Source organism: Nocardia sp. N2S4-5, assembly GCF_044628355.1.
Lineage (GTDB): Bacteria > Actinomycetota > Actinomycetes > Mycobacteriales > Mycobacteriaceae > Nocardia > Nocardia wallacei_B.
This window is the reverse complement of the sequence record NZ_JBIUPM010000001.1, coordinates 2,791,741-2,903,934: the sequence shown is the minus strand read 5'-3', so window position 1 is coordinate 2,903,934 and position 112,194 is coordinate 2,791,741. Positions and strand designations below refer to the sequence as shown.

At 68.8% G+C, this 112,194-nt stretch carries 110 protein-coding genes and 2 tRNA genes (2 of these 112 cut by a window edge); 63 read left to right on the top strand and 49 right to left on the bottom strand.

Annotation, left to right across the window (positions count from 1 at the left end; genetic code table 11):
• The 3 genes from ACFMRZ_RS13025 to ACFMRZ_RS13015 all read left to right on the top strand — a co-directional run.
• On the top strand, positions 1-95 hold the final stretch of the coding sequence (locus ACFMRZ_RS13025) for a DUF1697 domain-containing protein (protein ID WP_400179353.1). Its footprint begins 445 nt before the window's first position; the window shows 95 of its 540 coding nt (coding positions 446-540); the start codon falls outside the window, past its left edge; its stop codon occupies positions 93-95.
• A gap of 610 nt (positions 96-705) precedes the next feature.
• Entirely contained in the window at positions 706-1,155 is a 450-nt protein-coding gene (locus tag ACFMRZ_RS13020; protein ID WP_400179352.1) for a hypothetical protein, read from the top strand.
• 86 nt (positions 1,156-1,241) lie between these two features.
• A complete protein-coding gene (locus tag ACFMRZ_RS13015) occupies positions 1,242-1,724 on the top strand; it encodes a hypothetical protein (RefSeq protein WP_400179351.1) in 483 nt (160 codons plus the stop codon).
• 130 nt (positions 1,725-1,854) lie between these two features.
• Here ACFMRZ_RS13015 and ACFMRZ_RS13010 read toward each other — a convergent pair whose 3' ends face one another.
• Complete coding sequence (locus ACFMRZ_RS13010; protein WP_400179350.1) at positions 1,855-3,153, bottom strand: NAD(P)/FAD-dependent oxidoreductase; 1,299 nt, start codon at positions 3,151-3,153, stop codon at positions 1,855-1,857.
• Between the two features lie 111 nt (positions 3,154-3,264).
• Between ACFMRZ_RS13010 and ACFMRZ_RS13005 the strand changes: the two genes are divergently transcribed.
• Positions 3,265-4,122, top strand: coding sequence for a LysR family transcriptional regulator (locus tag ACFMRZ_RS13005; RefSeq protein WP_187687464.1), 858 nt, complete (start codon positions 3,265-3,267; stop codon positions 4,120-4,122).
• A 3-nt stretch (positions 4,123-4,125) separates the two neighbouring features.
• Here ACFMRZ_RS13005 and ACFMRZ_RS13000 read toward each other — a convergent pair whose 3' ends face one another.
• The 6 genes from ACFMRZ_RS13000 to ACFMRZ_RS12975 form a co-directional block, all read right to left on the bottom strand.
• On the bottom strand, positions 4,126-5,337 hold the full coding sequence (locus ACFMRZ_RS13000; protein WP_400179349.1) for a cytochrome P450: 1,212 nt from the start codon (positions 5,335-5,337) through the stop codon (positions 4,126-4,128).
• 32 nt (positions 5,338-5,369) lie between these two features.
• Positions 5,370-5,996 (bottom strand): ATP/GTP-binding protein, encoded by a 627-nt coding sequence (locus tag ACFMRZ_RS12995; RefSeq protein WP_187687466.1) that lies wholly within the window; start codon positions 5,994-5,996, stop codon positions 5,370-5,372.
• A complete protein-coding gene (locus ACFMRZ_RS12990; RefSeq protein WP_280275564.1) occupies positions 5,971-6,321 on the bottom strand; it encodes a DUF742 domain-containing protein in 351 nt (116 codons plus the stop codon). Before ACFMRZ_RS12990 ends, ACFMRZ_RS12995 begins: the two co-directional genes overlap by 26 nt.
• 86 nt (positions 6,322-6,407) lie before the next feature.
• On the bottom strand, positions 6,408-6,815 hold the full coding sequence (locus ACFMRZ_RS12985) for a roadblock/LC7 domain-containing protein (RefSeq protein ID WP_280275565.1): 408 nt from the start codon (positions 6,813-6,815) through the stop codon (positions 6,408-6,410).
• Positions 6,815-8,380 (bottom strand): sensor histidine kinase, encoded by a 1,566-nt coding sequence (locus ACFMRZ_RS12980; RefSeq protein ID WP_400179348.1) that lies wholly within the window; start codon positions 8,378-8,380, stop codon positions 6,815-6,817. The genes ACFMRZ_RS12985 and ACFMRZ_RS12980 overlap by 1 nt, the downstream gene beginning before the upstream one ends.
• Before the next feature lie 387 nt (positions 8,381-8,767).
• Positions 8,768-9,715 carry an aminoglycoside phosphotransferase family protein gene (locus ACFMRZ_RS12975; protein ID WP_400179347.1) on the bottom strand — a complete coding sequence of 316 codons (948 nt, stop codon included), beginning with the start codon at positions 9,713-9,715 and terminating at the stop codon, positions 8,768-8,770.
• 130 nt (positions 9,716-9,845) lie between these two features.
• Between ACFMRZ_RS12975 and ACFMRZ_RS12970 the strand changes: the two genes are divergently transcribed.
• A complete protein-coding gene (locus ACFMRZ_RS12970; RefSeq protein ID WP_400179346.1) occupies positions 9,846-10,238 on the top strand; it encodes a DUF1707 domain-containing protein in 393 nt (130 codons plus the stop codon).
• A gap of 61 nt (positions 10,239-10,299) precedes the next feature.
• On the opposite strand, the gene ACFMRZ_RS12965 is transcribed toward ACFMRZ_RS12970, so the two are convergent.
• Positions 10,300-11,259, bottom strand: a complete 960-nt coding sequence (locus ACFMRZ_RS12965; RefSeq protein WP_400179345.1) for an electron transfer flavoprotein subunit alpha/FixB family protein — start codon at positions 11,257-11,259, stop codon at positions 10,300-10,302.
• 66 nt (positions 11,260-11,325) lie between these two features.
• The gene (locus tag ACFMRZ_RS12960) at positions 11,326-12,111 is read right to left on the bottom strand and encodes an electron transfer flavoprotein subunit beta/FixA family protein (RefSeq protein ID WP_280275570.1); all 786 of its coding nucleotides are present in this window, start codon (positions 12,109-12,111) and stop codon (positions 11,326-11,328) included.
• 193 nt (positions 12,112-12,304) lie between these two features.
• Here ACFMRZ_RS12960 and ACFMRZ_RS12955 point away from each other — a divergent pair, with 193 nt between their 5' ends.
• The 8 genes from ACFMRZ_RS12955 to ACFMRZ_RS12920 all read left to right on the top strand — a co-directional run bounded on the left by ACFMRZ_RS12955 (position 12,305) and on the right by ACFMRZ_RS12920 (position 20,343).
• Complete coding sequence (locus ACFMRZ_RS12955; protein ID WP_400179344.1) at positions 12,305-13,090, top strand: class I SAM-dependent methyltransferase; 786 nt, start codon at positions 12,305-12,307, stop codon at positions 13,088-13,090.
• Entirely contained in the window at positions 13,087-14,610 is a 1,524-nt protein-coding gene (locus tag ACFMRZ_RS12950; protein WP_400179343.1) for a 1,4-alpha-glucan branching protein domain-containing protein, read from the top strand. Before ACFMRZ_RS12955 ends, ACFMRZ_RS12950 begins: the two co-directional genes overlap by 4 nt.
• Positions 14,607-15,869, top strand: coding sequence for a glycosyltransferase family 4 protein (locus tag ACFMRZ_RS12945; protein ID WP_280275573.1), 1,263 nt, complete (start codon positions 14,607-14,609; stop codon positions 15,867-15,869). Before ACFMRZ_RS12950 ends, ACFMRZ_RS12945 begins: the two co-directional genes overlap by 4 nt.
• Before the next feature lie 73 nt (positions 15,870-15,942).
• Positions 15,943-16,536 carry a PadR family transcriptional regulator gene (locus ACFMRZ_RS12940; RefSeq protein WP_400179342.1) on the top strand — a complete coding sequence of 198 codons (594 nt, stop codon included), beginning with the start codon at positions 15,943-15,945 and terminating at the stop codon, positions 16,534-16,536.
• Between the two features lie 56 nt (positions 16,537-16,592).
• Positions 16,593-17,600, top strand: a complete 1,008-nt coding sequence (locus tag ACFMRZ_RS12935) for an ATP-binding cassette domain-containing protein (RefSeq protein WP_400179341.1) — start codon at positions 16,593-16,595, stop codon at positions 17,598-17,600.
• Entirely contained in the window at positions 17,597-18,358 is a 762-nt protein-coding gene (locus tag ACFMRZ_RS12930) for an ABC transporter permease (RefSeq protein ID WP_400179340.1), read from the top strand. The genes ACFMRZ_RS12935 and ACFMRZ_RS12930 overlap by 4 nt, the downstream gene beginning before the upstream one ends.
• A gap of 183 nt (positions 18,359-18,541) precedes the next feature.
• Positions 18,542-19,366 (top strand): GNAT family N-acetyltransferase, encoded by an 825-nt coding sequence (locus ACFMRZ_RS12925; protein WP_400179339.1) that lies wholly within the window; start codon positions 18,542-18,544, stop codon positions 19,364-19,366.
• A 5-nt stretch (positions 19,367-19,371) separates the two neighbouring features.
• Positions 19,372-20,343 carry a lysophospholipid acyltransferase family protein gene (locus tag ACFMRZ_RS12920; RefSeq protein WP_400179338.1) on the top strand — a complete coding sequence of 324 codons (972 nt, stop codon included), beginning with the start codon at positions 19,372-19,374 and terminating at the stop codon, positions 20,341-20,343.
• 44 nt (positions 20,344-20,387) lie between these two features.
• Here ACFMRZ_RS12920 and iolB read toward each other — a convergent pair whose 3' ends face one another.
• The 5 genes from iolB to ACFMRZ_RS12895 form a co-directional block, all read right to left on the bottom strand.
• Positions 20,388-21,254, bottom strand: coding sequence for a 5-deoxy-glucuronate isomerase (iolB, locus tag ACFMRZ_RS12915; protein WP_400179337.1), 867 nt, complete (start codon positions 21,252-21,254; stop codon positions 20,388-20,390).
• A gap of 5 nt (positions 21,255-21,259) precedes the next feature.
• Complete coding sequence (locus ACFMRZ_RS12910; RefSeq protein ID WP_400179336.1) at positions 21,260-22,180, bottom strand: aldolase; 921 nt, start codon at positions 22,178-22,180, stop codon at positions 21,260-21,262.
• A gap of 247 nt (positions 22,181-22,427) precedes the next feature.
• Entirely contained in the window at positions 22,428-23,714 is a 1,287-nt protein-coding gene (locus ACFMRZ_RS12905; protein WP_400179335.1) for an ArsB/NhaD family transporter, read from the bottom strand.
• A 25-nt stretch (positions 23,715-23,739) separates the two neighbouring features.
• Positions 23,740-24,186 carry a CBS domain-containing protein gene (locus ACFMRZ_RS12900; RefSeq protein ID WP_400179334.1) on the bottom strand — a complete coding sequence of 149 codons (447 nt, stop codon included), beginning with the start codon at positions 24,184-24,186 and terminating at the stop codon, positions 23,740-23,742.
• Positions 24,187-24,608: 422 nt separating this feature from the next.
• Positions 24,609-25,085 carry a carboxymuconolactone decarboxylase family protein gene (locus tag ACFMRZ_RS12895; protein WP_400179333.1) on the bottom strand — a complete coding sequence of 159 codons (477 nt, stop codon included), beginning with the start codon at positions 25,083-25,085 and terminating at the stop codon, positions 24,609-24,611.
• 204 nt (positions 25,086-25,289) lie between these two features.
• Here ACFMRZ_RS12895 and ACFMRZ_RS12890 point away from each other — a divergent pair, with 204 nt between their 5' ends.
• The 3 genes from ACFMRZ_RS12890 (at position 25,290) to ACFMRZ_RS12880 (ending at position 28,797) form a co-directional block, all read left to right on the top strand.
• The gene (locus tag ACFMRZ_RS12890; RefSeq protein ID WP_400179332.1) at positions 25,290-26,519 is read left to right on the top strand and encodes a cysteine desulfurase family protein; all 1,230 of its coding nucleotides are present in this window, start codon (positions 25,290-25,292) and stop codon (positions 26,517-26,519) included.
• Positions 26,516-27,634, top strand: coding sequence for a tRNA 2-thiouridine(34) synthase MnmA (gene mnmA, locus ACFMRZ_RS12885; RefSeq protein WP_400179331.1), 1,119 nt, complete (start codon positions 26,516-26,518; stop codon positions 27,632-27,634). The genes ACFMRZ_RS12890 and mnmA overlap by 4 nt, the downstream gene beginning before the upstream one ends.
• Before the next feature lie 125 nt (positions 27,635-27,759).
• Positions 27,760-28,797 (top strand): methionine synthase, encoded by a 1,038-nt coding sequence (locus ACFMRZ_RS12880; protein WP_400179330.1) that lies wholly within the window; start codon positions 27,760-27,762, stop codon positions 28,795-28,797.
• 6 nt (positions 28,798-28,803) lie between these two features.
• Here ACFMRZ_RS12880 and ACFMRZ_RS12875 read toward each other — a convergent pair whose 3' ends face one another.
• Both ACFMRZ_RS12875 and ACFMRZ_RS12870 read right to left on the bottom strand, forming a co-directional pair.
• A complete protein-coding gene (locus tag ACFMRZ_RS12875; RefSeq protein ID WP_280275590.1) occupies positions 28,804-29,169 on the bottom strand; it encodes a hypothetical protein in 366 nt (121 codons plus the stop codon).
• A gap of 93 nt (positions 29,170-29,262) precedes the next feature.
• Entirely contained in the window at positions 29,263-30,492 is a 1,230-nt protein-coding gene (locus ACFMRZ_RS12870; RefSeq protein ID WP_400179329.1) for an ATP/GTP-binding protein, read from the bottom strand.
• A 129-nt stretch (positions 30,493-30,621) separates the two neighbouring features.
• On the opposite strand from ACFMRZ_RS12870, the gene ACFMRZ_RS12865 reads away from it, so the two are divergent.
• A complete protein-coding gene (locus ACFMRZ_RS12865) occupies positions 30,622-31,407 on the top strand; it encodes an ArsR/SmtB family transcription factor (protein ID WP_400182844.1) in 786 nt (261 codons plus the stop codon).
• 279 nt (positions 31,408-31,686) lie between these two features.
• Here the strand turns inward: ACFMRZ_RS12865 and ACFMRZ_RS12860 are convergent, their stop codons facing one another.
• Positions 31,687-31,893, bottom strand: a complete 207-nt coding sequence (locus tag ACFMRZ_RS12860) for a hypothetical protein (RefSeq protein WP_400179328.1) — start codon at positions 31,891-31,893, stop codon at positions 31,687-31,689.
• Between the two features lie 662 nt (positions 31,894-32,555).
• Here ACFMRZ_RS12860 and ACFMRZ_RS12855 point away from each other — a divergent pair.
• The 3 genes from ACFMRZ_RS12855 (at position 32,556) to ACFMRZ_RS12845 (ending at position 34,600) form a co-directional block, all read left to right on the top strand.
• Positions 32,556-33,572 (top strand): hypothetical protein, encoded by a 1,017-nt coding sequence (locus tag ACFMRZ_RS12855; RefSeq protein WP_400179327.1) that lies wholly within the window; start codon positions 32,556-32,558, stop codon positions 33,570-33,572.
• Positions 33,573-33,624: 52 nt separating this feature from the next.
• Complete coding sequence (locus tag ACFMRZ_RS12850) at positions 33,625-34,191, top strand: flavoprotein (RefSeq protein ID WP_400179326.1); 567 nt, start codon at positions 33,625-33,627, stop codon at positions 34,189-34,191.
• Between the two features lie 253 nt (positions 34,192-34,444).
• On the top strand, positions 34,445-34,600 hold the full coding sequence (locus tag ACFMRZ_RS12845) for a hypothetical protein (RefSeq protein WP_280275595.1): 156 nt from the start codon (positions 34,445-34,447) through the stop codon (positions 34,598-34,600).
• Between the two features lie 43 nt (positions 34,601-34,643).
• Here the strand turns inward: ACFMRZ_RS12845 and ACFMRZ_RS12840 are convergent, their stop codons facing one another.
• Positions 34,644-35,063 (bottom strand): PPOX class F420-dependent oxidoreductase, encoded by a 420-nt coding sequence (locus ACFMRZ_RS12840; RefSeq protein ID WP_400179325.1) that lies wholly within the window; start codon positions 35,061-35,063, stop codon positions 34,644-34,646.
• 176 nt (positions 35,064-35,239) lie between these two features.
• On the opposite strand from ACFMRZ_RS12840, the gene ligA reads away from it, so the two are divergent.
• Together ligA and ACFMRZ_RS12830 are read left to right on the top strand one after the other, a co-directional pair.
• Entirely contained in the window at positions 35,240-37,318 is a 2,079-nt protein-coding gene (gene ligA / locus ACFMRZ_RS12835; RefSeq protein WP_400179324.1) for an NAD-dependent DNA ligase LigA, read from the top strand.
• 77 nt (positions 37,319-37,395) lie between these two features.
• Positions 37,396-37,893: a GNAT family N-acetyltransferase gene (locus ACFMRZ_RS12830; RefSeq protein ID WP_400179323.1), complete on the top strand. Its 498-nt coding sequence runs from the start codon at positions 37,396-37,398 to the stop codon at positions 37,891-37,893.
• Between the two features lie 26 nt (positions 37,894-37,919).
• Here ACFMRZ_RS12830 and ACFMRZ_RS12825 read toward each other — a convergent pair whose 3' ends face one another.
• Positions 37,920-38,570 carry an amino acid-binding protein gene (locus ACFMRZ_RS12825; protein WP_280275598.1) on the bottom strand — a complete coding sequence of 217 codons (651 nt, stop codon included), beginning with the start codon at positions 38,568-38,570 and terminating at the stop codon, positions 37,920-37,922.
• A 282-nt stretch (positions 38,571-38,852) separates the two neighbouring features.
• Here ACFMRZ_RS12825 and gatC point away from each other — a divergent pair, with 282 nt between their 5' ends.
• On the top strand, positions 38,853-39,149 hold the full coding sequence (gatC, locus tag ACFMRZ_RS12820; protein WP_400179322.1) for an Asp-tRNA(Asn)/Glu-tRNA(Gln) amidotransferase subunit GatC: 297 nt from the start codon (positions 38,853-38,855) through the stop codon (positions 39,147-39,149).
• The gene (gene gatA / locus ACFMRZ_RS12815; RefSeq protein ID WP_400179321.1) at positions 39,146-40,621 is read left to right on the top strand and encodes an Asp-tRNA(Asn)/Glu-tRNA(Gln) amidotransferase subunit GatA; all 1,476 of its coding nucleotides are present in this window, start codon (positions 39,146-39,148) and stop codon (positions 40,619-40,621) included. The genes gatC and gatA overlap by 4 nt, the downstream gene beginning before the upstream one ends.
• 15 nt (positions 40,622-40,636) lie before the next feature.
• Here the strand turns inward: gatA and ACFMRZ_RS12810 are convergent, their stop codons facing one another.
• The 3 genes from ACFMRZ_RS12810 to ACFMRZ_RS12800 form a co-directional block, all read right to left on the bottom strand.
• Positions 40,637-41,086, bottom strand: a complete 450-nt coding sequence (locus ACFMRZ_RS12810) for a MarR family winged helix-turn-helix transcriptional regulator (RefSeq protein ID WP_280275601.1) — start codon at positions 41,084-41,086, stop codon at positions 40,637-40,639.
• Positions 41,087-41,217: 131 nt separating this feature from the next.
• Entirely contained in the window at positions 41,218-42,633 is a 1,416-nt protein-coding gene (locus ACFMRZ_RS12805) for an alpha/beta-hydrolase family protein (protein WP_400179320.1), read from the bottom strand.
• A gap of 236 nt (positions 42,634-42,869) precedes the next feature.
• The gene (locus tag ACFMRZ_RS12800) at positions 42,870-43,661 is read right to left on the bottom strand and encodes a hypothetical protein (RefSeq protein ID WP_400179319.1); all 792 of its coding nucleotides are present in this window, start codon (positions 43,659-43,661) and stop codon (positions 42,870-42,872) included.
• Positions 43,662-43,827: 166 nt separating this feature from the next.
• Between ACFMRZ_RS12800 and ACFMRZ_RS12795 the strand changes: the two genes are divergently transcribed.
• The 5 genes from ACFMRZ_RS12795 to ACFMRZ_RS12775 all read left to right on the top strand — a co-directional run bounded on the left by ACFMRZ_RS12795 (position 43,828) and on the right by ACFMRZ_RS12775 (position 49,200).
• The gene (locus ACFMRZ_RS12795) at positions 43,828-45,096 is read left to right on the top strand and encodes a sensor histidine kinase (RefSeq protein WP_400179318.1); all 1,269 of its coding nucleotides are present in this window, start codon (positions 43,828-43,830) and stop codon (positions 45,094-45,096) included.
• Positions 45,097-45,251: 155 nt separating this feature from the next.
• Positions 45,252-45,911, top strand: coding sequence for a response regulator (locus tag ACFMRZ_RS12790; protein ID WP_195102117.1), 660 nt, complete (start codon positions 45,252-45,254; stop codon positions 45,909-45,911).
• A 49-nt stretch (positions 45,912-45,960) separates the two neighbouring features.
• Complete coding sequence (locus ACFMRZ_RS12785; protein WP_400179317.1) at positions 45,961-47,703, top strand: serine/threonine-protein kinase; 1,743 nt, start codon at positions 45,961-45,963, stop codon at positions 47,701-47,703.
• 85 nt (positions 47,704-47,788) lie between these two features.
• Positions 47,789-48,409 carry a TetR/AcrR family transcriptional regulator gene (locus tag ACFMRZ_RS12780; protein ID WP_400179316.1) on the top strand — a complete coding sequence of 207 codons (621 nt, stop codon included), beginning with the start codon at positions 47,789-47,791 and terminating at the stop codon, positions 48,407-48,409.
• Entirely contained in the window at positions 48,406-49,200 is a 795-nt protein-coding gene (locus tag ACFMRZ_RS12775; protein WP_400179315.1) for an NAD(P)H-binding protein, read from the top strand. The genes ACFMRZ_RS12780 and ACFMRZ_RS12775 overlap by 4 nt, the downstream gene beginning before the upstream one ends.
• A gap of 8 nt (positions 49,201-49,208) precedes the next feature.
• Here ACFMRZ_RS12775 and ACFMRZ_RS12770 read toward each other — a convergent pair whose 3' ends face one another.
• The 7 genes from ACFMRZ_RS12770 to ACFMRZ_RS12740 all read right to left on the bottom strand — a co-directional run bounded on the left by ACFMRZ_RS12770 (position 49,209) and on the right by ACFMRZ_RS12740 (position 58,156).
• Positions 49,209-49,430, bottom strand: a complete 222-nt coding sequence (locus ACFMRZ_RS12770; RefSeq protein WP_400179314.1) for a hypothetical protein — start codon at positions 49,428-49,430, stop codon at positions 49,209-49,211.
• 65 nt (positions 49,431-49,495) lie between these two features.
• Positions 49,496-50,527: an ATP-dependent 6-phosphofructokinase gene (locus tag ACFMRZ_RS12765; RefSeq protein ID WP_280275609.1), complete on the bottom strand. Its 1,032-nt coding sequence runs from the start codon at positions 50,525-50,527 to the stop codon at positions 49,496-49,498.
• Between the two features lie 67 nt (positions 50,528-50,594).
• On the bottom strand, positions 50,595-51,434 hold the full coding sequence (locus ACFMRZ_RS12760; protein ID WP_400179313.1) for a hypothetical protein: 840 nt from the start codon (positions 51,432-51,434) through the stop codon (positions 50,595-50,597).
• A gap of 269 nt (positions 51,435-51,703) precedes the next feature.
• Positions 51,704-52,645 carry a hypothetical protein gene (locus ACFMRZ_RS12755; RefSeq protein ID WP_400179312.1) on the bottom strand — a complete coding sequence of 314 codons (942 nt, stop codon included), beginning with the start codon at positions 52,643-52,645 and terminating at the stop codon, positions 51,704-51,706.
• Positions 52,635-56,018, bottom strand: a complete 3,384-nt coding sequence (locus ACFMRZ_RS12750) for a protein kinase (protein ID WP_400179311.1) — start codon at positions 56,016-56,018, stop codon at positions 52,635-52,637. Before ACFMRZ_RS12750 ends, ACFMRZ_RS12755 begins: the two co-directional genes overlap by 11 nt.
• Before the next feature lie 72 nt (positions 56,019-56,090).
• Positions 56,091-56,804, bottom strand: coding sequence for a response regulator transcription factor (locus ACFMRZ_RS12745; protein WP_280271537.1), 714 nt, complete (start codon positions 56,802-56,804; stop codon positions 56,091-56,093).
• On the bottom strand, positions 56,801-58,156 hold the full coding sequence (locus ACFMRZ_RS12740) for a sensor histidine kinase (protein ID WP_400179310.1): 1,356 nt from the start codon (positions 58,154-58,156) through the stop codon (positions 56,801-56,803). The genes ACFMRZ_RS12745 and ACFMRZ_RS12740 overlap by 4 nt, the downstream gene beginning before the upstream one ends.
• Positions 58,157-58,339: 183 nt before the next feature.
• On the opposite strand from ACFMRZ_RS12740, the gene ACFMRZ_RS12735 reads away from it, so the two are divergent.
• The 4 genes from ACFMRZ_RS12735 (at position 58,340) to gatB (ending at position 63,533) form a co-directional block, all read left to right on the top strand.
• Positions 58,340-58,660, top strand: coding sequence for a hypothetical protein (locus tag ACFMRZ_RS12735; protein WP_400179309.1), 321 nt, complete (start codon positions 58,340-58,342; stop codon positions 58,658-58,660).
• 72 nt (positions 58,661-58,732) lie between these two features.
• Entirely contained in the window at positions 58,733-59,455 is a 723-nt protein-coding gene (locus ACFMRZ_RS12730) for an ABC transporter ATP-binding protein (RefSeq protein WP_400179308.1), read from the top strand.
• A complete protein-coding gene (locus ACFMRZ_RS12725) occupies positions 59,452-61,944 on the top strand; it encodes an FtsX-like permease family protein (RefSeq protein WP_400179307.1) in 2,493 nt (830 codons plus the stop codon). The genes ACFMRZ_RS12730 and ACFMRZ_RS12725 overlap by 4 nt, the downstream gene beginning before the upstream one ends.
• Positions 61,945-62,021: 77 nt before the next feature.
• Entirely contained in the window at positions 62,022-63,533 is a 1,512-nt protein-coding gene (gene gatB / locus ACFMRZ_RS12720) for an Asp-tRNA(Asn)/Glu-tRNA(Gln) amidotransferase subunit GatB (protein WP_280271542.1), read from the top strand.
• A 31-nt stretch (positions 63,534-63,564) separates the two neighbouring features.
• On the opposite strand, the gene ACFMRZ_RS12715 is transcribed toward gatB, so the two are convergent.
• Together ACFMRZ_RS12715 and ACFMRZ_RS12710 are read right to left on the bottom strand one after the other, a co-directional pair.
• A complete protein-coding gene (locus ACFMRZ_RS12715) occupies positions 63,565-64,803 on the bottom strand; it encodes a glycosyltransferase (protein ID WP_400179306.1) in 1,239 nt (412 codons plus the stop codon).
• Positions 64,804-64,902: 99 nt separating this feature from the next.
• A complete protein-coding gene (locus ACFMRZ_RS12710) occupies positions 64,903-66,027 on the bottom strand; it encodes a PQQ-dependent sugar dehydrogenase (RefSeq protein ID WP_400179305.1) in 1,125 nt (374 codons plus the stop codon).
• Positions 66,028-66,149: 122 nt separating this feature from the next.
• Here ACFMRZ_RS12710 and ACFMRZ_RS12705 point away from each other — a divergent pair, with 122 nt between their 5' ends.
• Positions 66,150-66,989 carry a DoxX family protein gene (locus ACFMRZ_RS12705; RefSeq protein WP_400179304.1) on the top strand — a complete coding sequence of 280 codons (840 nt, stop codon included), beginning with the start codon at positions 66,150-66,152 and terminating at the stop codon, positions 66,987-66,989.
• Between the two features lie 94 nt (positions 66,990-67,083).
• On the opposite strand, the gene ilvD is transcribed toward ACFMRZ_RS12705, so the two are convergent.
• Positions 67,084-68,925 carry a dihydroxy-acid dehydratase gene (gene ilvD, locus ACFMRZ_RS12700; RefSeq protein WP_400179303.1) on the bottom strand — a complete coding sequence of 614 codons (1,842 nt, stop codon included), beginning with the start codon at positions 68,923-68,925 and terminating at the stop codon, positions 67,084-67,086.
• Positions 68,926-69,132: 207 nt separating this feature from the next.
• Positions 69,133-69,555: a PH domain-containing protein gene (locus ACFMRZ_RS12695; protein ID WP_400179302.1), complete on the bottom strand. Its 423-nt coding sequence runs from the start codon at positions 69,553-69,555 to the stop codon at positions 69,133-69,135.
• A 360-nt stretch (positions 69,556-69,915) separates the two neighbouring features.
• Between ACFMRZ_RS12695 and ACFMRZ_RS12690 the strand changes: the two genes are divergently transcribed.
• The 3 genes from ACFMRZ_RS12690 (at position 69,916) to ilvC (ending at position 73,492) form a co-directional block, all read left to right on the top strand.
• Entirely contained in the window at positions 69,916-71,865 is a 1,950-nt protein-coding gene (locus ACFMRZ_RS12690; RefSeq protein ID WP_280271548.1) for an acetolactate synthase large subunit, read from the top strand.
• On the top strand, positions 71,862-72,365 hold the full coding sequence (gene ilvN / locus ACFMRZ_RS12685; RefSeq protein WP_280271549.1) for an acetolactate synthase small subunit: 504 nt from the start codon (positions 71,862-71,864) through the stop codon (positions 72,363-72,365). Before ACFMRZ_RS12690 ends, ilvN begins: the two co-directional genes overlap by 4 nt.
• A gap of 125 nt (positions 72,366-72,490) precedes the next feature.
• Positions 72,491-73,492, top strand: coding sequence for a ketol-acid reductoisomerase (gene ilvC / locus ACFMRZ_RS12680; RefSeq protein WP_280271579.1), 1,002 nt, complete (start codon positions 72,491-72,493; stop codon positions 73,490-73,492).
• Positions 73,493-73,564: 72 nt separating this feature from the next.
• Here the strand turns inward: ilvC and ACFMRZ_RS12675 are convergent, their stop codons facing one another.
• A complete protein-coding gene (locus ACFMRZ_RS12675) occupies positions 73,565-74,089 on the bottom strand; it encodes an SMI1/KNR4 family protein (protein WP_280271580.1) in 525 nt (174 codons plus the stop codon).
• A gap of 294 nt (positions 74,090-74,383) precedes the next feature.
• Between ACFMRZ_RS12675 and ACFMRZ_RS12670 the strand changes: the two genes are divergently transcribed.
• Positions 74,384-75,358 carry an acyl-CoA thioesterase gene (locus ACFMRZ_RS12670; protein ID WP_400182843.1) on the top strand — a complete coding sequence of 325 codons (975 nt, stop codon included), beginning with the start codon at positions 74,384-74,386 and terminating at the stop codon, positions 75,356-75,358.
• Here ACFMRZ_RS12670 and ACFMRZ_RS12665 read toward each other — a convergent pair.
• Positions 75,345-76,001 (bottom strand): TetR family transcriptional regulator, encoded by a 657-nt coding sequence (locus ACFMRZ_RS12665; RefSeq protein ID WP_400179301.1) that lies wholly within the window; start codon positions 75,999-76,001, stop codon positions 75,345-75,347. The two genes, ACFMRZ_RS12670 and ACFMRZ_RS12665, sit on opposite strands and share 14 nt — an antisense overlap.
• A 133-nt stretch (positions 76,002-76,134) precedes the next feature.
• Between ACFMRZ_RS12665 and ACFMRZ_RS12660 the strand changes: the two genes are divergently transcribed.
• On the top strand, positions 76,135-77,070 hold the full coding sequence (locus tag ACFMRZ_RS12660; protein ID WP_400179300.1) for an oxygenase MpaB family protein: 936 nt from the start codon (positions 76,135-76,137) through the stop codon (positions 77,068-77,070).
• Positions 77,071-77,118: 48 nt separating this feature from the next.
• Here ACFMRZ_RS12660 and ACFMRZ_RS12655 read toward each other — a convergent pair whose 3' ends face one another.
• Together ACFMRZ_RS12655 and ACFMRZ_RS12650 are read right to left on the bottom strand one after the other, a co-directional pair.
• Positions 77,119-77,355 carry a hypothetical protein gene (locus ACFMRZ_RS12655; protein ID WP_400179299.1) on the bottom strand — a complete coding sequence of 79 codons (237 nt, stop codon included), beginning with the start codon at positions 77,353-77,355 and terminating at the stop codon, positions 77,119-77,121.
• A gap of 199 nt (positions 77,356-77,554) precedes the next feature.
• On the bottom strand, positions 77,555-77,971 hold the full coding sequence (locus ACFMRZ_RS12650) for a PPOX class F420-dependent oxidoreductase (protein ID WP_400179298.1): 417 nt from the start codon (positions 77,969-77,971) through the stop codon (positions 77,555-77,557).
• A 254-nt stretch (positions 77,972-78,225) separates the two neighbouring features.
• On the opposite strand from ACFMRZ_RS12650, the gene ACFMRZ_RS12645 reads away from it, so the two are divergent.
• A complete protein-coding gene (locus ACFMRZ_RS12645; RefSeq protein ID WP_400179297.1) occupies positions 78,226-79,242 on the top strand; it encodes a Shedu immune nuclease family protein in 1,017 nt (338 codons plus the stop codon).
• Positions 79,243-79,459: 217 nt separating this feature from the next.
• On the opposite strand, the gene ACFMRZ_RS12640 is transcribed toward ACFMRZ_RS12645, so the two are convergent.
• Together ACFMRZ_RS12640 and ACFMRZ_RS12635 are read right to left on the bottom strand one after the other, a co-directional pair.
• Positions 79,460-79,804, bottom strand: coding sequence for a VOC family protein (locus ACFMRZ_RS12640; protein WP_400179296.1), 345 nt, complete (start codon positions 79,802-79,804; stop codon positions 79,460-79,462).
• A 541-nt stretch (positions 79,805-80,345) separates the two neighbouring features.
• Positions 80,346-80,486 carry a hypothetical protein gene (locus ACFMRZ_RS12635; RefSeq protein ID WP_400179295.1) on the bottom strand — a complete coding sequence of 47 codons (141 nt, stop codon included), beginning with the start codon at positions 80,484-80,486 and terminating at the stop codon, positions 80,346-80,348.
• A 196-nt stretch (positions 80,487-80,682) separates the two neighbouring features.
• Here ACFMRZ_RS12635 and ACFMRZ_RS12630 point away from each other — a divergent pair, with 196 nt between their 5' ends.
• The 6 genes from ACFMRZ_RS12630 (at position 80,683) to ACFMRZ_RS12605 (ending at position 87,018) form a co-directional block, all read left to right on the top strand.
• The gene (locus ACFMRZ_RS12630; RefSeq protein WP_400179294.1) at positions 80,683-81,555 is read left to right on the top strand and encodes an NAD(P)/FAD-dependent oxidoreductase; all 873 of its coding nucleotides are present in this window, start codon (positions 80,683-80,685) and stop codon (positions 81,553-81,555) included.
• A 115-nt stretch (positions 81,556-81,670) separates the two neighbouring features.
• Positions 81,671-82,051, top strand: coding sequence for a MerR family transcriptional regulator (locus ACFMRZ_RS12625; RefSeq protein WP_400179293.1), 381 nt, complete (start codon positions 81,671-81,673; stop codon positions 82,049-82,051).
• Between the two features lie 11 nt (positions 82,052-82,062).
• Complete coding sequence (locus ACFMRZ_RS12620; RefSeq protein ID WP_400179292.1) at positions 82,063-82,926, top strand: TIGR03619 family F420-dependent LLM class oxidoreductase; 864 nt, start codon at positions 82,063-82,065, stop codon at positions 82,924-82,926.
• A 214-nt stretch (positions 82,927-83,140) separates the two neighbouring features.
• Positions 83,141-83,902 carry a hypothetical protein gene (locus tag ACFMRZ_RS12615; protein ID WP_400179291.1) on the top strand — a complete coding sequence of 254 codons (762 nt, stop codon included), beginning with the start codon at positions 83,141-83,143 and terminating at the stop codon, positions 83,900-83,902.
• Positions 83,903-85,679: 1,777 nt separating this feature from the next.
• Positions 85,680-86,138: a pyridoxamine 5'-phosphate oxidase family protein gene (locus ACFMRZ_RS12610; protein WP_400179290.1), complete on the top strand. Its 459-nt coding sequence runs from the start codon at positions 85,680-85,682 to the stop codon at positions 86,136-86,138.
• A gap of 76 nt (positions 86,139-86,214) precedes the next feature.
• The gene (locus ACFMRZ_RS12605; RefSeq protein ID WP_400179289.1) at positions 86,215-87,018 is read left to right on the top strand and encodes an SAM-dependent methyltransferase; all 804 of its coding nucleotides are present in this window, start codon (positions 86,215-86,217) and stop codon (positions 87,016-87,018) included.
• 4 nt (positions 87,019-87,022) lie between these two features.
• Here ACFMRZ_RS12605 and ACFMRZ_RS12600 read toward each other — a convergent pair whose 3' ends face one another.
• Both ACFMRZ_RS12600 and ACFMRZ_RS12595 read right to left on the bottom strand, forming a co-directional pair.
• Positions 87,023-87,307 (bottom strand): antibiotic biosynthesis monooxygenase family protein, encoded by a 285-nt coding sequence (locus tag ACFMRZ_RS12600; protein ID WP_400179288.1) that lies wholly within the window; start codon positions 87,305-87,307, stop codon positions 87,023-87,025.
• Positions 87,308-87,336: 29 nt separating this feature from the next.
• Positions 87,337-87,858, bottom strand: a complete 522-nt coding sequence (locus ACFMRZ_RS12595; protein ID WP_400179287.1) for an SRPBCC family protein — start codon at positions 87,856-87,858, stop codon at positions 87,337-87,339.
• A gap of 130 nt (positions 87,859-87,988) precedes the next feature.
• Between ACFMRZ_RS12595 and ACFMRZ_RS12590 the strand changes: the two genes are divergently transcribed.
• Both ACFMRZ_RS12590 and ACFMRZ_RS12585 read left to right on the top strand, forming a co-directional pair.
• Positions 87,989-88,975 (top strand): nitronate monooxygenase, encoded by a 987-nt coding sequence (locus ACFMRZ_RS12590; protein ID WP_400179286.1) that lies wholly within the window; start codon positions 87,989-87,991, stop codon positions 88,973-88,975.
• 183 nt (positions 88,976-89,158) lie between these two features.
• Positions 89,159-90,151 (top strand): hypothetical protein, encoded by a 993-nt coding sequence (locus ACFMRZ_RS12585; RefSeq protein ID WP_400179285.1) that lies wholly within the window; start codon positions 89,159-89,161, stop codon positions 90,149-90,151.
• A 94-nt stretch (positions 90,152-90,245) separates the two neighbouring features.
• Here the strand turns inward: ACFMRZ_RS12585 and ACFMRZ_RS12580 are convergent, their stop codons facing one another.
• The 3 genes from ACFMRZ_RS12580 to ACFMRZ_RS12570 all read right to left on the bottom strand — a co-directional run bounded on the left by ACFMRZ_RS12580 (position 90,246) and on the right by ACFMRZ_RS12570 (position 93,921).
• Complete coding sequence (locus ACFMRZ_RS12580; protein ID WP_400179284.1) at positions 90,246-91,670, bottom strand: alpha/beta hydrolase; 1,425 nt, start codon at positions 91,668-91,670, stop codon at positions 90,246-90,248.
• A gap of 165 nt (positions 91,671-91,835) precedes the next feature.
• Positions 91,836-92,840 (bottom strand): Gfo/Idh/MocA family oxidoreductase, encoded by a 1,005-nt coding sequence (locus ACFMRZ_RS12575; RefSeq protein WP_400179283.1) that lies wholly within the window; start codon positions 92,838-92,840, stop codon positions 91,836-91,838.
• Between the two features lie 76 nt (positions 92,841-92,916).
• Positions 92,917-93,921: a LacI family DNA-binding transcriptional regulator gene (locus ACFMRZ_RS12570; protein WP_400179282.1), complete on the bottom strand. Its 1,005-nt coding sequence runs from the start codon at positions 93,919-93,921 to the stop codon at positions 92,917-92,919.
• Between the two features lie 260 nt (positions 93,922-94,181).
• Here ACFMRZ_RS12570 and ACFMRZ_RS12565 point away from each other — a divergent pair, with 260 nt between their 5' ends.
• The 6 genes from ACFMRZ_RS12565 to iolD are packed head-to-tail and all read left to right on the top strand — an operon-like array spanning position 94,182 to position 100,761.
• Positions 94,182-95,084, top strand: a complete 903-nt coding sequence (locus ACFMRZ_RS12565; RefSeq protein WP_400179281.1) for a TIM barrel protein — start codon at positions 94,182-94,184, stop codon at positions 95,082-95,084.
• A 9-nt stretch (positions 95,085-95,093) separates the two neighbouring features.
• On the top strand, positions 95,094-96,098 hold the full coding sequence (locus ACFMRZ_RS12560) for a sugar ABC transporter substrate-binding protein (RefSeq protein ID WP_400179280.1): 1,005 nt from the start codon (positions 95,094-95,096) through the stop codon (positions 96,096-96,098).
• Positions 96,099-96,115: 17 nt separating this feature from the next.
• Positions 96,116-97,165 (top strand): ABC transporter permease, encoded by a 1,050-nt coding sequence (locus tag ACFMRZ_RS12555; protein WP_400179279.1) that lies wholly within the window; start codon positions 96,116-96,118, stop codon positions 97,163-97,165.
• Positions 97,162-97,944, top strand: coding sequence for an ATP-binding cassette domain-containing protein (locus ACFMRZ_RS12550; protein WP_400179278.1), 783 nt, complete (start codon positions 97,162-97,164; stop codon positions 97,942-97,944). The genes ACFMRZ_RS12555 and ACFMRZ_RS12550 overlap by 4 nt, the downstream gene beginning before the upstream one ends.
• Entirely contained in the window at positions 97,941-98,897 is a 957-nt protein-coding gene (gene iolC, locus ACFMRZ_RS12545) for a 5-dehydro-2-deoxygluconokinase (protein WP_400179277.1), read from the top strand. Before ACFMRZ_RS12550 ends, iolC begins: the two co-directional genes overlap by 4 nt.
• A 28-nt stretch (positions 98,898-98,925) precedes the next feature.
• Positions 98,926-100,761 carry a 3D-(3,5/4)-trihydroxycyclohexane-1,2-dione acylhydrolase (decyclizing) gene (gene iolD / locus ACFMRZ_RS12540; protein ID WP_400179276.1) on the top strand — a complete coding sequence of 612 codons (1,836 nt, stop codon included), beginning with the start codon at positions 98,926-98,928 and terminating at the stop codon, positions 100,759-100,761.
• 16 nt (positions 100,762-100,777) lie between these two features.
• Here the strand turns inward: iolD and ACFMRZ_RS12535 are convergent, their stop codons facing one another.
• Complete coding sequence (locus ACFMRZ_RS12535) at positions 100,778-101,425, bottom strand: dihydrofolate reductase family protein (RefSeq protein ID WP_400179275.1); 648 nt, start codon at positions 101,423-101,425, stop codon at positions 100,778-100,780.
• Positions 101,426-101,525: 100 nt separating this feature from the next.
• On the opposite strand from ACFMRZ_RS12535, the gene ACFMRZ_RS12530 reads away from it, so the two are divergent.
• The 3 genes from ACFMRZ_RS12530 (at position 101,526) to ACFMRZ_RS12520 (ending at position 103,074) form a co-directional block, all read left to right on the top strand.
• Entirely contained in the window at positions 101,526-102,014 is a 489-nt protein-coding gene (locus ACFMRZ_RS12530; RefSeq protein ID WP_400179274.1) for a winged helix-turn-helix transcriptional regulator, read from the top strand.
• 92 nt (positions 102,015-102,106) lie between these two features.
• On the top strand, positions 102,107-102,319 hold the full coding sequence (locus ACFMRZ_RS12525) for a cold-shock protein (RefSeq protein WP_400179273.1): 213 nt from the start codon (positions 102,107-102,109) through the stop codon (positions 102,317-102,319).
• A gap of 551 nt (positions 102,320-102,870) precedes the next feature.
• Complete coding sequence (locus ACFMRZ_RS12520) at positions 102,871-103,074, top strand: cold-shock protein (protein ID WP_400182842.1); 204 nt, start codon at positions 102,871-102,873, stop codon at positions 103,072-103,074.
• A gap of 62 nt (positions 103,075-103,136) precedes the next feature.
• Here ACFMRZ_RS12520 and ACFMRZ_RS12515 read toward each other — a convergent pair whose 3' ends face one another.
• The gene (locus ACFMRZ_RS12515; RefSeq protein ID WP_400179272.1) at positions 103,137-104,213 is read right to left on the bottom strand and encodes an alkaline phosphatase family protein; all 1,077 of its coding nucleotides are present in this window, start codon (positions 104,211-104,213) and stop codon (positions 103,137-103,139) included.
• 258 nt (positions 104,214-104,471) lie between these two features.
• On the opposite strand from ACFMRZ_RS12515, the gene serA reads away from it, so the two are divergent.
• Complete coding sequence (gene serA, locus ACFMRZ_RS12510) at positions 104,472-106,070, top strand: phosphoglycerate dehydrogenase (RefSeq protein ID WP_280360679.1); 1,599 nt, start codon at positions 104,472-104,474, stop codon at positions 106,068-106,070.
• A gap of 179 nt (positions 106,071-106,249) precedes the next feature.
• Entirely contained in the window at positions 106,250-107,257 is a 1,008-nt protein-coding gene (locus ACFMRZ_RS12505) for a 3-isopropylmalate dehydrogenase (RefSeq protein ID WP_400179271.1), read from the top strand.
• 282 nt (positions 107,258-107,539) lie between these two features.
• On the opposite strand, the gene ACFMRZ_RS12500 is transcribed toward ACFMRZ_RS12505, so the two are convergent.
• Positions 107,540-108,727 (bottom strand): MFS transporter, encoded by a 1,188-nt coding sequence (locus tag ACFMRZ_RS12500; RefSeq protein ID WP_400179270.1) that lies wholly within the window; start codon positions 108,725-108,727, stop codon positions 107,540-107,542.
• 176 nt (positions 108,728-108,903) lie between these two features.
• On the opposite strand from ACFMRZ_RS12500, the gene ACFMRZ_RS12495 reads away from it, so the two are divergent.
• From ACFMRZ_RS12495 to ACFMRZ_RS12480, 4 genes are all read left to right on the top strand, one after another.
• Entirely contained in the window at positions 108,904-109,677 is a 774-nt protein-coding gene (locus ACFMRZ_RS12495; RefSeq protein WP_280274737.1) for a fumarylacetoacetate hydrolase family protein, read from the top strand.
• A gap of 14 nt (positions 109,678-109,691) precedes the next feature.
• Positions 109,692-111,152 carry a glutamate--tRNA ligase gene (gltX, locus tag ACFMRZ_RS12490; protein WP_400179269.1) on the top strand — a complete coding sequence of 487 codons (1,461 nt, stop codon included), beginning with the start codon at positions 109,692-109,694 and terminating at the stop codon, positions 111,150-111,152.
• A 183-nt stretch (positions 111,153-111,335) separates the two neighbouring features.
• Positions 111,336-111,407 (top strand) — tRNA-Gln (locus ACFMRZ_RS12485).
• Between the two features lie 32 nt (positions 111,408-111,439).
• Positions 111,440-111,512 (top strand) — tRNA-Glu (locus tag ACFMRZ_RS12480).
• Between the two features lie 45 nt (positions 111,513-111,557).
• On the opposite strand, the gene ACFMRZ_RS12475 is transcribed toward ACFMRZ_RS12480, so the two are convergent.
• Both ACFMRZ_RS12475 and ACFMRZ_RS12470 read right to left on the bottom strand, forming a co-directional pair.
• The gene (locus tag ACFMRZ_RS12475) at positions 111,558-112,055 is read right to left on the bottom strand and encodes a PPOX class F420-dependent oxidoreductase (protein WP_400179268.1); all 498 of its coding nucleotides are present in this window, start codon (positions 112,053-112,055) and stop codon (positions 111,558-111,560) included.
• Between the two features lie 58 nt (positions 112,056-112,113).
• Positions 112,114-112,194: the end of an IclR family transcriptional regulator gene (locus tag ACFMRZ_RS12470; RefSeq protein WP_280274734.1), read on the bottom strand. The gene runs 621 nt beyond the window's last position; 81 of the gene's 702 nt are visible here — the last part of the coding sequence; the start codon falls outside the window, past its right edge — the gene reads right to left on this strand; the stop codon is at positions 112,114-112,116.

Genomic DNA, 112,194 nt, shown 5'->3' with positions numbered 1-112,194 from the left:
CGCCCGATCACATGGCGTGGCTGGAAACCGTGTACGGCAAGGACATCACCACCCGCACCTGGCTGACGGTGCAGAAGGTACTGGCGAAGCTCTGACGCCTCGCCCGCGATATCCCCTCCGGCAACAGCTTTCGGGGAAGTAGACATCGGCCGGTCCGGACGGACCGATGGGAACACGGCCGGTACGGCGTGTAATCGATGATTACCGAGGAGTGCACCTCGGGGGGCCGCGATCAATTCTCGATCGCGGATAGCGGTTGACCACTCATATCCATCGGGAATCGCAGGGGGAATCACGATGAAGGCCGTTCCGCGTGCTCTGCGCGCCATGCTCATCCTCACCATGTCCGCTCTCGTGGCCGGTTCCGCAGCCACCACCCCGGCAACCGCCGAACCGGTCCCACCCTCACTACTGACCGCCCCGAAACAGCTGAGCGTGAACACGCACGGCTCGATCCGTCAAGTCATTCCCGCCCAGGCGATTCCGGCCCCACCGACCCGAGGCGACGACCCGGCCCGCCTGGACAGCCCCGGGTATTCGGCCGTCCCTGGGGTTTCAATGGGTCCTGGTGGTCCGGTTAGCTATGGATATTCGGAGGGGGGTTCGATCGCCCCTGACGCTTCGGGTGGCCCCGGGGCCGCGGCGGCGCATGCCGGTGAAATCAAGCAATTGTTCGGTGCCGCAGGCGGTCTCGTGGTGGCGACGGTGTCGAGGCGAGCGGGTGGCAGTACGGTGCGGCTTGCTCAGCGGATCGCGGGCATTCCCGTCGATGGCGCCCGTGTCGCACTGGCGCTGCGGGCCGACGGCAGTCTGTTGTCCGCGACAGGTGCGCTGTCGGAACGCACGAGCGGCGAATACCCGCCGGACGGAACCGTGCCCAGCGCCGCCGCGCGCCGGAGCGCCGTGGCGCAGGCGGCCGACCTGTCGAGGCGGCCCGCCGAAGAGGTACGGATACACGCGGAATCGGCGTCGTGGTTCGACCCGACCCTCACAGACGACGGTGGTGGAAGCGACACTGACGCCGTCGACGGCCATGGCCACGGTCCCGACCACCGAGACCGCTGCGATGAGCGTGCGGGCCACGGAGAGGGGTGTGGCCGGGTGCGTAAGGCCGTCGAGGCCGTCCGCATCCCGCTGCTCGCGAACCGGGTCTGAAGCTCCGGCCCGCCATCGGGCCGGATTTCGCCCGCTTCGCCGCGGGCGTCGATTGGTAATATCTCCCGCAACCGAGAGGACCCCCAGTGACCACTGCCCCACTCGAAGACCGCGTGACCAACCTGGAGCGGCTGTCCGCCACCAATGCGTCCGCCTCCCAGGTGGCAGAACTCCGCGTCCGAGCCGACCAACGCCACGATGCCGTCCTGGAAGAATTCGGCCTGGTCCGCGGCGACATCGCCGCCCTCCAACAGGACGTCTCGGCGATAAAGCAAGACATCGCAGCCATGCAGCACGATGCCGCGAACATGCAGCATGACATTGCGACGATCCTGGTCCGATTGGATGGGCACGATGCCCGATTCGATGCCGTCGACGCGCAGTTCGATGGTGTTGACGCGCGGTTCAATGCTGTCGACGCTCGATTCGATGCCATCGATACCAGGTTCAGTGGTGTCGAAGCCAGGCTCGACGCCGTCGAAGTCCGGCTCGATGGTGTGGACGCCACCTTGAAAACCCACACGGAGATGCTGAACAAGATCATTGCCTTGCTGTCTCCGCCGAATTAGTGCCATCCGGACAACAGTTCTCGGTACGGCATGGGGGTGCACACCTGTGTGCGGGCGCGAGAACTGTTGTCCGGTAAGCACGAACGAACCCTCCGGCGCGTGGTGGCGGCGGAGGGCTCGGGAGTGACGGTCAAGCTGCGCGGCGTTCCGAACCCGACGGCGGCGGCACGGCGGCGGACTTCTCGGCCTCGGTGAAGCCCGGACGGCCGGTACCGATGAAGGCCACCAGCCAGGACACCACCGCGACGAAACGGTTGCGGAAGCCGACCAGGTAGAACAGGTGGACCGCGAGCCAGGTCATCCACGCGAGGAAACCGGTGAACTTCACCTTGTCGTTGAGCTTGGTGACCGCGCTGAACCGGCTGATCACCGCCATGGAACCCTTGTCCCAGTAGACGAACGGAGTGCCCGGTTGCTTCTTGCGGCGAATGATGTCGGCGACGTGGCGTCCCTCCTGCATCGCCGTCGGCGACTGCCCGGGGTAGCCGTTGAGCGAGGTCATGTCGCCGATGGCGTAGATATCGGCGTGCCCGCCGACGGTGCAGTCCGGGTTGATCAGCAGCCGCCCGGCCCGATCGGTCTCGCATCCGGTGGCCTCGGCCAGCATCCGCGCGAAACCGCCGGCCTGCACACCCGCCGACCACACCACGGTCTCCGCGCCGATACCGCGCTCGACACCGTCCTTCGTCTTGACCGTCACCTTCCCGGCCTCGATGTCGGTGACGAACGTGTCCAGCAGCACCTCGACGCCGTTGCGGGCCAACGACTCCCGCGCGTACTCCGACAGGCTGCCCCCGAACGGCGGCAGCACCGCCGGCGCGCCCTCCACCAGCGACACCGAGATCTCCTGGTGGTAGTGCCGTTTCGCGAGTTCCTTGAGCTGGCCGGCGACCTCGACACCGGTCGGCCCCGCGCCGACCACCACGAAGCTCAGCAGCCGTTCCCGCGAGTCGGGATCGGCCGTCGCCGCCTCGGTGAACACGCGCTCGATCTGCGCGCGCAACCGCTTGGCGTCGTCGATCGTCTTCAGCGAGAACGTCTTGCGAGCGAAATCGTCGCGCCCGAAGTAGGACTGGTTGGCGCCGGTCGCGGCGATGAGCGAGCCGTAGCGGATCCGGCGCGGGCCGTCCGTAGTCTCGTAGGTGAGCACCGCGTCCTCGGCGTCGATGTCGACGACCTTGCCCAGGCGCACATCGGCGCCCTTGTGACGGTGCAGAATTCCCGCGATCGGCGGCGCGATATCCGTGCTGGGCAGCACACCGGTCGCTACCTGATAGAGCAGCGGCTGGAACAGGTGCTCGGGCGTGCTCGAGATGAGTACGTAGTTGACCCCCGACTTGCTCAGCTGCTTCGCGGCGGCGAGTCCGCCGAAGCCCGAGCCGACGATGACGACCTCAGCGGTTTCGATCCCCGCATCCACGTGTTGCATGACAGCCTCCTTCTGTCATTACTAACCGTGATTCGTAATCCAGATGTTCCAGGGGTCAGGGCGCATAATTTAGATGAGTCTTATCTCGTTCGGTCATGAATGGAGATCTTGATGGAACTGCGGCAGCTGTCCTACTTCGTTGCTGTCTGCGAGGAACTCAGCTTCAGCCGAGCCGCGCAGCGGTGCTTCATATCGCAATCAGCTATAAGTCATCAGATCGCCAGGCTCGAACATGATCTTGGTGTGCAGCTCTTCGAGCGCTCCACACGATCGGTGGTACCGACAGACGCAACGACGCGGCTACTTCCCCTTGCGAAGCAAATGCTGAGCCTCGAATCGGCCATTCGCGCAGCTGTGCGGTCCTCCGGCCCGCGAATTCGCTTGGCCGCCAACATGTCCTTCGCAACAAGATCACTCTCGGCCATCGCGGGTGCGCGGGAGGCACATCCGGGCGCGGAGATCGAGTTCGTGATCAAGCCGTTCCGGCAGCGCATCGCCGCGGTGGCGGACGGCGATTGTGATCTTGCCCTCATTCGCGGCCGGGTCGATCAGCCGGGTCTGACGGTCGAGAAACTCTGGGTGGAGGACCTCGTGATCGCCGTCTCGACGGCTCACCCACTGGCCGGTCGCGATGACGTGACGCTCACGGAATTGGGAAACTATCCGCTGCTCCTGCCCCCGGAACAGGAACAGGTTCTGTTGCACAACGTGGTCCGGCGCGCGTTCGCGGACCTGCCCGCCCCGCCGACCTACGGCCCGCCGATCCCGCCCGACCACACCGCCACCATGGAACTGATCAACCGCCCCGACGCGTGGACCATCCTCTACGCCGACACCCCCGCCGAGGGCATCGCCGGACTGCGGCTCTCGGGCCGCCCGCTGCGGGTGCCGGTCTCGGCGGTGCTGCGCAGCGACCTCCGCCCGTCACCCATCCTCACCACGCTGCTGGCGGCATTGCACAGCGCGTGACGACTACACGCGCAGCGGCGGTGACTTCGGGAAGGTGACCGGCAGCGCCGTCAGCGCGCGATGGAAAGGCCCGGGCCGCCAGGTCAATTCGTCGTCGCGCACCGCCAGCTGCAACTCCGGCAGCGCGTCGAGCAGCTGATCGATGGCGTCCTGCGCGACCAGGTAGGCCACCGAACGGGCCGGACAGGAGTGCGGCCCGACGCTCCACGCCAGATGCGAACGATTGTCGGTGAACTCGCGCACCCCGACTGCGGGGTCGTTGTTGGCCCCCGACATGCTGATGATCACCGGATGGTTCGCGGGCAGCCAGACATCATCGATCAGCACCGGCTGACGCGGGTAGGTGACGCAGTAGTTCGCCATCGGCGGGTCGGTGAACAGCACCTCGTCCAGCGCGTCGCGCGTCGACAGGCTGCCGCCCAGCAGGTTTCCCGCGAAGCGGTCGTCGGTCATCATCAGCAGCAGCGTGTTCACGATGAGGTTCTGCTGGGGTTCGATGCCCGCGCCGTAGAGGGTGATCAGCTGGTGGATCATCTCCGTGTCGTCGAGACCGACCGGGTGAGCCAGCAGCCGCGAGACGATGTCGTCGCCCGGGTGGGCTCGCTTGAGCGCGACCAGCTCGATCAGCGCCTGGGTGAGCATCGCGTTGCCGCGCTCGGCCTCGACGAGCTCGAACATCATCGCCATACCCTGCGCCACGCGCTGCCCGATCTCGGCGGGGCAGCCCAGCATCACGTTGAGCACCTCGAACGACAGCGGGAAGGCGTAGTCGTGGATCAGCTCGGCCGAGCCACTCTCACAGAACGTGTTGATCAGCCGGACCGCGATGCGCTCGACGGTGCTGTGCGTCGCGTGCAGATCCACCGCATCGATCGCCGCGACGTTGGCCTGGCGATACCGCTCGTGCTCGGCCCCCGCGTTGCGGAGCGCGTTCGCGCGCCACTCCAGCATCGGCATGATGGGGGAGTCGGCCGGCGCGGACTGCTGCCAGGCGCGGGGGTCGGCCGGAAAGTGCTCGGGGTCGTTGAGGATCCGCACCGCCGTCCGGTATCCGATGACGAGCGTGGCCGGCACGCCCGGCGCCAGATCGACCGGCACCAGCGACCCGTAGCGCCGCCGCATGTCCCGATAGGCCGCGTGGGGATCGGCGGCGAATTCGGGGACGTGCAGCGGAACCCGCGGGCCGTCGGTGTCGATCGGGGAGCCGTGACGCACCGGGCACCCCTGGGCCTGTGCCGGTGGCCGGGTCAACCCTGCGACTCCAACCGCTGAAACAGGAATTCGACGAGGGTGATGAGCGACCGCAGACACGGGCCGCGGTCGCGGGCGTCCAGGGCCGTCAGCGGAGTGTCGGGCTCGAGGTCCAGCGCTTCCCGAATCTCGTGCAGCGGAAAGCGTTGCGCGCCCTCGAACTCGTTGACCGCGACCGAGTACGGCACCCCGCGCTCCTCGAGCACCGCGAGCACCTCGTCGGCCTTATCAATGCGCCGGGTGTCGACGAGTACCAGCGCGCCGAGCGCACCGCGGGACAGCTCCTCCCACAGGGGTAGGAACCGCCGCTGCCCGGGTGTGCCGAAAAGGTACAGCGCCAGTTGGGGATTCAGCGTGATGCGGCCGAAGTCCATGGCGACGGTGGTGGTCACCTTGCCCGGCAGGTCGGCCATGTCGTCCACACCGATGCTGGCCTCGGTGATGGTCTCCTCGGTACGCAGCGGCCGGATCTCGGACACGCTGTTCACGAACGTGGTCTTACCGACGCCGAAATTACCCGCCACCAACAGTTTGACCGACCGGGTGACGGTTTCGGGCACATAGTCGACGGTGCGTTCGGTGAGGGCAGACGGGCGCTCAGACGGCGAGAGCGCGGAGCCCATTGAGTACCTCCTCCAGCAAGGCGAGTTCCGGAACCTGGTCGGCGGGTGCCGGATTGACCAGATGGCCGCTGTCCAACAGATCGGATGCGATGATCTTGACCACCGAGGGCGGAAGATCGAGATAAGCGGCGATCTCGGCGATCGACAGGGCGCCGCGCCGGCTGCACACGCTCATCACCCGCCGCCCGTCCGGGCTCAGCCCCGGCGGCGGGTCCTGCGCCACCACGACCAGGGTGACGAGATCGAGCAGCCGGGTCGCGCGCGAGCGTCCACCCGTGCGCACATACGCCCGTACCAGGTCGGGGTCGCGACGATGCCTGCTCATATCACCGCCTCGCTCGCGCTCGGCGTCATCACGAGCAGGCGCCGGGCTGTGCCGTCAGTTCGCTCGCTGCGCGCTCCCATGGCCCGCTACCGCGTGCGCGGCAGGCTGCCGAGTTCGCGGCCCACCCGCGCCGCGAGCTCGTTCATCCGATGCGCGACCAGACTGACGTCCACCTGTGAGGTGGTGGATACGCCGATCAGCGCGCCTTCCCCGGCGGCGGTAATGAAGATCATCCCGTCGTCGTATTCGGTCATGTTCTGCCGCACCGAGTTCGCGGCGCCGCAGAATTCACCGAGCGCCTTGCCCAGCGACCGCAGGCCGGAAGCCGCGGCGGCGAATCGTTCGGCGTCGTCGATGGAGATCTCGCCGATCTGCGCGATCCGCAGGCCGTCTTCGGAGAGCAGGACGGCGAAGCGGACGCCGGGAACGTTGAGGTCCTCGAGCATCCAGGCCAGTTTGTTGCCGTCACTGACGGCTGTACCGGGTGTGCCCATCAGGATGTCATCCCTTCGGTGTTTTCGTGCGTGGCGGAGGTGCGGCCGCTCTGGGTGCCGCTCTGCCACGCGGCGGCGATATCGGGGCGGGGGAGTTCGGTATCGGTGTCCGGCCCACGCGACAGCGTGGACACCGACACGGTCCGGCGCCGGCGACGCGGCAACCCGCCCGGGGTGATTTCGTGGACGGTCGATATGGATTCGGATTCGTCCTCGGCTTCGTTCGCTGTCACAAACTGATCATCCGTCGCTGCGGCGTGCGCGCCGCTGGTGGTCAGAGGCCGCGGGCCCGATGCGGTGGCCCGGATGTCGTCCGTCCCGCCCGTACGCAATCCCTCCGTCGTCACCGTGTGTGCTCCGCCCGTCATCCGGACGGGGGCCTGGCCGGAATCCGCGGTCTCCCGGTCGAATCCGTGTCGTGCCGACGGTGAGGTCGCCGGCTCGGGTGCCGCGGAGATCATCGGCGGCGTGCTGGTCTCGACCTCCGGAGTGGAGGATTCGCGCGGGGCCAGCAGCGCCTCGGGGACGTAGACCATGGCCCGCATGCCACCGTAGGTGTTGGGTCCGTCGATGTACACGGTGAACCCGTAGCGGCGGGCCAGTGCGGCGATACCCGGGAAACCCACCCGTGGAGCGGGGCCGAGCTGGTGGATGTCGACCACGCGCTCGCCGGCGAGGACCTGCCGGGCCTCTTCCATCTGTTCGGCGTTCATGCGCACACCGGCGTCGTCGACGATCACGGTGACGCCGTGGTGACCTTCCTGGAAGGTGACGTCGACGAACGAGGTAGGCGGCGAGTAGCGCAGCGCGTTGTCCAGCAGCGTGGCCAGCGTGTGCACCAGCGGTTCCACCGCGCGGCTGATCACGACGCGGTCGAGCTGGTGCGGCCGCACCCGGGTGAAGTCGCGAACACGGCCGACCGCGCCACCGACGACATCGGTGAGCGCCTGCTGTGGCCAGCGGCGACCGGGCAGGCCACCACACACGATCACGTAGGACTGCGCCTGCCGGATCATCTGCTGGACGCTGTGGTCGATGCGGGTCAGCGTTTCGTACACATCGTCACCGCGGTGCTCGCGCAGCGCGGTGCTCACCACCTGGCTCACGTCGGCGCCGAGGCTGACCACCGAGGTGCCGAAGGCACGCACCGCGGCGCTGGTCGCCTCGCGGGCGGCGTTCTCGGTATCGGTGCGGGCCTTGGCCTCGGCCCGGGCGGCCGCCTGCTGCGCCTCGTAGTCGGCTTCGCGGCGGGCCCGGTCGCGGGTCTCGGCCTGCATCATGCGGAGATCACCGATATAGCGCTCGCCGAGCGCGTGCAGCAGCTGCCCTAGGCGGGTCTGCCCGCCGGCGACCGGTATCTCCACCGTCACCTCGGACCGGCGTACCGCATCTGCCACGTAGGGCATGGTGCTGGTGGTGAACTGTTCGAGTTCGTCCTCTTGCCCGCGCAGTGCCTGTTCGGCCGTCTCGGCGCGAGAGCGCTGATGTACGGCGTAGTACGCCGCATACAGCGCCGCCGCGACGGCCAATATGAGAACTGCAGCGAGGATCCACGAAATCGTCACGGCGGTAGATTGATTCATCAGGTTCCCTTGTTGCCGGCTGCCCGGCCGCCTCGTCCTTCCTCAACTCGCCGACCACCAGACACCAGGGCCGGATGACGCTCACGTGGGCACCGGCTCGAAGTTGCTTACCGGACAGTAGGTTTCGATTTCGAAATCCTGCCCGAGCGGGCCGTATTCGGCCCCAGTGCCCGACGACGGCAAACATTATCAGTAATTCCGAGCAACAGCGACCGATTCGTTATGGACTTCCCGGTCTGCATGGAGTCGGTGCGAAGGTTGCAAATGCCTTGTCTGGTAGCCGATCACGGCAAATCCACCGCACCGCCAGGCGAGTCGCGGTCGGGCGGGCGATGAGCGGCCATTCGCTCGGGCACACCCGGCGACGTGTCAACTATCGGCGAGGGCGTGCGCGACGGCCAGGTGCAGGCGCATGAGGTCCGGTTCGTCGTCTTCGATCGCCCACGCGATTTCCTCCAAGGCGCGCATGAATGCCCAGCCCCGGGCACGTTCCGGGTCGACCTCCAGGGCTCGCGCGGTGTGCCGGACGACCCGGCGGGCCTGCTCGGGCGTTGGTGCGCACTGCGTTTGGATCATGATCAGGAAGCCGGCGTCGAAGGCGGCCTCGCCCAGGTACGGCTTCGGGTCGATGAGCAACCACGGTGCACGTTCGGCGGCCAGGATATTGCCCAGATGGGTGTCGCGGTTGACGATCAGCAACGGCCCGTCCGGGACGGCGAGCGTCTCGCACCAGGTCGCCGCCCGGTCGAGCAGGGCGCGCGGAACCACCTGCGCGACTTCGGGTTCCGGGTGAATGAACCGTACCGTCCAGTCGGCGACGATGGCGGCCGCCTCCGGCAGCGCGGGAAACTCCGGGGGGATTCCGGTCGGCGGCCGCCGCAGGCGCCGATACAGCCGACCGGCCAGTTCGATCTTGTCGGCGTGCTCGGGACGACCCTCCAGGCTCGGGAAGCCGGGCTGGTGGAGCAGCGGCGTGCCCGGCCGCGCCCATTCCAGCAGCAGCGCTCCGGTGGCGGCATCGAAGTCGTACATCCGCACCGCGCCGTCGCCGCCGTAACAGAACAATCCGGCCGGTTCGCCGACATTCTCCTCGTCGACCACCGGAACCTTCAGCACCGCGACCGATCCGTCCGCGCGCCGCACCGGCGCCACGAAGGAATGCGTGCCCCCGCGAAACGAATCCCCGATCAGCTCCAGACCCCAGTCGGCGCGGAGTTTGTCCACCACCGCGGGCAACCGGCGTAACCACTGTTCACCCCGCTGTGCGAAGACGGTGCGAATTGTCGACTCGACCTCGGGCGGTAGCGCGATCGGCATCCGCCCAGCATTCCCGCCGAAGATCGGGCCGCGCAATCGAATTCTTTCGCCGCCGCATGATCTCCCCGTGATCTGCGTACGCGGGCGTGATCGGGCAGCGCCGACGGCCTTGTCGACTTAGGCTGACGGCGTGGGGAACGAGAACTTGCGGGCGTCCGACGCCGATCGCGAGAAGTATGTCGCGCGCCTGCGCCTCGCCATGGACGAGGGCCGGCTGAATCTGCCCGAATTCGACGAGCGGGTGCAGCAGGTCTATACCGCCCGGACGTACGGCGAACTGGAGCCGCTGCTGTCCGACCTGCCCGCCCAACGTCTTTCGCCACACGCCGAGCGGTCGCCCGGGAGCCGCGTGCCGACGTGGGTGCTGATCATGTGGACCCCATGGGTCTTCGTCAATCTGCTGTGCGTGGTGATCTGGCTGGCCACGGGGATGGGCTACTTCTGGCCGTTCTGGGTCGAGGTCCCCTGGGGCCTGGCGCTCTGCATCCCCACCGCCATCGGCCTCATCACCAATCGTCGCTGAAAAGAGCCGGACATGCGAACGGCCCCGGGGCATCTGCCCCGGGGCCGCTGACGACGGTGGATCAGCCCTTGTGGGTCTTGACCGCCTCGGTCAGCTGCGGCGCGACGTTGAACAGGTCGCCCACGATGCCGTAGTCGCTGATCTCGAAGATCGGCGCCTCTTCGTCCTTGTTGACGGCAACGATGGTCTTCGAGGTCTGCATACCGGCCCGGTGCTGGATCGCGCCGGAGATGCCCAGGGCGACATACAGCTGCGGCGAGACCGTCTTACCGGTCTGGCCGACCTGGAACTGGCCCGGGTAGTAGCCGGAGTCGACGGCGGCACGCGAGGCGCCGACCGCGGCGCCCAGCGCGTCGGCCAGCGGCTCGACGACCTTGTGGAAGTTGTCCTCGCTGCCGACGCCGCGACCACCGGAGACCACGATGGTGGCCTCGGTGAGTTCCGGCCGGTCGCCGCCGGCGACGGGCTCGCGGGAGGTCACCTTGGTGACGCCCTCTTCCTGCGCGGGGACCTCGAAGGTCACCTTCTCGCCGGCGCCGGCCTGCGGTGCGGCCTCGATCGCGCCCGGGCGCACCGAGATCACCGGCACGTCGCCGGTGGCCTTGTAGTCGACGGTGAAGGCGCCACCGAAGATGGAGCCGGTGACCGAGCCGTCGGACTTGACGTCGATGACATCCACCAGCAGACCCGAGCCGATGCGCGCGGCCAGGCGACCGGACACCTCCTTGCCCTCGGCGGAGGCCGCCACCAGCACGGCGGCGGGGGAGGCGGACTCGACCAGGCCGGCCAGCACGTCGACCTTCGGGGTCACCAGGAAGCCCTCGACGTCGTCGGACTCGGCGACGTAGATCTTCTCGGCGCCGGCCGCGGCCAGGGCGTCGGCCAGCTTGTCGGCGGTGCCGGCGGCGCCGAGCACGACGGCGGCCGGGCTGCCCAGCGAGCGGGCGGCGGTGAGGAGTTCGGTGGTGACCTTCTTCGGCGCACCTTCGGCGTGCTCGACGAGCACGAGTACTTCTGCCATTTGTTCTCTTCTCCTAATGAGATTCTCGTCCGGCGGTCGAAAGCCGGCGCAGCGTACGGGCGCGAATCAGATGACCTTCTGGCCGACCAGGTACTGAGCGATCTGGTTGCCGCCCTCGCCCTCGTCGACGATCTTCTCGCCCGCCGTGCGCGGCGGCTTCGGGGTGACACCGGTGACCACGGAACCCGCGTTGCCCACACCGACGGTCGACGGGTCGATGCCCAGGTCGGCCAGGGTGAAGGTCTGCACTTCCTTCTTCTTCGCGGCCATGATGCCCTTGAAGGACGGGAAGCGGGGCTCGTTGATCTTCTCGGTGACCGAGACGATGGCCGGGAGACTGGCCTCGAGCTTGAACACGCCCTCGTCGGTCTCGCGCTCGCCGGAGATCTTCTCCCCGTCGACGCTCAGCTTCCGCAGGTGGGTGAGCTGCGGGATGCCCAGGTACTCGGCGATGATGGCCGGCACCGCGCCGGAGCGGCCGTCGGTCGCCTCGTTGCCGGCGATCACCAGCTCGACGCCCTCGATCTGGCCCAGCGCACCCGCCAGGACCCACGCGGTCTGCACGGCGTCGGAGCCGTGGATGGCGTCGTCCTTGACGTGGATGGCCTTGTCGGCGCCCATGGACAGCGCCTTGCGGATGGCCTCGGTCGCGCGCTCCGGTCCCATGGCCAGCACGGTGACCTCGCCGCCCTGGGCTTCCTTGATCAGCAGCGCCTCTTCGACGGCGCGCTCGTTGATCTCGTCCAGGATCGCGTCGGCGGCCTCACGGTCGAGGGTGTAGTCACCGTCGGTCAGCTTGCGCTCGGACCAGGTGTCGGGAACCTGCTTGATCAGTACGACGATGTTCGGCATTGGTCTTCGTCGACCTCCTGTTCTGGTGGCACGTGAGGTGGGGTCGCACGATCGGGGTGGCCGTACGTCCACGAAAAGTCTTCGTGCGGGACATTACCCTACGTTAAGTTACTCGTGGGTAACTTAGGGTGTGATGTTCTGCATCACTACTCCGAACGCAGGTGTGATAGGGACAACCGCTAACGTCGGTCGAATGAGTGAGGCCGTTTTCTCCCCGGCGAACGGGGAGTCCGCCGCGGTGGATCCGCTACCCCTGACCGGTGAGCGGACGGTGCCGGGCATCGCGGAGGAGAACTACTGGTTCCGCCGCCACGAGATCGTGTACGCGCGGCTGCTGGAACGCTGCGCCGGCCGGACCGTGCTGGAGGCCGGATCGGGAGAAGGCTACGGCGCCAACATGATTGCCGGGGTGGCCGCCCGGGTGATCGGACTGGACTACGACGTGAGCGCGGTCGAGCACGTGCGCGCGGCCTATCCGCGGGTGGAGATGATCCAGGGCAACCTCGCCGAGCTGCCCTTCGACGACGGCTCGGTCGATGTGGTGGTCAATTTCCAGGTCATCGAACATCTCTGGGATCAGGCACAATTCCTGCGCGAATGCCTGCGGGTGCTGCGGCCGGGCGGTGAACTGCTGATCAGCACGCCGAACCGGATCACCTTCTCGCCGGGGCGCGACACCCCGCTCAATCCCTTCCATACCCGCGAACTGAACGCCGCCGAACTCGCGGAGTTGTTGGTGGACGCGGGTTTCCGGGTCGACCTGATGACCGGCGTGCACCACGGTCACGCGCTCGCCGCGCTGGATGCCAAGTGGGGTGGTTCGCTGATCGACGCGCAGATCCAGCGCGCGCTGGCGGGGGAGGCCTGGCCCGCGGAGCTGGCCGCCGACGTCGCCGCGGTGCGGATCGACGATTTCGCACTGACGCCCGAGGATATCGATGCGAGCCTCGATCTGGTCGCCGTCGCGGTGAAGCCTTGACCGCAGTACCCGGCCAGTTCACCCTGGTGCTGCACTCCCATCTGCCGTGGCTGGCCCATCACGGCCGCTGGCCGGTCGGCGAGGAGTGGCTGTACCAGTCCTGGGCGGCGTCCTATCTGCCCGTCGCGCGGGTGCTGAGAACCCTTGCCGCCGAAGGCCGTTCGCATCTGCTGAGTTTCGGTATCACGCCGGTGCTGGCGGCGCAGCTCGACGACCCGCACAGCCTGGCGGGCATGCATCACTGGCTGGGCAACTGGCAACTGCGCGCCGACGAGGCGGCGATGGCGGGCAATGTCGCGCTGGGCGCGCACGAGCACCGGCTGGCCGCGGCGGCGCTCGCCGATTTCGAGCGGCGCTGGCGGCACGGCGGCTCGCCGGTCTGGCGGGAGTTGATCGATGCCGAGACCATCGAGCTGCTCGGCGGTCCGCTGGCGCATCCGTTCCAGCCGCTGCTGCATCCGCGGCTGCGCGCTTTCGAGCTGACCGAGGGTCTGGCCGACGCCCGGCACCGCTGGGGGCACACCCCGTCGGGCATCTGGGCGCCGGAATGCGGTTTCACGCCGGGGATGGAGAGCGGGTACGCGGCGGCCGGTGTGACGCATTTCATGGTCGACGGTCCGGCGCTGCGCGGGGACACCACGCTGGGGCGGCCCGTGTGGGATTCGGAGGTGCTCGCCTTCGGGCGTGACCTGCAGGTCAGCTACCGGGTGTGGTCGCCGAAGTCCGGCTATCCGGGTCACGCCGCTTACCGGGACTTTCACCACTACGACCACGACACCGGTCTCAAGCCGAGCCGGGTCACGGGCAAGCAGGTCGCGGGTCCGGACAAGGCCCCGTACGACCCGGAACTGGCCGCCGCCGCGATCCGTACCGATGTCGAGGACTTCGTGGGCACCGTGCGGGAGCGGCTGCTCGCCGAGTCCGCGCGGATCGGCCGCCCCGCGCTGGTGGTGGCCGCTTTCGACACCGAACTGTTCGGGCACTGGTGGCACGAGGGTCCGCAGTGGCTCGAGCAGGTGTTGCGCGCGCTGCCCGAGGCCGGGGTCACCGTCGGCACGCTGGCCGACGCGCGGGCGCAGGGTTTCGTCGGTGAGTCCGTCCAGCTGGCGGACTCCTCGTGGGGTTCGGGCAAGGACTGGCGGGTGTGGGCCGGAGACCCGGTGCGGGACCTGGTAGAGCTGAACGCCGAGATCGTCCGGCTGACCCTGGACACGCTGGACAAGGTGCGCTCGCAGGGGCACAGCCTGCGCGATCCGGTGGCCGACCAGCTGCTGCGGGAGGCGGTGCTGACCGTGTCCAGCGACTGGGCGTTCATGGTCAGCAAGGACTCCGCGGCCGGTTACGCCCGCGACCGCGCGCACCAGCACGCGCACGCCGTGCGCGAGATCGCCGCCGCGGTCGCCGCCGGACAACTCGCCAAAGCCCGGCAGTTGGCGGCAGGATGGTACGCGGCCGACGGTTTGTTCCCGGCGCTCGACGCGCGCCGGCTCGCCGCGTCCGATACAGAAGGACCCGCATGAAGATTCTGATGGTGTCGTGGGAGTACCCGCCGGTGGTGGTCGGCGGGCTGGGCCGACACGTGCATCACCTCGCCACCGAACTGGCGAGCGCCGGGCACGAGGTCGTGGTCTTGGCACGCCGCCCGATGGGCACCGACTCCTCGACCCACCCCACCTACACCTTCATCGAGGACCGGGTGCTCGTGGTCGCCGCGGCCGAGGACCCGCCCTGTTTCGACTTCGGCGAGGACATGCTGGCGTGGACGCTGGCGATGGGCCACGCGATGGTGCGGGCCGGGATCGCGCTGAGCAAGCCGGGGATCGCCGAGGGCTGGACCCCGGACGTCGTGCACGCGCACGACTGGCTGGTCGCGCATCCGGCGATCGCCCTGGCCGAGCACTACGACGTGCCGCTGGTGTCGACCATTCACGCCACCGAGGCCGGTCGGCACAGCGGCTGGGTGTCCGGGCGGGTGAACCGGCAGGTGCATTCGGTGGAGTGGTGGCTGGCTCGCGACTCCGACGCGCTCATCACCTGCTCGGCGTCGATGCAGGACGAGGTGGAACGGCTCTACGGTCCGGAACTGTCGCCGGTGACGGTGATCCGCAACGGAATCGATGTGGGCGCGTGGAGCTTTCGCGAGCGCGCCCCGCGCTCTGGCCCGCCGAGGCTGCTCTATGTCGGGCGGCTCGAGTACGAGAAGGGCGTGCAGGACGCGATCGCCGCGCTGCCGCGCATCCGGCGGGCGCATCCCGGCGCCACGCTGACCATCGCCGGTGTCGGCACCCAGTTCGAATGGCTGCGCGAGCGCGCCCGCGCCCACCGGGTGGTGCGGGCGGTGAACTTCACCGGGCGCCTGGACCACACGGAGCTGCTGGGCTGGTTGCACGGCGCCGACGCCATCGTGCTGCCGAGCCGCTACGAGCCGTTCGGGATCGTGGCGCTCGAGGCCGCCGCCGCGGGGACGCCGCTGGTGACCTCCAACGCGGGCGGGCTCGGCGAACTCGTCATCGACGGCGTCACCGGTGCGTCGTTCGAGCCCGCCGATGTGAACGGGCTGGTCGAGGCGGTCTGTGCGGTCCTCGACGACCCGCCCACCGCCCAGGCCCGCGCGCACGCCGCCCACGCCCGTCTTACCGCCGACTTCGCCTGGGACGTCGTCGCCGCCGAGACGATCCAGGTCTACCAGGCCGCCAAACGCCGCGTCCGCAACCCGCTGGGGCGTCCGGTCGTCGTGGAACGTCCACTGCCGGAACGGGATCCGAACAACCCGTACTGAGTTTTCCGAACGCGCCGGAGTTTCCGGTGGACCGGCCGGGCGCCGTTGCCGGTGCTGGGGGCAGAATTTCGGCATGGCTGTTCCGACGACGCGCATGCTGGTGCTGGCTGTCGTGCGCATGATGCAACCCGTGCACGGTTACGACGTGCGGCGGGAGTTGCTGTCCTGGCATGCCGACAAGTGGGCGAATGTCCAACCCGGCTCGGTGTACGGCGCGCTGAAAACGATGCAGCGCGACGGGCTGATCGCCGTCGAGGGTGTGGGGCAGGACGGCGCGCGGCCCGAACGCACGACCTACCGGCTGACCGTCGAGGGCGAGAAGGTGTTCGGCGACATGCTGCGTGAGGCGCTGTGGTCCACCGAACCGCCGAAGCATTCCTACTACGCGGCCGTGTCGCTGATCCCGTACGCGCCGCGTGACGAGGTGATCGCCGCGTTGCGCAGCCGGATCCTGAAGTTCGAGGCCGACCTCGTCTATCTGGACCGCGAGGTGGAGCGCATTCTGGCCGGCAGCGGCGATCCCCGCGAGACCGAGCCCCATCATGTCGCGGACAATATGCGGCTCGCCGCCGACCATACCCGCGCAGATCTGGAGTGGTCACGAAAGACCTTGCAGCGCATAGAAAGTGGCGAACTCGACGTCTGGTCAGGGGAACCGTATAAATGATCAAGACTGAATAGTAAAGCTTGACTATTCAGGCCGTCGTTTCTACCGTTACCGGCATGGAAACGACGGCTACGGTTCGTGGCCACACCCGTACCTCGGTGATCCGAGTTCGGGGGCTGGCCAGAACATTTCAGACGAAGGCGGGTCCGGTCGAGGCGGTGGCGGGCGTCGATTTCGACGTCCACGACGGCGAGATCGTCGGACTGCTCGGCCCCAACGGGGCCGGTAAGACCACGACGCTGCGCATGCTCAGTACGCTGATCGCGCCCACCGCGGGCGAGGCGACGATCGCCGACGCGCCGCTGCGTGGCGAACCGCGGACGGTGCGCTCGCGCATCGGCTACGTCGCGCAGGGCGGCTCGACCAACGAGGCCGAACTCGTGATCGACGAATTGGTCTTGCAGGCAAGGCTTTTCGGGCTCGACAAGGCCGCCGCGCGGCGCAATGCGGAGGCGCTGCTGGGCGCGCTGGACCTCGACGGGCTCGGCGGCCGCAAGTGCGGTCAGCTCTCCGGCGGTCAGCGTCGCCGCGTCGATATCGCTCTCGGGCTGGTGCACGGGCCGCGGCTGATCTACCTGGACGAGCCGACCACGGGGCTCGATCCGCAGAGCCGCGCCAACCTCTGGGAGCACATCCGCGCGCTGCGGGCGCGGGGCACCACCATCGTGCTCACCACCCACTACCTCGAGGAGGCCGACGCGCTGTGCGATCGCATCCTCGTCATGGACCACGGCCGGATCGTCGCCGAGGGCGCGCCGGACGAACTCAAGCGCCGCATCTCCGGCGATGTCGTGAGCATCGAAATAGCCAGTGCGAGAGCGGATCTCGCGCTGGAGGTGGCCGAATCGGTGCTCGACGTGCGATCGCGGGTGCGGGCCGAGGGCGCCGGGGTGACGGTGCTGCACCTGACGGTCGAGCGTGGCGACGCCGCGGTGGTGCCGCTGCTGCGCGCGCTGGACGAGCACGGCATCGCCGCCGACGCGCTGACCGTCAAGCGCCCCAGCCTCGACGACGTGTTCCTGACCATCACCGGGCGTTCACTGCGAGAGACGAGCCGATCATGACATTCCTGCGCGACACCGGACTGATCTTCTGGTCCCAGCTGCGCTCCAACCTGCGCAATCCGGTCTGGGTGCTGATCGGGCTGTCGCAGCCCGTGTTGTATCTGGTGCTGTTCGGTCCGCTCGTGAAGGGCATCGCCCCGTCGCTCGGGCCGGGCGCGGATCCGTGGGAGGTGCTGACTCCGGCGCTGGTCATCCAGATCGGGTTGTTCGGGGCGATCTACGTCGGCTTCGGCCTCGTCATGGAATTGCGCGCGGGAGTCGTGGAGCGGCAACGGGTTACGCCCGCGAGCCGCGCGGCGCTGCTGCTGGGGCGGGTGGTCAAGGACATGGTGGTGCTGATCGTGCAGGCGCTGCTGCTCGTCGCGGTGGCGGCGCTGGCGTTCGGGCTGCGGCCCGATCCGCTGGGGCTGCTGCTGTCGGTGCTGCTGATCGCGGTGATGGGGGCGGGCCTGGCGGCGGCCTCCTACGCGGTGGGTCTGTGGGCGCGCTCGGAGGACACGCTCGCCTCGATCCTCAACACGCTGTCGGTGCCGCTGATGCTGCTGTCGGGCATTCTGCTGCCGCTCAGTGTCGGTCCGACGTGGTTGCAGACCATCGGGAAGGTGAACCCGTTCTCGCACACCGTCGAGGCGGCGCGGGCCTTATTCCGTGGTGATCTCGGCGCCTCGGAGGTCTACTGGGGGACCGGCCTCACGCTGGCGGTGGCGCTGGTGCTGCTGGTACTCGGCGCCCGCGGCTTCGCCCGCGAGAACGCCTGAATCTCATGACCGGCGGCGCTGTCGGGATGCGGCGCGGTCCAGTTGTGCAGCAGGCAAACTGAGCGAACCCGGCGCATCGGGACGGTGAACGGCGAGTGTGACCGCCGTCTCGTTCACCGGACTGGCATCGGCCGGACACGCGATGGTAGCCGCGACGCCGATTCGGACTGGCTTCATCGGGACATGACAACAATGTCCGTGCTGACAGCGCCGGCCCGCACGACGGACACGGGGGTGGAGCCGCCGCGGTACTCGCTGGTCGTCTCCTCCGACGCGGAGCACCGCCGGGCGGCACAGCGGCTGCGTTACCGCGTGTTCGCCGCCGAGCCCGGATTCCACATCCCCGAGAGCGCCGACGGACTGGACGCCGACCGCTTCGACGAATACTGCGACCACCTGCTGGTGCGCGACGACCCGACCGGCGAATTCGTCGGCTGCTACCGGATGTTGCCGCCGCATCAGGTCGCGGCCGCGGGCGGCTACTACAGCGCCACCGAATTCGACCTGGCCGCAATGGATCCCGAGGGGCGGCGGATCGTGGAGATGGGCCGCGCCTGCGTGGTCCCCGAGCACCGCAACGGTTCCACGCTGACCCTGATGTGGGCGGGCATCCTGCACTACATCCAGCTCACCGGTTACGACTGGGTGATGGGCTGCGTGTCGGTGCCGATGCAGGACAGTCCCGGCGATCCCGCCGGTGTCAACGTGCGCGGCGTCCGGGATCTGTTGCTGGACAAGCACGGCGGCGATCCGGCCCGCAGGGTGCGGCCCTATCGCCCGGTGGTCGTGGACGGGCGCCCGCTCGACGAGTTGCCGGCGCCCGCGCGCCCGAAACTTCCGCCGCTGTTGCGCGGCTACCTCCGGCTGGGTGCGGAGATCTGCGGCGAGCCCGCGCACGATCCGGACTTCGGCGTCGCGGATTTCGTGGCGCTGCTCGGCCTGGAAACCATCAACCGGCGCTACCTGGACCGCTTACAGAGCGCCGCGAACACCTTCGACGAACGGTGAGATAGATGCCCGCTCTGGTTGCGCCCGGAACCTCCGCGCTGTCGTGCCCACCGGCGGCCCCCGTGCATGCCTGGATGCCGTCGAGCCCGTGCGGGCCCCGCTGCGTCGACGTGCCTGACGCGGCCGGGACCGTGCGGATGGCGGTGCGCGTGGCGAGTGTGTTCGCGCTGCTGGCCAGTTTTCCCGTGATCAATCTGGCCACCCCGCGTAGTCGGCGCACCGGGCTGCACAAGCGCTATGCCCGAATGGCATTGCGGTGCTGCGGAATAGGTTTGCGGATCGTCGATCAGCGCGTCGGGGCACCGGCGGGACCGCGCGCGGCCGGCGGCGGGCCACGCGCAGCTGATGAGGGGCTGCTCGTGGTCGCCGGTCATGTCGGATGGACCGATGTGCTGGCACTGGCGGCGGTGCGGCCGATGGGGTTCGTGGCGCGGGCGGACCTCATCGACTGGCCCGTGCTGGGCAGGCTCGCTCGCCTGATGCGGGTGATCCCGATCGAGCGGGAACGCTTGCGGCAGTTGCCCGAGGTGATCGCGACGATGTCGCAGCGGTTGTCGGCAGGGGAGCGGGTCGCCGTGTTCCCCGAGGGCACCACCTGGTGCGGCCGGGCGCACGGCCGCCTGCGGCCCGCCCTGTTCCAGGCGGCGCTGGACTCCGGCGCGCCCGTGCAGCCGATCCGGGTGCGGTACCTCGACCGCGACGGCGAGCTGTCGACGGTGCCGGGTTTCGTCGGCCTGGACACCTTCGTCGATTCCGCCCGCCGCGTGTTGCGCTCCAAGGGCGTCGTCGCCGAGATCGTTCTCCTTCCCCTCGAGCATCCCGGCCCCGACCGCCACGAACTGGCCCGGCGATGCGAGCGCGCGATCCGCGGCCGGGAAACCGTCGACATCGACGCCCACGCGACCGCGGTCGGCACCGGCCCCACCCGCGACATCGTGCCGGACCGAACGGCCGAACCCGCCTTGCCCGCACGGTAACCGCGCCGTCCACCGGAGTGCGGTCGATGCCCGACGGCTTCGGCTCAGCGGCGAATGTCTGTCTTGCCCAACGGAAGCCGCGGGTCGACGGGCATATCACGCCAGGTGTCGCGGAGCCAGGCGTGGGCCGGGTCGTCGCAGCTGCGCCAGGCGCGTTCGGGGCCCGACATGATGTTGAGGTAGTACATATGGTGGCCGGGGGCGGCGATGGACGGGCCGTGGTAGCCGTGCGGTACCAGCACCACGTCGCCGGTGCGGACCTCCTCGAGGACATTGATCGGTCGAGTGGCCGTCCCGTACACGCGGTGGTAGCCGAAGCCGGGGGAACCTCCTGCACCCGAGGCGAATTCGAAGTAGTAGATCTCCTCCAGCGGCGTCTCGTGCTCGGAGTGCTCGTCGTGCTTGTGCGCGGGATACGACGACCAGTTGCCGCCCGGCGTGAGCACCTCGCAGGCGAGCAGGGCATCGGCGTCGAACGTGTCGGCCATCGCGAAATTGTGCACCTGGCGGCTGGCGTTGCCCGCGCCGCGCAGCTCCACCGCGACGCCCGCGGCCGGCACGTATCGGAACGGCAGCGACCGCCGGGCCACCGCGCCACCGAGGGCGATCCGGCCGGTACCGGAGACGGTGTAGTCGCTGTCGCGGCCGATATACGCGAAGTCGGTGGGACCGTCGAAAACGCTGCTGCGGCCGGATAATTCGTGCGCCTCGCCGTCACAGGACACCAGGAACGATCCGGACAGCGGCACCACCACGATCTCGTCTTCGCCGCTGTGCGCCCGAAGCGACTGTCCCGCGGCCAGTTCGGCGACGTGCAGGCTGCAATGGTCCCAACCGGCGGATTCCCGGGTGACCGATACGGTGTACGGGGCGGCGGCACTGCCCGCCGGAAGGTAATACCTGCTGCTCATCGCGGTCACCGCACCAGCGATACGGCGGTGTCGACGGCCCGGGCGACATCGCCGTCGCGCGGATACAACAGGGCGCGGCCCACGACCAGACCCCGCACCCCCGGCAGCGCAAGGGCCTCCGCCCACCGCGCGTAGGTCTGCTCGGGCGCGGACTGCGGGTCGCCGCCCAGCAGCAGCGTGGGCAGGGTGGTGGCGTCCACGACCCGCGCCATGTCCTCGACGACGGGCAGCTTCAACCAGGTGTAGGCGGACGTCGACCCGAGACCCTGTGCCAAGTGAATGCTCTTGATGACCGCGTCCGGGGACAGGTCGTTGACGACCGCGGTGCCCGGACCGCCCGGCCGCGTCGACAGGAACGGCTCCACCAGGGCGACCAGGCCGAGGGCGGCGAGGTCGTCGATCGCGGCGGCGCACGCCGTCATAGTCGACAGTGTGCCCGGGTCGGTCAGGTCGAATCGGTTGAGCATCTTCGCGCCGTTGAGTCCGGCGGCCGCGGTGGCGCGGGCGGTGTAGCCGGTCATCCGGTCGTCGAGTTCGAAGGTGGCTCCGGCGAGGCCGCCGCGGTTCATGGAGGTGAACACGACCTTGTCCTCCAGCGCGCCGAGTAATAGCAGGTCCTCGATGATGTCGGCGGTGCCCAGCACGCCGTCCACCCCGGGCCGCCGCAGCGCCGTCACCAATCGGCCGAGTAGATCGGTGCGGCTGTTCATCGCGAACGGGTCGCCCGCCGCCGACAGCGCCCCGCGCGCGGGATGGTCGGCGGCGATGATCATCAGGCGCCCGTCGCCCCGCACCAGTGGTCGGCGGCGGCGCTCGGCGAAGGCGCGAGCGACGGCGCCCGGATCGGCCGCCCGCAGGTCGGTCAGCTCGGCGGGGGTACGCACCGGGGTCGCCGGTGGTCTCGTCCGATCGATGGTTTCGGTCACTGCGGGCCCTTCCGGTCGGCCACGGCGCGAGCGGCATGTGTCAGGACATAATTACCCACTGACATATTGACCTGAATCGAATCCTTGCGCGCCGCCGGAGTTCACATCGCCTTCGACGCCGGTACCGTGGCTGTATGTCCGAGGTGGTCGTGGTGGCACTGATCGGAGTGTTTGTGGCGGGGGCCTTGATGTTGCGCTGGTGTAATCGGGATCGGTCCGAGGACAACGGGTTCGAGGATGGCGCGGATCAGCCGAGTACGAAGTAGCGGAGCCATAGGTAGGGGGCGGCGATGGTGATGGTGATCGCTGTGACCACGGCGCCCTTGCGGGTGAATTCCCAGAACGAGATCGGGGTGTCGGCGCGTTTGGCGATGCCGAGCATCACGACATTGGCGCTGGCGCCGACGGCGGTGAGGTTGCCGCCGAAGTCCGCGCCCGCGGCCAGCGCCCACCACAGGGCGTGGCCGTGTTCTTCCATGCCGCCGGCGAGTTCGGCCACCAGCGGGCTCATCGTGGCGACGTAGGGAATATTGTCGATGACCCCGGACAGCACCGCGGACACCACGAGAATGAGCATGGTAGCCACCAGTGCGTTGCCGCCGGTGGCCGCGACGGCGTGCCGGGAAAGATTCTCGATCACACCGGTTTTCACCAGCGCGCCGATCATGACGAACAGTCCGGCGAAGAACAACAGCATGTCCCACTCGACGGCCGACAGGAACTCCTCTTGTGGCACTCCGGAAACCAGCACGAGGATCCCCGCGCCGAGCAGCGCGACCACCGAGGGGTCGATGTGGAACAGCGAGTGCCCGATGAACCCGGCGAACACCGCGGCCAGCACGAGGCCGCATTTGATCAGTAGTCCGCGGTCGCGGATGGCTTCGCGTTCGTTCAGCGCCATGATGTCCGCGGCGCGGTCGGGATCGACGGTGAAGCTGCCGCGGAACAGCCACGGCAGCACCAGCGTGAACACCGCCAGCTCCACCAGCACGAGCGGGGCCATGTGGACGAGGAAGTCGTTGAATGTCAACCCGGCCCGGCTGCCGATGATGATGTTGGGCGGGTCCCCGATCAGGGTGGCGGCGCCGCCGATATTGGCGGCGAGAACCTCGGCGATCAGGAACGGCGACGGGTTGATGTCGAGACGATCGCACACCAGCAGCGTCACCGGCGCGATCAGCAGCACGGTGGTCACATTGTCGAGAAAGGCCGACGCCACCGCCGTGATGAGGGTCAGCAGGATCATCACCCGCAGCGGAGAACCCTTGGCGCGCTTGGCGGCCCAGATCGCGGTGTACTCGAAGACGCCGGTCTGCCGCAGTATCCCGACGATGATCATCATCCCGAGCAGCAGGAAGATGACGTCCCAGTCGATCCCGGTCTCGTGGGAGAAGAAGCTGTCGGCCGACCCCACCACGCCGAGCGCCAGCACGATCGCGGCACCGCCGAGCGCGGCGGTCGTCTTGTGGATGCGTTCGGTGGCGATCAGCGCGTAGGCGACGACGAAAACGGCGACCGCGAGGACGACATTCACAGCGCGCCCCGACGGTGCGGCGTGGTCAGTGGTGGTGCAGTGTCGCCGCCAGCAGGCGCGAAGCGGTGATGACTCCGATCAGTTCGGCGTCCTTCATGACCGCGACCAGCGGGCTGCGGTACTGCGACATGGTGGCCGCCACCTCGAGGATGGTGTCGTCGGCCTTCGCCGCGGGCACCTTGATCAACCGCTCGGGAATGACGTCGCGGACCTTCTTGCCACGCAGCTTCGTCACCATCCGATCGCAGGTCGATTCGTCGATCACCCCGGCCAGTGACGGATCGTCCTGCACGTACCGCGGCACCAGGAACCGCACGACCTGCGAGGCCGGAAGTACCGCTTCGGGCCGCCCGTCGGCCGTGGTGACCAGGATGCCGGGCAGTCGGTGCTCGGCCAGCAGTCGTGCGGCATCCAGCGCGTCGGTGTCCATGGTGACCACCGGATATTCCTCGGCTATCTGCGATGCGTGCACACCCGCAGGATACGACGACGCCGGTGCTGATCGCTCGAACGAAATCCGTCAAGATCACTTCGGTGACTGGCATCGGTCGCTCCCAGCGTCGGATCCACGTCGCCCGAGATCTCGGGCCACGTTCGCCGACCAGACTTCCCGGCACACCGCCAGTAAAGATGCCGTAAAGGTGGTGCTCACGGCAACCCGACGCTCCGGTGGAGCCCTCAGCGGTGCACTCTCACCTACCCGTCCCGACCGATTTCGACATCGACGACCACGCCGTAGTGGTCACTCGGGTGGACACCATCGGTGGGCTGGTCGAAAGCCAGTGTCGCGGAGCGGATCTCGCAGCGGGCGCGGGGGTGTGCGTGCCAGGAACCGGTGCCGCCACCCGGCCCGCGACCGCGGACTCGCGGCAGCGGGACGAGACGACGCGGTCCTCAGACGACGTACTGCCCGGCCCGGTAGCTGCCGCCGTGCTGCCGGGTGATGACGTTGAGGCGGTTGAAGGCGTTGATATTGGCGATGAGCGCCACCAGCGCGCCGAGCTGCTCCTCGTCGTACTGCTCGGCGGCGTTCGCCCACACTTCGTCGGTCACCCCGTCGGCGGAGTCGGCGAGGCGAGTGCCCGCCTCGGCCAGCGCCAAGGCCGCACGCTCGGCGGCGGTGAACACCGTGGCCTCGCGCCAGACCGCGACCAGGTGCAGGCGCACCGGGGTCTCCCCGGCGTGCGCGGCCTCCTTGGTGTGGATGTCGACGCACGCGCCGCAGCCGTTGAGCTGGCTCGCGCGCAGCCGCACCAGTTCCTGCGTCGACCGCGGCAGCGCCGTTTCCCCGAGCGCCGCGCCCGCCGAGACGAGGTACTTCAGCGACTTGGCCGTAACGGGGTTGTCGAACAGGTTCATGCGAGCTTCCATGACGGACTCCTGCGTGTTGCGAATCGGTACACCCCTCCGACGGGGCAGCCCGGCCGGATGTGAGGTGCGCCAGGCCCCGGCCTCCGGGAATACCCTGCGCGGGTCGCCGGTTGACGGTCCCGGGTCATTCGTCGAAATTTTCCTGGAGGGCAGGTGGGTACCCCCAAGATGTGCAGGTCAGCGGTGGGATAGGCTGGATCGGTCATGAAGTCGGCTTTCCCGGGTCCGGTCGGTGCGGTGCCCAAGACGGTCTACCTCGATCACGCGGCCACGACACCCATGTTTCCTGGCGCGGTCGAGGCGATGACGGCTGCCCTGCGCGGGGCGGGTAACGCGTCGTCGCTGCACGGTTCCGGGCGGGCGGCGCGGCGGCAGCTGGAGGAGGCGCGGGAGTCGATCGCGGCCGATCTGGGCGCGCGGCCGTCGGAGGTCATCTTCACCTCCGGCGGGACGGAGAGCGACAACCTCGGCGTGAAGGGGATCTACCGGGCGCGCCGTGACGCCGATCCGCAGCGGAGCCGGATTCTGGTCAGCGCCGTCGAACACCACGCGGTGCTCGATGCCGTCGAGTGGCTGGAACAGCACGAGGGCGCGCGGGTCACGCTCCTGGAGGTCGACGGAACCGGCACGGTATCGCCGCGCACGCTGCGCGCGGCGCTGTCCGAGCACGCCGCGGAGACGGCGCTGGTCACCGTCATGTGGGCCAACAACGAGGTCGGCGCCATCGAGCCGATCGAGGAATTGGCCGCCGTCGCACAGGAATTCGATATCCCGATGCACAGCGACGCGGTGCAGGCCGCCGCGCAGCTGCCCATCGGGTTCGGCGCCAGTGGCCTGTCCGCGGCCAGTTTCGCGGGCCACAAGGTCGGCGGACCGCACGGCATCGGGGTGCTGCTGCTGGGCCGGCAGGTGCCGTGCGTGCCGATGATCCACGGCGGCGGCCACGAACGCGACCTGCGGTCGGGCACCTCCGACGTGCCCGCGGCGCTCGGCCTGGCGGCGGCGCTGCGCGAGACCGTGACCGGATTGCCCACGCGCACAGACGAATTGGTGCGGCTGCGAGACGCGCTGATCGCGGGTGTGCGGGCGGCGATTCCGGACGCCGTCCTCAACGGCCCGGAGGGCGTGCGCCGCCTGCCGGGCAACGCCCACTTCACTTTCCCCGGCTGCGAGGGCGATTCGCTGCTGATGCTGCTGGACGCCGCCGGGATCGAATGCTCCACGGGCTCGGCCTGCAACGCCGGGGTCGCCGCGCCCAGCCACGTGCTGCTGGCCATGGGCGTGGAAACCCGGCAGGCGCGCGGTTCGCTGCGATTCTCGTTGGGGCACACCACAACCGAATACGACATAGCGAGACTGCTGGAAGTGCTGCCGCCGGTGGTGGAGCGGGCCAAGGCGGCCGGGCTGGCCGGTGCGAAAGGAGGTACGCGATGAGAGTGCTCGCAGCGATGAGTGGCGGTGTGGATTCCGCCGTGGCGGCCGCCCGCGCGGTCGAGGCCGGTCATGAGGTGGTCGGCGTGCATCTGGCGCTGTCGGCGACGCCCGGAACGTTGCGTACCGGGTCGCGCGGCTGCTGCTCCAAGGAGGACGCCGGCGACGCCCGCCGCGCCGCGGACGTGCTCGGAATCCCTTTCTACGTCTGGGATTTCGCCGATCGCTTCAAGGAAGACGTGATCGACGACTTCGTCGCCGCCTACGCCGCCGGTGAGACCCCGAACCCCTGTCTGCGCTGCAACGAGAAGATCAAGTTCGCCGCGCTGGCGGACCGGGCGGTGGCACTCGGCTTCGACGCGGTCGCGACCGGCCACTACGCGCGGCTCGAGGACGGCGTGCTGCGCCGGGCGGTCGATGCCGACAAGGACCAGTCCTACGTGCTGGCCGTGCTCACGGCCGAGCAGCTGGGCCGCGCGATGTTCCCGGTGGGCGACACCCCGAAGCCGCAGATCCGCGCCGAGGCCGCCGAACGCGGTCTCGCGGTGGCGGACAAGCCCGACTCGCACGACATCTGCTTCATCCCCTCCGGCGACACTCGCGCGTTCCTGGGTGCCAAGATCGGCGTCCGGCCGGGGGCGATCGTCGATTCCGACGGGCGCAAGCTGGCCGAACACGAAGGGGTGCACGGCTTTACGATCGGTCAGCGCAAGGGGCTCGGGCTGCCCGGCCCCGCGCCGGATGGCCGTCCGCGCTACGTCACCGAGATCGATCCGGATTCCGGCACCGTGCGTGTCGGCGGCGCCGCGGACCTCGAGGTGTCCACGGTGCTGGCGGAGCGGCCGATCTGGACCTCCGGCGCCGCGCCGGACGGGCCGATCGAGTGCGTGGCCCAGGTGCGCGCGCACGGCGGCACCGCGCCCGCGGTCGCGGAGGCGGTGGATGGCGGCCTCGTGGTGCGGTTGCGGGAGCCCCTGACCGGGGTGGCCCGCGGCCAGGCCGTGGTGCTGTACCGCCCGGACCCGGCGGGCGACGAGGTGATCGGCAGCGGCACCATCAGCGGCACCGCCCGCGCCGAGGCGGATCTGGTGCGGTCGACGCCCGACTCGGCTCGCTGAGGTGGGTGCGCCGTAGGCTGTGGGTATCGCGTCCGGATGTGCGGTGACGTCCGCGGTCCGCGACGATTCCGCAGTCGCGCTTCGTGCGCGCCGACATCGCAATCGAACGAGCTGGATGGTGCACGGTGACCTCGGGTGAACAAGTACTGCAAGGCGGCATCGCGACCGGTGTCGGGTCCTGGCCGGGCACCGACGTGCGCGAGGCGGCGGCGACCATCGTCGGCGAACTGGGCAACCTGCCGCACCTGGTCGAATTGCCCGGCCGCGGAGCGGGTTCGGATCTGATCGGGCGCGCCTCGGCGCTGCTGGTGGACATGCAGTTCGAGACCTCGACCCGGGCCTACCGGATGGCGCCGCGGCCCGGCTCGGTCTCGCGGCGCGCGTTCGATCTGCTGCGCACGGATCTCGACGCGCTCGAAGAGGCTTGGGAGACAGCGGGTCTGGCCGGGACCGGCCGATCCGTGAAGGTGCAGGCGCCGGGCCCGCTGACGCTCGCCGCACAGGTCGAACTCGCCAACGGGCATCGGGTGCTCACCGATCCCGGTGCGGTGCGCGATCTTTCGGCATCGCTGGCCGAGGGCCTCAGCGAGCACGCCGCCGAGGTCGGCAAGCGGCTCGGCGCGAATGTCGTGGTGCAACTGGACGAACCGTCGCTGACCGCGGTGCTCGAGGGCGCCATCCGTGGCGCGAGCGTACTGCACACCGTGCGCGCGGTGCCGGTGCCCGAAGCCCTCGACATCCTCGAAACCGTCGTGACCGCGCCGGACGCGCCGGTCCTGGTGCACACCTGTGCCGCACCGCCCGCGCTCGGCCTGCTGCGCGGAAGTTCCGCCGCCGCAATAGGTTTCGATCTCGCCGTGATCGGCCCCGCCGACCTCGACGGCGTCGGTGAACTGCTCGAATCCGGCAAGCTCCTGGCTCTCGGGCTGGTGCCGACCGCCGCCCCGGCCCGCCCCGTCACGTGGCGGGAGGTCGCCGAGCCCGGCGTCCGGTTGATCGACCGACTCGGCTTCCCCCGCCGCCTGCTGCGCGAGCGGATCCTCGTCACGCCCGCGTGCGGGCTGGCCGACGCCTCGCAGGCCTGGGCACGCCGCGCCCTCGAGCTGGCGACCGAAACCGCCCGGATCTTCTCTCAGGAACCGGAGTCGATCACCTTCGAGTGACGGCCGTCAGCCGCCGAAATAGGGTCGGGCGCCCGGGTGGCCCAACTGCCAGTTCTGTGGTTTGCCAGGCGGATACTCGACCGGGATCTGGTCGCCGGGGGAGGGCCACTGGTTCACGTCCCAGGCGAACCGGCCGTAGACCGTCTCGCCGCCGACCGACGGACCCGAGATCGTGCCGGTGATGGTCACGTATTGATTCCCCTGCGCGGCCGGGCGCGGACTGACCCCGGTCACGTGCAAGGTCCCCACCTCGGGCTGCGGTCGATTCGAGCCCGCCCCGCCCCTCGTCCCGCCGCCCCGACCCCGCCGATACGCCATGACCAGCGCCACGAGCACCACGACAGCGGTCACCAGAAACGCGATCTCCAACATGCCACCATGGTATGCGGGCGTGCCTGCGGCTACGTTGCTCAGCGGGGTCCCGCGGCAGTCCCGCGCCGCGTCCGCTCGCTGTTCACGCCTGGGTCAGTGCGTGGTCAGTTCGGTGGCGCCCTGGGGTGTGCGGCGTAGTTGCCAGACGGTGGTGCGGCGGGATTGGGAGCGGCCGTTGCCGCGGTCGATCAGGGTGCGGTTGCGGGTGGTGAAGATCAGCTGGGCGCCGCGGGAGTTGGTTTCCGGGTTCTGGAACAACTGGATCAGGCGGTCGGTCGCGTCGCCGGTGAGGTGGGTGTCGATATCGTCGACGGCCAGCACCCGGCCGGTGTCCAGGGCGTCCAGTATGGGCGGGAGCAGGCGCAGCAGGGCCAGGGTCGCGGTGGACTCGTCGGTGATGTCGAACGCGGCATCGATGCCCTCGTGCACCAGGCCCAGGCCGACGCCGCGGCGGGCCACCATGCGGGAGTAGAGGGTGTCGCGGGCGGCGCGCAGGTTGCTCAGTTCGCGTTCGAGCCCGGTCGGAGTCAGTCCGTGGGTCGCCCGCAATTGCTCGGCGCGGGTGGGTGAGGCCAGGCAGGCGTCGAGTTCGCTTGCGGCACCGGCGATATCGCCGTCCAGGTCGCGCAGATAGTCCGCGTACAGCGGGTCGTTCTCGGCGATCAGCAGGTCCTCGATGCCGAGATCGGCCGACCGCAACAGTGTGAGCAGCCGCGCGGCGTTGTCCGCGGAGCGGGAGATGTGGCTGCCGAGCTGGTGTGCGATCGTCTGCGTATCCTGTTGCCCCCGTTGCACATCCAGCTGCGCGGAGAACCAGCGGTACGCCGGGACCAGCGCCTCGGCGTACATCTGGCCGGTCAGGCTGAGCAGCAGCGCGTTCGGGCGCACCAGCGGCGCCAGCGCCCCGATGCCGTAGCGGACCGGCTCGAACAGCGGGCCGAGCCGCACGTCCGCGCCCTCGCGCTCGAAGACGATGCGCTTGCGGTTGTGCGGGTGGCTGTGCAGCCATTCGGCGGTGACATCGGCGTTGTCGAGGCGGAATCCGTAGGTGTAGGGCACGCCCTCGGCCACGAACGTGGCGACGAATTCCGATGGCCGGTCGGCGAATCCGAGATGCGGCGACCGCACCGGGCCGGCGTAGGGATCCCAGCCCGTGACGGAGTTCAGCACCGCGTCGCGCATATGACCCAGCGCGTCGACCAGACTGGACTTGCCGGTCGCGGCGGTGCCGTGCACCGCGGTCACCGGTGCGGGCAGCGCCCCCGCTCGGCTGCCGACCAACCGCAGCTCCTGCGTCTCGGCCAGCGATCTGTGGTTCGTCACCTGAAAACTCCGCAACACCCGTGCCATCCTGCCGTCCGCCTCGCCTAGCCGCGACAGCGGCATTGACATGCAACCAAACGGATGCCTATTGTGAAAGGCATCCAAATGGTTGCCTATGGAGGTGGCGAAGTGGACGAGGTGTTCAAGGCGCTGGCCGATCCCAGCCGACGCCTGCTGCTGGACAGCCTGAACGCGGACAACGGGCAGACCTTGCGCGAACTGTGCGCCGGGCTGGACATGACCCGCCAGGCGGTCAGCAAGCATCTGGCCGTGCTCGAGTCGGCGAACCTGGTGACCACCCGCCGCCGCGGCCGGGAAAAGCTGCACTACCTCAACGCCGAACCCGTCAACGCCATCGCCGACCGCTGGATCAACCGCTACGACCGGGGGCGCATAGCAGCCCTCGCCGACCTGAAAACCGCACTGGAGGGCGCGAACATGAGCGAAGAATTCGTCTACACCACCTACATCAAGACAACGGACCGCAAGCTGTGGCAGGCACTCACCGACCCCGCCTTCACGAAGCAGTACTGGGGCGCCTCCTTCGACACCGACTGGCAGCCGGGCTCGGTCATGACCTGGTACGAAAAGGATTGGAAGAGTACCGATCCCGAGCAGGTGGTGCTGGAAGCGGAGCCGTACCGCAAACTGTCCTACACCTGGCACACGATGAGCCTCGAACACGCGGACGCGTTCGGTATCGACCACGAGAAGGCGCGGCAGTGGATGACCGAGCCGCGCTCCAAGGTGACGTTCGAGATCGAGCCCATGGGTGAGATCGTGAAACTCACTGTCGTACACGACGGTTTCGAACCAGACAGCGCGCTGCTGAAGGCCCTCAGCGGCGGCTGGCCGAGCATCCTGGCCAACCTGAAGACGCTGCTGGAGACCGGTGAGGTGTTGCAGTTCGAGTGAATTGCCGATGACCGTCGGCAGATTCGCGGCGGGCGGCCTGTGGAATCCATCCCGGGCACGCCTGCCACGCCGCGATGTCCCAATTACGAACCGCTGGTTCGCGGGCAGCGCACTCCGACCACGCTGCCGTAGATCACTACGAGTGCTACGAGCGCCAACCATGCCGCTGTGGTGCTCATGTTCGTCTCACCTGGCACGAGAACATGGCCCAGCGTGCGAAACTCATTCGGGGAGTGGCAGTTTCGACGTCCACGATGCACATCAGTGCGTGTAGCTGGATCACGTCCAGGTGGCTGGGTGAGGCGTGATCACGGCGTCGACGTCGGCGGCGCGCACCTGATCGACCAGTGGGATTGCGGATGGGTCGGGCCAGTGCAGTGCGTAGCCGAGTCGCCGTGCGAGCTGGCGGATCCGGGCGTTCTCCCACTCTCCCCACGGACTGATGGCGAGGTCTACCCACGCGAATGCGGCCGGGTGTGTCCTCATGGCCGTGCTGCTGTCGTGTCCGTCGTGGTGTGTGTCGCGCGGTCGTCGAGCACACGCGTGCCCGACCATGGGCACCGTTCGCGGTCCTGTACTCGGTGAGAGGCGATCTTGCCGTCCACCAACGGGATGAGGCCATCACACAACCACGATGGGCAGGCCACGCTGACCAGCTCGCCGGTGTCTGCCGACATGTTTCCAATACCGCACTGAGACAACAGAATCCATGGCGTGTTGCCATCGCACATCTCGGATGCCTTCCGTGTAGATCCAGTGGGAAGCGCCCGGCTGACGAAGGTTTATGCAAGATCCGGAGTGGGAGGAGGGCAGCGCCGCCGGGCGCACCTAGAAGTCTGGTGACGGAGGTCACCTCGGAGTAAGTTCGTCAAAGGTGTTGAAAGGTGTTGAATCGGCCGTCGACGAGACCTGGGAGAACCGCAAGTCCGGCCGAACGCGTCAACCATTCGGCGGTGGGTCGATGAAGGTGGGCGTCCGCGTTCACCTGTCCCGGAAATCCTGGCGGACTTGTTCTCCGCGCGGTTCGGTTACCGGGTGACCACCTATGACCTCGGGTTCGGGGACACGCCGGCGGTTGACCGGGTACTGGTGTACAACCCATCGTTGACGGTGACCGGTGAAGGCGTAGCGATCTCGGGAGAACCGACGTGGACCGTAGAAAGTTCCTCATCGCCGCGCCGTTCGCTGCGGCTGCGGCCATCGGACCGTCTCGTGATTGGCTGCTGAACACGCTGGATCAGTTGCCTGACGGAGGGCAGCGGGTCAGGCTCGAAGATGTCACCGCTGTGAAGAATATGTTCTCCCACTTCCAGGAGATGGACATTTTCCAGGGTGGAGGCAGCGGCCGACTTGTTCTGGCTGCGTACATGAACGAGCACGTGTATCCACTGCTGCGGCGGACGTTCACAGAGGAAGTGCGGCGAGCGCTTTCCGGCGCAGCGGCTGAGCAGACGTACTTGCTCGGATGGATGGCGTTCGACAGCGGTGAGCACGGTGCGGCTCAGCGATATCTCGTTCAGGCGTTGCGGTTGTCGGAGGAGTCGAAGGACGCCGCGCTCGGTGCTCATGTTCTTGCTGGAATGGCCGATCAGGCGTCGCTACTCGGTCACCCCCAGGAAGGCCAGCGGCACGCGCAGGCCGGTCGTCAAGGGCTTGCGAAGGCGAATTCGCCTGCGTGCCTTGCGGATCTGTGGACTCTCGAAGCCCGTGCGCTAGCCATGAAGGGTGACAAACGCGGCACCGCGCACGCGATCAACGAGGCAGAACGCGTTTTCGACAAGATCGATCCGAACGCCGAGCCGGAATGGGCGCGCTTCATCGACCCGGCATACATCTGCGGGGAGTGGGCGAATGCCTTCCGTGATCTCGGACTGCCGGAAAATGCGGAGCCCCATGCGCGCCGGTCGATTGCCCACGCGCGCAGCCAGAATCGCGCCCGCCGCGGCGCGCTGTCCCACGCGGCGCTGGCAGTCACTCACATTCAGAGCCGAGACCTCGACGCTGCGTACGTCGCGGCGGTCCGCACTGTCGACTTGTCCCGGAAGGTCAAGTCTTCACGGTCGGTGGAGGCAGTCCGCGACGTCCAGCGGCAGATGAGGTCGTTCGGGCCGCATCCGCTGGTCGCGGACTTCAACGAGCGTGCCCGCGTGCTACTGGCTGCGTAGCAGCGGGTACGCGGAAGCGGTCCATCCGTTGCCATGAACGACGATGAGGGACATGAACGAGCAGGGAAGCCCTGTCCTGTATGCCATCGTGACTGGTTCGCCCGCGGCGCGTGATGTGGGCAATTTGGTCGAGCTGGCTCAGGGGGACGGCTGGGACGTATGCGTGATCGCCTCGCCGGACGGCCGCCGATTCATCGATGCGGACGCGCTGGCGGCCAAGACCGGATATCCCGTACGCAGTCAATACAAGGAGCCCGGCGCACCTGACGTACTGCCACCCGCCGACGGAATGATCGCCGCACCCATCACCTGTAATTCGGTCGCCAAATGGGCTGCTGGAATTTCGGACACCCTGCCCCTCGGACTTCTCGTGGAAGCGGTGGGGAAGGGCCTTCCCGTGGTGGCTGTACCGTTCTCCAACCGAGCACAGATGAGCTTTCCCGCAATCCAGAGCGGCATACGCAATCTGTCGGAATGGGGCGTAACGGTGCTCACGGGCGACGAGCACGAGCCGGGCACGGGGGAGCGGTTCCTCCATCAGTTTCCTTGGGTGACTGCGTGGCGCGCTCTGCTCGAGCATCCTCGACTTACCGTGCCGGGCGGGAATGCTGGTCAGTAGCGCAGTCGGTATGCCACGCGCTTCGTGCCAGTGAGTGTGTGTGCGGCCGTGAACCCGCTGGCCGGAACGTTGGGAAATCGGGTTGGACTCCAATAGATTGGCAGTCGTGAGCGATGGTCTGCGGTTCGTTTCGACGGTGGCGGAACTTGATGCGCTGCCGCTGATGTCGGTGATCATGGCCGCTAGGCCCGCGCGTTCGGTGTATCAGAAATGGATTGATCAGCAGAGTGGGACGCCGAGTTGGGTTCGGACCATGAGTAGTGATCGATACACGTCCGAGGAGTTGGCGGTCGGGCCGTTTCCGTTGTCGGCGCCGCAGCGGTTCTGGTTCGTGGTGCTCTACGACCCGTCCGAGCATGGTCATCCCAATGACTGGGAGACGGCCGACTCGGCGGCGCCCGCGCCGTGACGTAGCGCGGTGCGCCGCCGTGGTCGGCGAAAAGCTTTGCGGCTCAGGGCAACATGCCGTAGACGCGGGTGGGGGTGATGCGGGCGAGGACGCGGCGTTCGGTGACCATGGCCTGGCGGTATTCGTCCCAGTCCGGGTGTTCGCCGCTCGCGGCGCGGTAGTAGTCGACCAGATCGTCGACCGCGGCGTCGTGGGGGTCGGCGGCTACCGCGGTCAGCTGGACGTCGCCTTCGAGGACCGCGTATGCCCAGAAGTCGTCGCTGGTCACGTGGATCGCCGCCCAGGGCTCGCGGCGTAGGTTGACGTACTTCGCGCGGTCGGCGGTGATCGAGATCCGGATCACGCCGTCGTCGCCCAACAGATGCAGCACATTGGACTGCTGCGGTCGGCCGTTGCGGCGGATGGTGGTCAGCACCGACCTGCGGTGTGTGCGAGCGAAGTCGAGTGCCTTACCGAGTTCCATCTGGCCTCCAGATCGCGGTGTCCGTGCGGTCACCGGTAGGGCTTGATCATCTACCGTCGCACCCCGGTTGTCGACATGATCGATGCCGGGAGACCGGGCGGTTTCCCGGACGCGAGGGCTGCGACGTGCCCGAATGTGCCCCGGAGGTGTCGGTCGACTCCGCTAATCTGCGTGCTGTGAGCGAATCCGGGATCGAGAGCAGCGAGGCGACAGCGGACGAGCGTACGCAATGGCAGCAGCTGGCGGAGGAGGTGCGCGAGCACCAGTTCCGCTACTACGTGCGCGACGCGCCGATCATCTCCGACGGCGAGTTCGACAAGCTGTTCCAGCGGCTGCTGGCGCTGGAGGAGGCCCATCCGGACCTGCGCACGCCCGACTCGCCGACCCAGCTGGTCGGCGGCGGCTTCGCCACCGAGTTCACCGCGGTCGACCACCTCGAGCGAATGTTGTCGCTGGACAACGTCTTCGACGAGGAGGAGATGCGGGTGTGGGTGAGCCGGGTGGAGGCGGAGACCGGCCCCGACATCCACTACGTGTGCGAGGTGAAGATCGACGGCGTCGCGCTCAACCTCGTCTACGAGGACGGGCGGCTGACCCGCGCGGCCACCCGCGGCGACGGCCGCACCGGTGAGGACGTCACACTCAACGCCCGCACCATCGACGACATCCCGGTCCAGCTGGCCGCGAGCGACGAATTCCCGGTGCCGAAGCTGCTCGAGGTGCGCGGCGAGGTCTATTTCCGGCTGGAGGATTTCGAGACCCTCAACGCCGCGATCGTCGCCGAAGGCAAACCGCCCTACGCCAATCCGCGCAACACCGCCGCCGGTTCGCTGCGGCAGAAGGATCCGGCGGTGACGGCGCGGCGCCGGCTGCGGATGATCTGCCACGGTTTCGGCCGCATGCGGGGGTTCACCCCGGCCTCCCAATACGAGGCCTATCGCGCGCTGGCGGCGTGGGGCCTGCCGGTGTCGTCGCACACGGTCCGGGTGCAGGGCGCCGACGCGGTGGTCGAGCGCATCCGGTACTGGGGCGAGCATCGCCACGACATCGAGCACGAGATCGACGGCCAGGTGATCAAGGTCGACGAGATGGTGCTGCAGCGCCGCCTCGGCTCCACCTCCCGCGCCCCGCGCTGGGCGATCGCCTACAAGTACCCGCCGGAGGAGGTCACCACCAAGCTGCGCGATATCCAGGTCAATGTCGGCCGCACGGGCCGGGTGACGCCGTTCGCGGTGATGGAGCCGGTCACCGTGGCGGGGTCGACGGTGTCGATGGCCACGCTGCACAACGCCGCCGAGGTCCAGCGCAAGGGCGTGCTGATCGGCGACACGATCACCATCCGCAAGGCCGGCGACGTGATCCCCGAGGTGCTGGGCCCGGTGGCCGATGTGCGCGACGGCTCGGAACGCGCGTTCGTGATGCCCACGCACTGTCCGGAGTGCGGCACCGAACTGGCGCCGGAGAAGGAGAGCGACGCCGATATCCGCTGTCCCAACCAGCGGTACTGCCCGGCCCAGTTGCGCGAGCGCGTATTCCACGTCGCCGGGCGCGGCGCGTTCGACATCGAGGCGCTCGGGTACGAGGCGGCCGTCGACCTGCTGAAGTCGGGCGTCATCGCCGACGAGGGCGACCTGTTCGACCTCGACGAGGAAAAGCTGCTCACCACAACGCTTTTCGTCAACAAGAACGGCAGCCTGTCGGCCAACGGCAAGCGCTTGCTGCAGAATCTGGACAGCGCCAAGGATCGTCCGCTGTGGCGGGTGCTGGTCGCCCTGTCGATCCGGCACGTCGGCCCGACTGCGGCCCGCGCGCTGGCGGCCGAACTCGGCAGCATGGAGCGCATCGAGAACGCGACGCTGGAGGAGCTGTCCGCGGTCGACGGCGTCGGCCCCACCATCGCGGTCGCGGTGAAGGAATGGTTCGCCGTCGACTGGCACCGCGCCATCGTGGCGAAGTGGGACGCCGCCGGGGTGCGGATGGCCGACGAGCGCGACGAATCCATCGAGCGCACCCTCGAGGGCCTGTCGATCGTGGTCACCGGTTCCCTGCAGAGCCTCTCGCGCGACGAGGCCAAGGAGGCCATCCTCGTCCGTGGCGGCAAGGCCGCGGGCTCGGTGTCGAAGAAGACGGCATACGTCGTGATCGGTGATTCGCCGGGCTCGAAGGCGGCCAAGGCGGAGGAGCTCGGCGTGCCCATCCTGGACGAGGACGCGTTCCGCCGATTACTCGAGGGCGGTCCGTCCGCGCTGGAGTGACCCGGCGCGGGCAGCGGCATCCGTACCGGATGCGGCGGCGGGCCGTGCCGGATAGGACAAGCGAAAGGTGTTGTGTGATGGTGGATTTCGACGTCGAGACCCGGAAGGTGCGGACTGAGGAGTTCGCGACCGTGGGCGCGCTGACCGTCGAGGTCTATGTCGGTGAGGGGCACGTGGACGCCGAAAGCCCCTACGTCGCAGAGCTGTTCGACACCGCGACCCGCTCGGCGTCCGCCGAGGTGCTGGTGGCCGTGCGCGACGGCGAGGTGCTCGGCTCGCTCACCATCGCCCGCTACGGGACCGACTACGCCGACATCGCCCGCCCGGGCGAACTGGAGTTCCGGATGCTCGCGGTCGCCAAGCGGGCGCGCGGCGCGGGTGTCGGCACCGCACTGGTGAGCCGCGTCATCGACATCGCACGCGCCGAGGGACTGTCCGCGGTCGTGCTCACCACCATGCCGTCGATGCCCGACGCGCGCCGCATCTACGAGCGGCTCGGCTTCGCCGGTGTCCCCGAACGCAATTGGCGGACCGCCACCGGACTCCCGCTGACGGTCATGCGGCTAGCGGTGTGAGTGCCCGAATCGTCCCACCGCCCCGCTCAACCGAGGACGGTGGCGATTATCCCGGTGAGGTAGCCCAGCCGCGCGACCTCCGACGGCCGGAACTCCGGCCCGCCCGGCCGGCCGAGCAGCAGCACCTTGCCGGTGTTGCCCAGCGGGGCCGCGGAGAGCTTGGTGTCCATGTCCTTCCAGATCTGCGGCACCCAGTCGGCTTCGCCGTCGAGGGCGGCGGGCTTCTCGAGTGGCATCCACGGCACCGTCACCGCCTGGGTCTGCGGTGCGCTCTGGCTGCCCACCACCCGGTAGGCGCCCTGCGGGCCCATGTCGATCACGGTGCTCCAGCCGACGCGCAGCACGCGGGGCACCCCGTCGACGAGCACCTGTAATCGGTCGTCGCGGGCGCTGGCCACCTGATCGATCAGCTCCAGCTCGCGATGGGTGTCGAGGATGCCGGAGTACGGCCGCAGCGAGTCGACCCGCACATCGGCCAGGGACTCGGCCGCGGTGATCAAGGTATCGGGTAGCGCGCCCGAGGGAACCTCCACCACGAGATCGTCGATCGCGTAGCCGGCGCCGCGTTCGACCACATCCAGCGAGAGGATGTCGGCGCCGACGGAGCCCAGTGCCAATGCGAGTGAACCGAGACTTCCCGGGCGATCCGGAAGTTGCACGCGAAGCAGGAATGACACGTGCGTTCCTTCCTTTCCTGTGCGACCGAAACTTTCGGACGGATACCCCCGTCTCGCAATACTTACACTCGCGGGTCTCGGCCACCGACTCGAAGTCGCCGGAGTGATGTATGCCACTGCCATTGTGGATCGGTTGGCGCTTCCGTGCCAGCGGTATCGGCGCGAGACCACAGTTCGGTTCATAGACCATAGTTCAGTAGCAGTAGAGTGACCTCTGCACAGATCCCCGGCACGCACCCGTGCCCGGGAGAACACCTCCCACCTGCCGAAAGGGGTCCCGCGGTGCCCGCCATCTCCCGCGACGAGGTCGCACACCTCGCCCGGTTGTCCCGGCTCGCCCTGACCGAAGAGGAGCTCGACCGGTATGCCGGGCAGCTCGATTCGATCCTGAGCCACGTGCAGGTCATCGCGGAAGTCGCCGCCGACGTGCCGGCCACCGCCTCGCCGAACCCGACCACCAACGTGACCCGCCCGGACACCGTCGTGCCCGGCCTCGCCCCGGAGCAGGCGCTCTCGGGCGCGCCCGCGGTCGAGGAACAGCGCTTCATGGTCCCGCAGATCCTGGGAGAGGGCGAATGAGCGACAGCGAGCTGACGAAGCTGAGCGCGGCCGAACTGGCGGAGCGGATCCACGCTCGCGAGGTGTCCTCCGTCGAGGTCACCGAGGCGCATCTGCGGCGCATCGCGGACGTGGACGGCGAGTACAACGCGTTCCTGCACGTGGCCGGCGAGCAGGCCCGGCAGACCGCCGCCGAGGTGGACCGCGCGATCGCCGCCGGGTCCGTGGCCTCGCCGCTGGCGGGAGTTCCGTTGGCGCTCAAGGACGTTTTCACCACCACGGACATGCCGACGACCTGCGGGTCGAAGATCCTCGAGGGCTGGGTCCCGCCCTACGACGCGACCGTGACGGCCAAGCTGCGCGAGGCCGGTATCCCGATTCTCGGCAAGACCAACATGGACGAGTTCGCGATGGGCTCGTCCACGGAGAACTCGGCCTACGGTCCGACCCTGAATCCCTGGGATCCCCAGCGCATTCCGGGCGGTTCCGGCGGTGGATCGGCGACGGCGCTGGCGGCTTACGAGGCGCCCCTGTCCATCGGCACCGACACGGGCGGCTCGATCCGTCAGCCCGCCTCGATGACCGGCACCGTCGGCACCAAGCCGACCTACGGCACGGTGTCGCGGTACGGCCTGGTGGCCTGCGCCTCGTCGCTGGACCAGGGTGGTCCGTGCGGGCGCACGGTGCTGGACACCGCGCTGCTGCACGAGGTGATCGCGGGCTACGACCCGAAGGATTCCACCTCGCGCAACGCCCCGGTCGCCCCGGTGGTCGAGGCGGCGCGCCAGGGCGCGCGGGGCGATCTCAGCGGCGTGAAGGTCGGTGTGGTGAAGGAACTGCACTCCGACAGCTACCAGCCGGGCGTGCTCGCCTCCTTCGACGCGGCCGTGGCCGTGCTGAAGGATCTGGGCGCCGAGGTGATCGAGGTGTCCTGCCCGCACTTCGAGTACGCGCTGCCCGCCTACTACCTGATCCTCCCCAGCGAGGTGTCGTCCAACCTGGCCCGGTTCGACGCCATGCGCTACGGCCTGCGCGTCGACGACGACGGGCAGCACAGCGCCGAGCAGGTGATGGCCGCGACCCGCGAGGCCGGTTTCGGCCCGGAGGTCAAGCGCCGCATCATGATCGGCACCTACGCGCTGTCGGCCGGGTACTACGACGCCTACTACGGTCAGGCGCTGAAGGTGCGCACGCTGATCGCGCAGGACTTCGACAAGGCGTACGAGCAGGTCGACGTGCTGGTGTCGCCGACAAGCCCGTTCACCGCGTGGAAGCTGGGCGAGAAGGTGGACGACCCGCTGGCGATGTATCTGTCGGACCTGTGCACGCTGCCGACCAACCTGGCCGGGTACTGCGGGATGTCGGTGCCGTCGGGGCTGAGCCGCGACGACGGTATGCCGGTCGGCCTGCAGATCATGGCGCCCGCGCTCGCCGACGATCGGCTGTACCGGGTGGGCGCCGCCTACGAGACCGCGCGCGGACCGATCGCGTAAGCGCGGCAACGGTTCTCAGGGCCGCGGCCAGGGCCGGCCGTCGAGGCGTTCGATGTCGGTGTTGAACCGTTGCAGGTACCCGGCGAAGGCGGCGACGTCGTCGGCCGACCAGTCCTCCATCACGCGCCCCAGTCCGTCGACGTTGGCCTTCCGCTCGGCGGCGAGGTTCTGCTCGCCCTTGTCGGTGATCCGGAATTTGCGCGCCATGCCGCCCTCCGGATCGGGGATGCGCTCGACCAGACCGCCCCGCACCAGCGCGGCGGTCTGGCGGTTGAGGGTGGACGCGTCCAGGCCGAAGGCGTCGCTGAGCTGACCGATCGACATCGGCCCGGTGATAGCCAGGCGACTCAGCAACAGGTAGGCGCTGCGTTCCAGGCGGGTGTTGTCGCGGCGGTACCGCGGGTTGAGGGTGTACCGGCCGAGCAGCATGGTCTCGAATTCGACGAGGTCCGTGGGCTTGTCCATGCCGTCCTTCCGCCTGTTCGCGCTGCCGGTCCGCGGGGACCGGTATAGCACGGGCACCCTTGCCCGGGCCGATGATGTGCGCGATACACATATTATGTGCCGTGCACACCGACCCCGGCGGCCCGGTGCCGTCAGCAGCTCCCGAGGGCGGTCCCCTGGTCGGTGCCGTAGCGATGGCCGTGGCCCGGCGGCGGGCCGAGGGCCGTCAGCAGATCGGCCGTGGTCTGCACGAAGCCGAGCACCGGCAGCCACCGCGGATGCGGCGCGTCCGGCCGGGTGCCGGTGAGATCCGGTGCGCGCCAGAGCAGTTCGGGTGTCCATTGCACCACAGGGTCGGAGGAGTTGGCGAGAATCGTCGCGCCGGCGCGGTGCACGCGCCCGGCGGGCGGTCCGGCCCACAGCGCGGCGCAGACCCGGCTCCGCTGGTCGGCCTCGTCCGCGAAGATCGCGCTGCCCGCGGTCGCGCCGAGACTCTGGCCGTAGACGTACAGGCGGGGTTTGTGCGCCAGCGCGGCGATCCGCCGTTCGACCGCGGTGAACAGGGCGCGGGCGGAGTCCTCGGCGGAACGGCGGCCGAAGAGGAAGGTCGCCCAGCTCGGCGCGGCCGAGTACTGCAGACCGACCAGTGCGACATCGCCGCCGAATCGCCGCTCCAGGCCGTCGGCGGCGTGGGAGTCGATCCAGCCCGATCCGGTGGGCACCGTCACGACCAGATTGGCGCGTTCGAAGCCGCCGGACCGTTCCAGTTCGCGGATCGCCAGGGCCACGCGGGACTGGAGATCGGGTGCGGAATCGAGGCCGACGTAGGCCCGCACCGCGCGCGAGGTGACGGTCCCGGCGACGAATTTGCGGCCTTCCGCGCCGAGTGACTCCCAGCCGACCACCGACGCCGCGCTGCCCGATCGGGTCATCGAAAGGGGTTGCGTCAGGGTCGAATCCGGGCCGGTGTCGGCGGCGGCGACCGAGCGATTCCGGTCCAGCGCGGTCGGCAACAGCACGAACTGGGTAGCCAGCGCCGCGGCGAGAACCAGCCCGGCGCTGCGGCGGCGGCCGATGCGCCCGGCGCACCAGCGCAGGCCGCGCACCGTGCCGACCAGGATCAGCACGATCAGCGCGGCGCCGGCGGCGCAGCGGGACCAGTGCCCGAAGGAGATGGTGGGTACGTCCATGGCGGTCCGTAATGCGTTCTGCCACTGCTGGGCTCGCACGAGGCACGCGATGACCACCAGCGTGCCGGTGAGTGCCACCGGCGTCCGGGCGCCGGGGAGTTCGCGGTTGATGTCGAAGCCGCGGCGTCGCGTGAGCGCGCGCAGCACACCGGCGGCCGCGAACAGCATGGTCACCAGCAGGGCGGTCAGGATCGCCTGGGCCGTGGCGGTGCGGGGTAGCAGGCCGGGGGACAGCGAGACGGCGGTACCCAACGTAATGGCCAGCGTGGTCCCGATGCGGGGCGGAGTGCGGAAACGGCGGAATGCCCGGTGGGTCGTGGGCGGGCGGGGCACGAGCCGGGCCCGGCGGCCCTCTGGTCTGGCAACGATCGTGGACATGCGAAATCCTCAGTGCTGCGGTGGAATCGGTGATGCCGACGCGATGCGCCGGGCGGACGGTGGGCACGCCGAAGACGCCGTGCCACCCGTCGGTGGTCAGGTACCGGGCGCACCGGCACGGCAGTGGCCGTGCGGGCGCTCGGAATGTGGCCGGATGATCGGCCGCCGCGAGCCGGGGCTCGCGGGTGTATGCGGCCGGGTGTGTCGGTGCCACCCGGTGCGGGCCGTGCCCGCGGTCAGTACGCAATCCGCGGCCTCCGGCGCAGCAGTACTGCCGCGGTGACGCCGCGACGGCGCAGTCTGCGGATGCCTAGGATCAGCGCGAGCAGGGCGACGACGCCCCCGGCCACCGGAGCTACCACCTGGTGACCTACCTCGGCGCCGGACAGTTCGGTGCCGAACACGTACTCCGGCACGGGCGTCGCGTAGTTCTGGCGACGCGAGTTGAGATCCACGGCGGTGGTGGCGACGCCCGCGAGGACCTCGCACCGAGTCCTGTCGAGCGGCTCTGAATGGTTGCCGCAGGCGGCGTACATGCGGTGTTCGAGGGCGGCGTCGACGGCCTGGCGGGCCCACGGGCCGAGCGGCTGGCGCTCCTGTTCGGCATAGCGGAGCAGGTCGTAGCCGAGGTCGTGGGCCTTGCACGCCGTCTCGAAATCCGGAGGCAGCGGGATCGGCGAGGAGCAGCCACCGCTGGGGTCGATCAGCAAGCCTTCCGCTACTACGGGTCGGTAGCCCTGCTGTGCCGGGAAGTCGTCGGGGATCGCCGCCTCCCAGGGGCGGTCGCTGGTCAGTTCGGTCACCGCTGTCCGTGCCGCCGCGCTCTCGGGGGCGGGGTGCGAGATGGCGGCGGCGGCCGCCGGGGCGAACGCAACGGTCGAACCCGCCACCATCGCGACCACGCCCGCGGCTCCCGCCAGCCGCCGTAGCCGTCCGGATCTGCCGGGCGGTGTGCCCGCATCCCGCGCATTCGACGAGCCGGCGATCGACTCGGCGCGGGATGGGTGGTCCTGCGTTGCATCGCTCATGACAGCCTAGGTTATGGACAGGCGCCTCACCCGTCCTCACGCCGGGGATAGATTCGGCGGCCGCAGCCGTGGGGGAGAGCCGCGGGCGGCTCGTACCGGGGTAGGGGGTGCGAATTCACCCGGGGGTATGACGACGCAGGTCGAGCGGATTTCTACTGTCATAGGCATGGCTCGGATGGCGCGGACGGCGCGGCTTGTGACTGGAACGGCACGCGACCCCCGACGGTTGCGACTCGCCTTCGACGGGTTCACCGCGTTGGTCACCGCGATCCTGTTCGCCGTGGCGTGGCCGACGCTGCATCTCACCCATCAGGTGCCGGCGGCGGCGCAGCCGTTCATCGCGGGGCTGGCGGCCGTGCCGTTCGCGCTCGTGCGCGTGAATCCGGCGCTCGGCTGGGCGATCTCCGCGGGTTCCGCGCTGGTGATCGCGCTGGCCATCCCCAACCAGCCGGGCAATACGCTGCCGTTCCAGGTCGTGCACATCCTGGTGTTGTTCGCGCTGCTGTTCGCGGTGGCGGTGCGGGCGCAGATGCAGATCGTCGCGGTGGCGTGGCTGTTCTCGTCGCTGCTGTTCGCGACCAGCATGGCCCGCACCGGGGACGCGGCGTTCGGGTGGCCCATCGCGATGTCGGGGCTGGTCGTGTTCGGTCTGCTGGTGCGCTGGCTGGCCCTGTCGCGCCGGGCGCTGGTGCGGCAGGAGGAGGAGAACGAACTCGAACGCGCTCGCCGGGCGATCCTGGAGGAGAAGGCGCGCATCGCACGCGACCTGCACGACGTGGTCGCCCACCACATGTCGATGGTGGTGGTGCAGGCGCAGACGGCGCCGTACCGGGTCACCGACGTGTCGCCCGCGGCGCAGGTGGAGTTCGAATCCATCGGCGCTTCCGCGCGCGAGGCGCTCAACGAGATCCGCAGCATGCTCGGCGTGCTGCGCAGCGACGGGCAGCTGCCCGAGCACGCGCCGCAACCCGCGGCCGCGGATGTGCTGACCGTGTTGGACGGCGCCCGCCGGGCGGGTGTGTCGATCGAATGGGCCATCGACGGCGAGCTGGCGACCATCCCCGATACCGCCGGGCTGGCGCTCTATCGGATCGTGCAGGAGTCGGTGTCCAATGCCTCGCGTCACGCCGCGGGCGCCGTCGTGCGCGTCGCGATCACGGTCGGCCCGGGGGTCGCGGAGATCGTTGTCGGCAACGCGCCGGGGACGAGCGCGGCGAGCGGCACCTCCGGCACCGGCATCGCGGGCATGCAGGCCCGCGCCGAGGCGATCGGCGGCGTGCTGACCGCGGGGCCGCGCCCGGACGGCGGGTTCGAGGTGCGAGCGGTACTCCCATTCGGCGCGGAGAGCGCCATCGCCCCGTCCCCCGCACCGGCGTTGGGAACGTCCGCGCACCAAGCGCTCAGTCCCTTCACCACACCGACCGATCGGTCCTGAGGTCCGCCCGATCCTGCCGGTGCGGCGGTTCGGTCCGCCGCGTGCGAAACTCGTGGCGATGTTCACCTATCCTCCGGCGATCGGAATGGCGGCCCGCCGCATGTGCCAGGCCGCCGGGTCGCTGCCGATCGCCCGATTCAGCTGAGGTCCGTTCCGTGCCGATTACCGTGTTGATCGCCGACGATCAGGCGATGGTGCGGCAGGGCTTCGGCGCCCTGCTTGCCGCCCAGTCCGACATCAGCGTCATCGGGGACGCGGCGAACGGCAAGGCCGCCGTCGACGAGGCCAAGCGGCTGCGCCCCGATGTCGTGCTGATGGACGTGCGCATGCCGGAGATGAACGGCCTCGACGCCGCACGGGCGATCCTGGCCGCGAACTTCGACCCTCCCGTCCGGGTGCTGATGCTGACCACCTTCGACATCGACGACTACGTCTACGAGGCGCTGAGCCTGGGCGCCAGCGGATTCCTGCTCAAGGACGCGCCCGCCGAGGAACTGGTGCGCGCGGTGCGGGTGGTCGCGGACGGCCAGGCGCTGCTGGCGCCGACGGTGACCCGGCGGCTCATCGCCGACGTCACCCGCCGCCGGGCCCGGCCCAAGCCGACGCCCGCCCTGGACGCCCTCACCCCGCGCGAGCGCGAGGTGCTGGAACTCATCGCGAAGGGCATGTCCAACACCGAGATCGCCGAGGCCCTGTTCGTCGCCGAGCAGACCGTGAAAACCCATGTCTCCAAGGTGTTCTCGAAGCTGGAGCTGCGCGACCGCGCGCAGGCGGTGGTGCTGGCCTACGAATCCGGCCTGGTCACGCCCGGCTGACGGGGCAGGTAGGATCCCGGCTCGTACCTCGCAGGAAGGGGATCGCCAGGTGTTCAGCAGCGGTGACGTGTTCGCCGGGTTCTCCATCGAGCGTCTCCTCGGGCAGGGCGGGATGGGGTCGGTGTACCTCGCGCGCCACCCGCGCCTGCAGCGCCTCACGGCCCTGAAGCTGCTGAATCGGGAACTGTTCGCCGACGCCGAGATTCGCGCGCGGTTCGAGCGCGAGGCCGACCTGGCCGCGCAGCTGGACCACCCGAACATCGTCGCTGTCTACGACCGCGGCGTCGAGGACGAGCAGCTGTGGATCAGCATGCAGTACGTCGACGGCGTGGACGCGGCGACGGTGCACCCGCACTCGCTTCCGCCGGAGCGCGCGGTGCAGATCATCGAGGGCGTCGCGGCCGCGCTGGACTACGCGCACGGCAACGGCGTCCTGCACCGGGATGTGAAGCCCGCCAACATCATGCTGGCCCGCTCCGTCGGCGGCAAGGGTGAGCGAGTGTTCCTCACCGACTTCGGCATCGCGCGGCTGCGGGAGGATTCCCAGCACCTCACCCAGGCCGGGATGTTCACCGCCACCCTCGCCTACGCGTCACCGGAGCAGATGACCGGCGCCGAGCTGGATCACGGATCGGACCAGTACTCCCTGGCCTGCGCGCTGTACTGGCTGCTCACCGCGACCGGGCCGTTCGATTCCGAGGACCCAGGCGAGGTGATCCACGGGCATTTGCAGCTGCCGGTGCCGCCTGCCAGCGTGCGCCGCGTCGGGTTGTCGCCGGCCATGGATGTGGTGATTGCCAAGGCGATGGCCAAGCGGCCGCGCGAAAGATTCGCCAGCTGTTCGGAATTCGCGGCCGCCGCCCGGCACGCGCTGACCGCTCCCGTGCCCGTCGGGCCGACGACGGGCCAGCTCCCCGTCGTGGGAGTGCCGCCCGCGGTGGCGAATCCGCCGGTCCCTCAGGCGTATCCGGCCGTCGTGCCGGTGGGTGCGCCGATCAATACGGGTGCCGTGGCGGCGGGCCCGGCCGCTGTCGCCGCCGCGGTGCCGCCCGGTCCTCCGGCTCCGCCGCCGCCGAGCGCGGCACCGGCGGCGCCGGGGTATGTGCCGCGTCCGGCGCCCTATCCGCCGTCCCGGCGCTCGTCCGGCGTGATGGGCTGGCTCATTCTCGTGGTGGTGCTGCTCGTCGCGGTGCTGGCGGTCGTCATCGGCGTCGTCGCCTCCGGTGACGACGATTCGGAGATAGACGGTTTCGACACCACCACGCCCCCGCGGGTGTCGGACCCGGTGCAGGGTCTGCAGGCGATGCACGCCGCTTTCCCGCGACTGGTTCCCGATCTTCCGCCCGGCGACAGCGCCGGTAACGGCGTCGGCTTCGGCGGCAAGGTGTGTTACGCGACGAGAGCCGGGAACCCGCTGGTCCAGCACAACGAGGGCCAACCGCTGCTGGGCAACTGGATCGCCGCGTGGGACTGCTGGGCGGGCGACGAGGAGCAGCCGGACTACGCTCTGCTCGCCTACGGGTCGCCCGCGGACGTGTACACCGTCCTCGCGCGCCTGCCCCCCAACCGAAAACTGGTGGAGCAGAACAGCGGCAGCCAGTACACCAACCACCGCTGGAACACCCCCGAAGACCAGCCGCGCACCACCTACTACGTCACGACCTCCTTCGAGAACGACCCCGAGCGCTCGCACTACCTGCTGTTCTGCAGCGACGACTACTGGCCGTCGACGCCACGCGGCCTGTCCGCCCCCGCCTTCACCGACTGGTGGAAGTCCCTGCCGCTCAGGTGATCCGGGGCACCCGACCCATCACCGGTAATCATCCACATGTCTAACTTAATTACCCAATTGTAAAATTACTTGCTACGCTGCCCGAGTGCCAGCGCATCGGACCCCCGACCCCGCCGACCGTCGGCGCGACGCCGACCGCACCCGGCGCTGCCTGCTCGACGCCGCGTTCGACGAGTTCTCGGCGCGCGGCTTCGCCGGTGCGCGAGTGAGTGCGATCGCCGACCGCGCCGGTGTCAACAAGCAGCTGATCACCTACTACTTCGGCGGCAAGGCCGGGCTGTACCAGGCGCTGCAACAGCAGTGGCTGGACCGCGAGGCCGACTTCGCCGATCCCGAGCTGCCCATCGGCGAGCTGGCCGTCCGGTACCTGGGGCAACTGCTCGCGGACCCGCGCGGCGTCCGGCTGCTGATGTGGCGCGGGCTGTCCGATCAGGCGCCGACCCCGCCCTCGGTGGCGCAGGACGATATCGCCGACACCGAACGCCGTCAGCGACGCGGTGAGATCGCCGCCGACATCGACCCCGCCGCTTTCCATCTGGCGCTGCAGGGCATGGTCATGGCCCCGGTGCTGCTGCCCGGGATGGTCGCCGACCTGTTCGGGATCGACCCGCAGACACCGGAATTCGAGCAGCGCTACGCGGAACAGCTGCGCCGCATCCTCGCTCACCTCGCAGCACCGAAAACCGAAGAAGGAGAACATCGATGAGCATCCTCGTCACGGGCGCCCGCGGCAGTGTCGGCCGCACCGTCATCGAGAAACTACTCGCCGCCGGAGAATCGGTGCGCGCGGCCAGTTCCCAGCCCGGCGACACATCGCTGCCGCCGGGGGTGGAGGTGGTCGGGTTCGATCCGGCCGACCCCGCCGCCGCCCTCGACGGGGTGGACCGGGTATTCCTGTACGCCGCCGACCGAGGGCTCGAGGAATTCGCCCGCGCCGCGAAAGACCGTGGTGTGCAACGCATCACGCTGCTGTCCTCGATCGCCGCGACCGAGCCCGGTAACCCGATCGGCGATCGTCACCTCGCGGCCGAGCGCCCGCTCCAGGACGCCGGACTGCCGCTGACCATCCTGCGTCCCGGCGCCTTCGCCACCAACTGGCGCTGGTGGGCGCCCTCGATCAAGTCCGAAAGCGTTGTGCGGCTGCCCTTTCCGGAGGTCCAGCAGAACTCCATCCACGAGGCCGACCTCGCCGACGCGGCGGTCACCGCGCTCACCGAACCCGGACACGAGGGCAAGATCTATCCGCTGACCGGCCCGGAGTCGCTGTCGCTGCGCCGCATGGTCGAGATCTTGAGCGCCGCGCTCGGTCGGCCGCTGCGGCTCGAGCAGGTCAGCTACGAGCAGGCGGCCGAGTTCCTCTACAAGCCGGTGCTCGACCTGTGGGCCGAGGTCGGCGCCGCACCCGCGCCGGTCGGCCCCACCTCCGAATCCGTCACCGGAAGGCCCGCACGCACATTCGCCCAGTGGGCGGCCGACCACGTCGCCGACTTCGAGTAGCGCTCGCTTCAGGGGGTCGCACGTTCGTCGAGGATCATGTGCCCGCCATCGACGAGGATCTGCCTGGCACGCCTGCGCACCCGGCAGTCGTCGACGGTGCAGCACATGTGGATCTGCATCGCCTCGTGCGCTTGATCGGGTGACAGCGGACCGGGATCTACAGTGCAGTCGAAGAGGAACATCATGGTGGCTACCAGCGTTCTTCGCGGAAAGGCCGGGTGGGGATCCAATCCGGGTAAGCGTATCCAGGTTCGCGGCACCGCGTGAGCGGTACCGGGTTACCCGGAGTCGACGCTCAGCCGAAGAACGCCGCCGCTTCCTCGTGCCGGTCCGCCGGCACCAGCTTCAGCTGCTTGGTCGCCTCCGCCAGCGGCACCAGTTCGATCTGGGTGCCCTGCAGCGCCACCATCTGCCCGAACTGTCCGTCGTGCACTGCCTCTGTGGCGTGCACGCCGAACCGGGTCGCCAGCACCCGGTCGAACGCGGTCGGTTTGCCGCCGCGCTGCACGTGCCCGAGCACGGTGGTGCGCACCTCCTTGCCGATGCGGCGCTCGATCTCGACGCCCAGCTGGTGCGCGACTCCGGTGAAGCGCTCGTGGCCGTACTCGTCGACGCCGCCCTCGCGCAGGTGGAACGAACCCTCCGTCGGCTTGGCGCCCTCGGCCACCACGCAGATGAAATGCGAATCCCCGCGCTGGAAGCGGCGTTTGATCATGGTGCACACCTCGTCCACGTCGAAGGGCACCTCGGGGACCAGCGTGAGATGCGCTCCGGAGGCGATGCCGGAGTTCATCGCGATCCATCCGGCGTGCCGGCCCATCACCTCCACCAACATCACGCGCTGATGCGATTCGGCGGTGGTGTGCAGCCGGTCGATGGCGTCGGTGGCGATGGTGATCGCGGTGTCGTGACCGAACGTGGTGTCGGTGCAGTCGATGTCGTTGTCGATGGTCTTGGGCACGCCCACCACCGGGACGCCTTCGTCGGCGAGCCAGCTGGCGGCGGTGAGCGTGCCCTCGCCGCCGATCGGGATGAGGGCCTCGATGCCGTTGTCGTCGAGGGTCTGTTTGACCCGGCCGAGGCCGGCGCGCAACACGTCGGGATTGGTGCGCGCGGTGCCGAGCATGGTGCCGCCCTTGGTGAGCAGGCGGTCGGTGCGGTCGTCGTTCTGGATCTGGATCTTGCGATCCTCGAGTAGGCCGCGCCAACCGTCCTGAAAACCGACGATCGCGTCGCCGTAGCGGCCGTTCGCGGTGCGAACGACTGCCCGGATGACCGCGTTCAAGCCTGGGCAGTCCCCGCCTCCGGTCAAGACTCCGATGCGCATGCCCGCTATCTTGCCGGGCGCACCGCGGCAGCGCAGCCCCGGCCCCGTGAACCCTCGGTTACAGTGCTCAGCGCCCGGCGGGGCACTGCCCGGCGGGCAGCTCACCGAGATGCTTGCCGACCAGCGCGCCCAGCTTGTTCAGGATCTGCGTGCCGTCCTCGAATCCGCCCGAATTGGCTTGCGCCGCAAGGGCGATCGCCATCTGCCCGGACGACGTCGTCACCAGCCCGAACTGGCGGACCAGGTAGCTGCCGCTCGGGTCCGGACCCCAGCCGCCCTTGTACTCGGCGTTGTCCAGGCGACCGATGCCCCACTGCTGGCCCCACACCACCTTGCCCATCAGGCCGACAACGGTCTCGGCGTCGGGCAGGCAGGGGAGCCGGGAGGCGAATCGCACCTGGTCGGCCAGTGACCACTCGGCCTGCCCGAAGGCGGAGTACTCCGCGCGGCTGCGCGTCGAGGGCACCTCGGTGGTGGTGTCGCCGCCCTCGCGCAGCACCGCCTCCACGGCCTGCGCCGCCTTGTCCGGCGCGCCGAGCGACTGCCACAGGCCGTCGGCGGCGCTGTTGTCGGATTCGGTGATGGCCGCCGACATCTGATAGGTGCCGGTGTTGCCGTTGGTGCGCAGCACCGCCAGTGTCAGCGGCACTTTCATCGTCGACCAGGCCGGACCCGAGGTCCAGTCGCCCATGGACGTCATCCGCTCACCGCCCACCGGCATCAGGGCGATACCGGCGTGGCCGCCCAGCGCCGGCTGGAGGTCCTTGAAGTCGGCGGCCAGCGTGCCGGGCAGTGCCACCATCGCGCCGATGGTGGCGTTGGCGGGGCGCGTCGCCGTGGTGAGCGGGTCGGTATCGGTGGGGGAGGAGCAGGCGGCGGCGCCCAGGACCAGCGCGCCGCACAGCACCGCGGTCAGTCGTCGGCGAATTCCCCCGGCACGCGGTGATATTCGCCCGGTGCTTGTCGTCCCTGCACCGAAAATGCCTGGCAGTGGGCATTTTTCGGCCCGACCGGAACGGCCGTCCGGACGCCTGTGTGCTGCGTCCACCGGTTCACCTCCACCATCACGGGGCGGCCCGCCACCCGGACACCCGTCAGTCGAGGCATTGTGTGCTTTCCGGGCGCAGCGGTCAAATGCCGCAACTCACGGTGTCGCATATGCGACGGCGGACCCGCTCACTTCCGGCATTCGCCGCCGCCCAGTTCGCGGATGTGTTTGGCCAGCAAGGCGGCCATCTTGTCGAGCATCGCGGTGCCGTCCTCGAACGTGCCCGAATCCGGCTGTGCGGCAAAGGCCACTGCCAACTGCCCGGACCACGTGGGGACGAGGCCGAACTGGCGGACCAGGTACGCGCCGGTCTCGTCGTCAGGCCCCCAGCCGCCTTTGTACTCGGCGCCGACGAACGCGCCCAGGCCCCAGGACTGGCTCGAGGTGATCTCACCCATCAGGTCCACCACCCGCGCCGCCTGGTGCAGGCACGGCAGGCGGCTGGCGAAGCGGACCTGGTTGAGCAGCGTCCAGACGGTCGCGCCGAAGGCCAGCGGGTCGTCGACCGTCTCGCGCGCCTCCGGATTGTGCCGATCGGCGACATCGGTTGTGGTGTCCCCGGATTCGCGCAGTACGGCCTCCACCGCTTCGGCCGCTCGATCGCCGCCGCCGATGGCGTCCCACAGTTGCTGGGCCGCTTCGTTGTCCGACGCGGTGATCGCCGCCGACGCGGTGTCGAACAGGCCGTCCGGATCATTGCGCAATGCCGCCAGCGCCAGCGGGACCTTGATGGTCGACCAGGCGATGCCGGTGGTCCAATTGCCGAGGGTGATGACGCGGTCGCCGCCGACCGGCATCACGGCCAGTCCCATGGTGCCCGGCAATTCGGCCTGGAGCGCGGCGAATTCGTTGGCCAGCGAGTTCGGGACGGCGCGGTCGTCACCGATGCGATGCGGTGCGGGCTGCTGCGCCGCCTCGTTCACGGTCGGGGCCGCGATCACGACCGGCTCCTCGTCCACCGGGATCGGCGCACCGGCGTGCGCCGTGCACGCCGAGATCGTCGCTGTCGACACCGCCAGCAGCGCCCACCGAAACCCTTTGCGCCGGAAACACTTCACCTCAGTAGACATACACCACCGCGTTCTCGCCACCGGTACAGGTGATAACCCGGCCCGACGGTGAGCAGTTCATCGTGTACGACCGGCCGGTGACCGGACTGACCGCGACCACGGAGGTCGGTGTGCCGGAACCGGATTCCGCCTCCGCGGCGTAGGCCGCGCGGACCGCCTCGGCGAACGCGCACGACGTGACCGCCGTGCCCGTCGCCGATTTCGCGTATTTGCCCTGCGAGCGGGCGCCGCCCTGGCACTCGGTGGCGCCGGCGGGCACGGCCGCGGTGGTGGTCGTGGTGGACGTGCCGCTGCTCGGGGCGGTCTGCGGAGGCGGTTGGGAGACCGGGACATTCGAGTCGGCCGGGCCCGAGGCCACCGACGGGGCGGAACTGCCCGGCTTGCTCACGAACCGCCAGCCGACGGTCGCCGCCACCGCCGCGAAGGCCACGGCCAGCACGCAGAGCACGATCGGCAGGACGATGGAGCGCTTGCGGGAGCCGCCGTAGCCGTCGTCGTACTCGGGTGCGGCACGGTCGTAGTCGGGGTGGGGGCCGAAGGCGTAGTCGTATTCCTCGTACTCGTCGCCGTAGGCCTGGGGGTGCCGGTAGTCGTCGTCGGGGTGGCGGTAATTCGCGTCGGATCTGGTGTATGCGGAGTGTGCGTAGGCGTCGGGTTGGGGGTAGGTGCCGTCAGGGCGGGGGTGGTTGCCGCCGGGGTCTGAGTAGTCGTCGCCGGGTCCGGCGTAGTTGGCCTCGGTGGGGGCGTAGGGGTCGTCGGTGTATGCGTCGTTGCCGCGGGGGTAGGTGCTATCGGGGCCGGGGTAATCGGCATCGGTCCGGGTGTAGTCGTCCTCGGATCGTGGGTATGCGTCGTTGGATCCGGGGTAGGTGTCGTCGGGCCGGGTGTAGGCGTCGCTGGGTCGGGTGTATGCGTCGTCGCGTTCGGCGTATGGGTCGTTGCCGCGGGGGAAGGTGTCGTCAGTGCCGGGGTAGTCGGTCTCGGTCCTGGCGTAGTCGTCCTCGGGTCCGGCGTAGGTGCCGTCGGCCCGGGCGTAATGGTCGTCGGATCGAACGTAGTTGTCGTCGGGTCCGGCATGGGGGTCGTCGGGCCGGGCGTAGAGGTCGTCCGGTCCGGTGTGGTCGTCGCCGGGCCGGGCGTAGGTGTTGCCGGGTCCGGTGTGGGCGTCACCGGGCCGGGCGTAAGTGTTGTCGGATTCGGCGTGGGCCTCGTCGGGCTGGGCGTAGGTGTTGCCGGGTCCGGCGTAGGCGTTGCCGGGCTGGGAGTAAGTGTTGCCGGGTCCGGTGTGAGGGTCGATGCGCCGGGTGTAGTCGGGCTCGGGTCCGGCGTAGTCGTGGACGTAGTCGTCGGACTCGTGTAGTGGGTAGGCGCTCGCGGGCTCGATGTACTCGCCGCTGGGTTCGGGGTCGGCCGGCGCGGGGTGAGCGGATTTCCCCGCTAATGGGGTGAATTCGAACTCGCCCGGGCGCACCTGCGTCGGGTCCGTCGGGCGGATCACCGGGAGGTCGCCGGAGGTATCGCGATCCCGGTCCGGGTCGGCGGGCGGAATGATGCGCAGGGTCCCCGTGGTCGGGAACCCGGTGGCGGGGGAACGGCGTCCGGCATCCTCGCCCGGTTGCGAGCGGCGTTGTGTACCAGCGGTTTCGGGGCTCGCGGGACCGGCGGGACGCCGCTGCGGCAGACCCGTCGCAGATTCCTCCGCTCCGGTCCGCATGACGGTGGTGGGCTGCCCGGCCGGTGGCGAAGCCTCGCTGTCGGGAGTGATGGCCGGGCCGCGCGGCGGGAACCGGGCGGGAATGGTCGGACCCTCCGGCCCGAAGGGCTGGAACAAATTCGGTTCCCGAGCCGGTGTGGTGGGCTCCATTCCGGCTCCGCCCGTGGCGGTCCCGGCAGTGCGGTCGGCCGGGGTACCGGGGGCAGAGCTGGCGAAGTTTCCGGCAGTGCGGCTGGCCAGGTCTCCGGGAGCGAAGTTGGCCGGGTTTCCAGTAGTGCGGCTGGCTGGGTTTCCAGGAGCGGAGTTGGCCGGGTTTCCGAGAGCGGGGCTCGCCAGGTTTTCGGCAGTATGGCTGTCGGGGGTTCCGGCAGCGGGGTCGGCCGGACTGCCGGTAGTGGGGCCGGGCTGGTTTCCTGCGGCGGGGCCGCATGGGCTTTCGGCGTCGGCACGTGAGGGGGCTGGAGGTTCGGTTGGTGCCCGGTCGAGGCTGAATGGCCGGGGACGGTCGGTATTCTCCGGTGCTCGCGAGCCGGCGCGCGTCGGCGTGTCTTCGGCGTCGGGGCCGTGGCCGACCAGGTACCGGCCGCGCGGCGGGATCGGATCGGCGGGCGGGAACGGCTGTACTGCCTCGGATTCGGGGGGTGTAGGGTCGTAGTCATCGAAATCGCCTGCCACGGAGGCGAATTCGCCGGTGCTACGGGCGTAGCGGTCGGGCTCGTAGTCGTCCTCGACCTGGTGGCTTGTGTCCTCGGCGAACATGTCGGGGCCGTCGTAGACGGGGGTTGCGATGGTTCCGGTGTCGGCCGTATCGCGGCCGTAGCCCACCGACAGCCCGAATGCCGCGCGCGCGGCGCCCGCGAACTCGCCGGCGGTGGCGTAACGGCCGTCGGGTGCCTTGGCCATCGCGTGCGCGATCACCGCGTCCAACGCGGGCGGGACGTCCGAGCGTTGCAGACTGGGCCGCGGCGGCGGATCGGACAGGTGGGCGCGGATCAGGGCGCTCACATTCTTCGACGGGTACGGCGGTGCGCCCGTGAGGCATTCATGCAGCACGCAGGCCAGGGAGTAGACGTCGGCGCGGCCGGTGACCGGACCGACGTCGAATCGTTCCGGCGCCATGTACGTATAGGTCCCGGCCGCGGTGCCGACCAGCGTGACGCTGCTGTCGCCCTCGCTGCGGGAGATGCCGAAATCGGCCAGGTACGCGAAATCCGCTGCGGTGACCAGGATATTGGCGGGTTTGACATCGCGGTGCACCACACCCGCGACATGCGCGGCGTCGAGGGCCGCCGCGACCTGCTCGACCAACGCGACGGCGCGGTCCGGGTCCATCGGGCTGTGCCGGCGCAGCAGCGTGCGCAGATTGTCGCCGCGCACCAGCCGCATGTCGATGTAGAGAATGCCGTTGATCTCGCCCCAGTTGTGAATCGGGATGACGTGCGGCTCCGCCAATCCGGCCGTGGCCTGTGATGCGCGGCGAAACCGGGCCTGGTACGCCGGATCCTCCGCCAGTGCCCCCGGCAGCAGCTTCAGCGCGACGACCCGGTCCTTGTTGGTGTCATAGGCCTCGTAGACCTCGCCCATGCCGCCTCTGCCCAGCAGCGAGCGCAGCTCGTACGGGCCGAATCTGTCGCCGGCCCGCGACCGCGGTGCGTCCACCGGTGCAACCTCCACATCCTGGGCAGGGTGCGAAACCCGTGCCCGGTGTGTCACCGGGGTTGTGCCTGCCCCTCAGACTGCCGATTCTCCGGGTGCGACCACGCCGTGGTCAAACGCGTACACGATCGCCGCGGCCCGATCCCTTAACCCGAGCTTCCCGAAAATGTGCCCTACGTGGCTCTTTACCGTCACCTCCGAGATGCCGAGCTCGTCGGCGATTTCGGAGTTGACACGCCCGCGGCCGATCAGCCGGAGCACCTCGAACTCGCGGGCGGTCAGTTCGGCGAGCCGGTTCTGTGCCTTCGACGGGGTGGGGCGCACCGACCGATACGCCGAGAGCACGCGTCCGGTGACCGACGGGTCGAGCCACGAACCGCCCGCGGCGACGGTGCGGACCGCGCGGATGAGATCCTCGGCGGGAGAGTCCTTGAGCAGGAACCCGGCCGCGCCTGCACGCAGTGCGCCCGACAGCAGTTGGTCGTCGTCGAAGGTGGTCAGCACCAGCACCGGGGGCGCTCCTTCGCGAGCGCGGAGCAGGCGGGTGGCGTCGATACCGCCGACTCGTTTCATCCGCAGATCCATCAGCACCACGTCGGGGCGCTGTGCGGTTACCGCTGAAGGCACCTCGTCGCCGTCGGAGCATTCGGTGACGGCGAAGCCGTCGCGGCGGCGCAGGATGCGGCGCAGTCCGCCGCGCACCAGTTCCTGATCGTCGACCACGAGGACCGTGATGGTGCCGGCCTCCGCCTCCACCGCGCTGCCCGCGGTATCCGCTCCCGATGTCACGTGCCCTCCTGCGTTTTCCTGGTTATCGAAACGAAGGCATCGCGCACGACCCGCAGCGGATCCTCCACGCCGGTGACCACGCAACTGCTCGCCGACTTGCCGGCGCCGAGCGGGATGTGCGCGCGTACCTGCCAGGAATTGCCGTCGTGCGGGCCGGAGGTCAGTGTGCCGCCCAGCAGGGTGGCCCGCTGGCGCATACCGGAGATGCCCATGCCGCCGCCGCGGTGCACGGTCCAGCCGGGCAGGGTGTTGGTCACCGTGGCCGTCACGTCCGCCTCGGTCACCTCGATGCGGAGAACGACCTCCGCGCCGGGCGCGTGTTTCGCGACATTGGCCAATGACTCCTGGCTGATCCGGTACAGCGCTAGGCCCGTGGTCGCCGAGACCGCGGTGGTGTCGCCGGTGATCGCGCAGTCGACAGGAAGGCCCGCGCGCACGAAATCCGTTACCAGACCGTCGATGTCGTCGAGCCCTGGTTCCGGGGTGCTGCTGGACGGGCGCTGATCGAGCAGGCCGACCGTGCGGCGGATATCGGACATGGCCTGGCGGCCGAGGCGTTCGGCGTCGGTGAGCGCGTCCACCGCCTCGTCCACGTCGCGGTCGGTCTGCAGGGCGTGGCGGGCGGCGGTCAGGTGCAGCATGGTGACACTGAGCGAGTGCGCGATCACGTCGTGCACCTCCCGGGCGATGCGGCGGCGCTCCTCGTCGGCCGCGCGGATCGCGCGAATTTCCTGATTCTCCCGCTCCTGATAGAGGAATCGGCGCTGAAACTGCAGCATCAGCCCGACCATCCAGCCCAGCACGATGCCGACCAGATACATCGGCAGCCCGCCCTCCACGGTGCCCATAGCGGCGAAGGCGAGTAGTTGGAGCAGGGCGGCGATGGTGGCCGCGATGCTGATCTTCTTCGGGGCGATGGCCGCGACCTCGCCCACCACCACCGTCAGTACTAAGGGCGCACAGTCGGGAGATACCGGCTGGGCCAGGAAGATCGCCGCGGCCGTCATGGCCGAACCGGCCAGCACGACGGGGTGCGGCTCCAGATCGAACAGGAAGATGATCGGGTAGCACAGCATCAGGATCGCCACCGCGACGAACGGCAGTGTCGTGGCGAAATAGTCGTGGCGCAGCGCGGCCGCGGCGATCGCGGTGATGATCATCGCGCCGTCGGCGGTGTAGACCACCGAGGCCGGGTAGTCGTAGCTGCTGTCCTCGATCTTGCGGCGGACCGAATTCACCGGGTCGTGCAGGAATTCGCGGAACCGGGCGCTGATCCGGCCGGGCAGCCGCGACTGCGGTGCGGTACCGGTCGGCCCGGTCTCGCTCTGCGCGGTGGCGTCGGTCACAGCCATCCTGCAAGGCTAACTGCCCGCCCGGGGCCGCGGCATCGTGCCGTGAACGCACCGGTTCTCCTACCACGGTAGGAGTGGAAGTCTCGTCCGCGGCACGACGAATGCGCGGCCCGGTCGCCGTAGCGTGAAAGGCACCGTGCCCGGTGGTGAGCGGCGGGCACACGTACAGAGGAGGTGGGTGCGATGACGTGGAAGGATCTGCACGCTCGTACCGAAATCCTGCACGAGGTACTCGCCCGCGCGGCCGCGGACCCGGCCACCCCAGGCCTGTTCTACGACCTTCCCGACTGCGACCGGCTCTTCGGCGGACCCGCCGGCGTGCTGGCCGCGCTGCAGTACCAGTGGGACAACCACATGCGCGCAAAGCTGGATCAGGCCCAGGTGGTGGGGCAGTCTGCCGCCGAGGCATACCTCGAGCTGGCTGCCGAGCAGCCCGTGCTCCGGGCCGTGCTGGACGCCCAGGACGCCCGCCGCTGGCGGGAGTCGCGGGCACTGGCCTCCTGATCCGGCACCGACAGCCAGCAGCATGCCGGCGCGAGTAGTACAGCGCCGCAGAACGACAGAGAGGCGACCGCCGTGTTGGAACTGACCGATGTCACCAAGGAATACCTCGTCGGAAAGCAGCAGGTGCGTGCGCTGGACGGCGTGAGCCTGCGCATCGAGGCGGGGGAGTTCACCGCGATCATCGGCCCGTCCGGATCCGGCAAGAGCACCCTGTTGCACCTGCTGGGCGCGCTGGATACGCCGAGTTCGGGGTCGATTCTGTTCCGCGGCGAGGAAATCGGCTCGCTGGACGACAACCGCCAGTCCGAATTCCGGCGGCACCGGGTCGGTTTCGTGTTCCAGTTCTTCAACCTGCTGCCGACGATGTCGGCCTGGGAGAATGTCGCGATCCCGAAACTGCTGGACGGCACCGGATTACGCCGCGCCAAGCCACGCGCGCTGGAGCTGTTGAATATGGTCGGCCTCGGTGATCGCGCCGACCACCGCCCGGCCGAGCTGTCCGGCGGCCAGATGCAGCGCGTCGCCGTGGCCCGCGCGCTGATCATGGACCCGCCGTTGATCCTGGCCGACGAGCCCACGGGCAATCTCGATTCCAAGACCGGCGCGGCAATTCTCGAACTCCTCGGCGAGATCACGGGCACCGGTAATTCGGTCGTCATGGTCACCCACGACATGGGTGCCGTGCAGTACTGCGACCGGGTGATCACCCTGCGCGACGGCCGAATCGGCTCGAACGACAAGGTCGAGCGCGGGCACGCGAGCGTCGCCGAGATCGAGAAGGCGGTGCGCGCGTGATCGGTGCGGGCTGGGATCGGCTGCGGCTGTTCAACATCGGCGAACTACTCATCCACCGCGGCCGCACCCTCATGTCGATGGCGGTGATGGCGGTGTCGGCCGCGCTGCTGGTCGCCGTACTGAGCATCGCCGGCTCGGTCACCGGATCAGTGGAGAAGCTCACCCACGCCCTCGGCGGCAAAGCGCAACTGGAGATCTCCGGCATCACCGAATCCGGCTTCGATCAGCAACTGCTGCCGCAGCTCCGGGCGGTGCCCGGCGTCGAGGCCGCCGTCCCGATGCTGCGCACCCGAGTGGGCACCCACGGCGATCGGACGCTGCTGGTCGGCGCCGACGCGAGTGTGGCATCGCTGGGCAGCGACCTGGACGGCCCGATGCGCGCGGACGCGGCGAAGCTGCTGTCGGTGCCCAACGGTGTGCTCGTCGGCGCTGCCCTCGGGCATGCCGAAGGCGAACGATTCCAACTCGGATCGTCCACCGTCACGGTCGCGGGCGTGCTCGACGAGGCCGCCTCGAAAGATCTCAACGGCGGGCATATCGTCGTCGCCACCCTGCCGCTGGCGCAGCAACTGGTGCACCGCACCGGCATGCTGGATTCCGTCCAGATCGTCCCGAAGCCGGATACCGATGTCGCACAACTGCGTTCGGACCTGACCGCGGTCGTGAACGGGCGAGCGGTGGTGGCGGATCCGAGCCTGCGGACGGCGCAGGCCGGTGGCGCGATCCAACTGGTGCGCTACTCGACCACGATGGCCTCGGCCGCCGCGTTGATCGTCTCGGGATTCCTCATCTACAACGCGATGAGTATGGCCGTGGCGCAACGGCGTCCGATGCTCTCGCTGCTGCGCGCCATCGGCGGTCGGCGCGGGCCCATGGTGCGCGACCTGATCGCCGAGGCCGCCCTGCTGGGTGTGGTGGGCGGCGCCATCGGGGCGGTGATCGGAATGTTCGCGGGGCGCACCGCGATCGACAAGATCCCGTCGGCGATGGTGGCCGCGGTGGAGTCGCGCACCGAGTACATGGTGCCGTGGTACGCGATTCCGATCGCGGTCGCCGCCTGCGTCATCGCGAGCGTGGCGGCGGCCTCGATCGCCGCCCGCCAGATCTACAAGGTGGAGCCGATCGAGGCGCTGGCGCCGGTGGGGGTGTCGAAGGCCGACCTGGTGCCTCCGCTGCTGCGGTGGCTGGCCGGGTTTACCGGTGTGGCCATGCTCGTGGCGGCGGTGTTCGTCGCGGAGGCGAAGCTGGGCAGGTTGTCCCTGGCGGCGATCTCCCTGTCGATCGCGGGGGCGGTGGGGCTGTGCTTCGCGGCGTCCGGGCCGATCATCCGGATGGCCGCGGGGATCGCGCGATTGTTCGGTGCCCCGGGCGCTCTGGGCGCGACGACCGTCGAGCGTGCTCCGCGCCGAGTCTGGGCGACCACGATGACGGTCATGATCGGCGTCACCGCGACGGTCGCGATGGGCGGCGCATCTCGCAACCTGGTCGATTCGGCGGCCGCGTCGTTCCAGGACCTCGCCGACCGCGACGCCTATGTGAGCCCGTCGGCGCTGGCCGAATTCCCCACCGGCCCACTGCTTCCGATCGACCTGCGGGATCGGATCCGCGCGGTGCCCGGCGTGGCGAATGTCGGCTCCGCCCAGATGGCGTTCGCCACGCTCGGTCGCGACCGGGTGATGCTGCAGGCCTACGAGAACGGTGTGCGCTCCTCCCTGATCGGCGGCCTGGACCCGGCCGTGCCGAAGCAGATGGCGTCCGGTGAGGGCGTGGTGCTGTCGCGAGATGTCGCCAAATCACTGGGCGTCGAACAGGGGTCGACGCTGGACATGCCGACTCCCACCGGCATCCACAACGTCCGGGTGCTGCAGGTCATCCCGTACTTCTCGGCCGTCTCCGGCATCGTGCTGCTGGACATCGACATCATGCGGCAGTGGTACGAGCGGCCCGGCGAGACGATCCTCGGCGTCGATTTCACACCGGGCGCCGACGAGGCCGTGGTGCTGGCCGCGCTACGTCAGGTCGCCGGACCGGACATCGCCGTCGACACGGGGCAGGAGGCGGTGGCCGCGGTATCCCAAGGCGTGCAACAGGGTACGTCGCTGTCCGGCTCGATTCTCTGGATCGTGGTCCTGGTATCCACCGCCGCGCTGCTCAATACATTGATGCTGTCGGTGCTGGAACGCCGCCGCGAACTCGGCGTGCTGCGCGCGATGGGCACCAGCCGCCGCTTCCTGCTGCGCACGGTGATCACCGAGGCCGTCGGCATCGGAGTGGCAGGTGCCGCAATCGGATTGGTCACGGGCGCTGCCGTGCAGTATCTCGCCACCCTCGCGATGGGTCAGGCCATGACCATCGACGTGGTCTACCGGCCGAGCCCGATCCTGTTCGTCTACGGTGCCGCCGCGCTGATCCTGGCTCTGCTGGGCGCCATCCCACCGGCCCTCCGCGCGGCCCGGATGCCGATCGTCGAGGCCATTGCCGCCGACTGATCGGGAAGAGGAGGGGAACCCTCACCCGGCTCGGGCGGGTGAGGGTCACCGGGGCCGCCTTACTTAGACTGAGGGACATGACTGCACCCACGGTGGACTTGATGGACTATGCCGACGTCGTCGACCGGTACGAGCCGGTGCTGGGCATGGAGGTCCACGTCGAACTGGGCACCGAGACCAAGATGTTCTGCGGGTGCCCGACGGCCTTCGGCGCCGAGCCGAACACCCAGGTGTGCCCGGTGTGCCTGGGCCTGCCGGGCTCGCTGCCGGTGGTGAACCAGAAGGCCGTCGAGTCGGCCATCCGCATCGGCTTGGCGCTCAACTGCTCGATCACCCCGTGGGGCAGGTTCGCGCGCAAGAACTACTTCTACCCCGACCAGCCGAAGAACTATCAGATCAGCCAGTACGACGAGCCGATCGCCACCAACGGCCACCTCGAGGTGCCCCTCGACGACGGCACCACCTTCCGTGTGGAGATCGAGCGCGCCCACATGGAGGAGGACACCGGCAAGTCGGTGCACGTGGGCGGCGCCACCGGCCGCATCCACGGCGCCAGCCACTCGCTGCTGGACTACAACCGCGCCGGCGTGCCACTGATCGAGATCGTCACCAAGCCGATCACCGGCGCCGGCGACCGCGCGCCCGAGGTGGCCCGCGCCTACGTCACCGCGCTGCGGGATCTGCTGAAGTCGCTCGGAGTGTCGGACGTGAAGATGGAGCAGGGCTCGCTGCGCTGCGACGCCAACGTGTCGCTGATGCCCAAGGGCGCCACCGTCTTCGGCACCCGCACCGAGACCAAGAACGTCAACTCGCTGCGCAGCGTCGAGGTGGCGGTGCGCTACGAGATGCGCCGCCAGGCCGCGGTGCTCGCCTCCGGCGGCACAGTGATCCAGGAGACCAGGCACTTCCACGAGACCGACGGCAGCACCTCCCCGGGCCGCGTCAAGGAAACCGCCGAGGACTACCGCTACTTCCCGGAGCCCGACCTCGAGCCCGTCGCGCCGGATGCCGCCTGGGTGGACGAGCTGCGCGGCACCATCCCGGAGTACCCGTGGCTGCGCCGGGCCCGCATCCAGGCCGACTGGGGTCTGTCGGACGAGGTCTTCCGCGACCTGATCAATGCCGGTGCGCTCGATCTGATCATCGCCACCGTCGATGCCGGCACCTCCGTCGATGCCGCTCGTTCCTGGTGGGTGAACACCCTGACCGAGCGGGCCAAGGAGCGCGAGGTCACCCTGGAGGAGCTGCCGATCACCCCGAAGCAGGTCGCCGAGGTGGTGGCGCTGGTGGACGCCAAGACCATCAACAGCAAGGTCGCCCGTCAGGTCGTCGACTTCGTGCTGGCAGGTGAGGGCGAGCCGGGCCAGATCGTCGAGGCCAAGGGCCTGGGCATGGTCTCCGACGACTCGGCCCTGCAGGCGGAGGTGGACAAGGCCCTCGCCGCCAACCCCGACATCGCCGACAAGATCCGCTCCGGCAAGGTGCAGGCCGCCGGCAAGATCGTCGGCGACGTCATGAAGGCCACCCGCGGTCAGGCCGACGCCGCCCGCGTCCGCGAACTGGTACTCACCGCCTGCGGCGCGGCCTGACGCCCGTCACCGCGGACCGGCCGATCCGAACTCACCACAGGATCGGCCAGGTCCCGCCGTCCGTCGGTGCTTCGTCCTTGACGACCAGCATCGCCGCCGCCACGGCCGTCCCACCCATGCGAAGCGACTCGGCCACGGTGGCGGCGCGCGTCCGGGTTTCCGGGGCCAGGGCGATCTCGAATGCGGCCGAGAGCGATTCGGGAGCCGGAGCCGATCCCGGACCGAACGCCGCGCCGATGCGCAGCTCGGCCACCCGGCGGGCCCAGTACGGTTGATCGGCCAACTGCGGTATCACTACCTGCGGAGTTCCGGCGCGCGCCGCAGCCGTCGTGGTGCCCGCACCGCCGTGATGCACGACGGCCGCCACCCGATCGAACAGCGCTTGGTGATTCACATCGCCGATGGTGAGGCAGTCCTCCCGCGCGCCGGTCGGCGCCGGCTCGGCCCAGCCGTGGGACACGACCACCCGGCGGCCCTGCGCCCGGATGGCCTCGACCGTGGCCTGCGTGATGTCCGAGGCGGCCATCGGCATGCTGCCGAAACCCACGTACACCGGTGGTGCGCCGGCGTCCAGGAACGCCGCCAGATCGGCGGGCAGCGGGCGTGCGTCCGGCAGGATCCACGCACCGGTCTGCGCCACGTCGAGGTCGGCCGGTTCCTGCCACGGATCCAGCACCGGGTCCGTCGCGAGCCACGGCCGGTCGGTGAAGGTGTGGTCGCGGATATCGTGCAGCGGTGGCAGACCGCCCGCGGCCCGCTGGGTATTGAGGGCCGGCCCGAATAGCGCGTCGATGTTGCGGGCGTCCAGGTCCCACAGCTCGCGGTTGCCGGTCTCCGGTGGGAACCGCCAGCCCGGATAGGGCGGCGGGCGATGCGGCGAGGGCAAGGTCAATTGCTGAAAACTGGCGTATACGTAGCGAATTCCCAGTTTCTCGGCCACGGAGTGCGCCCCGGCCGCGGCCGGGAACTGCCCGGCCGCTACCAGCACATCGCACCCCTCGGCCGCCGCGGCGACGGTATCGAACTGCGCCGCGATCAACTCCGCCGCACGGTCGAGCAGTTCCTCCGTCGACTGTGTGCCTCCCGCCAGCATCCGACGGACCGACGGGCCGACCGGGATCATCGGTACCCCGACCTCCGCCACCCGTTCCTCGAAGTCCGGCGGTGCGCACAGCCGCACCTCGACGCCGAGGTCCCGTAACCGGATCGCCAACGCCACCATCGGCTCGACGTCCCCGCGCGACCCGTACGTCGACAACACCACACGCACTTGGCAACTCCCGTTTCGATCGGCCCGGCTCCGGCCAAAGGCTATGCGCCGAGAAGGTACTTGCGCCCGGATACCGGCCCAGACATGGGGAGCCGCGACTCAGTCCGGCGTGCCGCCGCCGGCGCCCGACGGCGAGATGACGACCACGCGGTCGTCGGTCGGGGTGGGCTGACCGCCGACCTTGTTGGCGGTGCTGGCCCAGATCAGCCCGTTCGGGCCGGGCGCGGCGTCGTTGAGGCGGCCCCATTTGTCCTGGTACATCAGCGCCGGAGCGGACGTGATGGCGTGTGAGTCCTTCTCCACCTTGGCCATTGCCAGACCCTTCGCATCGGACATGGCGACGGCCACGAAGTCGTCGCCTGCGACGCAGCCCGCCACGCCGGGGTGGTCCGGCCAGTTCCAGGCCGTGGTGATGGCGCCGTTCGGGTCCAGGCGCTGCAGGCGGTCGGCGACGGCGGTGCGGTCGGTGAACCAGATGTTGCCCTCGATGTCGGGGCATACCCCGCCGGCGGTCCCGATCCCGGAGGCCAGCACGTCGGGTGCGCTGCTGCCGGGGGCGGGGTTGGTGAGTCGCAGCAGTTTCCCGGCCAGCGAGCCCTGATCGGCCGCGGCGCCCGGGTTGCCCGCGTCGCCGGTCAGCACCAGCATCTTGTCCGCCGCGATGAATTCGATCGAACCGCGATTTCCGCTGTCGCTCTTGGGAATTCCGGTGAGGATCGGCTTGGCGGTCCCGTCCGCGCCGATGCGCACCACCCGGTTGTCGCTGCCGGTGGTGACGTAGGCGTAGATCAGCTTGTCCTGGCCGTACGTGGGCGACAGGGCGATGTCGAGCAGGCCGCCGTCGCCGGATGCGTCGACATCCACCTGTGCCATCTGCTTCATGTAGTACGGCCACGGGCCGGGATCCTGGGTGTCGATCATGAAGATCTTGCCGGTGGCGCGCTCGGCGACGACGCCCGTGGTGCCGTCCGGCATGGCGAGCACGCCCGTGGAGTCGTTGACACAACTGGCGACGACGCTCGGGTCGGGATCCTCACACGGCCCCGGCGGTCGCTTCTTGGTGCTCGGCGGTTGCGGAGTGGTCGGCTCGACGCCTTCGGGCCGAATGGTCGGTGCGGGGGTGAACGGGTCGGACGCGGATTCGTCGAAGCGCGCACAGCCGGCCAGCAGACCGGCGGTGACGGCCAGGCTCAGCGCGACACGGCCGGCGACAACCACACTCATGGCTCAGACGTTACGGAAATACCCCGGCGGGCGCTCGCACCGGGGGTTGGCGCGCGCGAGCGCCGTGGGACACGCCGAGATCGGACAGCGCGCAGACTGCCCGCCCGTCATACTCTGACCCCGTGACCGACAAGCCGAACCAGACACCGGAGTCGAACGAGCCGCCGGAGAAGTCAGCTCAGGAGACGACCAGTCACGCGGCCACCAGCCCCTTCGACAATCCGACCGGTGAATTCCCGCCGGTCCGGCCGGAGCCGGGCAAGCAGGTGCCACACACCGACGACGAACTGGGCCTCGACCCCGAGGTCCCGGCCGCCGGTGCGGCAGGCCCCGCCGGTGTGGGAGGTCCCGGCGAAGCGGACGCGCCCACCTACGCGTTCGCCACGATCCCGCCCGCCCCGGCCGCCACGGCGGAGAACGGTCGCAAGCGCCGCCGCGACACGCGCCGCGGCACACAGGATCTGGGCCTGCTCGGACTGCGCCTGGTCATCGGCCTGACCTTCCTCTACCACGGCACGCAGAAGCTGGCGGGCTGGTTCCACGGCCCGGGTCTGGACGGCACCCGGCAGATGCTGGAGCAGGGCGGCTGGAAGCACATCGAACTGTCGACCGCGATGCTCACCATCTCCGAGGTCGGCGGCGGCGCGCTGGTGGTGCTGGGTCTGGCCACCCCGCTGGCGGCGGGTGCGCTGTTCGCCTCGATCGCCGACGCGTGGCTGTGGAAGCAGGGCATGGCGCCCGGATTCCAGTACAAGACCACCGAATTGGAGGCGATCCTCGCCGGCCTGGCCGCGGTCCTGATCCTCACCGGCCCCGGCCGCCTCTCCTTCGACCGCAACCGCGGCTGGTCCACCCGCCCGGCCTGGGGCTCCTTCGTGGTCCTCGTCCTCGCGATCGCCGCGGCCATCGGCGGCTGGCTGGTCCTGCACGGCGGCAACCCCTTCGTCGGCACCATCGACTGACGCCCCTGCATTCCCGGCAAAAGCACGCCGGGAATGCAGAGAATGAGCCGTGCGGGCGCAGGGCTGGCCGTGTGGCAGGGAATGTGCGGGGCGTTTACGGCACTCGGCGGACAGCGCCCTTGTCGGCCGAGGTCGCCAGCGCCGCGTATGCCCGGAGCGCGGCGGTGACGGTCCGGTCGCGGTTGGCGGGCTGCCAAGGCCGTTCGGACGCTTCCATTTTCGCGCGCCGCTCGGCGAGAACCTCGTCGGGAACCAGCAATTCGAGCGCGCGGGTATGCACGTCGACGCGGATGCGGTCGCCGTTCTCGATCAGGCCGATGGCGCCGCCGCTGGCCGCCTCGGGGGAGATGTGGCCGATCGACAGGCCCGACGTACCGCCGGAGAAACGGCCGTCGGTGATCAGCGCGCAGTGCTTGCCCAGGCCCAGACCCTTCAGGAACGAGGTGGGGTGCAGCATCTCCTGCATGCCCGGCCCGCCGGACGGGCCCTCGTAACGCACGACGACCACGTCGCCCGGCTTGATCTGCTTGCCGAGGATCGCCGACACCGCCTCCTCCTGCGACTCGACCACCACGGCCGGGCCCTCGAAGGTGAACAGGTCCTCGTCGATACCGGCGGTCTTGAGGATCGCGCCGTCCGGTGCGATATTGCCCCGCAGCACACACAGCCCGCCCTCGACCGTGTACGCGTGCTCGAGATCGCGGATGCAGCCCCCGGCGGCGTCGGTGTCCAGCGACGACCACCGGTTGTCCGTGGAGAACGGCTCGGTGGTGCGCACCCCGCCCGGCGCGGCGTGGAACAGTTCGAGGGCTTCCTCGGAAGCCTTGCCCGAGCGGATATCCCACGTGTCGAGCCACTCCTCGAGGGTCGCGGAGTGCACGGTGGTGACGTCGGTCTCCAACAGACCCGCCCGCCGCAACTCACCGAGGATGGCCGGGATGCCACCGGCGCGGTGCACGTCCTCCATGTGGTAGTCGGAGTTGGGCGAGACCTTCGACAGGCACGGCACCCGGCGGCTGATCTCGTCGATGGTGTCGAGGGTGAAGTCGATCTCGCCCTCCTGCGCGGCGGCGAGCGTGTGCAGCACCGTGTTGGTGGAGCCGCCCATCGCCACGTCCAGCGCCATCGCGTTGCGGAAGGCCTTCTCGTCGGCCACGTTTCGCGGCAGCACCGACTCGTCGTCGTCGCGGTAGTACCGGGTGGCGATGTCGACGATGGTGGTGCCCGCTCGCTCGAACAGCGCCCGGCGCGCGGCGTGCGTGGCGAGGGTGGAGCCATTGCCCGGCAGCGCCAGGCCCAGCGCCTCGGTGAGGCAGTTCATCGAGTTGGCGGTGAACATGCCCGAACACGAACCGCAGGTCGGGCAGGCGCTGCGCTCGACCTCGGACAGGCCGTCGTCGGTGACATCGGTGGAGGCGCTGGCGGAGATGGCGGTGATCAGGTCGGTCGGTGCCTGCGCGACGCCGCCGACCACCACGGCCTTGCCGGCCTCCATCGGCCCGCCGGAGACGAACACGGCCGGGATATTGAGCCGCATCGCCGCGTTCAGCATGCCCGGAGTGATCTTGTCGCAGTTGGAGATACACACCAGTGCGTCGGCGGTGTGCGCGTTGACCATGTACTCCACCGAGTCGGAGATGATCTCGCGGCTGGGCAGCGAGTACAGCATGCCGCCGTGGCCCATCGCGATGCCGTCGTCCACGGCGATGGTGTGGAACTCGCGCGGCACCCCGCCCGCGGCGCGTACCGCGTCCGCCACGATCTCGCCGACGTCTTTCAGATGCACATGGCCCGGCACGAACTGGGTGTAGGAGTTCGCGATGGCGACGATCGGCTTGCCGAAGTCGGAATCGGTGAGGCCGGTGGCCCGCCAGAGCGCGCGAGCGCCCGCGGCGTTGCGTCCGAAGGTGGTGGTGCGTGAGCGAAGCGGTGGCATGGGTATGGGTCCTAGGTCGTCGGGTGTGGGCCGCCTACCGTCGTCGGGGGAGGGCGTCTCCTCGCTGTCGGCGAGGTCGGGCCACTCGTTCCCGAGTCGGCGCTCGTTCCGGTGATGCCGGAACCGGGTCGCCCAGGCTGGTCGGCGACTGTGCCGAGGATCTCGGCGGCTATCTCACGGTACTCCCGAGTGACGGGGGCAGAGCGATTACCTCGGCTCGGATCCCGCGTCCGAGTCGGGAGCCTCAGGTTCCGTGGGCTCGGTCTCCGGCTGTGCGAACGGATCCGGAATGCGGCCGTTCGACGCCGCGACCAGCAGTCGCAACCGGTCATAGCTCACCGCGGGCAGCGCGACCTCGGAACCGTCGGACAGGTGCGCGCGCACGAATCCGCGCTTCGGCAGGCGCAGGCCCTGGATCTGTGACCAGTCCAGATGCCGGGAACCGAACACCGTCCGCAGGTCCAGCCCGGCGTTCGAGACGGTGGTCCGGGACCGCTCGATCCACAGCGAGACCGCGGCCGGGATCAGAAACAGCACCCACAGCACCGCGGGCCACCCGAAGAAAGGGAACGCTACGCAGAACAGGAGGATGAGTACCCCGATATGACCGAGCCGGGGAATTCTGATCACCCGACCCGTATCCGCTCCGCTCTCGGCGGTATGCGACGATCGAGCAGGTGGCACGGACTGATGCGGCGACGACACACCCCCATCCTCGCATCACGGTAGACAGACAGACGAAACCGCCCCGTCTCACATAATGGGACACCACATGTCAAGGAATTTGACTCATCGGCTCTCGCACGCATACCGTCGTGCGCGTGAATCGAATCGAGCTTCTCGTAATCGGCCGGCGCGTCCAGCGCTGAGCCTGACCACGTCAAGCTCGCAGCTGCGACGCGCCACCCTCGATCAGCTTCGGCTGTCGGGGGCTTTTTTATGTTCAGGCAAGTTCTGTGACCAGAACGACAAGCAGTAAGGAAAAAGACGGTGAGCGCACCTACCGCACGGCCCGGGCCCTCGGCTCGCAGGCCCGCGCCTTCGGCCAACCAGCCGACACCGGCGGCATCCGGAACCCGCCGCCAGGTCCCGCCCGAGAAGGTGACCGGCGCGCAGTCGGTCGTCCGGTCCCTCGAGGAACTCGGTGTCGACACCATCTTCGGCATTCCGGGCGGTGCGGTACTCCCGGTCTACGATCCGCTGTTCGATTCCACCAAGGTGCGTCACGTTCTCGTCCGGCACGAGCAGGGCGCCGGCCACGCCGCCACCGGCTACGCGCAGGCGACCGGCAAGGTCGGTGTGTGCATGGCCACGTCCGGTCCGGGCGCCACCAACCTGGTCACCCCGATCGCCGACGCGCAGATGGATTCGGTGCCGCTGGTGGCCATCACCGGCCAGGTCGCGCGCTCGCTCATCGGCACCGACGGTTTCCAGGAGGCCGACATCTCCGGCATCACCATGCCGGTCACCAAGCACAACTTCCTGGTCAACGAGGCGATCGACATCCCGCGCACCATCGCCGAGGCCTTCCACCTGGCCTCCACGGGCCGCCCCGGCGCGGTGCTGGTCGACATCCCGAAGGACGTGCTGCAGGCGCAGACCACCTTCAGTTGGCCGCCGGAGATGCGGCTGCCCGGCTACCGTCCGGTGACCAAGCCGCACGGCAAGCAGGTCCGCGAGGCGGCCCGGATGATCATGGACGCGAAGTCGCCGGTGCTCTACGTCGGCGGTGGCGTGATCAAGGCCGACGCCTCCAAGGAACTGCTGGAACTGGCCGAGCTGACCGGCATCCCGGTGGTCACCACCCTGATGGCGCGCGGCGCCTTCCCCGACAGCCACCAGCTCAACATGGGCATGCCCGGTATGCACGGCACCGTGGGAGCCGTTGCGGCACTGCAGAAGTCGGACCTGCTGATCACCCTCGGCGCGCGGTTCGACGACCGCGTCACCGGCCGGCTGGACTCGTTCGCCCCGAACGCCAAGGTGATCCACGCCGACATCGACCCCGCCGAGATCGGCAAGAACCGGCACGCCGACGTCCCGATCGTGGGCGACTGCCGCGAGGTGATCGGCGAGCTGATCGAGACCCTGAAGGCCGACCCGGCCGCCAAAGGCGTTCCGCTGCTACAGCTTTCGGAGTGGTGGAGCTACCTCGACGGCGTCCGCAAGCAGTACCCGCTGGGCTGGACCCCGCCGAGTGACGGCTCGCTGTCGCCCGAATTCGTCATCGAGAAGCTGGGTGAGCTGGCCGGTCCCGACGCGATCTACGTCGCGGGCGTGGGCCAGCATCAGATGTGGGCCGCGCAGTTCATCAAGTACGAAAAGCCGCGCACCTGGCTGAATTCCGGTGGTCTGGGCACCATGGGCTATGCCGTCCCGGCGGCCATGGGCGCCAAGATGGGCGCGCCGGACAAGGAGGTCTGGGCGGTCGACGGTGACGGCTGCTTCCAGATGACCAACCAGGAGCTGGCCACCTGCGCGGTCGAGGGCGTGCCGATCAAGGTCGCGCTGATCAACAACGGCAACCTCGGCATGGTCCGGCAGTGGCAGACCCTGTTCTACGAGAAGCGCTACTCCAACACCGACCTGGGCACTCACACCCTGCGCATCCCCGACTTCGTGAAACTCGCGGAAGCCTTGGGCTGCCACGGAATTCGGGTGGAGAAGGAAGAGGACGTCGAGGCTGCCATCCGCGAGGCGCAGTCCATCAACGACCGGCCCGTGGTGATCGACTTCATCGTCGGCAAGGACGCTCAGGTGTGGCCGATGGTCGCCGCCGGCACCTCCAACGACGAGATCATGGCCGCCCGCGGCATCCGCCCGCTGTTCGACGAGGACGAGACCGTCGCCGAACCCGCGGTCATCCACGAGGCCATGTCGCACGAGAAGGCCACGCTCAACGCCCACGAGCGCGCCACCCAGAAGGGGACCGAACAATGAGTACGACCCACACCCTGAGCGTGCTCGTGGAGGACAAGCCGGGCGTCCTGGCCCGCGTGGCGAGCCTGTTCTCCCGGCGCGGGTTCAACATCGAATCGCTCGCCGTCGGTGGCACCGAGCTCAAGGACATCTCGCGGATGACCATCGTGGTGACGGTCGAGGACCTGCCGCTGGAACAGGTGACCAAGCAGCTGAACAAGCTGGTCAACGTCATCAAGATCGTGGAGCAGGACGCCGAGAATTCGGTGGCCCGCGAACTCATCCTGGTGAAGGTGCGTGCCGACGCCAGCGTGCGCACCCAGGTGATCGAGGCGGTCGGCCTGTTCCGGGCGAAGGTGATCGACGTGTCGCCCGACGCCCTTACCGTCGAGGCGACCGGTACCCGGTCCAAGCTCGACGCGCTGTTACGAATGCTGGAGCCGTACGGGATTCGCGAGATCGTGCAATCGGGTGTGGTGGCCGTGGGACGCGGACCCAAGTCGATCACCGCGACTCGTTAGAGTTGTCCGGATCGACCGGGCAAATGTTCAGCTCGTGGATCCGAACTTTGATACCGCGCGCCCGCGGGCGCGCTGACCGAATGCTTATAGAGATTCCAGAAGGGATATAACCAGTGGCTGTCGAGATGTTCTACGACGACGATGCCGACCTGTCGATCATCCAGGGTCGCAAGGTCGCCGTCATCGGTTACGGCTCCCAGGGCCACGCGCACTCGCTGAGCCTGCGTGACTCGGGTGTCGAGGTGCGCATCGGCCTCAAGGAGGGCTCGAAGTCGCGGGAGAAGGCCGAGGAGGCCGGGCTGACCGTCGGCACGCCCGCCGAGGTGTCGGCGTGGGCCGACGTCATCATGGTGCTCGCTCCCGACACCGCCCAGGCGGCGATCTTCAAGGAGGAGATCGAGCCGAACCTGAAGGACGGCGACGCGCTGTTCTTCGGCCACGGCCTGAACATCCACTTCGGCCTGATCAAGGCGCCGGGCAACGTCACCGTCGGCATGGTCGCGCCGAAGGGCCCCGGTCACCTGGTCCGCCGCCAGTTCATCGACGGCAAGGGCGTTCCGGCCCTGATCGCCATCGACCAGGACCCGAAGGGCGAGGGCCAGGCGCTGGCGCTGTCGTGGGCCAAGGGCATCGGCGGCACCCGCGCGGGCGTCATCAAGACCACCTTCAAGGAAGAGACCGAGACCGACCTGTTCGGTGAGCAGGCCGTGCTCTGCGGTGGCACCGAGGAGCTGGTCAAGACCGGTTTCGAGGTCATGGTCGAGGCCGGCTACGCCCCCGAGATGGCCTACTTCGAGGTGCTGCACGAGCTGAAGCTGATCGTCGACCTGATGTACGAGGGCGGCATCGCCCGCATGAACTACTCGGTCTCCGACACCGCCGAGTTCGGCGGCTACCTGTCGGGCCCGCGCGTCATCGACGCCGGCACCAAGGAGCGCATGAAGGACATCCTGCGCGACATCCAGGACGGCACCTTCGTCAAGCGCCTGGTCGCCAACGTCGAGGGCGGCAACAAGGAACTGGAGTCCCTGCGCAAGCAGAACGCCGAGCACCCCATCGAGGTCACCGGCGCCAAGCTCCGCGGCCTGATGAGCTGGGTCGACCGCCCCATCACCGAAACCGCCTGAGCCTCAGCGCATTCGGGCCCCCGCCGACTCGGCGGGGGCCTTTCGCGTCTGGGGCCCTTGGCGTTCCCGGGGTCAGCGGGTGTGGACCTGTTGGACCTGGTGGACGGGGAGAGGGAAGTGGTTGTCGGAGAGGAGGACCGAGACCAGGTCGCCGGTGAGGGCGGAGGCGAGGAACTGGGTGCAGGTGTGGGGGACGTGTTCCCAGAGGGGGCCGCGGCCTTCGTTGATCAGGACGGTCCAGTCGTCGGGCTGCTGGCCGGGGCGGATGAGCCAGTAGAGCATCTCACCGTTGTCGGTGGTGGCCCAGGGAATGATCCGGGTGCCCGCTTCCTCCAGCTCGGCCGGTTTCGGCTCGAACTCCCACAGGTCGTTCAGCTCCTCGGTCTGCCAGTCTTTCCACTCGAACAGGTCGTAGCTCTCGTCGGGGCAGCCGGGCGCCATGACGCGAAGGTAGTTCTCCCAGTGACTACCCCCGTAGGTGTCGATGAACTCCTTGTAGTCGGTAGGCAGCCGGAATCCGAGCGTTCGTTCCACGTTGTCCCAGTTGGTATCTGGCGCGGGGGCGGGCGGAGGGACGATTTGCCGGAGTCGATCCATGGACGCGGTCACCGGTCGATTCTCCAGGAAAATCAGCGCTCGCTCGGCAAAACGTGGGAAGGATCGCTCGAAAAAGGAAATTGTGCGACCGTGCAGGAACTTTCGGACCACCGCACCCGCCGCTGCCGGGAAGTCGGCTACTCGCCCGTAAACCTCCAGCGTGTTTATGGTGCGTCGCGACAACGGAGTCAGAGAAGCGAACCTCTGCCCGAACGGATAGTGACACCCTTGCCCTCAGCACAACTCGCGCCCAGCGTCCCCAGCCCGGCCTCGGCCGGCCGTCGGTCGGAGGCGATTCACCGGTTCCTCGTCAAACCCGCCGACGCGGGCATTCTCGGCTCCGTCGACGGCGGCCGGTTGCTCGAATGGATCGACAAGGTCGCCTACGCCGCGGCAGCTCAGTGGAGCGGCCGCTACTGCGTGACAGCCTATGTCGGCAATATCCACCTCGACCGTCCGATCGTGCCCGGCGAACTCGTCGAGCTGCACGCCAAGCTCGTCCACACGGGCCGCACCAGCATGCACATCCTGGTCACCGTCTACTCGACCGATCCCACGCGAGTGAAGCCGGTCCAGACCTCGCAGTGCCTGACGATCTTCGTCGCGGTCGACGACGACAAGCGTCCCGCCGAAGTGCCGCAATGGGATCCGGCGACGATCCTCGAGCTCGAGCGCCACCGCCAAGCCCGCGCGCGGATCTCGGTGCGCAAGCAGATCGAGCAGGCCATGGCCACCCAGCAGTACACGGCGGCGGGGACCGGGCCCAGTGCCACACTGCGTTTCCTCGCCGCGCCCTCGGACATCAACTGGGGCGGAAAGGTGCACGGCGGCCGCACGATGGGTTGGATAGACGAGGCCGCGTGCGTCTGCGGCGCGGATTGGGCGGGGCGGCACGTCATTACGTCCTATTTCGGTGGAATCCGTTTCTACCGGCCCATTCTCATCGGCCACGTGGTCGAGATCACCGCGCGACTCATCCACACCGGCCCGCGCAGCATGCACATGAGCGTCCACGTGACGGCAACCGAAACCCATTCCGACATACCGGAACTCGCCGCGCACGGGCTGGCCGTCGTGGTCGCCGTGGACGACGACGGCAAGGCGCGGCCGGTGAAACAGTGGCAGCCGGAGTCGGAGGAGGACCGCATGCTCGACGCGCACGCCCGGCACCTCATCGAATTGCGGTCCCTGGTCGAGCCTTTCACCCTGGCTACCGCAGTTCCCGTCGATGCGGAACCGAGCCACTTCAGGGTGCCTACTGCGAAGTAGGGTGCGGCGGAGTTCGGTGCAGGCCTCGGGCTTTCGTGACACCGGCGGTCAGCAGGTCGGCGATGACGTCGACCAGATGGGCGCGGTCGGTGCGGAATTCGCCGCGCAGCCAAGCGCCGACGAGCTCCAGCGTCCCGCTGACCAGCACGTAGGCGGTGAGGTCGATATCGCGGGGGTCGGGGGCGGGCGTGATCAGCAGTTCCCGGGCGACCGCCGCCATGGCATCGGCGATGGAGTGCTGCGTACGCACCCGCGCCCGCTGCAGCACCTCGGTGCTGTTCGCGAGCAGCAGCGCATTGCGACGCGGGTCGGCGGCCAGGAAATCCAGTGCGGCCGCGGCGGCCGCGCGGATCTGCACGTCGATGTCCGGCCCGGCGGCGAGCGTCGCGGCGACGACGGCGTGGATGCCCCGCGACGTGACGTCTTCGGCGAGCGCTTCCAGTAGCGTGTCCCGATCGGCGAAGAGCTCGTAGAAGTAGCGGTCGTTCAGCCGGGCGCGAGCGCACACCGCCCGCTTGGTGACCGCGCCCGCCCCGCCCTCGGCCAGCAGATCCAGCGCGGCGTCCAAGAGCGCGGCGCGGCGGCGCTCACGACGTTCCCGCGCGCCGACCCCGCCGTAGGTCCGATCGGTCTCGTCGCTCATGACCTTGACCATCTCACATTTCTGGTGCACGCTGACACCAGACAACTTTGGTGCCGCAGTGCACCAGAATAGCCGGATATGGCGTTCGCGGCCCCGGAGCAGCGCGGATGCCGGAACAAGGGAGTTCTCTCCGATGACTTGCCCCGTTACTCAGCAGCAGTTGTCCACGCCGCCGCGTGACGGCACCTCGGCAGTCGTGAAAGAGTTCGAGCGCGTGAGCGGCTCGGTGTTTCTCCGCTTCTTCGGCGTCGGCCTGTACGACCAGACGATGCTGCCCCCGGTGTCGGCCGCGCTGGAGAACACCGGCCGGGTGCGCTACGAGCCGTGGGGCCGCGCGATCCGCACCACCGCGTCGGACCAGATGGTGTTCCACGGCGAGGAGGCCGACCGGCTCGCCGAATCCGAGCGGTTGCTGCGACTGCACCGCGACGTCAAGGGCGTCGGACCCGATGGCGAGCGGTACTCGGCGCTGAATCCGGAGACCTGGAACTGGGTCCTGTATTCGTCGTTCTTCGTGCAGCGCACCGCATTTCTCGCCGTCACCGGCGAGCGGCTGTCGGCCGCGGACAATCAGGCGATCTGGGATCACTTCCGCGCCAAGGTATCCGGACTGGAGCTACCGGGCCGCTCGCGCCTGCTCGAGGACTATCGCGACGTGGTCGCCCACTACGACCGCATGGTCGAGGAAAAGCTCGCCACCACAACCACATTGGATGCGGCAACCGCCGCGATCCGCCGCGCGCCCCGCCCCGACTTCCTACCCCCGGCAGCCGAACCGCTCTGGCGCCTCGGCGCACCCGCGATTCGTCACGTGATCACGATCCTCGGCTGCGGTGGTATGCATCCCGGCGTCCGCGCACGCATGCCGATCACCTGGACCCGCCGCCACGAGCGCGAGTACCGGGCGATGACCACGGCGCTCCAACTGGCCTACCGCTGGTTGCCGGCCACGGTTACGGACACCCCGCTGGTCCGCAACCGCCGCCGCTACGAAAAGCTCATCGCGAAATACCGGAGGATGGGCTTGGAATCGTTCACTCCCGACGGACAGGCGGAATCCCGCACGTAGGCCGACGGCCCGGCACCCGTGCGGGTACTGGGCCGTCGCGTAACCGAATCAGCTGCTGCCGAGCCACCCCGGAGGCACAGCCTGCCGCCACCCGTTACCCGGGTGGTTGCGCCGACGATCACGATCCCAGTCGTTCCAGTCGTCGTGGCGATCCCACGGGTTGTCCCACAGCCCCGGCCGATCCCACGGGTTGTGCCCGTGACCGCCGTGAACCTCGGTGACATCCGGCTCGCCGACCGCATCGGCCTGCGCCGGAATAGCAACAACAGCCAGCGGAGCGGCCACAACCGCTCCCGCCACGGCCACCCGCGCCAGAGTGCGCCTGGTTATCGATAACAAGGTGAATCCTTCCAACTCAACTGCCGTGCCAGCAGTCTCGTTCATCACCGCGGGAAGGTCACGGGGGCTAGCACCAGTACGGGGGATAAATCGGCCCGAGGGATGACGTCGGCTCAGGGTCTACCCTGACCCCACCCCACAGCACCTACGAGACGTTACGCGACTCCCCATCCGGATTCGCCGGATCGATATGCCAACTGTGAACCCGCCGAGGATGAACCCGAATCACCTCATCGCAGAACCACTCCGGATTCACCGGAATCTCCTCGACCTTCACAATCTCCGCAACCCCCCGAACCTCGACCCCCCGCCCCCACCCCGGCTTCACCTCCGCCGGGTCATCGGGCGTCATGTCATCCACGACAAAGCTCACGTTCGGGTTCTGCCGAACGTTGCGATACCGCTGGGCGTTGGGGTTTGGCCCGCCGATGTCGATGGTTCCGTCGGGGTTGAGGCGGTAGCCGACGGGGACTTGGTTGGGGTGGGAGGAGGGGGTGACGGTGGCGAGGCGGCCTAGGTGCTGGGACCTCAGGTAGGCGAGTTCAGGGTCGGTGAAGGACATGACGTCGACGGTAAAACCTTTAGTCAACTCGAGGTCAAGGAGGCTGGCCCAGAAGCCCGTCGCGAGGTGTGCCCGGGGCCGTTGGAAACGCCATGCCATACACCGAGCGAAGGTTGACAGTTGGGCAATTGTCCACAACAATCGTCCAGTAGCCCAACGGCCTCATGGATAGTCGAGAATCCACCGGTCGGGGCGTGATTGGCGAGCTTCAGCAGACGGCCGGAAGCGTAAATATTCGTCGAGGGGTGGTGTTTATGGCACGGATCATCAAAGTTTTGCCGAATGAGCAAAATATTCGTGCGCACGACCTGGCGAACGGTGTCGAGTGTGAGTATCAAGTAATTCAGGACGCGACGGGTGAAAGACTGCTGCACCTCTCCACTTTCGGTTCACAACAGCGAATGTCCACGAGAAAAAGCAGTCAGTCTTTGCAAGTGGATCGCAAGACAGCGCGTGATTTGATCGGAGTCTTCGACCGGACTTTCGGATTCGAGACCATCGATATGGAGAAAAGCGAACTTGCCGATGCCTATCGCAGTAACCCGGAGCTGTTTCGTCAACTGATCGCCTCCGACATAACGGCAGAAGACGTCATTGCGCTGACTCATCGGAGGGCGCAAGTCGATAGATTTCGCCGACTACTTCGAGATGTCGACTATTTCAGTGCAGAGGTCGAGCGAGTGGGTGGCGGCAGCGAGGAAAAAGTCTGGCAGCGGTTCTTTGAAGAGAATCCTTGGATTTTCGGAGTCTCGCTGGCGGGCCAGTTTCTCACCTCTTGGGACGCTGACAAACTCGAAACGATTGTTTCCGGTGCATCGGTTACGAGTGTGGGGAAACGCGCTGATGCACTTCTTGCAACCTCCGGCCTTATAAAGTCGATTGTATTCGCAGAAATCAAGACGCACAAAACTCCCATCTTGGGAACTGAGTATCGCTCTGGTTGCTGGTCGCCATCTGCGGAACTCTCGGGTGGGGTGGCGCAAGTCCAAGGTACTGTTCACATCGCTGCGGCAGAATTCGATGATCGACTGCAAGCCAAGGCGCCGGACGGAAGCGACATCCCCGCCGAGTACGCCTACGTCTTTCGCCCTCGTTCCTTCCTTATCATCGGAAATCTCGGGATGCTTCGCGGTCTAGCGGGCGGCGAAAATCAGGCAAAAGTTCGTTCTTTCGAGCTGTATCGCCGCAACCTGATGGAGCCCGAGGTCCTGACCTTCGACGAGGTGCTCGCGCGCGCGGAGTGGGCGGCCGATATGCCGTCTAGTGTCTGAGGTACTGATTGTCGAGCAGCTCATCCGCGAAGGTGATGCATCAGCACGTTCAACTACGGTGTGCTCGAAGAAGCGGGCAGCCTTTGCCCGATCGCGGTGAGCTGACTCGATATGACGTGCCGCATGACTCGTGTCGACGTCTGAGCTGAGGAAATCGAACGTCCGCCGGTCCGGGAGCGGTGGCGGACGCCCGATCGCCGAGCAGCGAATCAGGTGGTCAGCCTTGGGCCAGGCCGATGATGTTGCCTTGGGGGTCGGCGACGATTGCGACCTGTTTGCCGCCGCCTACGTCGTGGGGGTCCTCGGTTACCTTGCCGCCGGCCTCTATCAGGGCGTTGACCTGGGTGTTGATGTCGTCGACGGACCAGAAGGGGGTGGGGCCGGTCATGCCGCGTTGTTGGCCGTTCGGGACCAGGCCGACCGCTGTGCCGTCGGGTGTTTCGAAGTGCACGTAGTAGGGCTGGTCGACGGCCGGTTCGGTGCCGAGAAGTGCGGTGAACTGGGCCTTTGCGGCTTCTAGGTCGGTTACCGGGTAGAGGATCGCGTCGAGTTTCTTCGCCATCGTGGGGCTCCTTGTGTTGTGGGAACTTCGTTGGTTCACACGTTATGGCTGTGGCATTGCTCGGGGCTTCTCGATTCCTGACCGATCAGGAATCGGATGCCCATCGGAACGGCGGGTGAACTCCCCGGCGCGCCGAAGCTCACCGCGTGGTTGTGCTACTCCATGCTGTTCAGGCGTCCGTTCGACCAGTTGTTGCGGACGGCCGTGAATCGCCCAGCGGGAGCCGGCTCTCCGTAAGGAGAGGAGCACGGTGCGCTCTCGGGCGGATGCGCCGCCCAGCCTGGAGGAGTAGCGTCCGCCCTGCTTTGCCCGACGGCTCGGGTACGCACGTGAAAGGCGCTGCCGCAGTGGCGAGGAGGATATCGTGAGGCGGACCGACGGCGGACGCGCCGGGGATCATGCGGTGGTTCTCGGTGCCGGGATGGCCGGTTTGTTCGCGGCCCGAGTGCTGGCCGATCACTATGCGACGGTGACCGTGGTGGAGCGGGATCGGTTGACGCCCAATGGCAATGGGCGCAGGGGTGCTCCGCAGGGGCGGCATTCACACGGGTTGCTGATGCGTGCCGCGGACATCGCCGAAACGCGGTTTCCGGGCTTGGTCGAGGAGTTGATTGCGGACGGGGCCAAGGCATTCAGCGCGTTCGATGATTTCCGGGCGGTCTTCTTCGGTCGCGTTCTGCACCGCTCCGCGACGGGCCGGAGTTCGGTCGCGGCGAGCCGTCCGTTCCTGGAGGCGCATGTTCGTGCCCGGGTGGCAGCCCTGCCGAATGTGACCATCTGCGACTATGCCGTTGTTTCCGGCCTGCTCGCCTCCGATGCCGGTGTCCGCGGTGTGCGAGTGATGCGCCGGGAGACCGAGGGGGAACCGGAGTCGATCTATGCCGACCTGGTGGTCGATGCGATGGGCCGCGGTACGCGGGTGGGGGCCCTGGCTCTCGGAGCTGGGCTATCCGCGGCCGCGCGAGGACCGGGGTCCCGTCGATATCGGTTACGCCACTTGCCATTTCCATCTTCCGCTGGATGCGGTCGGCGGCGATCGGGTCATTCTGGTCGGGCCTACGCCGAGCCGGGCCCGGGGATTCGGGTTCGCCGCGCAAGAAGGGGAGACGTGGGTGCTGTCGGCGTTCGGCGTCGGGAAGTACGATCATCCGCCGGATGATCCGGATGCGTTGCGCGAGTTCGCCGCCGAGTTCGCGCCCGAGGATGTCGGTCCCGTGATTCGCCGCGCGACGCCCGTCGACGACGTGGCGACCTACCGGTTCAAACACTCGGTATGGCGCAGATACGAACTGCTGCAACGACTTCCGGACGGCATCTTGTCGATCGGCGACGCGTTGTGCTGTTTCAATCCCATCTACGGCAGCGGCATGACGGTCGCGGCCGTCACCGCGGATCTTTTGGACGAGGTGCTGCGGCGGGGCACCGCTGATCTGCCACGCCGCTATTACCGCCGTGTGGGGCGGATGTTGCGGGTGCCGTGGTGGTTGACGAAGGTCAGCGACGTTACGTTGCCGCCGGTGCCGGTCGGCTCACCGCCGGTGAAATCGTTCCTTTACCTGGGTGCCGACAGGGTTTTCCGGGCCGCCGCCACCGACCGGGCGGCCGCGGCCACGTTCCTCGATGTGCTGAATATGGACAAGTCCCCGCTGCACATGCTGAAGCCGCGGGTCGCCGCCGCCACGATCGGGCTGACGGGTCGTAGCGGTCGCAGGTCACATGGTGCGGCTCCCTCTGGTGTACGGGCTCGCTGATCCGAAAGGTTGCTGCGAGGGGGTCAGCTCCGGATGAAGCCGGGAACGCGCATCGTTTGCATTGACATCAACGTCAAGGTTTAGCGTCGTGGCAACGGTGTAGCGAGGAGATTGCATGTTGATCGGGGAACTGGCCGGTCGCGCCGGGACCAGTACGCGGGCGTTGCGGTACTACGAGCAGCAGGGCCTGGTGCGGCCGGCGCGTTCGAGCAGTGGTTATCGCGTGTACGACGAGCAGGAATTGCAGGTTGTGCAGAAGATTCGGGCGCTGCTCGAGCTGGGGTTCGACCTCGCCGATACTCGGCCGTTCGTCACCTGCCTGCGCGCCGGTTATCGCAGCGGGGACGAGTGCCCCGACTCGGTGGAGTCGCTGCGCCGCAAATTGAGTGAAGTCGACGAGGCTATGAGCAGGCTCGCCGAGGTCCGGGAACGTCTGCGCGGCCAGTTGGGGGAGCCGCTGTGCGAGTTCACGTATCCGGCGGACGCAACCACATGAGGAGAGCGGTCGTGAAATTCGCGATCAGTTACAGCACGGCCTTCAACGGCACCGATCCGGATCGGCTGGCAGCCTTCGCCCAGCACGCCGAGCATTGCGGTTTCGAGGCGCTGTATGTGCAGGACCACATCGCCCTGTACCCGGGCGCCGCCTACGGTGCGGGCGAATTGCCTCCGACACTCCCGTACTTCGATCCGCTGGACTGCCTGAGTTTCGTCGCCGCGGCGACGCAGCGGTTGCTGCTCGGCACCGGAGTGCTGCTGCTGCCGTACCGGCATCCGGTCGTGTTGGCGAAACGTCTTGCGACAGTGGACGTCCTGTCCAAGGGGAGGATGCGGCTGCTGACGGTCGGGCTCGGCACGCTGCCGGGGGAGGCGAAGGCCACGGGTGTGGATTTCGCGACCCGTGGCCGTCGGGCGGACGAGGCCATCGATGTGTTGCGCCTGCTGTGGTCCGGCGGGCCGGACGGGGTCGACTACCACGGTGAATTCTTCGCCTTCGACAAGCTGTGCAGCTTTCCGAAACCTGTTGGGGTGCGCGAACTGCCGATTCATGTCGGCGGGTCCAGCCGCGCGGCGGCACGGCGGGTCGGTCTGCGGGGCGACGGATACTTCGCCGGTGGCATGTTGACCGAGCACGAACGGGATCATCAGATCTCGTTGGCGCGCAAGGCCGCTGTCGATGCTGGGCGTGATCCCGCGGTTCTGGAGTACACGCGCTGGGGGGTCGGTGACATGTCGGCCGAGCGGGTGCGGGAACTCGCCGAGCACGGGGTGGATCGGGTCGTGGTGAACTTCGCGGGCGCCGACGCCGCCGAACAGCACGACCAGATGTCGGAATTCGCAGCAAGATTCGGTCTCGCTGCGGATCGTTGAGTACCTGGGGTAACAGCGTATCCGCTACCGCGCTACGTGGGAAGCTCCTCTCCTGAGTTGGCTCCCGAGATCTCGGCTGGGTGTGGCCGGGATCGTGTCGAGCCCATCCGGGTCGTCGGCCGTGCCGAATATCATTCGACCGCAGTTACTTTCGTTGTGCCGGGCTTGTCCTGGTTGTGACGGCGTGCCCGGATGTGGTGTGTGAAGGGGGAGCATGGTTTCCGAGCTGATCGTCGCGGTGCTGGCCGCGGTCGCGGCTGTGCTGGTGTTCGTCGTCGGCGCGCGGCTGCGGCCCGTGTCGTGGCAGGAGACCGAGGAGCATGCGGCCGGTGAGCTGGTGCTCGATGTCGTGAAGAACTTTTTCGTCGCGGTGGTGGCCTTCGTGGTGGTGCTGTGCTGGCAGCAGTACGACAATGCGCAGACCCACACGGTCTCCGAGGCGAAGGCGTTGGTCGAGACCTATTGGGCCGCACACCAGATGCCGGAGCCGGAGCATCAGCGCATCCAGGGGCTGGTGCGGCGATACACCGAGCAGGTCGCCGGACCGGAGTGGTCCAGCATGGCGCACGAGGGGCGGCTCAGCTCGGACGCGCAGCAGACCCTGGATTCCCTGCGCGATTCGGTGTACGCGATGCCGCATGAGGACCCCGAGGTCGAAGACCTGCGCTCCAAGGTGCTCGACAGGCTCGACGACGTGGCGGACGCTCGGCACGAGCGAGAAGTCGACGTGCGGCGGAGCGTTCCCGGATTCCTCTTTCTCGCATTGGTTTTCGGTGCGATCCTGATGCTGGTGATCCCGGTGCTGTCCGGTGTCAAGCCGACCGTCAGCAGTGTGCTGATGATCGCGTTGCTCGGTGTGGTGGTGGGATTGATCCTGCTCGAAATCCGAAACCTCGACCGCCCCTTCTCCGGGGCGACCATCGTCCCGCGCGACGCCTACGAACTGGCACTGGCCCGCTATCAACACGTCGACTGACGCCGAATACGAGGTGTGGGGATGCTTGTCGACAAACACACGGCCACAGCAGCATTCGCCGCGACGGCCGTCCTGGCTTCGCTGACGATGTGTGGCCATGCGCAAGCCGGGCCGGCTGACATCCGTCCGTTGGTCGATGAAGTCGTGAGCGGGAGTGCTGAACCGGTACCCGGTGGTGCGCAGGACTCCGGTGTCCATAGCCCCGGAGAAGGCTCCGGCCCTGAACAAGACATCGCCGTTCCGCGCCCGAATGACGGTGCGGCGCATGGTATGAGCGACAACTCTGTGCCGGATCGCGGTGCCGTGCGCAGCTCGAACGAGAGTCCTTTGCCACGTCCGACCGGAGGTGCCGGTCCGGGTCCGAGTGACAGTCGTGCGCCAAGCATGAACGGCGGCCCCGTGACGGGGGCGGACGCAAGTCTTGTGCCCGGCTTGCCCGATGGTCTCGCGCAGGGCCTTGGCGGCGGTCTTGTGCGGGGCACGGACAGCGGTTTCGCGCTGGGTTCGAGCGGCAGTGCGGAGATGGGCGCGAGTGGCGTGCCGGGGGTCAGCGATAGTGCGGAGCCGGGGCCGAGTGGTGTACCGGGCGTGAGCGGCAGTGCGGAGACGGGGGCGAGTGGCGTACTGGGCGTTAGCGGCAGTGCGGCGATGGAGCCGAGTGGCGTACTGGGCGTGAGCGGTAGTGCGGGGATGGGGGCGAGTGGCGTACCGGGGGGCAGCGGTAGTGCGATGCCGGGGGTCGAGGGCCGCTTGCTGGAGAGTCCGCTCGGCTTGGGTGGTCGTTCGCCTGTCCAGGTGTCCGGTGCCGGAGGCGAGCGGCCCGGCATCGCGGAGCGTGGTGAGATCAAGGTCGGAAATCCCGTGGCGGCACTCGGTCTGGATACCGGAAGTGTCGCGACAGCCTGTGCCGGCAGCGCGGTCGCAGGTAGCTCGGCTGTGCTGCTCGGATCGGCGACGGGTAGCGGTCTCATGCCGGGACTTATAGGCCCCGGATCAGCGGGATCAGGAGTGGGCAGTGCGGCAGTGGGGTCGGGTGTGGGTAGTGCGGCTGCGGGGTCGGCGGCCGGTGGCGGTCTCGTTCCCGGCTTGGTGGGCACAGGGTCTGGTGTCGGGAGTTCGGGGTCGGCGCTCGGTAGCGGTCTCGTTCCCGGGCTGGTGGGTACCGGTTCGAGCGGATCGGCTCTGGGCAGTGCGGCTGTCGGGAGCGCGATGACCGGCAGCGCATTGCTGACCTGCCTGCTGTTGCTGCCGTCCGCACCACTGCCGGAACGGCCACTTCGGTTTCCTCCGCCACTCATGCCGCCACTCACACTGCCTCCGCCGGTCGCATCGCCCGTCGTGAACGCCCGTATCCCGGCACCCGTCCCCGAACACCCGAAGGCAATGCCCGCACCGCGCCGCGAGCGCCCGCTCAGTCCTGCACTCCCCGAACACCGCAACCCCTTGAACACCGTCATCCTCATGACACTGTTGGTCGTCGCCGCAGCAGCGAGCCGCGGTCGCGCGAGTGTCCGCCGCGTACGCCTGTAGCCAACAGGCCCGCGGCGGTCGACCGCTGTCGCTGCTCGCGCCCAGCCGCTACCCCAGGCCGGTCGCAGCGGTCACAAACCGAGGCGAGCCGGCGAAATTTGCCGCTTGCGCTTGAGTTGTGACCGTCTGAGCCGGATCCCGCACCAGACAATCGGACTTCACCGCAATGGAGGGCCCGAGGACATCGGTTGACGGACGAGATTTCCGCCGCGGGAGATCGACGCACCTCCGGACTACTCTGCCTACCGTGCGGGAACGCGAATTGCTGGAGGAATACATCGCCGATGGCGGACTGATGCAGCTCTCGACGGTGCGCCCGGATGGCACGCCTGTGGTGTGCACGGTGTGGTACGTGGCGACCTTCTACCCGGATCGGTTGCGTTTCATCTCCCGGACCGACCGGGTGCACTCGCACAATATCCGGCGCAACCCGGCCGTCGCGGGGGCCGTGCTGGCGGATCCGCCGGCGGAGCTGGGGTTGGCGGGGTGGGGCGTCTCGTTCACGGGACGGGCGGTGGAATTGCCCGGTACCGGCATCGATGCGGAGAAGCGGGAGTTCGCGGCGCGATGGCCGAGGGCGACGGGTGTGCTCGAGGCCATGCCGGATTGTGCATCGCGAATGTATGAGATCGCGGTCGGACGGTGGGTGCTGTTCGACGAGGAGAATTTCCGGGAGAGTCCGCGCCGGGAGATCGCCGGGCATTAGGCGCCTGCGTGGACCATCCGCGCCGGAGGGGTGATGATGGCAGGGCAGGGGCGAACGCCTAGTGCGAGGAGGTCGCGTGGTGCGCACGCCCGATTGGTCGCCCGACGACATCGACCCGACGGTGCCCAGCTCCGCCCGGATGTACGACTACGTCCTCGGCGGATTCAACAATTTCGAGGTCGACCGCAAGCTGTCCGACTGGGTCGCGGAAACCATGCCGGAGGTGGCGCGGGGCGCCCGCGACAACCGCGCTTTCCTGCGGCGTGTGGTGACATTCCTGGTGCGGGAGGCGGGCATCCGGCAGTTCCTCGACCTCGGTTCCGGCATTCCGACCGTCGGAAATGTCCACGAGATCGCGCAACGGCTGGTGCCCGACACGCGGATTGCCTACGTCGACATCGATCCGGTGGCGGTCTCCGTCTCCCGGCGGCTGCTCGCGGGCAATTCGCACGCCACCGCCGTCCGCGGCGACCTCACCGATATCGAGTCGGTCCTCTCCGACCCCGACGTCCGTGAACTGCTCGACTTCACCCGGCCCGTGGCCGTGCTGCTGGTGTCGGTGCTGCACTTCGTGCCCGAGTCGGCGCGGCCCGCGGACATCATCGCTCGGTTACGAAAGGTGTTGGCGCCCGGCAGTTTTCTGGCCATCTCGCATTTCACCGACGACGGCCAGGAGGAGTACGCGAGACGCATTGTAGCCATGTCGCGCCAGACACCCACCACGACGACACCGCGCACTCGCGCCCAGGTCGCGGACCTGTTCAGCGGGTTCACCCTCGTCGCGCCGGGGCTGGTGGACGCCGCCGAGTGGCGGCCGGACGATCCGGACGCGGCCGTGTCGAGGTCGGGTTGGTACGGCGGTGTCGGTGCGCTGGAGTGAGGCGCTACCGGGAGTGCAGCTTGAAGATCTCCCGGGGACGGACCTCGCGTTCATCGAAGGCGACATCGAGATTCGGTGCGCCGTCGAAGGTGAACGCGGCGGTGTAGTCCTGCTCCGTCTCCCAGTGCGCGGCCGACACCACGGCGGCATCGTCGTCGGTGACCCAGTAGTCCACCGACAGGCATCCGGGTGTCGTACCCAGGAATGTCGCGACCCGGGCGACGCGATCGACGAAGTCGTCGAAATGCGCGGCGGCGGGATAATGGAATGCGACGAATCCGACGGACATGTCGGTTCTCCTTTCTCGTGCGGGTGATCTCACCCGCGGGACTCCACAAGGGTTTTCGGGTGCTCGGCCGATCCCGTGAGCGCACGCAGCGCCCGCACCGGCAGACTCCAGCGCGCCGGGCGGCGCACCGACCCGGAGAGCGCCTGCTCGGCGCTGTCGAAGCAGTCCTCCAGGCACGCGTCGTGCAGCCACCGGAAACCGAACGGCCACGTCAGCCGTGCCGAGCCGCGCAGCCGCATGACCAGCAAATGCTCGAGTTCTACCGAGTCGTCCCCGGCCGGTCGGACGGTGAACTCGTGGAATCCGTCGAAGCCGCGCGGCCCGGTGAATCGGAACCGGATCCGCTGCCCCGGTTGGTAATCCTCGACGGTGTAGCGAACCGGCCCGTGCCCGCCGACCGCACCGACGCCGAGCGGCCGATCGAAACGCATCGGCGGCCAGCGATGGCTGGGCCAGAGTCGATCGTCCTCGCCCGCAAGCGAATCCAGCAGGGCACCGGCCTCGGCAGCCGTTCCTGGAACCCGCCGCGTGTGGATATTGAGCACGGCCATGGTGGTCAACCTTCCGATGTCGTTATAGAGGGAACGCTCTACAACGAATTAGAACATACCCTCCATAACAAGGGGAAGTCGCTCGCCGCATGATCCGCGCCACTGTCCGCGCGCGAATTACAGTCGTGCCGTGGATGTTTTGGACAGACTCCGGCTGGATGTGCCGGTCGTGCAGGCGGGTATGAGCGGTCGCGTCGCGGGCGGCGCACTCGCGGGAGCGGTCGCGGCCACCGGTGGCCTGGGCACGATCGGCATGCTGCCGCCCGATCACCTGCGTTCGGCGATCTCACGCGTTCGGGACGAGGCGCCCGGACGGTCGGTGGCGGTGAACCTGCTGATGCCCTTCGCGCGTCGCGGCCACGTACGGGCCTGTCTCGAGACCGATGCCGACATCGTCGTGCTCGCTTTCGGGGGCAACGCGGCGCTGGTGCGGCAATTGCACGCGGCCGGGATCTTCGTCATGGTGATGGCCGGCACCGAGCGGCAGGTGCGCACGGCGGTGGACTGGGGCGCCGACGCACTCATCGCGCAGGGCCGGGAATCCGGCGGCCACCTCATGGGTTCCGTTGCGGCGCTCGACTTTCTGCCGCAAGCCCGCGCTGTCGCGGCCGATCGTCCGGTCTTCCTCGCCGGTGGAATAGCTACCGCCGCCGATACCCGGACCGCGCTGGCGGCGGGCGCCGCGGGCGTGGTGGCCGGGACCCGGTTCCTGCTGACCGAGGAGTCCGGGGCGCATCGCGAATACCAGCGGCGGGTGCTGGCCGCGCGCGAGACCGTGGAGACGACGCTGTTCGGGCTCGGCTGGCCGGCCCGGCATCGTGTCGTCCCGAATGCCGCGACTCGGCGGTGGTGTGGTTCGGACGGCACGGCTCGCCGCTGGGTGCGGGCCCTCAACACGGGGAGCGGCGTGTTCGGGAGGTTTGCTCCCGAGGGCGCGGAGGCGGTCTTGCTGCGGGGACAGCGGCCGGGGTGGCCGTTGTTCGGCCCGGCCGCGCCGCTGGTCGGGATGCCGGATTCGTGGACGGACCGGGCCGCGCTCTACGCGGGGGAGTCGGCGTTGCGTATCACAGAGGTCGTGTCGGCGAAGCGGGCTGTTGCCGAACTGGCCGGAAGTTGACGGTGGCGTGATTAGGCAAGGGATCTCCTGCGGCGGACGCGACGGCCTGACCTCCATGGTTCCGCGCGATTGCCTGGATGTTGCCAGATGTCATAGGGGTTCGCGGGGTGAATCTGTTCACAATCGCGCGCTCCGCTGCCGACCGTCCCGGCATCGCCGTTCGGATCCGCTGTACCGTCGTGCATGACCTCCGAAGTGATCGCGAAGGCGGACTACCCCGGTGGGGTGGCCGTCAGGAGCACGCCACTGGATCGGATGCGGGTGTGGGCGGGTGTGTGGCTAGCCGCGCTGCCGACGGCCGTGGTGACGACGGTCTTGTTGTACGGGCTCGGTCTGGCGATGGGTTTATCTGTCGCGGCTGCGATTCCGGCGCTGTGGCTGGTCTGCTGCGTCCTCTGGGGCGCGATGTACTTCCGTGGCGCGGAGCGGCGCTGGCCGTCGGCGCGATTCGGCCTGCGACCGCCCGCATACGGTGAAGGAGCCGGATTGGCCGGGGCTTGGGACGCGGTCACCCGGCAGTCCGGTGTGGCAGCTTCGGCCTATTCGCTGTGGGTGCGGGACGCGGACCGCGAAGATCCGGTGCCGGACCGGATGATCGCGATAACCACGGAGTCGCTCGCGGATTCGACCTCGCGCGAGACGGAAGCGGTGCTGGCGCGCGAACTCGGCGCGCGGGTGCTCGGCCGGGGCGCGTTCCCGCGCTTCGTGTTCCGTCGCTACAACGCCCCGGTGGTGCTCGGCGAGCAGGCGCTGCTATCGGGTCTGGTCGGTATCGGTGAGACCCTCGCGCAGCGGGTACCGGTCCGTGGCGCCCGGGTCTTCACCGGAGTCTGGAACGCGGCGAGCCGGTTGCTGGTGGCCTGTCCGATCGTGGCCATGGCGACGGTGATCGTCGGGCTTCCGGCGGCGCTGCTGCTGCGCCTGGCGCCCGAGATCGTGTCGTTGGCGCTCGCTCCTCTCGTTCGCCGGATGGTCTACCGCGCCGACGCGGTGGCGGCCGACCTGGGGTATGGGCCGGATCTGTGCGCGGTCCTGTCCCGGCACCTACCCGAGCATCGGGCCCGGGGAACCGATCCGCTGTCGCTGTCGGCCTCGGTTCTGGGACCGACAGCGGACGAGCGAATCGGACGGGTGCGCGACCGCCTGGACGAGCTGGCTCGGCTCGGCCGCATCTGACGTGCGTGTCGCGGTGTCTGTGCCGAGCGGGCGGGGCAGTGGCGTACCTGAATCGTGCGTACGGCGGGTTCGGATGCGTTTGCGACCGAATCCGTTACGGCTGGCAGTGGCTATTGTGTTGGGGGATGGTCTGTTCGATGAAGTAGTGGTCGGCGGCTGTGGTGGTGCAGGCGTTGCGGCCGTAGACGCCGTGGCCCCAGCCGTCGTAGGTCAGTAGCACGGAACCGGGCGTGTGGGCTGCTACGGCGGTGGCCCATTCGTACGGGGTCGAGGGATCGTGTCGTGAGTTCATCAGCAGAACCGTTGGGGCGTCGGCGATCCGAGGCCGGTGTGGCGGGTTCGCCGGCGACGGCCAGTTCGCGCAGATACTTCCGGCGATCCAGGCGAAGTGGGGACGGAGAGTACCGGCGTGCCGCTGCTGGTCGCGCCACAGCTCGTCCCACCGTGCCTGATCGGGGATGCTGAATGACCAGTCGGAGCAGGCGATCAACTCCGGCGCGGGGACCGGCTCGCCGCGCCGGAGTGGTGTGGGAGCGGCGGTGAAGGTGGGTGGCAGAGCGTGCATCGTCCGCAGATCGTCGGCCAAGTGTGGCCAGTCGGGCTGGTAGAGCGATTGCAAGGCGGCGTGGCTCAGTTCCCACGGCGCCAACGGTTTTCCGGCCGGGCCGGACAGCTCGCCGCGCAGTGCCCGGTCGTACAACCGATCGAACAGCGCGGGCACGTCGGCGCCGTGTAGCGCGCAGGCGGTCTCGCGCTCGCACCAGGACACGAACTCCGCGAACGCGTCTCGGCCGCCGCGTGCCTCGGTGGCGAGGAAATCGGGCCCGGCGAGGCTGTGATCATCGATGCTGTCGAGCACCATCGCACGCACGCGCTCGGGGAACAGTTCGAGATATGCCTGCCCCGACATGGTTCCGTAAGACCGGCCGTACAAGCTGACGGTCTTGTCGCTTAGCGCATTGCGCAGCGCGTCGACGTCTCTCGCGACGCTCGCGCTGTCGAGATGGTCGAACAACGGCCCGGTGTACTCCCGGCAGCTGTCCACGAGTTGTTTTGTGTACGTGGCCACTTCGGCCAGGCGGCCACCGGCGTCGGGTACCAGATTCGGCCGCGTCGAGGCGAGACCGGCATCGCAGCGCAGCGGGTGGCTGCGCCGCACGCCGCGCGGATCGAAGCTGACGATGTCGAACCGGGTTCGCAGCGCGGGGGAGAAGCGGTCACCGTGCAGCAGCTCGTCCACCCCGGAGGTGCCGGGGCCGCCGGGCAGCGAGATCAGGGTGCCGATCCGGCCGGGGTCCTGGGTTCGCTTCCGCGCCACGGCCATATCGATGGTCGGTCCGCTCGGCTGCGACCAGTCGATCGGTACGGCGACGGCCGCGCATTCGACTTCGGCATTCTCGGCGCACGGTCGCCAATCCGGACTCGGCCCGCGGGTATCGGCGGTAGTGCACGCGGTCAGCCCGGCCGTGACGCTCAGCAGGGCCAGGACGACCGGAATGACGCTTCGGCGCAATCGCATGGGCGGAGCATGGCGGTCCGGGTCACGCTCCGGCATCACCGCGCGGAGGGATTCCGGTCTCGCTCTCGGGTAGGGGTGCCGGTCCGCTGCACCAGCCCATCTCGGGCCCTACCAACCTGCCTACTGAGATGGTTGGGTCGCCGGCGGGCGGGTGCCTCGTGATGCTTACCGGACTTCGTCGACAGCGACCGGCCGGTGTTCCCGGCGGGACAGCTCGCAGGCCTCCGCGATATAGAAGGCCTCCAGGGCTTCTCGCGGGCCGCAGGGGTTTTCGGCCCGCCCGCGCGCGACATCGGTGAAGACCGACAGCTCCTCGGCGTAGGCGCGGCGGAAACGGTCCATGAAGCCGGGATAGGCGGGGAACGGCGATGCGGGGTGGTCCGGCTCCACCGAGCGCAGGGGGACCCGTTCGTCCAGTCCCACAACGGCATTGCCGCGTGAGCCCAGGGCTTCGAGTCGTACGTCGTAGCCGGCGCCGTTGTAGCGGCCCAGTGAAACCGTCGCCAGCGCACCGTCGTCCAGACGCATCAGGACCGCGGCGGTGTCCACGTCGCCGGCGTCGGCGAAGAAACGCTCGCCCCGGTTGGCGCCGAGTACGAACACCTCGCGCACCTCGCGCCCGGTCACCCACCGGATGATGTCGAAATCGTGGACGCCGCAGTCCCGGAACAGGCCACCGGAGCGCGGAATATAGTGCGCCGGAGGCGGTGCCGGATCGAGGGTGGTGGCGCGCAGGGTATGCAGCCAGCCCAGCTCGCCGGACGCGATGGCGGCGCGGGCGGCGGTGTACCCGGCATCGAATCGGCGCTGGAAACCGATCTGCACGGGAACGGCGGATTGCTCGACGCGCCGGATGACCTCGAGCGTGCCCGCGATGTCGGCGGCGAGCGGTTTCTCACAGAACACCGGGATGCCGCGGTCGACCGCCGCGACGACGAGTTCGGGGTGCGAGTCGGTCGCGGTGGCGATCACCAGCCCGGCGATATCCGAACCGAGGAGGGTGTCGATGTCGGGGGCGAATTCGGCGCCGAGTTTGGTGGCGGTGGCCCGTGCGCGTTCGGTGTCGGCGTCGGCGACGACCACCTCGGCCACCGCGGGCAGGGCTTTCAGGATTTCGGCGTGCGCGCTGCCGATGCGACCCGTGCCGGCGAGGCCCAACCTGAAGGTCATGACGAACTCCTGTCGGTGAAACATCGGTGGACGGTGGATGATTCGAGCCACGCCGCGATCCGGATCGGGACCGATCTCAGTCTCTGGGTGGGGCCGTCGTCGCGCGGACGACCAGCGACGGCTGCACGCGTGTGCGCACCGCGGCGGTGCGATCACCGCGCAGCCGTTCGATCAGCGCCGCCATGGCGAGGCGGCCGATCTCGACGCGGGGCTGGTCGATGGTGGTCAGGGAGACGTGGTGCAGGGCGGCCAGGGACGAATTGTCGTAGCCGACGAGCGAAACATCCTGCGGGACTTTCAATCCCACCTCCTCCAGCGCGGACATCGCACCGACGGCGTTGAAGTCGTTGCCGCACAGCAGGGCGGTGGGAAAATTGCTGGGGGAGAACAGATTCAGCAGCTTGCGCACGGCCGCCACACCGGCCGCGTCGGTGTGCTCGCTCGACAGCACCATCGGCTCCAGGCCGTGGCGCTCCATGGCGGCCAGGTAACCGCGCCGCCGCGGCGCCGCGGTGAACGCCGCGCCGCCGTCGAAGTGCACGATTCGCCGATGTCCCAGCGACACCAGATGATCCACGGCCAGCCCCGCGCCGGTCGCGCCGTCGTCGTTGACGGTGTCGATGCCGGGGACCATCGAACTGCGCGACACCAGCACCATCGGATAGCGCCGGGCAGCGTCCCGGATGGCCGCCGCGGGCAGCACCGGTGAGAGCAGGACGATCCCGCCGGGACGGAAGGACTGCAGGCTGTCCAGGGCGGTGCGCTCGCGAGATGCGTTGCGGCACCCGGTATTCAGGATCAGCTCCAGACCCGCCTGCTGGGCCGCGGCATCCATTCCCTCCACCACGTCGGCGAAGAACGCGTTGCGCAGATCCGAGACCAAGACGCCGACGATGTTGGAGGTGCGGCTGGCCAGCGATCGCGCCATGGCGTGCGGCTGATAGCCGAGTTCCGCGGCCGCGCGCAGCACCGCGCGCCGCCGATGCTCGCTCACCTTCGACGACCCGCGCATGACCAGCGACACCAGCGCGCGGGAGACGCCTGCCTCGGCGGCGACATCCTCCATCGTGGGTCGGGTCATCGTGGTCTCCCTGGCCATCGAACGCGGCGGGTCACGCCGCGTGCGGTGCACGTTACAGCGTCCGCACAAGGCAGGCAATAGAGCGCTCCAACGCGGTATTTCCGAGGTTTGCGGCAGCCGTGTGACTACCATACGCCATATATATGCAGGTGGAGACGCTAAATCCGCAGTTGAGCGAGCCTTGACACAAGAGTGATTCAGGTTACATAGTTGGAGCGCTCCAACCGACGGAGTGCACCCCGACAGGCCGGAGAAGTCTCATGACCGAACCGCTGTATCCGCTGCGAATCGCCGCCGCGCCGATCTCCTGGGGCGTATGCGAAGTCCCCGGCTGGGGTCACGTGCTGGACGCGGGCACCGTGCTGTCGGAAATGACGGCGCTGGGCATCACGGCCACCGAATTCGGCCCGCCCGGGTACCTGCCGGGCCGCCCGGCCGCCGTGCGCGAACTGCTCGATCCCTACGGGATCAGCGCGATCGGCGGCTTCCTGGCGCTGCCGCTGCACCGATCCACCGGCCACGCCCTCACCGCTGCCGCAGCCGCGGCCGCCCGCTTCGCCGCCACGGGGGCCGAGGTCCTGGTGCTGGCGGCCGCGACCGGCACGACCGGCTACGACGCCCGGCCGCCGCTCGGTGTTCACGAGTGGCGCACCCTCATCGATACGGCGGCAACCATCCGCGACATCGCCGCCGAACGCGGCCTGCGCACCGTGCTGCACCCACACGTGGGCACGCACGTGGAGACCGAGGCCGAGGTGGACCGTTTCCTCGCCGACTCGGACCTGGATCTCTGTCTCGACACCGGTCACCTGCTGGTCGGCGGCGTCGACCCGGTGCGGCTGGCCCGCCGGCACGCCGATCGCATCGGGCACATTCACCTCAAGGATGTCCGAAGCGCGCTCGCCCACGAGATACGCAGCGGAACAATGGATTACAGCCGGGCCGTGCGGCGGGGTCTGTACGCCCCGCTGGGAGAGGGGGATGTCGATATCGAGGCTCTGGTCCGGTGCGTTCGCGAGGCGGGCTACCGGGGCTGGTACGTGATCGAACAGGACACGGCGCTGACACCGGGCGATACCGCGGCCGTCCCGAGCCGCGACACCGCCCGCAGCCTGCGCTATCTCGCGGAACTCGGCGCCGCCCCGCAGGCGGCGCGAATCTAGGTTGGGACCATGACGACGAAGTCTCGACCGCCCCGCGGCAGGTACGGCCGGTGGCGAGTGCTGCCGTGGTTGGCCGCCGGGGCGCTGCTGGCCGCCTGTAGCGGGCCGGGCGCCGACGCGCCGGTCTCCCACACCCGGGCGCCGATGGCCGCCGGCACCCTCGAATCCGTCGCGGTGGTCTCGCACGGCACGCCCGGCGACGCCTTCTGGAACGTGGTGAAGAACGGTGCCGAGGCCGCGGGCAAGGATCTGGGCGTCCGCGTCGAATACAACTCCGCGGGCGATCCCGGCGAGCAGGCGAAGCTCGTCGACAACGCGATCGCGCAGGGTGTCGACGGCCTGGTGGTGTCGATGGCGAACCCGCAGGCGCTGGGGCCGTCCGTCGAACGTGCTGTGGCGGCGGGCATTCCGGTGGTGACCATCAACTCCGGGGAGGCCGAGAGCGCGCAGCTCGGCGCCATCGGCCACGTCGGCCAGAGCGAGCGGGCGGCCGGCGAGGCGGCCGGGCGGCGACTGCGGGAGGCCGGGAAGTCCAAGCTGCTCTGCGTGATCCACGAGGCCGGCAACGTGAGCGCCGCCGAGCGCTGCGGTGGCGCCATCCAAGGCTTCGGCAATGCCGCGACGCTGCAGGTCGACATCAACAATCCGACCGACGCGCAGGCCCGGATCAAGGGCGCGTTGGAGGCGGACCGGTCCCTCGACGCGGTGCTCACGCTGAATTCGCAGATCGCCGCCCGCGCCGTCGCGGCCGCGGGCGAGTCGCGCTCGAGCGCCACGGTCGCCACTTTCGACCTGAATCCCGAAGTGGTGGAGGCGATCCGGGCCGGCACGCTGCTGTTCGCCGTGGACCAGCAGCAGTACGAGCAGGGTTATCTGCCGGTGGTGATGCTGCGTCTGTACCGCACCAACCTCAACGCGGTCGGCGGCGGCCGACCGGCCCAGACCGGGCCGGCATTCGTCGACTCCGGCAATGTCGACGCCATCGCCGAGCTGGTGGCGCAGGGCACCCGCTGAGGACAGGAGTGGACGAGATGAGTGTTGCCACAACCGGTTCGGATGTGAGCCCGGCCGAGGATCGGCGCGCCACGCTGCTCGAGCGGATCGTCGTGCGGCCGGAGATCGGCGCCGCGCTGGGCGCGGTGCTGGTGTTCGTGTTCTTCTCGGTGATCACCGAGAAGTTCCTCAGTCCGCTCGGCGTCGCCACCTGGCTCGACGACGCCTCCACGCTCGGCATCATGGCGGTCGCCGTGGCGCTGCTGATGATCGGCGGCGAGTTCGACCTCTCGGCGGGCGTGATGACCGCCTCGACCGCCCTGGTCACGGCGTTGCTCGCGGTCGAGGCGGGATGGAACGTGTGGCCCGCGCTGCTGGTGTCGCTGCTGTTCGCGCTGGCGGTCGGCGCGCTGAACGGCTGGCTGGTGATGCGCACGGGGCTGCCGAGCTTCATCGTCACCCTCGGCACCTTCCTGGCCTTGCAGGGTGTCAACCTCGGTGTCACCCGGTTGGTGACCGGCACGGTGCAGGTGTCGGGCATGCGATCCGCGTCCGGATACTCCTCGGCCGGTTGGGTTTTCGCCTCGACCACCGATATCGGCGAGGCGCGGATCCAGGCGTCGGTGGTGTGGTGGGTCCTGCTCACCGCGCTGGCCGCGCTGGTGCTGGTGCGCACCCGGTTCGGCAACTGGATCTTCGCCGTCGGCGGCGCCCCGGCCAGTGCCCGCGCCGTCGGGGTGCCCGCGGTGCGGACGAAGATCATCCTGTTCATGACCACCGCGTTCGCGGGCTGGGTGGTCGGATCGTGCAACATCCTGCGGTTCGCCAGCGTGCAGGCCAATCAGGGCGTGGGCCTGGAGTTCCAGTACATCATCGCCGCGGTGGTCGGGGGCTGCCTGCTCACCGGCGGGTTCGGGTCGGTGATCGGCGCGGCCATCGGCGCCCTGATCTTCGGTATGGCACGCCAGGGCATCGTCTTCGCGCGCTGGGACAGCGACTGGTTCATGTTGTTCCTCGGCGTGCTGCTGCTGTCGGCCGTCTTGGTCAACAACGCGTTCAAGAAGCGGGCGGAAAGGGTACGGCGATGACGGCGCCACTGATTGAAACCCTCGGTGTCGGAAAGAGTTACGGCGGCGTGGTGGCGCTGCGGGACGTGTCGACCGTGGTCGAGGCGGGCCGGGTCACCTGCGTCCTCGGCGACAACGGCGCGGGCAAGTCGACATTGATCAAGATCCTCGCGGGTGTGCACCGGCACGACACCGGCGAACTGCGCGTCGAGGGCAAGCCGACCGTATTCGGCTCCCCGCGCGCGGCCTTGGACGCCGGGATCGCCACCGTCTACCAGGATCTGGCGGTGGTGCCGCTGATGAGCGTGTGGCGCAACTTCGTACTCGGCTCCGAACCGACCGTCGGCCTCGGCCCGTTCCGCGTACTCGATCGGCGCAAGAGCACGGAGGTCACCCGGAAAGCGCTCTCGGACATGGGTATCGACCTGCGCGACCTGGAGCAGCCGGTCGGCACGCTGTCCGGCGGGCAGCGCCAGTGCATCGCCATCGCGCGTGCCGTGCACTACGGCGCGAAGGTGTTGATCCTCGACGAGCCGACCGCCGCGCTGGGCGTCAAACAGTCCGGCGTCGTGCTGCGCTATGTCGTGCAAGCCCGCGACCGGGGCCTGGGAGTCGTTCTCATCACCCACAATCCGCACCACGCCTACCCGGTGGGCGACCGATTCCTGCTGCTCAAGCGGGGTTCGGTGCTCGGCTCCTATGAAAAGTCCGAGATCGACCTGCCCGAACTGACGCGGCAGATGGCCGGTGGCGCGGAACTGGAAGCGCTGCAACACGAATTGGAGCGGATGGCGCCGTGAACGACTCCCCGCAACCGCCGCCGCTGGAGGTTCTGACCGTCGGCCGCGTCGGCGTGGACCTGTATCCGCAGCAGAGCGGCGTGCCGCTCGCCGAGGTGCGGACGTTCGCGAAGTTCCTCGGCGGTACCGCGACCAACGTGGCCGTCGCCGCCGCCCGGCTGGGCCGCCGCAGCGCGGTGCTGACCAAGGTGGGGCCGGACGGTTTCGGGGACTTCGTGCGCACGGCGCTCACCGAGTTCGGCGTCTCCGCCCGGTACGTGTCGACCGCGCCGCAATTGCAGACCCCGGTGGTGTTCTGCGCACTGAACCCGCCGTCCGATCCGCCGCTGCTGTTCTATCGATCGCCGATCGCGCCCGACCTGACCCTCACCCTCGGCGATGTGCCCTGGGAAGTGGTGGAAACCGTTCCGCTGCTGTGGGTTACGGGAACGGGCGTCAGCGCGGAGCCCGGCCGTTCGACCCAGCGCGCGATAGTGGAGCGGCGCGGGCGATTCGGCCACACCGTGCTGGATCTGGATTACCGGCCGATGTTCTGGCCCGACATCCCCACCGCGCGCCGCGAGATCGGCTGGATGCTCGATCACGTCGACGTGGTCGTCGGCAACCGGACCGAGGCGGAGGTGGCCGTCGGCAGCGCAGATCCCGACGAGGCGGTCGACCGGTTGCTCGCTCGCGGGGTGCGGCTCGCCCTGATCAAATGCGGCGCCGAGGGAGTGCTGGCGGCCACCGAGTCGGGCCGCTGGACGGTCCCGGCCTGCGCGGTGGAGGTGGTGTGCGGGCTCGGCGCGGGCGACGGGTTCGGCGGCGCGCTCGTGCACGGACTGCTGTCGGGCTGGGAGCCCCACCGCCTCGCCACCTACGCGAATGCGGCAGGGGCACTGGTGGCTTCGCGGCTGGCGTGTGCCGACGCCATGCCCACCGCGGCGGAGATCGAGGCCATGCTGTGTGTATAAGAGCGTGGATCGGCTGAGAGGTGTCGCAATGAGACTGACCACCGCGCAGGCCTTGGTCGCCTGGCTGATCGCCCAGCATTCGGAGACCCTCGACGGCCGCGAAGTCCCGTTGTTCCCTGCGGTTTTCGCCATCTTCGGGCACGGCAATGTGCTCGGGCTCGGCACCGCGCTGGAGGAACGGCGCGATGTGATTCCGGTATGGCGCGGCCACACCGAGCAGGGTATGGCCCTGGCCGCGGTCGGGCTGGCGAAGGCGACGCATCGGCGGCAGGTCGGGGTGGCGACCTCGTCGGTTGGTCCGGGCCCGTTGAACATGGTGACGGCGGCCGGGGTGGCGCACGCGAACCGCCTTCCGCTGCTGCTGCTCCCGGGCGATACCTTCGTCGGCCGTGCGCCCGATCCGGTGTTGCAGCAGGTGGAGAATTTCGGCGACGCGACAGCGACCGTGAACGACGCCTTCCGCGCGGTCAGCCGGTATTTCGACCGCATCACCCGTCCGGAGCAGCTGATCGCCACGCTGCCCCAGGTGGCCCGCGTACTGACCGACCCGGCCGAAGTGGGCCCGGCGACCCTCGCGTTGCCGCAGGACGTCCAGGCCGAGAGCTACGATTTCCCCGCCGAACTGTTCCGCCCGGTCGTCCACCCGCCGCGCCGGACGAGGCCGGACCGCGGCGAACTCGCCCGGGCCGCGCGGGCTTTGGCGGCGGCCCGGCGGCCGCTGCTGGTGCTGGGCGGCGGCGTCCGGTACTCCGGCGCCGGGCGGCGTGCGGTGGAATTCGCTCAGCGGCACGGCATTCCGATAGCGGAGACCACCGCGGGGCGCACGCTGGTGCCGCACGCCCATCCGCTGTACGCGGGCCCGCTCGGCATCACCGGCTCGGCCTCGGCGAATGTCGTTGCGGCCGAGGCGGACCTGGTGCTGGCCGTGGGCACCCGCCTCCAGGACTTCACCACGGCCTCCTGGACGGTGTTCGCTCCCGGCGCGCAGCTGATCAGCATCAATGTCGCGGCCTTCGACGCGGTCAAGCACGGCGCGCTCGCCGTTGTCGGCGATGCGGGCGCCGCCCTGGAAGACCTTGCCCCACAGCTGATCGGGTGGCGGGTCGACCGCGCGTGGAGCGCCCGAGCGACCGCGGTGCGTGCCGAATGGGACGGCTACATAGATACGCTGCGCGAACCGGCGGACGGCCGGCCCAGCTACGCCCAGATCGTCGGCGCCGTCAACGATCTCAGCGAACCCGCCGACTACGTCATGACCGCGTCGGGCGGCCTCCCCGGAGAACTCGTCGGCGGCTGGCGGGCGGTGGGCGGCGAACCGGCCATGGACGTCGAATACGGCTTCTCCTGCATGGGTTACGAACTCGCGGGCGCCTGGGGCGCGGCCATGGCGCACCGGCGCGGGCTGGTGACCACGCTGCTCGGCGACGGCTCCTACCTGATGCTCAACTCGGAGCTGTTCTCGGCTGCCTTCGCCGGTCATCCGCTGGTGGCCGTGGTGTGTGACAACGACGGCTACGCGGTGATCGCACGGCTACAGGAAGGCCAGGGCGGCAACGCGTTCAACAATCTCTACCGCCAGTGCCGCTCCAATCACGCCACACCGCCCCGGGTGGATTTCGCCGCCCACGCCCGATCAATGGGCTGTGCCGTCTTCACCGCCACCGACGTGGCGGAGTTCCGCACCGCCTACACCGAGGCCCGCGCCGCGGCGCTCGCCGAATCCCGGCCCGCGGTGGTCGTCGTCCGCACCCAGCCGGCGCAGTGGACCGAAACCGGGGCCTGGTGGGAAGTCGGTGTGCCGGAACATCTTTCCGGCCGCGCCGCATACAACGAGGCCAAGCCGCGGCAAGTGCGATATTTGTGAGAAGGCCGGTGGCTGATCAGTCGGCCACCTTCGTGAATCGGACGTGGGTGACGCGCTCCGACGACACCAGCTCGCTGCATTGATAGCCGGGCAGCTTCCCGAGATCGTCGAAGATCCGCTCGCCCCCACCCAGCAGGATCGGCACCACCGCGAGGTGGAGCATGTCGACGAGCCCCGCGCGCAGGAACTGCCGCACGGTCGCCGCCCCGCCGCCGAGCCGCACGTCCTTGCCGCCCGCGGCCTCGAAGGCGCGCTCCAACACCGCCTGCGGGGTGTCGTTCACGAAGTGGAAGGTCGTGCCTCCGGCCATCTCGAACGACGGCCGGGAATGGTGGGTGAGCACGAAGACATCGTGGTGATAGGGCGGGTTCGGACCCCACCAGCCGGTCCAGGAGTGGTCCGGCCACTCGCCGCGCACGGGCCCGAACATGTTGCGGCCCATGATGGTCGCGCCGATATTGACCTCGCCGGCCAGGCCGAAGTCGTTGTCGACACCGGTTTCGCCACCCGGCTCGCCGGTCATCTCGCGACCGAATCGGGTGGCGAAGATCCACTCGTGCAGTCGTTCACCGTCGATCCCGAGCGGATTCTCCGAACCCTGGTCGGGTCCGGCGAGGTAGCCGTCCAGGGAGATCGACAGGTTGTGGGCGCGCAGCTGAGGCATGACAGGTCCTTCAAAAGTGGTTGTGATTTGCAATCGGTAGAGACGATAACGCAAGCGGTTGTAGAGTGCAATCAGTTGGTCGAAGCGGAGGTGAGTGATCGTGCAAGCGCGTTCGGGATGTCCTATCAACGCCACGATCGAGGTGATCGGTGACAAGTGGACGATGCTGGTGCTGCGGGACGTCATGTTCGGCAATCGGCGGCACTTCCGCGAGCTGCTGGCCGGATCCGAGGAGGGCATCGCCTCCAACATCCTCTCCGACCGGCTCAAGCGCTTGGTCGCCGCCGGGCTGCTCAGCAGGGAGGACACCCGCCCGGGGCAGAAGGCCGAATATCGCCTGACCGAGGCGGCCATCCAGTTGGTGCCCGTGATGGCGCAGCTGGGCAGTTGGGGGTTGCGGCACCGCCCGACCACCCAGCGCCTGCGGGTGCGCGCGGAACTGCTGGAGGACGGCGGCCCCGCGCTGTGGGAGGAGTTCATGAACGAATTGCGAGAGTCGCACCTCGGCATCCCGCGTCCCGTCGACGCTGGACCGGCGCCGTCGGAGCGACTGCGCGCCGCCTACGAACGGGCCGTCGCGGAGGGCTGACAGCGCGCCGCCGACGGCGCGCCGGGTCCGTGTGGACCTTCGCGGGGGACCTCGTTATCGTCTGCCTGGCTCGAGGCGAGAAGGTAAGAGAGATGGCGCACGGCACGGTCAAGTGGTTCGACAGCAAGAAGGGGTTCGGTTTCATCACCGCCGACGACGGCGGACCGGACGTCTTCGTCGACTACGCCGAGGTCGAGGGCGTCGGCTTCCGTTCCCTCGTGGAGGGGCAGCGGGTGCAGTTCGAGATTCGCCGCGCGAAAGCCGGGCCCGAGGCCAGGGGCGTGCGGGTACTGCACGATCGTTAGATGTGTCCTGCCGCACATTTCCTCGATTCTGTTGCTCGAGTCACTTTTCAGCAAATCCGGATAACGCGTGTTTAACTCGGTCGTATATACCGGTTGTCAGCCAGTTGGACTGAGTTTTACGAAGGAGAGTCAATTTCATGATCCCCGTTATCATCGACACCGGTAGCGCCGCCCTGAACGGCCTCTTCAGCACCTTCGGTGCCGCCTTCCACGGTCTGGTCGACACCCTGTGGACCGGCTCGTTCGGGGGCTGACCTCGTACGATGGTCGTAGCGAACGACCTTGGGCCCGGCCCCGGACGACAACCGTCCGGGGCCGGGCCATTTTTCGCCTTCGGAGGCTGCCGACGCCCGGTGACATGGCTCGCACAGCTATCACAGGGCGATAACACCGGCGCGCTCCAGGAAAAACGAATAATCATGCGGCGCAGCCGCAACCACCCCTCGCACGCGCGCGCGGTGGCGAGTATGCCGCCCGGCATGGCAATGTGGACGGGTGAGACCGGGTCGGCCGTGTGGTTGGTCGCCTGGCTCGTCTACAGAAGGTACGAAATGGCGCAAGGCGTAGTTAAGTGGTTCAACAGCGAGAAGGGCTTCGGGTTCATCGCACAGGACAACGGGGGGCCCGATGTCTTCGTGCATTACTCGGCGGTCTCCGGGTCGGGCTTCCGCTCGCTCGATGAAGGTCAGCGCGTGGAGTTCGAGATCGGCCAGGGCCAGAAGGGCCCGCAGGCCCAGGACGTCCGCGTGATCTGATCCCGCGACTTGCCGAGGGGCCCCGCGCCGATAACGGTGCGGGGCCCCTCGCGCGTCCGGGGTCAGTCGCCGGTCGGTGCCGCGCCGACCTTGCAGCCGGCGTCGGCCGGAAACGGCAGGGCCGCAAGGCGAGTGGTGGCGGGGTCCGCCGGATGTCCGACTACCGGCGTCTGCGGCGGTGGGGCGGACGGATCGCCGGAACCGCCCGCGCGCAACGACTTTCCGTCCAGATCGGGGGCCGGAGGGAGGTCGAGCAGATCGAGCACCGTCGGGGTGATGTCGATCAGCGAGTATCCGTTGTGCACGCGGCCCGCCGGGAAGTCGGGGCCCCAGGCGATCACGAAACTCGCTGTCTCGTAGGCACTCTGGCCGCCGTGCCCGCCCTCGGGCTTGTGCCCGTGGTCGGTGGTCACCAGAATCGTCCACCGCTCACCGGGATGCTCCGCCGACCGCGCCCGCACCGCGTCGGCGATCCGGCCGACCAGCACGTCGACCCGGCTGATCGCGTCGCGGTAGGCCTGCGGATTGCTCGCGCGCAGCCGGTGCCCGGCGATGTCGACCTGATCGAAATGGGTGAACACGAAGTCGGCGCCGTCGGCGATCGCGCGGACCGTCTCCGCCGCGGTCGCGGTGTCGATATCGGCCTCGCAACCGTAGGTGCCCAGCGGGTTCGCGCCGGTGGTGAGCACGATATCGGCGTGCGGATGCCCCAGGCGGGCGATCATCGAGATGGTGTCCCACGTCGCGATCGAGGCCGTCCGACGGTCCGGCGCCGCGCGCTTGATCCGGTTGAACACCGTCGGGAAGCGGTTCAGGCGTTCGGGGGCGCAGCTGTCGCCGTTGTCGCAGACACCGGTGCGGGTGTCCCACACCCCGGTCAGCACCGCCGACCAGGACGGGCACGACACGGTGGTGTGCGGCGCGATCGAGTATCGGCTGAGCGTGCCCTCGGCGGCCAGCCGCTGCAGATTCGGCGTGACGGCCGCGAGCAGCTCGCTGTACAGGCACCCGTCGATGCCGATCACCGCCACCTTGCCCGAGCCCGCGGCGGCGCCCGCCCGCGGCAGCGTGGCGCCGGTGACGAGCGCCGCGAAGGAAGTCACCAACAGTGCCGAACAGGTCCGCCGGGTGATGGCCATGCTCACACCATGACCGCGTGAAAGGTCCTCATCCAGCGAAAACGCCTGGTTCGGCCGACGTTTCGCGTAACTCTCACGCGGGTGTCGAATCCGGTTCACCATGTTCATGTCCCGGTCGCGCGGCGGACACGCGCGCCGCCGGAGGCGTGGGCGCGCACTGAGGGCACCTGCCTGCCGGGCGGTACCCGACCCCGGAAACCGGCCCATTAAGCTGGGCGGCGGTAAATGCCGATCCCCTTTCCCCAGGAGTGCCGCACAGTGAGCCAACATGGCCGTCCCGTAGTTCTGATCGCCGACAAGCTCGCCCAGTCGACCGTCGATGCGCTCGGTGACGGTGTCGAGGTGCGCTGGGTAGACGGCCCGAACCGGCCCGAGCTGCTGGCCGCCGTGCCGGACGCGGACGCGCTGCTGGTGCGCTCGGCCACCACCGTCGACGCCGAGGTGCTCGAGGCCGGGAAGAACCTGAAGATCGTCGCCCGCGCCGGTGTCGGCCTCGACAACGTCGACGTGCCCGCGGCCACCGAGCGCGGCGTCATGGTGGTCAACGCGCCCACCTCGAACATTCACACCGCCGCCGAGCACGCCGTCACGCTGCTGCTGTCCGCCGCGCGCCAGATTCCGGCCGCCGACGCCACCCTGCGCGAGCACACCTGGAAGCGCAGCAAGTTCAACGGTGTCGAGATCTTCGGCAAGACCGTCGGCGTGGTCGGCCTGGGCCGCATCGGCCAGCTGTTCGCCGCCCGTCTGGCCGCGTTCGAGACCAAGATCATCGCCTACGACCCCTACGTGTCGCCCGCGCGCGCCGCGCAGCTGGGTATCGAGCTGGTGTCGCTGGACGAACTGCTGCAGCGCGCCGACCTGATCTCGGTGCACCTGCCCAAGACGCCGGAGACCAAGGGCCTGTTCTCCAAGGAGAAGCTGGCGCTGACCAAGCCGGGGGTCATCATCGTCAACGCCGCGCGCGGCGGGCTCATCGACGAGCAGGCCCTCGCCGATGCCATCACCTCGGGCCACGTGCGGGCCGCCGGCATCGACGTGTACGAGACCGAGCCGTGCACCGACAGCCCGCTGTTCGAGCTGCCGCAGGTGGTCGTGACGCCGCACCTGGGCGCGTCCACCTCCGAGGCGCAGGACCGGGCGGGCACCGACGTCGCCAAGTCCGTGCTGCTGGCGCTGGCGGGCGAGTTCGTGCCGGGCGCGGTGAACGTGACCGGTGGCACGGTGGGCGAGGAGGTCGCGCCGTGGCTCGAGATCGTGCGCAAGCAGGGCGTGCTGCTGGGGGCGCTGGCCAGCGAGCTGCCGGTCAGCCTGGAGGTCGTGGTGCGCGGCGAGTTGTCCTCGGAAGATGTTGCGGTGCTGGAGCTTTCGGCGCTGCGCGGCATCTTCTCCGCGCTGGTGGAGGATCCGGTCACCTTCGTCAACGCGCCGCAGCTGGCGAAGGATCGCGGTATCGAGGCGTCGGTCTCCACCGTCTCGGAGAGCCCGTCGCACCGCAGCCTGGTCGACCTGCGCGCGGTGTTCGGTGACGGCGCCACCCTGAACGTGGCCGGCACGCTGACCGAGCCGCAGCAGGTCCAGAAGATCGTCAACATCAACGGCCGCAACTACGACATGCGCGCCGAGGGCCTCAACCTGGCGGTGCTCAACTACGACGACCGTCCGGGCGCGCTCGGCCGGATCGGCACCAAGCTCGGCGAGGCCGCGATCGACATTCAGGCCGCGCAGCTGAGCCAGGATGTCGACAAGGAGGGCGCCACCGTGGTGCTGCGCGTCAACAAGGATGTCCCCGCCGACGTCCGGGCCGCGATCGCCGAGGCCGTGGGCGCGGTCCGGGTCGTCCAGGTGGACCTGAGCTAGTCGTGCTCGAGGCAGGCGAGCACCTCCGCCGTGGGTGACGAAAGGCTGAGTGCCGCACGCCTTCCGGGCGGTGCGCTCCTTGTTCATCCTCGCCCTGGTGAACGGGGTGGTCGAGGCAGCGGATAGGGTGTCGGTGCTTGTGAGCCCGGCCGCACGAAACGAAACGGAGCCTTGGTCATATGAAGCTGGCTGTCATCCCCGGTGACGGAATCGGGCCCGAGGTCATCGCGGAGGCGCTGAAGGTGCTCGACGTGGTCGTGCCGGGCGTCGCGAAGACCCACTACGACCTGGGCGCGAAGCGGTATCACGCGACCGGCGAGGTGCTGCCGGAGAATGTGCTGCCCGAGCTGAAGCAGCACGACGCGATCCTGCTCGGCGCCATCGGCGACCCGTCCGTGCCCAGCGGCGTCCTCGAACGCGGTCTGCTGCTGCACACCCGCTTCGCGCTCGACCACCACGTGAATCTGCGACCGTCCAAGCTGTATCCGGGCGTGACCAGCCCGCTGTCGGGTAACCCGGACATCGACTTCGTGGTGGTGCGCGAGGGCACCGAGGGGCCCTACACCGGCACCGGCGGCGCGATCCGCGTGGCGACTCCGCACGAGGTCGCCACCGAGGTCAGCACCAATACCCGCTTCGGCATCGAGCGCGTGGTCCGCTACGCCTTCGCCAAGGCTCAGCAGCGGCGCAAGCACCTGACCCTGGTGCACAAGACCAACGTGCTCAGCTTCGCCGGTTCGCTGTGGCAGCGCACGGTGACCGAGGTCGGCGCCGAATACCCCGAGGTCGAGGTCGCCTACCAGCACATCGACGCCGCGACCATCCACATGGTCAACGATCCGGGCCGCTTCGACGTGATCGTCACCGACAACCTGTTCGGCGACATCATCACCGACCTGGCCGCCGCGGTATCCGGCGGCATCGGCCTGGCCGCCTCCGGCAATATCGACGCCTCCGGCGCCAACCCGAGCATGTTCGAGCCGGTGCACGGCAGCGCCCCCGACATCACCGGCCAGTCCAAGGCCGACCCCACCGCCGCCATCCTCTCGGTCTCCCTGCTCCTGACGCATCTCGGTAAGACCGACGAGGCCACCCGAATCGAATCCGCCGTAGCCAAGGACCTCGCCTCCCGCACCGGCACCGCCTCCACCGTGGCGATCGGCGACCGCATCGCCGCCGCCGTGTGAGTCTTCCGGCGATCGAGCCCGGGATATCCGCCGCCTTCGTGATCGAAGGCGGCGGATCCATGTGCGGCGGGACCGAGGCGGACCGCCGAATGCGCACGCGGTCGGGGTGTTCCGGGCTGCTCTGCCCCGGTGGCGTTGCCGTACTTGCGGGTTCACCATGACGATCGCCGGATCGATTCGGCGGCAACGCTCTTCACGCCCGGATTCCGCACGCACGTTCGTGCCGGACCGCGCTCCGACCGAGGGCGCGGCCGAAGCGCTCGTGCGGATCGCCGAGTGGTATCAGGCGGCCTTGCCGTGCCGGGTCAGGGGGACCAATGGGATTGCGGCGGTGGCTATTACGGCGGTGATCACGTAGGTGGCGGAGAAGCCGGCGGCGGTGATCAGGGCGCCGAACAAGGGGGCGATGGCGGCGGAGGCCAGGTTTTGGCCGGTGTTCTGGACGCCGAGGCCGCGGCCGCTCCAGTAGGGGCCGGCGATCTCGGCGACGGCGGTGAAGGCCAGGCCGTTGTCGGCGACGGTGATGACCGAGGCCGCCACCAGGATCGGGATCGCCGCCCACCACCAGTGCAGCCAGGACGCGATCGCCAACGCGCACATGGAGATCGCGGCCGCGACGGCCACCGTGCGCAGTGGGCGCAGGCGACTGCCGACCCGGTCGGACCAGACTCCCGCGCCGATGCGGCCCGCCGCGCCCAGCAGTTGAGTGCCGGTGACCAGCACACCGGCCGCCGCCAGGGACAGCCCGACGTCGCGGTGCAGCCACAGCAGCGCGAAGGTCCAGACGGTGGCCTGCGGAATCACCAGCAGCACCGAGACCGCGTGGATCCGCCACAGCGTCGTGTCGCCGCGGTACGGATTGGCGGGCCGCTCCCCGCCGGACATCTCCGGTCGCGGCGGGTCGATGATCCCGACCGCGCAGCCCACCGCGGCCAGCCCCGCCATCGCCGCCGGTACCAGGATCGCGGCGGAAAACCCGTGCGCCGCAGCGACGGCCGGGATCGTCAGCGCCGCGATCGCGACGCCCAGCGGCTGCGCCGTCTGCCGGATGCCCATCGCCAGGCCGCGCTGATTCGGCGGGAACCAGCCGACGATCACCCGGCCGCTGGCGCCGTTCGTGGCGCCCGCGCCCATCCCCGCCACGAACAACAATGCCCCCAGCGCAACGTAGTTCGTGACCGTCGCGGCCGCCGCGCCCGCGACGCACATCACCACCGGCCCCGCCACCAGCACCGTGCGCTCGCCGAACCGGTCGACGGCGTACCCCCAGGCGATCAGTGTGCACACCAGTCCGACGGTCGGCATCGCCACCAGCAGACCCGCTGTCGCCAAGGACATTCCGCGGTCGGTCAGCTCCGGCAGCAGGAACGGCGTGCCGTGCACGATGACCGCGCTGGAGCCCTGGGCGAAGACCCCGAGGGCGAGCATGATCCACCGCCGGGACGCGTGCAATGGGGTCACGGTTGTCATGCCTTCACCTCGGAATCTCATATATTGGGATCGCAGTCTTACTGTGTGAACACCCCGCCACGGTACACCCGCCGGGGAACCGAATCCACCGGCACGGTCGCCGGTCGGCGGGTTCCGGCCGCCGAGGCAGACCACCCGGTCGGGCGCATACCACGAGGTGGATAGACTGTCGAGCCATGCGCCTAGGTCGAGTTGCCAGTCCCGATGGAGTCGCGTTCGTCAGCATCGAGGGATCGAGTTCGGACGCGGTGGCGAGGGAGATCGCCGAGCACCCGTTCGGCACGCCGACGTTCACCGGCCGCAGCTGGCCGGTGGCCGACGTGCGGCTGCTGGCCCCGATTCTCGCCAGCAAGGTGGTGTGCGTCGGCAAGAACTACGCGGCGCACGCGCGGGAGATGGGCGGCGAGGCCCCGGCGGACCCGGTCATCTTCCTCAAGCCGAACACCGCCATCGTGGGCCCGAATGTGCCGATTGTGCTGCCGCCCAGTTCCTCTCAGGTCGACTACGAGGGCGAACTCGCCATCGTGATCGGCCGCCCGTGCAAGGACGTGCCCGCCGCCCGCGCCCGGGACGTGATCCTCGGCTACACCGCCGCCAACGATGTCACGGCCCGCGATCAGCAACGGCAGGACGGGCAGTGGACGCGCGGCAAGGGCTACGACACCTTCTGCCCGCTCGGCCCGTGGATCGAGACCGACCTCGATCCGGCCGATCTGGAACTCACCACCGAACTCGACGGCGAGGTGCGCCAGCGCAGCCGGACTTCGCTTCTGCTGCACGATATCCCGAAGCTGATCGAATGGGTCACCACGGTCATGACGCTGCTGCCGGGTGACGTGATCCTCACCGGCACACCGGAAGGTGTAGGACCGATGCAGGATGGGCAAACCGTCTCCGTGACGGTCGAGGGCATCGGCACCCTCACCAATCCCGTTGCCGCCAAACGTTGATCGAGAGAAGGAACATGTCTGACGTACGGGTCCGTTTCTGCCCGTCACCGACCGGCACGCCGCACGTCGGCCTGATCCGGACGGCGCTGTTCAACTGGGCGTACGCCCGTCACCACGGCGGCGCCTTCGTGTTCCGCATCGAAGACACCGATGCCGCACGCGATTCCGAGGAATCCTATGCCGCGCTGCTGGACGCGCTGCGCTGGCTCGGGCTCACCTGGGACGAGGGTCCGGAGGTCGGCGGCCCCTACGGTCCGTACCGGCAGTCGCTGCGACGTGAGATTCATCTCGATGTGGTGCGGCGTTTGCTGGCGGCCGGGGAGGCCTACGAATCCTTCTCCACGCCAGCCGAAGTCGAGGAGCGCCACCGGGCCGCCGGTCGCGATCCCAAGCTGGGGTACGACAACTTCGACCGCGACCTGACGCCGGAGCAGATCGCCGCCCACAAGGCGGAGGGCCGCCCGGCGGTGGTCCGGCTGCGCATGCCCGACCACGACCTGTCCTGGAACGATCTGGTGCGCGGCGAAACCACCTTCAAGGCGGGCACGGTGCCCGATTTCGCACTCACCCGCGGGACCGGTGATCCGCTCTACACACTGGTGAATCCGGTCGACGACGCGTCGATGAAGATCACCCATGTGTTGCGCGGCGAGGACATTCTCTCCTCCACTCCGCGGCAGATAGCGCTGTACGAGGCACTACAGCGGATCGGGGTGGCCGAGTTCACTCCGCAGTTCGGGCATCTGCCCTTCGTGATGGGGCAGGGCAACAAGAAGTTGTCCAAGCGCGATCCCGAGTCGAATCTGTTCGTCCACCGCGACCGCGGATTCATCCCGGAGGGTTTGCTGAATTACCTGGCATTGCTGGGTTGGAGCCTCACCGACGACCGCGACGTCTTCTCCATGACGGAGATGGTCGAGGCCTTCGACATATCGAAAGTAAATTCGAATCCGGCGCGCTTCGACCAGAAGAAGGCGGACGCGATCAACGCCGAGCACATTCGTTTGCTGGAGCCCGGTGATTTCGCTCGTCGACTGCGCGACTACCTGACCGCGCACAACCACATCGGCGCCGAAGTGGACGAGGCCCTTTTCGCAACGGCGGCCGAGTTGGTGCAGACCCGGATCGTGGTGCTCGGCGACGCATGGGAGCTGCTGAAGTTCCTGTTCGTTCCGGAAGACGAGTTCGCTGTCGACCCGGCCGCGGCGGAAAAGAATCTCGGTCCCGACGCGACGCCGGTCGTACGGGCCGCCATCGCCGCGCTGGACGGCGTTTCCGCCTGGACCGCGGAGGAGTTGGAAAGCGCGCTGAAAACGGCGCTGGTGGACGATCTGGGCCTCAAACCGCGCAAGGCGTTCGCGCCGGTGCGGGTCGCGGTGACCGGATCGCACATCAGCCCGCCGCTGTACGAGTCGCTGGAGTTGCTGGGGCGCGAGGCGACGATGCGGCGGCTGCGCGCGGCCGTCCCGGCGTAGCGCGGCACGGGCACGGCGGCGGTCCCGCGCGGCCGCCGCGCCCGGCCCGGTGCGCCGGAACCCTCCGCAAAACGGCTGCTGACCTGTCGATTTGTAGTTTTCGGGGAGGGGTTTGGTAATCTTTCTCTCGGCCCGGAACGAGGTCCTCTCCCCGCCAGGGAGCTGGCTGAAAGCCCAGGTCATTGGGGTATGGTGTAATTGGCAACACAGCTGATTCTGGTTCAGCCATTCTAGGTTCGAGTCCTGGTACCCCAGCGGAGGCCTCTGTTCGCGGAGACCATCCTCCTGGCCCCGTCGTCTAGCGGCCTAGGACGCCGCCCTCTCAAGGCGGTAGCGCGGGTTCAAATCCCGTCGGGGCTACTGAAACCCTCCAGCTCGTGAGCTGGAGGGTTTTCTCGTTTCGGCTCAATCCTGTGGCCAGGTGCTGCCGCCCGGCGGCAGCTCGGGCAGCCCCAGCTTGCGGTGATCCCAGCTGCGCGTGCGCTCCGGCACCACCCGGATCGCCACGCGCTTGTTCAGCATCGCCTCCACCATCGGGCGGACATCCTCGCTGTACGGGCCGGTGTAGCGCTCCCACACGCTCACGCCGACCCGGAACAGCGCGTCGGCGTCGTCGACGATCTCCGCCCGCCCCTCGATCGACACCCCGCGCAGCTGGTCGTAGGTGTCGCCGGCCTCCACGAGCACCGTCACCCGCGGATCGCGGCGGATGTTGACGGCCTTCTGGGACTTGGCCTTGGTCTCGAACCAGATCTCGCCGCCGACCAGCCCGTACCACATGGCGGTCAGGTGCGGCAGGCCCGACTTGCCCAGCGTGGCCAGCGTGATGATGCGGCTGTGCGTCAGGAAATCGGTGATCTCCGCGTCGGACATCACGATCTGCGCGCGTTGATTAGCTCCCATGGGCCGACTCTACTTTACGGCGTATGGCCTGCGTCACGTGTGCGCGCGGCCACGGTGCTCACAGTCGCTTGTGCAGGGCGTCGGCCGCCGCCACCAGGTCCGCCGCCCATCGTGCGCCGGGCCGCCGCCCCATCCGGTC

Coding starts and splice junctions, on each gene's coding strand:
- ACFMRZ_RS13010 (WP_400179350.1), bottom strand. CDS start 3,153: ATGCAACACGTGGATGCGGGGATCGAAACCGCTGAGGTCGTCATCGTC.
- ACFMRZ_RS13005 (WP_187687464.1), top strand. CDS start 3,265: ATGGAACTGCGGCAGCTGTCCTACTTCGTTGCTGTCTGCGAGGAACTC.
- ACFMRZ_RS12995 (WP_187687466.1), bottom strand. CDS start 5,996: ATGGGCTCCGCGCTCTCGCCGTCTGAGCGCCCGTCTGCCCTCACCGAA.
- ACFMRZ_RS12990 (WP_280275564.1), bottom strand. CDS start 6,321: ATGAGCAGGCATCGTCGCGACCCCGACCTGGTACGGGCGTATGTGCGC.
- ACFMRZ_RS12985 (WP_280275565.1), bottom strand. CDS start 6,815: ATGGGCACACCCGGTACAGCCGTCAGTGACGGCAACAAACTGGCCTGG.
- ACFMRZ_RS12975 (WP_400179347.1), bottom strand. CDS start 9,715: ATGCCGATCGCGCTACCGCCCGAGGTCGAGTCGACAATTCGCACCGTC.
- ACFMRZ_RS12965 (WP_400179345.1), bottom strand. CDS start 11,259: ATGGCAGAAGTACTCGTGCTCGTCGAGCACGCCGAAGGTGCGCCGAAG.
- ACFMRZ_RS12960 (WP_280275570.1), bottom strand. CDS start 12,111: ATGCCGAACATCGTCGTACTGATCAAGCAGGTTCCCGACACCTGGTCC.
- ACFMRZ_RS12955 (WP_400179344.1), top strand. CDS start 12,305: ATGAGTGAGGCCGTTTTCTCCCCGGCGAACGGGGAGTCCGCCGCGGTG.
- ACFMRZ_RS12945 (WP_280275573.1), top strand. CDS start 14,607: ATGAAGATTCTGATGGTGTCGTGGGAGTACCCGCCGGTGGTGGTCGGC.
- ACFMRZ_RS12940 (WP_400179342.1), top strand. CDS start 15,943: ATGGCTGTTCCGACGACGCGCATGCTGGTGCTGGCTGTCGTGCGCATG.
- ACFMRZ_RS12935 (WP_400179341.1), top strand. CDS start 16,593: ATGGAAACGACGGCTACGGTTCGTGGCCACACCCGTACCTCGGTGATC.
- ACFMRZ_RS12930 (WP_400179340.1), top strand. CDS start 17,597: ATGACATTCCTGCGCGACACCGGACTGATCTTCTGGTCCCAGCTGCGC.
- ACFMRZ_RS12925 (WP_400179339.1), top strand. CDS start 18,542: ATGACAACAATGTCCGTGCTGACAGCGCCGGCCCGCACGACGGACACG.
- ACFMRZ_RS12920 (WP_400179338.1), top strand. CDS start 19,372: ATGCCCGCTCTGGTTGCGCCCGGAACCTCCGCGCTGTCGTGCCCACCG.
- iolB (WP_400179337.1), bottom strand. CDS start 21,254: ATGAGCAGCAGGTATTACCTTCCGGCGGGCAGTGCCGCCGCCCCGTAC.
- ACFMRZ_RS12895 (WP_400179333.1), bottom strand. CDS start 25,085: ATGGAAGCTCGCATGAACCTGTTCGACAACCCCGTTACGGCCAAGTCG.
- ACFMRZ_RS12890 (WP_400179332.1), top strand. CDS start 25,290: ATGAAGTCGGCTTTCCCGGGTCCGGTCGGTGCGGTGCCCAAGACGGTC.
- mnmA (WP_400179331.1), top strand. CDS start 26,516: ATGAGAGTGCTCGCAGCGATGAGTGGCGGTGTGGATTCCGCCGTGGCG.
- ACFMRZ_RS12875 (WP_280275590.1), bottom strand. CDS start 29,169: ATGTTGGAGATCGCGTTTCTGGTGACCGCTGTCGTGGTGCTCGTGGCG.
- ACFMRZ_RS12860 (WP_400179328.1), bottom strand. CDS start 31,893: ATGAGGACACACCCGGCCGCATTCGCGTGGGTAGACCTCGCCATCAGT.
- ACFMRZ_RS12850 (WP_400179326.1), top strand. CDS start 33,625: ATGAACGAGCAGGGAAGCCCTGTCCTGTATGCCATCGTGACTGGTTCG.
- ACFMRZ_RS12845 (WP_280275595.1), top strand. CDS start 34,445: ATGAGTAGTGATCGATACACGTCCGAGGAGTTGGCGGTCGGGCCGTTT.
- ACFMRZ_RS12840 (WP_400179325.1), bottom strand. CDS start 35,063: ATGGAACTCGGTAAGGCACTCGACTTCGCTCGCACACACCGCAGGTCG.
- ACFMRZ_RS12830 (WP_400179323.1), top strand. CDS start 37,396: ATGGTGGATTTCGACGTCGAGACCCGGAAGGTGCGGACTGAGGAGTTC.
- gatA (WP_400179321.1), top strand. CDS start 39,146: ATGAGCGACAGCGAGCTGACGAAGCTGAGCGCGGCCGAACTGGCGGAG.
- ACFMRZ_RS12810 (WP_280275601.1), bottom strand. CDS start 41,086: ATGGACAAGCCCACGGACCTCGTCGAATTCGAGACCATGCTGCTCGGC.
- ACFMRZ_RS12805 (WP_400179320.1), bottom strand. CDS start 42,633: ATGTCCACGATCGTTGCCAGACCAGAGGGCCGCCGGGCCCGGCTCGTG.
- ACFMRZ_RS12800 (WP_400179319.1), bottom strand. CDS start 43,661: ATGAGCGATGCAACGCAGGACCACCCATCCCGCGCCGAGTCGATCGCC.
- ACFMRZ_RS12795 (WP_400179318.1), top strand. CDS start 43,828: ATGGCTCGGATGGCGCGGACGGCGCGGCTTGTGACTGGAACGGCACGC.
- ACFMRZ_RS12775 (WP_400179315.1), top strand. CDS start 48,406: ATGAGCATCCTCGTCACGGGCGCCCGCGGCAGTGTCGGCCGCACCGTC.
- ACFMRZ_RS12765 (WP_280275609.1), bottom strand. CDS start 50,527: ATGCGCATCGGAGTCTTGACCGGAGGCGGGGACTGCCCAGGCTTGAAC.
- ACFMRZ_RS12755 (WP_400179312.1), bottom strand. CDS start 52,645: ATGTCTACTGAGGTGAAGTGTTTCCGGCGCAAAGGGTTTCGGTGGGCG.
- ACFMRZ_RS12740 (WP_400179310.1), bottom strand. CDS start 58,156: ATGGCTGTGACCGACGCCACCGCGCAGAGCGAGACCGGGCCGACCGGT.
- ACFMRZ_RS12735 (WP_400179309.1), top strand. CDS start 58,340: ATGACGTGGAAGGATCTGCACGCTCGTACCGAAATCCTGCACGAGGTA.
- gatB (WP_280271542.1), top strand. CDS start 62,022: ATGACTGCACCCACGGTGGACTTGATGGACTATGCCGACGTCGTCGAC.
- ACFMRZ_RS12710 (WP_400179305.1), bottom strand. CDS start 66,027: ATGAGTGTGGTTGTCGCCGGCCGTGTCGCGCTGAGCCTGGCCGTCACC.
- ilvD (WP_400179303.1), bottom strand. CDS start 68,925: ATGCCACCGCTTCGCTCACGCACCACCACCTTCGGACGCAACGCCGCG.
- ilvN (WP_280271549.1), top strand. CDS start 71,862: ATGAGTACGACCCACACCCTGAGCGTGCTCGTGGAGGACAAGCCGGGC.
- ilvC (WP_280271579.1), top strand. CDS start 72,491: ATGTTCTACGACGACGATGCCGACCTGTCGATCATCCAGGGTCGCAAG.
- ACFMRZ_RS12675 (WP_280271580.1), bottom strand. CDS start 74,089: ATGGATCGACTCCGGCAAATCGTCCCTCCGCCCGCCCCCGCGCCAGAT.
- ACFMRZ_RS12665 (WP_400179301.1), bottom strand. CDS start 76,001: ATGAGCGACGAGACCGATCGGACCTACGGCGGGGTCGGCGCGCGGGAA.
- ACFMRZ_RS12660 (WP_400179300.1), top strand. CDS start 76,135: ATGACTTGCCCCGTTACTCAGCAGCAGTTGTCCACGCCGCCGCGTGAC.
- ACFMRZ_RS12650 (WP_400179298.1), bottom strand. CDS start 77,971: ATGTCCTTCACCGACCCTGAACTCGCCTACCTGAGGTCCCAGCACCTA.
- ACFMRZ_RS12645 (WP_400179297.1), top strand. CDS start 78,226: ATGGCACGGATCATCAAAGTTTTGCCGAATGAGCAAAATATTCGTGCG.
- ACFMRZ_RS12640 (WP_400179296.1), bottom strand. CDS start 79,804: ATGGCGAAGAAACTCGACGCGATCCTCTACCCGGTAACCGACCTAGAA.
- ACFMRZ_RS12630 (WP_400179294.1), top strand. CDS start 80,683: ATGCCGACCTGGTGGTCGATGCGATGGGCCGCGGTACGCGGGTGGGGG.
- ACFMRZ_RS12625 (WP_400179293.1), top strand. CDS start 81,671: ATGTTGATCGGGGAACTGGCCGGTCGCGCCGGGACCAGTACGCGGGCG.
- ACFMRZ_RS12615 (WP_400179291.1), top strand. CDS start 83,141: ATGGTTTCCGAGCTGATCGTCGCGGTGCTGGCCGCGGTCGCGGCTGTG.
- ACFMRZ_RS12600 (WP_400179288.1), bottom strand. CDS start 87,307: ATGTCCGTCGGATTCGTCGCATTCCATTATCCCGCCGCCGCGCATTTC.
- ACFMRZ_RS12595 (WP_400179287.1), bottom strand. CDS start 87,858: ATGGCCGTGCTCAATATCCACACGCGGCGGGTTCCAGGAACGGCTGCC.
- ACFMRZ_RS12585 (WP_400179285.1), top strand. CDS start 89,159: ATGACCTCCGAAGTGATCGCGAAGGCGGACTACCCCGGTGGGGTGGCC.
- ACFMRZ_RS12580 (WP_400179284.1), bottom strand. CDS start 91,670: ATGCGATTGCGCCGAAGCGTCATTCCGGTCGTCCTGGCCCTGCTGAGC.
- ACFMRZ_RS12575 (WP_400179283.1), bottom strand. CDS start 92,840: ATGACCTTCAGGTTGGGCCTCGCCGGCACGGGTCGCATCGGCAGCGCG.
- ACFMRZ_RS12570 (WP_400179282.1), bottom strand. CDS start 93,921: ATGACCCGACCCACGATGGAGGATGTCGCCGCCGAGGCAGGCGTCTCC.
- ACFMRZ_RS12565 (WP_400179281.1), top strand. CDS start 94,182: ATGACCGAACCGCTGTATCCGCTGCGAATCGCCGCCGCGCCGATCTCC.
- ACFMRZ_RS12560 (WP_400179280.1), top strand. CDS start 95,094: ATGACGACGAAGTCTCGACCGCCCCGCGGCAGGTACGGCCGGTGGCGA.
- ACFMRZ_RS12555 (WP_400179279.1), top strand. CDS start 96,116: ATGAGTGTTGCCACAACCGGTTCGGATGTGAGCCCGGCCGAGGATCGG.
- ACFMRZ_RS12550 (WP_400179278.1), top strand. CDS start 97,162: ATGACGGCGCCACTGATTGAAACCCTCGGTGTCGGAAAGAGTTACGGC.
- iolD (WP_400179276.1), top strand. CDS start 98,926: ATGAGACTGACCACCGCGCAGGCCTTGGTCGCCTGGCTGATCGCCCAG.
- ACFMRZ_RS12535 (WP_400179275.1), bottom strand. CDS start 101,425: ATGCCTCAGCTGCGCGCCCACAACCTGTCGATCTCCCTGGACGGCTAC.
- ACFMRZ_RS12525 (WP_400179273.1), top strand. CDS start 102,107: ATGGCGCACGGCACGGTCAAGTGGTTCGACAGCAAGAAGGGGTTCGGT.
- ACFMRZ_RS12520 (WP_400182842.1), top strand. CDS start 102,871: ATGGCGCAAGGCGTAGTTAAGTGGTTCAACAGCGAGAAGGGCTTCGGG.
- ACFMRZ_RS12515 (WP_400179272.1), bottom strand. CDS start 104,213: ATGGCCATCACCCGGCGGACCTGTTCGGCACTGTTGGTGACTTCCTTC.
- ACFMRZ_RS12505 (WP_400179271.1), top strand. CDS start 106,250: ATGAAGCTGGCTGTCATCCCCGGTGACGGAATCGGGCCCGAGGTCATC.
- ACFMRZ_RS12500 (WP_400179270.1), bottom strand. CDS start 108,727: ATGACAACCGTGACCCCATTGCACGCGTCCCGGCGGTGGATCATGCTC.
- ACFMRZ_RS12495 (WP_280274737.1), top strand. CDS start 108,904: ATGCGCCTAGGTCGAGTTGCCAGTCCCGATGGAGTCGCGTTCGTCAGC.
- gltX (WP_400179269.1), top strand. CDS start 109,692: ATGTCTGACGTACGGGTCCGTTTCTGCCCGTCACCGACCGGCACGCCG.
- ACFMRZ_RS12475 (WP_400179268.1), bottom strand. CDS start 112,055: ATGGGAGCTAATCAACGCGCGCAGATCGTGATGTCCGACGCGGAGATC.